This window comes from Bradyrhizobium betae (genome assembly GCF_008932115.1).
Lineage (GTDB): Bacteria > Pseudomonadota > Alphaproteobacteria > Rhizobiales > Xanthobacteraceae > Bradyrhizobium > Bradyrhizobium betae.
On sequence record NZ_CP044543.1, the window covers coordinates 282627 to 392111 of the forward strand.

The following is a 109485-nucleotide window of genomic DNA, read 5'->3' on the forward strand; positions in this document are numbered from 1 at the left end:
ACGTGATGAGGTTCTTGATGTCGCCGCGATCGAACGGGGTGATGAAGGTGCGGCGCACCGCCGTCAGCACTTCACGGGTGATGTTGTCGGCGTCGTTCTCGAACTGGTTGACGCGCTGACAGTAGACCGGCGTCTCCTCACCCCCGTTGAGCATGCCCTGAAGCGCGATCGAACCCTGGATCACGGTCTTGGCGTGGCGGTCGAACAGGTCGAAGAACCGTTCTTCCTTGGGCAGGAAAGCGCGAAACCATCGCATCATGGAATAGTCTACCGGTTGGAAATGGCCCGGCCCGAATAGGCCGCCACAAAACTGTCATAGGCCATTTTCATTCCGCGCGCGTGCCACCTCACGCCCGCGGAGCCGGATCATCCACCGCTTTCACGCACCAATTAAATTGGTGCGATATCAAAGATTTAGAGCGAGCGCCGGAAGTAATGCGCGATTTCACCGATGACGCCACGGCGGAAGGTGAGCACGCAGACCACGAAGATCGAGCCCTGGATCACCGTCACCCACTGGCCGAACCCCGCCAGATATTGCTGCATGGCGATGATCGCGAAGGCGCCGACCACGGGACCGAAGATGGTGCCGAGACCGCCGACCAGCGTCATCAGCACGACCTCGCCCGACATCGACCAGTGCACGTCGGTGAGCGAGGCGTTCTGCGCCACGAACACTTTCAGCGAACCGGCAAAGCCGGCGAGCGTGCCCGACAGGACGAACGCCAGGAACTTGTACTGGTCGGTCCGGTAGCCGAGCGAGATCGCGCGCGGCTCGTTCTCGCGGATCGCCTTCAGCACCTCGCCGAACGGCGAGTTGATGATGCGGTAGATCAGAAGGAAGCCGGCGAGGAAGCCGACCAGTACGACGTAGTACAGGGTCGTCGGCTTGGAGAGATCGAACACGCCGAACATGTGCCCTTGCGGGATGCCCTGGATGCCGTCTTCACCATGGGTGAACGGTGCCTGGAGATAGATAAAGTAAAGGAGTTGCGACAGCGCCAGCGTGATCATCGAGAAGTAGATGCCCTGGCGGCGGATCGAGATGTAGCCGGTGATGAGCGAGAGCACGAAGGCACCAGCGACGCCGACGAGGATGCCGAGCTCCGGCGGCAGCGCCCACACTTTCAGCGCATGCGCGCTGCAATAGCCGGCCGTGCCCAAGAACATCGCATGCCCAAACGACAGCAGGCCGCCATAGCCGATCAGAAGATTGAACGCGCAGGCGAGCAGCGCGAAGCACAGCGCCTGCATCACGAAGAACGGGTAGATGCCGCTAAATGGCACCGCGGCCAGCAACAGGGCCATCAGCACGAACGCGATCATCTCATCGCGAATGGCGCGCGGGGGCACCGGCAGCGTGTCGTCCGTCAAGGCTGTCATATCAGGCCGCCCTTCCCGTCAATCCCGTTGGCTTCACCAAGAGCACCAGCACCATCAGCACGAACACGACGGTGTTGGAGGCCTCGGGGTAGAAATACTTGGTCAGGCCCTCGATCACACCGAGCGCGAAGCCGGTGATGATGGAGCCCATGATCGATCCCATGCCGCCGATCACGACCACCGCGAACACCACGATGATGAGGTCTGCGCCCATCAGGGGCCGCACCTGGTTGATCGGCGCCGAGAGCACGCCGGCGAGCGCGGCAAGGCCGACGCCCAGACCGTAGGTCAGCGTGATCATGCGCGGCACGTTGACGCCGAAGGCCCGCACCAGCGTCGGATTTTCAGTGGCGGCGCGCAGGTATGCGCCGAGCCGCGTCTTCTCGATCAGGAACCAGGTGGCGATACACACCACCAGCGAGAATATGACGACCCAGCCGCGATAGACGGGCAGGAACATGAAGCCGAGATTCATGCCGCCCTTGAGCTGGTCCGGAATGGCGTAAGGCAGGCCGGAGGAGCCGAAGTAGTTCTGGAACACGCCCTGCACGATCAAGGCGATGCCGAAGGTCAGCAGCAGGCCGTAGAGATGATCGAGCCCGGTCAGCCATTGCAGCATGGTCCGTTCCAGGATCATGCCGAAGATACCGACGATGATCGGCGCGATCAGCAGCGCCCACCAGTAATTGATGCCGCCGAGGTTCAACAGAAAATAGGCGACGAAGGCGCCCATCATGTAGACCGCGCCATGGGCGAAATTGATGATGTTGAGCATGCCGAAGATCACGGCGAGCCCGAGACTGAGCAGCGCGTAAAACGAGCCGTTGATCAGTCCCACCAGTAGCTGAGCGTAAAGAGCCTGCATCGATCCCGCACCCGGTCCCTTCGGCGTTCCCTAGAACGCCCGCCGGCTCCGAGCCGGCGGGCTGTTGGTCTTACTTCTTAAGCAGCGCGCACTTGCTCTCGGAGAGCGGCGTGAAGGCCTGGTCGCCCGACACCGTGCCAACCAGCTTGTAGAAGTCCCACGGTCCCTTGGACTCGGAGGGCTTCTTCACCTCGAACAGATAGGCGCTGTGGATGGTGCGGCCGTTCGGCTGGATCTCGCCCTTGCCGAACAAATCGTCTTCGGTCGGCATCGACTTCATCTTCTCGACCACCTTGACGCCGTCATGAGGATTGCCGCCGAGCGCCTCCAGCGCCTTGAGATAGTGGCGCACGCCGGCATAGACGCCCGCCTGCACCATGGTCGGCATCGCGCCGTTCTTCATCTTCTCCGAGAATTTCTTGGAGAAGGCGCGGGTCTGGTCGTTCATGTCCCAGTAGAACGTCTCGGTGAAGTTGAGGCCCTGCGCGGTCTCAAGGCCGATCGCCTTGACGTCGGTGAGGAACAGCAGCAGCGCCGCCAGCTTCTGCCCGCCCTTGACGATGCCGAACTCGGCCGCCTGCTTGATCGAATTGGTGGTGTCGCCGCCCGCGTTGGCAAGGCCGATGATCTTGGCCTTGGACGCCTGCGCCTGGAGCAGGAACGAGGAGAAGTCCGGCGTATTGAGCGGATGCTTGACGCCGCCGATCACCTTGCCGCCATTGGCGGTGACCACGGCTGTGGTGTCGCGCTCGAGCGCCGCGCCGAAGGCGTAGTCCGCGGTCAGGAAGAACCAGGTGTCGCCGCCGGCCTTCACCAGTGCCTGGCCCGTGGTGTGGGCCAGCATGTAGGTATCGTAGGTCCAGTGCACGGTGTTGGGCGAGCACTGCGCGTTGGTGAGATCCGAGGTCGCCGCACCGGAATTGATGTAGACGCCGTTCTTTTCCTTGATGACGTTGTTGACGGCGAGCGCCACGCCCGAGTTCGGCACGTCGACGATGATATCGACCTTGTCGACGTCGAACCACTGCCGCGCGATCGCGGTGCCGATGTCGGGCTTGTTCTGGTGATCGCCCGAGATGATGTCGATCTTCCAGCCCTTCCCCACCAGGCCGGAATCTTCGACGGCCATCTGGGCGGCGAGCGTCGAGCCGGGACCGCCGAGGTCGGCATAGAGGCCGGACTGATCGGACAGCGCACCGATCTTGACGGTCTTGTCCTGCGCGAAGGCTACGCCGGCCGTGGTGACGGCCAACGCCGTGCCGAGCAGAAGCGACGCAATCGACTTTGTCATGCTACTTTCCTCTTAAACATTCTCGTGGTCGTTCAGCGCTTGGACGCCCTTAGACGCCGAGATAGGTGTGGAGCTTGTCCATGTTGGCGGCAAGCTCCGAATTGGAGAATCCGTCAATGATCTTGCCATGCTCGACCACGTAGTAGCGGTCGGCGACGGTCGATGCGAAGCGGAAGTTCTGCTCGACCAGGAGGATCGTAAAGCCCTCCTTCTTGAGCCGCGCAATCGTGTGGCCGATCTGCTGGATGATGACAGGCGCAAGACCTTCGGTCGGCTCGTCCAGCATCAGGAAGCTCGCGCCGGTGCGCAGGATGCGCGCGATCGCGAGCATCTGCTGCTCACCGCCGGACAGCTTCGTGCCCTGGCTGTTGAGACGTTCCTTCAGATTGGGAAACAGGTCGAAGATCTGCTCGAGCGGCAATCCGCCCGGGCGGACCACCGGCGGAAGCAACAAATTCTCCCGCACATCGAGACTGGAGAAAATCCCACGCTCTTCCGGGCAGAACGCGATGCCCATCCGCGCGATCTTGTCGGAAGTCGCGCGAATGATGTCCTGGTTGTTGAACTTCACCGAGCCGGTGCGCTTGCCGATGATGCCCATGATCGACTTCAGCGTGGTGGTCTTGCCGGCGCCGTTGCGCCCGAGCAGGGTGACGACCTCGCCGGCGTTCACGTCGAAATTGATCCCGTGCAGGATGTGGGACTCGCCGTACCAGGCTTCCAGGTTGCGCACCTGGAGGATGTTGCCTCCGGTCGAGGCCTTTGCCGGGGCGTCCGCAATCACAGTCTCAACCATGACCAGCTCCCAGATAGGCTTCCTTGACGCGCTCGTCCTTGGTGAGCTCGGCGTAATTGCCCTGCGCGAGCACCTGCCCGCGCGTCAGCACGGTGATGATGTCGGAGAGATTGGCGACGACGCTCAAATTATGCTCGACCATCAGGATTGTATATTTCGCCGAGATCCGCTTGATCAGCGCGGCGATCTTGTCGATGTCCTCGTGGCCCATGCCGGCCATCGGCTCGTCCAGCAGCATCATCTCAGGGTCGAGCGCCAGCGTGGTTGCGATCTCCAGTGCGCGTTTGCGCCCGTAGGGCATCTCGACGGCCGGCGTATTGGCAAATTCGCTGAGGCCGACGTCGTTCAACAGCTCCTGCGCGCGGTTGTTGAAACGGTTGAGCGAGGATTTGGAACGCCAGAAATCGAAGGAGCTGCCTTGCTGACGCTGAAGCGCGACACGAACGTTCTCCAGCGCGGTGAGATGCGGAAACACCGCGGAGATCTGGAATGAACGGACCAGCCCCATCCGGGCCACGTCTGCCGGCGCCATCGCGGTAATATCCTGTCCCTTGTACAGGATTTTTCCGGCAGACGGTTTGAGGAACTTGGTCAGAAGATTGAAGCACGTCGTCTTGCCGGCCCCGTTCGGGCCGATCAACGCGTGAATGCTCCCACGGCGAACCTTGAGCGCAACGTCGCGGACGGCGAAGAAGCCCGCGAACTCCTTGGTCAAGCCTTCCGTTTCGAGAATGAACTCATCGGCCAAACAGATTTCCCCCTGCTCGCGCTATACGCGTGGCTGTCCTTGGTTGCTTCGGCATTCCGGAGGCCCTGGAGCCCACCCGGAACCGCCGCCTCCGGGCGCGGAATATGCCGGAGGTGACGGGGGTTAGGCAAGGCGGAAAGCTGAGCAGATCAGGCCTCCGGCCGGGAGACGAATGCTCCCTTAGTCGGAGGTGTTTTGATGTCGCGCCTGCCCGGCCTCCCGGTTCGCAGGGCACCGGTCATCAAGCTGTCGTTAACGGTCTTTCGTCCCCCGCGCCAGCCTTCATCAAAAATTTTCCCGCAGCGAGGATGATGTGCGCGTTTTATCGCCGGGAATATTGTCTTGGATTTTGCAAGCGCCGCTCCATCCGTCGTCAAGTCGATCAGACAGCGTGATCTTCTGAACACATGGCTGCGACTTTTTGCGCGCGCGCAGACCGCGCCAGCGGTCTGGGAATATCAGCCCGCGCGACTCGAGGAAGAGCTGTCCGATCTCATCTATTATACTGTGGACATTTCGACACCGACGCCGCGCCTCACCATCCAGAGCGAAGGCACGCGCATCTCGCGCGCCTATGGACATACCGGCAAGGGCGTTCTGCTCGACGACTATATCGGGCCAAAGCTCGCGCCGTTCGTGATGCCGTTCTATTACGAATGCGTGGCGCGCGGGCTTCCGGTCTACAGCGTTGCCGACGTCGATGACGTCTACGGCCGCGTGGTTGCCTATGAACGGCTGCTGCTGCCGTTCCAGACCGACGGCAAGGTCTGTCACATCATCGCCTCGCTCAAGACGTTCTGCGAGGACGGCGGCTTCGAGATCAAGAATCTGATGCGCGGAAATGACGCGCTGCCTCGGCCGAAACTGCGCGCGGTGATCGATCACGACCTCTTCCATCGCGCGCCCGGCCGCATCGCGGCCGCGGACGTCGTCGAATTCTCCGATCAGTCCGGTCCGAGCGTCACCCCCGAGACCATCGAGCTGAACTAAACGTCAGCGCGTTCTGATGCCGACCTATCTGGTCCCGACATCCTTGGCATAGACGTCCGGCTTGAAGCCGACCAGGAGCTTGCCGCCGATTTCCAGCACCGGCCGCTTGATCATCGATGGTTGCGCTAGCATCAACGCCAGCGCCTTTTTCTCGGTAAGGCCCTCCTTGTCGGCGTCGGGCAGTTTCTTGAAGGTCGTTCCGGCGCGATTGAGCAGCGTCTCCCAGCCGACCTTGTCGCTCCACTGCTTGAGCTTGTCCTTCTCGATGCCCGCCGTCTTGTAGTCGTGGAATTGATACGCGACGCCGGCCGTGTCGAGCCAGGCGCGTGCCTTCTTCATGGTGTCGCAGTTCTTGATGCCGTAGATGATGTTGGGCAAGAGGTTCCTCGTGCATGCGTCGTATCGTGACCGCAGCGTTGTACGAAACTCCGGTTCGCGCGACAATATTGCGGACCAAGCCAGCTCTCCGAACGGACATTCCATGCACGTCACCCACGATCCCGCCGCGGCCGCGTCGCCGACCATCGACTTCAACACTTTCCTCGCGGTCGATATCCGCGTCGGCACCATCGTCGATGCGAAGCCGTTCCCGGAGGCACGCAAGCCGGCGTGGCGGCTGTGGATCGACTTCGGTCCCGCGATCGGGGTGCGCAAGAGCTCGGCGCAGATCACCGAGAATCATCCGCTGGAGACGCTGGTGGGACAACAGGTCGCGGCGGTCGTCAATTTCCCGCCGCGCCAGATCGGCCCTGTCGTCTCGGAGGTGCTGACGCTCGGCTTTCCCGATGCCGACGGAAAGGTGGTGCTGGTGCAGCCGAGCAAACCGGTGCCGAACGGCGGACGGCTGTTCTAGTTCACGGGCGCTTTGGAATGTTCAGCCCGCGCTGCACGGCCGGCCGCGCGAGGCCCCTCTCCAGCCAGGCGGCCACCGATTTGAACTGGCCGAATTCGACGAGATCCCCGGCACCATAGAAGCCGATGAGATTGCGCACCCAGCCGAGCATGGAAATGTCGGCGATGGTGTAGTCGTCATCCATGAACCATTGCCGGCCCGCAAGATGCGTCTCCATCACGCCGAGCAGGCGCCTGGACTCGCCCACGTAGCGTTCGAGCGGCCGCTTGTCCTCGAAATCCTTGCCGGCGAATTTGTGGAAGAAGCCGACCTGGCCGAACATCGGCCCGACGCCGCCCATCTGGAAATGCACCCACTGGATAGCCTGGTAGCGGCGCGCGGCATCTTCGGGCAGAAGCTTGCCGGTCTTCTCCGCGAGGTATTGCAGGATCGCGCCGGACTCGAACAACGGCAGCGGCCGGCCGCCGGGACCGTTGGGATCGAGGATCGCCGGGATCTTGCCGTTCGGATTGAGCGAGAGGAATTCCGGCGTCTTCTGGTCGTCCTTGCCGAAATCGACGAGATGGACTTCGTAAGGCAATCCGATCTCCTCCAGCATGATCGAAACCTTGACGCCGTTCGGTGTCGGCAGCGAATAGAGCTGAAGCAGCTCGGGATGCGCGGCCGGCCAGCGTCTGGTGATGGGAAACGCGGAGAGATCAGACATTGGCAACCCTCGATTTGCAGTTGAGGCGCATCTAATCTAGGCGAGGCGCGCCATGACACAAGCTTCAGTAGTTGATTTCCATCCGCAGTCCGCGCGGATCGATCTCATCCCCACCAACACGTTGCGTGCTGTCGCGAGCCGCGACCGCACAGGCACAGGCATCGATGAGATCGTCGCGGCCGATGCCGGTGCCGTGACGCCTTGTCAGCCATTTCCGCACGCGGGTGAATTCGCGCTGCTCCAGCAGTGCGATGCGCTGCTCGCGACCGTGCGGCGATGTCTTCGGCGCGAGCCGGATCTGACCGGCGAGATTCCAGAAAATCAATTCCGGATGCGCTTCGCCGACAATCGCTTGTCGCGCCGGCGTCATGATCGCGTCGACGTCTCTGATCTTCTCCCTGATGTTCCAGAGCTGCGCGGACACGCCCATGCCCTTGCCTTCATGCTCCCAGTAGTGGCGATTGGCTGCCGCCATGTCCGAGAACTTCCAGAGGTCGCGCCTCGCGCCGAGGAACACGGCAGGACCGACCAATTTCCGGGCCTCCTTGTCGCAGCAACGATAGCCGCTCGGCTTCAACCCGATCGGCATGTCGATCATCGCGCGCGCATGCGGCAACGCGAGCAAGCGCGTCAGGCCAGGCGAATAGTCGAAGCCGTGATCGCCGCGATCATCGATCCACGCGGCGACCCAGCCGAAGCGAAATCCATCAAGGCCGAGATAATTGGGCACGCGTTCGATCCTGACGTGCCCGCTTCGCGGATCAGGCGCCGACCGCCTGGTAGGCGAGGCGCTTGAACTCGAAGAAGAACGGATTCCAGAAGCCCATATGGCGCTGGGCCATCAGCACGCCGGCCGTGTTGGCCTGCGGGCAGATCCACCAATGGGTGCCGGCAAGGCCGCCCCACTGGAACTCGCCGGTCGAATTCGGCGGATCGAACGGCGTCGGGGCGAAGGTGACGGCGCCGCCGAGACCAAAGCCCTTGCCGGGGATCGGCCCGAGATTGGCAAAACGGATGGTCTGCCCGGCGGCCAGCTGGTTCGTCATCATCTGCCGCAGCGTCTCGGGCTTGAGCAGGGCATCCGAGCCGGGCAGCAGCGCACGCACCAGTGCGAGCATGTCAGGCAAGGTCGAGACGAGACCACCGCCGCCCGACAACCGCGGGAATGGACGGCGATAGGCTTGCGGATAAGGCAGATTGTCGGCCCGCGTCAGGCCGGGCTTCATCGGATCGAGCACTTCGGCGCCGGTGTAGAGCGCGACCAGCCTGCCCTGCTCTGCCTCAGGCACGTGGAAGCCGGTGTCGCTCATCCCGAGCCGATCGAAAATGCGCTCCTTGAAAAAGGCGTCGAGCGACTTGCCGGAGACGATTTCGACGATACGACCGAGCACATCGGTCGCCACCGAATATTCCCAGCCTGTGCCGGGTTGATAGGACAGCGGCAGGTCGGCGAGCTGGTCGATCATGTCGGTCAGCGGCGTCAGCGGATTGAGCACGCGCGCTTCGTTGTAACCCTTGAACAGCACCGAGCCGGGGTCGAAGATGCCGTAGCTGAGACCCGACGTGTGGGTCAGGAGCTGGCGGATCGTGATCGGGCCCTTCGCCGGCTCGACGTCGGCAAGGCTCGCAGCGCCCGGCTTGAGCACCTTGCGATTGCCGAGCTGCGGCAGGACTTTTTCGACCGGGTCATCGAGCCCGATGCGCCCCTCCTCGACCAGCAGCATGATCGAGCAGGTGACGAAGATCTTGGTGTTGGAATAGGCGCGGAAAATGTGGTCGGGCCGGAGCGCGCTCTTCGCCTCGCGATCGGCGAAACCGACGCATTGCTGATCGACGACATCGCGGCCCTTCAGCACGGCCCAGGACGCGCCCGGAATGATCTCCTGGTCGACATAGCGCTGCATCGCCGTCCGTGCGGCGGAAAAATCCGGTGTTCTGGCGTCCATGTGTTTCCCCCAAATTATGGTTGGGCTCGATATAGCGTGAATTCGCCGGATATGAAGCCCGGCGGGCCGCACTCATCCCTCTTTCATCAGGGCGGTGACGTGCAGGCGGCGGCGAATTGTCATCCCCTGCCGCTGATACAGCGCGATCGACGAGGCATTGCTCGAGAACACGTGCAGGAACGGAATTTCACTGCGCGCCTCGATCTGGCGCGCGATCGCCGCAAGCAGCGCCTGCGCATAGCCGCGGCCGCGGTGATCGGGATGGACACAGACCGCCGTGATCTCCACGAACTTTCCCGGCTTCATCCGTTCGCCGGCCATCGCGACAAGCTCATTGCCTGCGCGAATGCCGAGGAACGTGCCGAGCTCGTATGTCCGCGCGGCAAACGGGCCGGGCTTGGTCAGCGCGGTCAGCGCCATCATGGCGGGAACGTCGGCTGCGCCCAGTGTGACGATCTCGGCATCGCGAAGCGGGCTGTCGGCCGGCGAGCCGATCATCTGCTCGCCGGTCTCCGAGAGCACGACCTTGAAGCCGGCGGGAACATCCACGGGGTCCAGCGTGAACAGCGCGGCAACTTGCGAAGCCGGCAGGAGATCACCCAACGCGGCAAAGCTTGCCGCCGACATGTCCGCCATGTCGGCAAACGGCGTCATGTCCACGGGATAACGCAGCGCCCGCGGGCCGCCTTCCGCCAGATACTTTTGGCTGGTCGTCAGCGCGCTCCAGATCGGCCGATCCAGCAGCGCCAAATCGCTGTCGGACACCGGCCTAGTCCTTCTCGAAGCTGACAATGACGGCGGCATTGGCGATGAGGATGGGGTCGTTGGCCACTTCCGTGGCCGAGGGAATCTCGAGCCCGCCCTTGACCGCAGTCACGGTCACCGTGCCGTAAGGCAGCTCCTTGGCAACGGCGTCCTTGTCCACCGCCTCGGGGTTGGGCACGGCGATCGTGACATCCACGAACATGTCGTTGGCGGTCTTGTCGATCATCCGGAAGAAGCCGAGGCTCGAATGCCTGATGGCGTCCGACACCGCGCGCTTCGCCGCCTTGGTGGCGTCCCGGCCGTGAACGTCGACGCCCATGCCCATCTCGGTGATACAGCGAACGCGGGTCATGTCTTATTCCTGTGGTTGGTTGGGTGATGGGGAGTGTGGGTGATTGGAGAGAGCAGCACAAGGAGGGTTGGTCCTCTCGTGTCCCGGACGCGCTGCAACGCCCATAGCGCGCTGAAGACGCGCGTAAACGCGCTGACGGCGTTGCTGCGCAGAGCCGGGACCCAGCAGCCACGGCAATCGCTGATGCATGGGCCCCGGCTCTGCAGCGCACCGCTCCGGACGATGCTTCGCATCGCCGGGGGCGCTGCGCTGCGTCCGGGGCACGAGATCGCAGTTCTCACGCCTTCGCCTTCTCGTGGGCCCGCAGCTCGTCGACCAGCACGCGCACATTCTCCGAATAGTCGATCGGGATCACGACCAGATGCACGCCGCCCTCCCTGAACGCCGTATCGAGCGTCGGAGCAAAGCTGTCGATGCTCTCGATGCGATGCCCCTTCGCGCCATAGGCCTTCGCGTACAGCACAAAGTCCGGATTGCCGAACGTCATGCCGAAATCGGCGAAATGATCGACGGCCTGCTTCCAGCGGATCATGCCGTAGGCGTGGTCCTCCAGCACCAGCACGACGAGATTGAGCTTGAGCCGGACAGCCGTTTCCATTTCCTGGCTGTTCATCATGAAGCCGCCGTCGCCGGCGACCGCGAGCACGCGTCGCTCGGGATAGAGCATCGCGGCCATCATCGCCGACGGCAGGCCGGCGCCCATGGTCGCCAGCGCATTGTCGAGCAGCAGCGTGTTGGCGACGCGGGTGCGGTAGTTGCGCGCGAACCAGATCTTGTACATGCCGTTATCGAGCGCGACGATGCCGTTCTCCGGGATCACCTGCCTGATGTCGTGCACGATCCGCTGCGGCGTCGGCGGCCAGCGCGCCTCGGTGGCGCGGTCGGCGATATGCCCGAGGATAGCCTCACGCAGCGGCAACAACGCCGCCGCCTGCGGCAACTTGCCTTCGAGGCGATCGGCCAGAAGCTCCAGGCTCGGGCCGACGTCGCCGACGACCTCCGCGTCGGGAAAATAGACCAGCTCGACGCTCGCCGGCGTGTAGCTGACGTGGATGACCTTCGGCCCCGACGGCCCCATGATGAAGGGCGGCTTCTCGATGGGATCGTGACCGATCGCGACGATCAGATCGGCGGCTTCGATGGCGTCGTGAACGTAGTCGCGTTCGGACAGCGCCGCGGTGCCCATATAGAGGTTGGTGCCACCGGGCACGGTGCCCTTGCCCATCTGCGTGGTGAAGAACGGAATGCCGGTCCGGCGCACGAAGCTTGCGATGCCGTGGGTCGAACGCGGCCGGCTGGTCGCGGCGCCCATCATCACCAGCGGACGTTTTGCGGCCAGAATCATTCCGGCGGCGCGGTCGAGCGCGGCGCGGTGGGCGACGGGAATTTCGATGGGATGGACCGGGATCATTGGAACGGCCGGCACTTCATCGCCGGCGATATCCTCGGGCAGTTCGAGATGGACCGGCCCCGGCCGCTCCTCCATCGCCACGCGGAAGGCGTCGCGCACCACGGTCGGAATGCTGGAGGCGCTGATGATCTGCCGCGACAATTTCGTCAGCGGCTTCATGCTCGCAACCACGTCCACGATCTGGAAGCGCGCCTGCCGGCTGCTCATGATCGGCTTCTGGCCGGTGATCAGGATCATCGGCATCGCGCCGAGATGCGCATAGGCCGCACCGGTGGACAGGTTGAGCGCGCCGGGGCCGAGCGTCGACAGACACACACCCGGCTTGCCGGTGAGCCGGCCATGGGTGGCGGCCATGAAGGCGGCGGCCTGCTCGTGGCGGGTCAGGATCAGCTGGATCTTGGAAGTGCGCAGCGATTCGACGAGATCGAGGTTCTCCTCGCCGGGAACACCGAAGATGCGATCGACGCCTTCGTTCTCCAGCGCGGCGACAAACAGGTCCGATCCCTTGACTTTGTGGTGCTGCCCGCTCATGTCGCCTCCGCGCGTTGTGCTCCCACAAACTGGGAGCAATCACATGGTAGCCGCCCGCAGCGACAGCACAACTCACAATGCGGCGCGCAACTGCTTCAACACCGTTATCGCGCGCAGCGAAGCGATCCGGAATCTTTCAGCGGACGCATGTCTGGATTGCGCTGGCTCTCACGGCTTGGCTTCGGCGAAAATGCCGGCGATCCAATCCAGGAACACACGGAGGCGCAACGCGAGCTGGCGGTTCTGCGGATAAAGCGCGCAGAGTGGCGTCGGCGACGGCGGATGGTCCGCCAGCACCTCGACCAGCGTGCCGCTGGCGAGATCGTCCGTAAAGCGATAGCGGGGCGCCTGCGCAAGGCCAAAGCCGAGCCGCGCGAGGTTGGCCATCGTGTCGGAATTGTTGACGCGAACCCGGCTCGGCAGCAAGACATGGCGAAGCGTGCCAGCGCCGGAAAATTCCAGCGGCAGCACATCGCCGGTGCGCGAGGAGAGGAAGGCCACCATCTGATGGCCGTCGAGGGCGTCCGGCGTCGCCGGCGTGCCGCGCCTCGCCAGATAGGCGGGGCTTGCCACCGTGACCTCGGCGATGGTGCCGAGGCGACGCTGGATCATGCCGCTGTCCTCGGGCTCGCCGGAGCGGATCACACAGTCGATGCCTTCGCGCACGAGATCGACGAGGCGGTCGCCCTGCCCGATCTGCAAGTCGAGCTGCGGATAGCGCGTCAGGAACGCGGGCAGATGCGGCAGGATGAAGGTGCGCGTCAGCAAGGGATGCGCGTCGATCCGCAGCAGACCGCGCGGCTGTGCATCGCGCATCGCAGCTTCGGCTTCCTCGACCTCCGCCAGGATAGCGACGCAGCGGCGATAATAGTCCTCGCCGTCGAGCGTCGGCGTGACATGCCGCGTCGTCCGTTCGAGCAGACGCGCTCCCAGACGTGCTTCGAGGCCGCGCAGCACCTCGCTCGCCGTCGAGCGGGGAATGCCAAGATCGGCGGCTGCGGCCGTAAAGCTCTGCCGCTCGACCAAGCGGACGAACAGGCGCATGGCATCGAAACGGTCCATGGGGTGATTGTTCACCACAGCCGACAAGTGATGGCAAGTCTTGGGCGATTATCCGGCCATGGCGATCGCGTATCTCCCGGTCAGACCTGTCGAGGAGACCCACCATGACCACCCCATCCCAGCGCGCCGCCATCGTCACCGGCGGCTCCCGCGGCATCGGCGCGGCGATCGCCCGCCGGCTGGCGCGGGACGGAATTGCAGTTGCCATCAACTATGCCAGTGGCCGCGACGCCGCCGACGCTCTCGTTGCCGAGATCGAAGCCGCGGGCGGACACGCCATCGCCGTACAGGCCGATCTTGCCGATCCGGCGACCCCGTCGCTGCTGTTCGATGCGGCCGAGCGCGCTTTCGGCAGCGTCGACATCCTCGTCAACAATGCCGGGGTCATGGGGCTCGGGCCGCTCGCCGAGATGACGGACGCCGCGTTCGCGCGGCAGGTGTCGATCAACTTCGAAAGCGTGTTCCGGTCCTTGCGCGAAGCGGCGCGGCGGCTCCGCGACGGCGGCCGCATCGTCAACTTCTCGTCCAGCGTCGTCGGTCTCTATCAGCCCGGCTACGGCGTCTACGCCGCGACCAAGGCAGCGGTCGAAGCCATGACGCATATCCTCGCCAAGGAGCTCGGCGGCCGGCGCGTCACGGTCAACGCCGTGGCGCCCGGTCCAGTCGAGACCCGGCTGTTCATGGACGGCAAGAGCGAGCAGCAGGTGCGCGCCATCGCCGCCATGAACCCGTTCGGCCGCCTTGGCCAGCCCGACGACATCGCCGGGGTCGTCGCCTTTCTCGCGGGCCCCGACAGCGGCTGGATCAACGGCCAGATCATCCGCGCCAACGGCGGCGTGATCTGACACGCAGCACGACACCTGACACGGAGACGACAATCATGCCTTTCGCCAACATCAAGATCCCGCAGGCCGCGCTGTCGCGCGCCCAGAAGGCGGAGATCGTGCATCGCCTCACCGCGCAGTTCGTCGACTATTTCGGTGAAGCGGCGCGGCCGCACACGATGATCCTGATCGAGGAAGTCCCCGACGGTGGCTATGGCCGCGCCGACGAGATATTCATCGTTCCCGACGCTTATCGCACCCGCGATTCCGTCACGGAAGCTTCAGGATGAGCGCGCGGGCGACCTCCGCCTACTCGGCGGCCTCGCTGTGGGGAACGCCCTGCTCGACCTCGAGCTGAAGGATGTCGTTGAAGCGGTTGAAGGCACCGCACAGCGCGATGCGCCAGGTTAGCTCGACGATCTGGGCTTCCGAGAAATGCGCGCGAAGGCGAGCAAAGATCTCGTCGCGGGTCGTGCTCCAGTTGTTTGTGACGGCGATGGAATATTCGACGACGAGCTTGTCGAGCTGATCGAGCTCGGGATGATCCTTGAAGTCGAGGAGGCGCGCGGCGCCCTGCTCCGAAACGCCTTGCACCGCCAATTTTGGCGCGTGATGGGAGACGCAATAGTCGCACTTGTTGAGCAGCGAGACCGTGACCAGCGCAAGCTCGAGATGGCGCTTCGACACCTGGCCTTCGCTGGCGAGATCGACCAGCAGCGACCACATATGCTTGAAGATTGGCAGCCGATGCGCCATGACACCGGCCTGGTTCTCGAACGCGCCGTAAGTCGCCATCTTGTCCCACAGCGGCCTCAGCGCCTCCGGCAAATCGTCCCTGGTCTTGATCGAAACTCGCGACATGGCCATTCATCCCTGGTTGGAGGATCATGTTGCCATAACGGCAACCCCTCCGCCTCGATTGCGATCGCATGACACCCAAGACATTTGAAACACGCTGCCTGCGCCTGCCTGGCGTCACCAGGGTGGTGCATTGGGAAGGCACCTCCGTGTTCAAGGTCGGCGGCAAGATGTTCGCGCTCTGCGGTGGCTTTGCCTCGGGTTCCGGCGGCTACATGTTCAAGGTCTCGGACATGGCCTACGCGATCCTGATCGAACATGGCATGGCACGGCCAGCGCCGTATCTCGCGCGCGCCAAATGGGTGCAACTCGCCGGCAACAACGCGCTGCCGGATGCCGAGCTCACGGCCTATCTAGCGCAGGCTCATGCCCTGATCGTCGCAAAGCTCACCCGCAAATCGCGCAAGTCCCTCGGGCTGGACTGACCGCTCCCCAGAACGTGATGGGATGATCACCGTCCTCCCATTGGACTTTTGCTGCACTGCACCTAACTGAGCCGCAGAGCCCATTCGAGATGGAGTGTTCCATGAGCAATCCCAACACCACCGTATCCTCCAAAGCTCATCGCTATGAATTCGTGCACGGCGACGACGCCGACTTCGTCGCCTACCAGCGCCGCCGCGAGGACGGACTTTGGCAGACCTTTGCGACCTGGATGATTCCGCGCGCGATCTGCACCTAGACGGGCCGCAACCGCGCCCGCCGTTGACCAAGGCATGATATCTGACTAAAGTCAGATATCATGCTCGAACCCGTTTCCCGCGTCCGCCGCTTCAACCGCGCCGTCACCTCCGCCGTCGGCGCGCTCGATACTTCGTTCCTCGGACGCGGCCGGCCGCTTGGGGCGGCGCGCGTGCTCAACGCGATCGGCCATGGCCGCTCGGATGTGGCGGAAATCCGCGACTATCTCGGCCTCGATTCCGGGTTGATGAGCCGGCTGTTGCGCGGCCTCGAGGACGAAGGGATGGTCGAGACCACTCCACACGACGGCGACGCCCGCCGCCGCGTGGCGAAGCTGACGCGCACGGGCCGTCGCGAATTCGCGGCGTATGAGGCGCTGTCGAACACACAGGCCGAGAGCTTCCTTGCGCAGCATCCGCAGCGCGAGGCGCTGCTGGCAGCGATGGACTTGATCGCCTCGGCGCTGACGCGCGAGCGTGTCGCGCTCGCCGAGATGGACCCGCAGAGCGATGAAGCCCGCTATTGCCTCGGCGAGTACTATGCCGAGCTCGGCCGCCGCTTCAAGCAGGGCTTCGACGTCTCGCTGTCGCGCGACCCTGACGCCATGGACACGCGCCGGCCGCGCGGCACGTTCATCGTGGCGATGTCGGACACGCTGCCGATCGGCTGTGTCGGGCTGAAGGGTACGGATCACGGCTACGCCGAGATCAAGCGCCTGTGGGTCGCGCCCGCCGCACGCGGATTGCGGCTCGGCCGGCGCCTGATGGACGCGACCGAGGATGCCGCGCGCGAGCTCGGCATCGAGCTGCTGCGGCTCGACACCAATAGCGCGCTGGCGGAAGCCGGCCAGCTCTACCGCAGCACGGGCTGGCGCGAGATTCCGCGCTTCAACGACGATCCGTATCCGGATCTGTTCTTCGAGAAGCGCATCGCGTCATAGGCCTCGTCACGCCACGGCCGGCGCCGACTCCGCCTGCAGCTTCGGGAAAGGGCGGAAATTCATCGCCATCAGGAAGGCGCAGAGGCCCATTGCCCAGGAGGCGACGTAGAGCCAGGCGTAGCTGGCGAACGCGTCGTAGATCAGGCCGCCGGCGAGCGGGCCGGTCGCCATGCCGAGGCTGCCGGCCATCGCCGTGCCGCCGATCACCGTGCCCATCATGCGCAGCGGGAAATTTTCGCGGATCAGCACGGCATAGAGCGGCATGGTGCCCGCATAGATGAAGCCGAAGACGGCGCCGACCACGTAGAAGGTCGCGAGCTGATGCGCGACCACATAGGCCAGCGCACCGAACGCCTGCAGCAGCAGGCCCGAGACCAGCACGCGCTTGGCGCCAAAGCGATCGCCCATCAGGCCGAAGGCGATGCGCCCGCCGAGGCCGGCAAAGCCCTCGATGCTGTAGATCGTCACCGCCGCGACCAGCGGAATGCCGCAACTAACGGCATAGCTGACGGTGTGGATGATCGGACCGGAATGGGTGGCGCAGCAGAAGAAATTGGTCGCGAGCAGGACCAGGAATTGCGGCGAGCGCAGCGCCTCGCCCATCGACATCTCGGCCTGCGCGGCGCCATCGCCCGCCGGCGCAGCCACGGCGTGGGCGAGCGCGGGCGGACGGCGCACCAGCAGCGCCACCGGGATCATGATGGCGCCGACCACCAGCGCCACGATCTGCATCGCGGTGCGCCAGTCGTGATTGGACACGAGCCATGCTGCGAGCGGCGCCATCGTCATCGGCGCCACGCCCATGCCGGCCGACACCAGCGACACCGCGAGGCTGCGATGGGTGTCGAACCAGCCGGTGACGGTCGCCATCATCGGCGCGAAGATCGCCGCGCAGGAGGCGCCGGTCAGGAGGCCGAAAACGATCTGGAACGCCAGCAGCGAGGTCGCATGGCTCGCGGCGAACAGGCTCAGCGACAGCACGATCGATCCCGTCAGCACCACCGGCAGCGGGCCGAACCTGTCGCTCAGCGTGCCCCATAGCATGCTGGTGAAGGCCATCGCCAGAAAGCCGATCGTCATCGCGCTGGAAATACCGGTGACCGACCAGCCCGTGTCCTTTGCGATCGGCTGCAGGAATACCGGCAGCGAAAACATGCCGCCGATGGCGACGCAGCCAAGCAAGCCGCCGGCGGCGACGATCACCCAGCGATAGGAGGAAGCGTTCATGTTGGTCTCCCGTCAGGTCTGTCTGGGTGGAAGACGAATGGGAACCGCGCGGGCCGACATCGTCGCCGCGGATTTTTGCACGCCTTGACCTTCGCTGCCAAATTCCGGATGTGGAGCCCGATCAGTTCTCCTGCAACGCCGATGGTCATGACATTGACGACATCCTCCAAACAGACGACCGGTCACGTCTTCATCGCCGCCAGCGTCGATGGCTACATTGCCCGGCCCGATGGCGACATCGACTGGCTGGGCAAATATGCGGCGTCCGGCGAGAACACCGGCTACGACGCGTTCATGGACACGATCGACGGGCTGGTGATGGGCCGCGTCACCTTCGAGAAGGTGCTGTCGTTCGACAGCTGGCCTTTCAAGAAGCTCGTCGTCGTCCTGAGCCAAACCCTGTTGCAAGCCGACCTGCGCGCCGACCTCGACGGCAAGGTCCGGATCTCGTCGCTGGCGCCCCAGCCTCTTATGCAGGCACTGGCGAGCGCGGGATGGCGACGCGCTTATGTCGATGGCGGGCGGGTGATCCAGTCGTTCCTGCGCGAGAATCTGATCAGCGACATCGTGCTGACGCGCATTCCCGTGCTGCTCGGCGACGGCATTCCGCTGTTCGGGCGTCTTGCAGCCGATCTGCCGCTCCGGCATGTGGAAACGACGACGTTCGCGTCCGGGATGGTGCAGAGCCGATACGAGATCGACTGACGCCCCAAGACAAAACGCGCGAAAACAACCCCATGCACAGTAGCCGGCGCTTGCAGGATCAATGACTTAGGATGTCGGTCCTGCAAGGCCCGGATTTCGGACGCGGTGGCCTCAGATCGCGGCGCGACGGCGCCAGTCGCCGACGGTGAGCCATAGTGCCGAGACCAGGAAGTAGAGCGCGCCGACCGCGGCATAGCCTGTGACGGTCGCGATCGACGGCACCGTGGGCGTGGAGGCCTGGAAGATGAAGAAGCCGCCGGCCAGCGCCGACTGGGCGCCGCTCAGCACCATGGCCCATTGCGCGCCAAAACTCCTCCAGCGCCGGATCGCCGTCCCCAGTTGGAGCAGACCAGCCAGGATCGCCCAGACCCCGAACACCGCGAGCACAAGGTTCATGCTCATCGGCAAGGCAATGAGGACCGCGACGGTGGTCGCCAGGCTGACCAGAACGTTGAGCAGCTGCGTGCGGTTTTGACCGAACCCGCCGCTGCGCAACGCGTCGACAAAATTGGCCGCGGCGTCCCATACCGGATAGAGCACGAGCAAGGCGCCCGCGATCAGCACCGACGACGATCCTGCGGCAAACGCGGCCCCGACCCAGGCGATGGAGAACGCCGCGCGCATGAAATAGTATTGTTTCAGCCACCGCTCACGATCAGCACGAACGAGATCCAGTTGATGATGCATCATTTCAGCCTCTCCTTTACCTACTAGTTGGTAGCCATTGCGCGCAGCGAGATCCCTTCACCCCAAGTGCTCGCGGGGTGTCGTTGTCGTCTCGCCGATGTCTCTCAGTGCTTGCCGGACAGCCGCTCCAGCAGCGGGGCGGTGATCACCCCGAACATCCTGGGATCGCCATAGGCGCGCGCCGACAGCATCGCGCCGTGGATGGTCGCCATGAATCCTTCGGCCTCGACCCGGGCCGTGCCGGAGATTTTCAATCGGCCCTTCCGCTTGCCGCGCTCCATCACCGAGGTCAGCCACGACGCGAGGAAGCGGAAATGCGCGCGGACTTCGAGCGCCACCTCCTCCGGCAGGATCGGAAGCTCACTGGCCAGCAGAGCGCAGACGCAGAAGGGAGCCGTCGCATCGGTGATGCACGCCTCCCAATACGCCACATAGTTTTCGAGCTGCTCGCGCGTGTCAGGAATGTTGCGCTCGAGCGCCGCGAGCCCGGCCTGGGCCTCCTCGCGATAGCGCGACACCAGGGTGCGGACCAGATCGACCTTGCTGGCGAAATGATGGTGGATGCTCGGCTTGCGGATGCCGACCACCTCGGCGACATCAGCGTAGCTGAAGCCGTTGTAGCCGCCCGCGATGATCAGCGAGCGGGCGCAGGCCAGAATGTCGTCGGCGGTGGAGGATACGTTGGTCATGGAGCCTAGCTATCTTCCAGTTGGTAGGCCGTCAAGAATGGGATGCTTCAACCATCCGTGAGTGGTAGGAGCCTCGAATGACCATTCGCCCCCTCGTTCGCTACCCCGACCGCCGCCTCGCGATGCCGGCCCGTCCCGTCACCGCGTTCGACGAGGCCCTGCACGAGCTGGCAGCCGATTTGCTGGAGACCATGCGCGCCGCGCCCGGCATCGGCATCACCGCGCCGCATATCGGCTTGCCCCTCCGCGTCGTCGTGCTCGAACTCGACGCCAGGGAAGGTCCGCGAACCTATGTCAATCCGGAAATCACATGGGCTTCACCCGAGCTGATCATGCACCGCGAGGGCAGCGTCTCGATGCCCGGGGTCAACGACGAGGTGCAGCGTCATGCGCGCGTTCGGATCAGCTATTGGGATCTCGACGGCACCATGCACAGCGAGGAGTCCGATGGCTTGCGCGCCGTCTGCCACCAGCACGAGATCGACCAGCTCGACGGCATGTTCTGGATCCAGCGGCTGTCGCGGCTGAAGCGGGAGCGACTGGTGAAGAAGTTCGAGAAGATGGCGCGGGGCTTGTAGGGGGCGAGCCGAAGGCGACGCCCACCACTGTCTCTTTCCGTGGAAGCTCAAGAGGTGGATTACGCCTTCGGCCAATCCATCCTCCTTGCTTCTGCGTTCGGGCAGCAGCGCTATTTCAACGGCAGAAAAACATCCGCGACCGTCTCTTGCTCCGGCACCTCCGGGAAGAAGCTCAGCCGCTGGCAATAGATCGGGAAGTCGCGGACTTCCTCGCCGCTGGCCGGAAGCCAGTCGCGATAGAGATACAGCGCGGCGGGCTCCAGATTGTCGGTGTAGCCGACGACGCGCAGCACGGCGCAGCGTCCGCCGGGGATCTCGCCGGCCTTGATCGCCTCGCCATTCGTCGCGATCGGCTGGTCGGTCCCGACACAGAGGTCCACGCTGTAGTCGGCCGGTGAGGCAGGACGCCGCTCGGACCGCCAGACATTGAAGGTCGGACTTGTGCTGGGGTGCAGGTTCGATGCCCTGCGCCAGGCGATGAAGCGCTGGATGGTGGCACGAAGCGTTGCCGGATCGCCGCGATGCTCCATGATCGCGACTTTCGTGGTGGGCACATCGCGGATCGTCACGTCGTTATTGGTAAAAGTTCTCTGCATCAGCTTGCTCCTCGCATTGTCGAGAGGCCCGAAGGCCGCAAGCCACGGCTCCCAATCGGGAGATTTCCGGAACGACGACGGCGATTGCCCGAACCGTTGCCGAAAGGCGCGGGCGAAGGCATCGGGCGCGTCGTAACCGGCATCCATCGCGATGTTGGTGACATCGAGGGCGTCGCTGTAGGCCAGCTGATGCGACGCGCGCTTCAGACGGGCGAGCTGGACATAGCGATGCACCGATAGCCCGAAGGTCGCCGTGAACTGCCGGTGGAAATGGAATTTCGAGAAGGCGGCGACGGCGCTCAACGTGTCGAGGTCCAGATCGGCGTCGAGATGACGGTCGATATGGGCCAGCACCCGCCGCATCCGGTCGTGATAGTTTTGCAGCGCCGCCTTCATCGTCCCTGCTCCGTGGCTGATACAGTTAGACGCGGATGGCCATGATGCGCTCGACCGATCTTGCGGTTTGTCAGCGTGTTCCCCGTGGCATCCGTTGACCTCCGCTGTCGTCGCCCGGCTCGACCGGGCGACCCAGTACGCCGCGGCCTCCCGGCTCATTCACGATCGTCTCTGAATACCGGATCGCCCGATCAAGTCGGGCGATGACACCGAGTATGTTGCACCAAGAGACGATTCAGCAGTCGCCCCTACCCGCCCGCCATCAATTGCTTCGCCAGCGCCATGTAGGCCGGCAGCGTCACGGGATCGTTCGCCGCGTTCCCCGCCACCGGATGCGAGGCGTAGCGCGCGATCACCATCTCGGCCTTGGGATCGATGTAGAGGCCCTGGCCGTAGACGCCGCGCGCCATGTAGGCGCCGTGAGCGTTGTGCGTGACCCACCATTGATTGCGGTAGGAGGCGCCGGGCAACGTGGTGTAGCCGGCCGGCTTGAATTTTTCGGGATCGCCGCCGCGCGCGATGTCCTCGACCACCTGTGACGGCACGATCTGGCGGCCGTTGAAGCGGCCATGGTTGCGCATGGTCTCGCCGAAACGGGCGAGATCGCGCAACGTGGTGGAGAGGCCGCCACCACCACTTTCGGTGCCGATGCGGTCGACGTGATAATGCGCGTCCTCCTCGGCGCCCATCGGCTGCCATATCCGCTCGGAGAGACAATCGGACAGCGTCATGCCGCTGGCGCGCCTGATGATCCAGGCGAGCACGTCGGTGTTGACGGTCTTGTAGGCAAAGGCCTTGCCGTGCTCGCCCTGTTTCGTCTGCGCGACGAGGAAATCGAAGATATTGGTGGGGCCGTCATAGTCGGGCGGGATCGGCGCCATGCCGTTGGCGCGCCGCAGGCCCCAGACGTGCGAATTCTTGTCGGTGTAGACCTCGGTGTATGCGAGCCCTGTGGTCATATCCATGACCTCGTGCACGCGCGCATCGCCGAACGCGCTGGCCTTCAGTTCCGGCACATAATCCGTGACGGGTGCCTGCGGATCGATCCTGCCCTCGGTGACCAGAATTCCCGCGAGCACGCCGGTGAACGACTTCGTCACCGACATCCCGATATGCGGCTTGTGCGGCTTCAGCGCACCAGAGTAGCGCTCATAGATCAGCCTGCCCCGATGCAGCACCGCGATGCCGTCGGTGTAGGTTTCCTCCAGCATGTTTGCGAAGGTCATGGGCCGGCCGTCCATCGTGGTCGCGGCGACCGCGCCGATGTCGTGGTCCTCACGTGGCAGCACCGACGCAGGCCCTGCCCCGCGCCAGACGTTCACCGTCGGCACCAGCTGGCGGATGTTGCTCCAGGCCCAGCGCAGTTCGGGGAAGTTGCGGAACGAGCCGTCCTGGAAGGTGATGAGGCGATCCGGCGCCGGCGGGAAGCCGCGCATCCAGCCGAGGGTTTCGGGGTCGGTTTCGGTGGCGGGCGAAGTGGGGGCGGCAGACATGAACGCTGGCTCCGGAAGTGCGATGCCGTGTCGTAGCATGGGAGCGTATGGTGGTGATCCCGCGTTTATGCCGGGGCGCTACGCGGCGATGCCTATCCCGCGCCGACTTCGGCAAACCCGCGCATGAGGTTCGGTGTCGACCAGGTCGCTACGCCGGTCCCCGCAAAGTCGCGGTCCGTCGTCCAGACGTCGGCTTCGACACTCCAGGCCAGCGCCAGCACGTGGGCATCGCGCACCGAACCGTTGCGGCTGAGCACGGCGTCGCGAAGCACCTGCTCGCATCGGACAAACATCGGCTCCAGTGCGGCGCCGGGCACGATCGTGAGGACCGCCGCGAGATCGTCGAGAACGCCGAGCAGCTCGGGGCGCTTCAATCCGAGCTCGATACGCCGACGCGCCTCCTCGACGACACGATCGGTCGTGACCAGGATCGCATGCGCGGCGGCCACCAGGACCGCGCCGGAGCTTCGACCGCGAACCGCGGCAATCAGGATGGCCGCGTCGACGACGATCGTCGTCGACGGCGGTCTCACCGCTTCGCTTTACGAGATTTGGCGGGCTTGCCCGTCAGGGCGTTCACAGCCGCGGCCGACCAATCGACCGGATCGACATCGCCGAATGAAGCCAGCGCCGCGTCCTCCGCCCGCACATCGCGGCCCTTGGACAGCGCTTCAGCTCGCCGCAAGACGGCGGCAAGACGAGCCGGATCAGCCGCCTTGAGAGGAATGAGCAGGCCCACCGTCCGCTCGCCCGATTTCACAGGCGTCGGCCCCGGCAGCGCACCGATCGCCTCGCCGGAAATCTTCTGGAGATCGCGGATGCTGATGTGGGTCATCAAGATTACATACGCCTATATGTAATTGATTGCAAGTTCGCTTCACTTCGAACGCGCCCCCGTGCCCTCAGATGGCAGCGCTACCGACCCGCCGATTTTTGTCGAGACCACGTAGACATCGACGCCGCTCATCGAGCATTCCTCGCTCGACGCCCGGCTGTTCGTGATGACCTCGATCGTCTTGCCATCCCTGGTGTGAAAAATGATGTCGTAAACCTGCTGGTGGAGGTCTTTGCCGATCTTTTCGGACGCGAGACGAATGGCCTTGGTCTGCGCGTCGATCACGGATGGGATATCGATCAGGCCGGCGTTCTTGAGGTGCACGAGGGCCATGTTGGTGGGCCAACTCGCGCAGTCCGGAGACTTCGCCAGAGCCGCCGCAGCCGGCATCGCCAATATTGCGGCTATCACCACTTTCAACGCAGCGCGCATCAATGCACCACCTTGATGGTGGGATCGCCACTTTCCCGGGACTGCTGGCGCCTCTTGATGCGCAGGACGGCAACGTCCATGCCGTCGCGACCGCCGCGCCTGTCGAGCGTCTCGCCAGGCTTGAGCTTTTGAAGTCCCGTATCGGTCAACAAGGCAGTCTCCGTGCGGTTCGCCGCCAGATACCATCATTGTGAGAATGTCAAAGGCCGCCCCATCAACTCCGCTCATCAAGGATTCAAACCATGGTTACTTAAGCGGCCGTTTCTTGGCGGCCACCTGAACTCTCTTTGCCCGACCGTATAATGACTCCTTGTAATTGTTGGTTGCCGCCAACTGCGCTGCATCTGCGGCCAAATCTTTCATCACGAGGAGTGCGCGCTCAAGATAATGTTTATCGATTTTGACTTTTTGGCCAAGCTGCAGCGGGCTCGAAGGGACCTCTAAGAGGTATTTGCGATCGACGCGCGCCTCATTGTGTATGATGATATTTCGTCTTGCCGTCATCTCTTGGAGTGCCTCTAGTAGCGGCACTTTGTTATTCTTGAAATGCTGCCCAAACCCAAGTGCCGCCTTATCCTTCGCGAATAAATCTATTGGATTGCCATAGAAAATCCCGCGTACTTTTTCTTCAATCAGCTTATGGAGTATCTCATAGCGGTCTTTGCTTTCCAGAATCACTTCGATTAGCTTCTGCTGGCGGCCGCTTGTCTCTACCTCGCTGTGTTGCGAAAGCCCTTTGAGCTTTCTAGGGAAGTCTAGATAGACCTTAAAAACCAAGGTCGACATAAACTGCTCGAATGAACTTATTGCATCGATGAACGCGTGCCGCCCGGATGTGTGCTCCCTAATTCGGCTGAGGACACCGTAGACGTCGCTAGCACTTATCGCCTGCTTCCTCGGCTTACTCACAAGGCGAGGAACAACGAGACAATCTAGGGTCTTAGCTTTCACCTGCCGATGCACCTCCAGCAGGTAAAAATCTATGGCGATAAAGTCTTCCCAAATTTCGTTCAGCTCGGTGTTTAAGCTTGAGAACAGCACGCCGATGTTGCGCGCACCGAGCTTCTGTCTTTCGGCGTCCGTTAGTTCACTTTGAAGCTTTCCCGACGTAGCGCTTTTTGTTTTTCTGGCAGGTGCATTCGAGTCGGCAGACATCACATTTTCCTTCAAATGCCTTTTTCAATGCCCCTACTCCCACTCAATCGTCCCAGGCGGCTTGCTGGTCACGTCGTACGCCACCCGGTTCACGCCCTTCACCTCGTTGATGATGCGCGTGGCGGTCTCGCCGAGAAACTTCATGTCGAACTGGCAGAAGTCCGCAGTCTCACCGCCGGTGGATGCGACGGCGCGCAGGCCCACCACGAAGTCATAGGTGCGGCCGTCGCCCATGACGCCGACCGTCTTGACCGGGAGCAGGACGGCGAAGGCCTGCCAGATGTCGTCGTAGAGGCCGTGCTTCCTGATCTGGTCGTTGTAGAGGGCATCGGCGTCGCAGGATGCCGAGCTTGTCAGGCAGGCGCCTGGGCCTGGTTGAGGCTGGGTAGGGCATAGCAAGTTTTACGCACGGTCACCGTACGGCGTGCCTCACTTGAGGGGTGCAGTCCAAAACTGTCACCGTATTCCCTCGCTGGATTCAGAATCGGTTTCGGAGTGCCTTTTGCGTCACGTCGTCACTGCTTCTCTGAGCTTTGTTAAGGAGACGCTCGAATTCAAGCCGACTAGTATCGCGCTTAGGCGCGATTACAATGCGTCCCTTTTGAGCAGCTTCAATCTTCCGATTGGTAACACCACTCTTCTTCAAGAGATCGTCGTATTCTTTTCTATTGCTCTGGACCATTCGCAGTCTCCACGCTTCGCCGATGGTCGGCTTGCTGCCTCAAAAAGAACCGCGAATTCAATTTAGGATCGAAATAGAGCTTCCTCTTAGCCCAAACAAACCCTTCATGTTTGGTAATTATTGCTACATCTATTGGTCCGCCGACCGATTCGCTAGGACTGGTTACTTTTTCTTTCAATGATTCCAGCATCACGAGGGTTTCGGCCAGTTCAGCAAGTTCATCAGTGGGGAGCGATCCAATCACCCGACGCAATGGCCTGCCGTGCCTCTCGAAAACATCGGCGGTCCACTTATCGGCATGTGTACTCACAGCATCATCCACAAGATCAGCTAAGTTCTGCGGATTTGCACCCAACTTTCCTGCGAAGTCCCGCAAGACGTCCCGGAGATGCGAACGGACCAAGTTGAACACGTCAGGGCCAAATCCCATAGTGAACGTATCTGCCATGGCCGTCGTAGCGAAGGCTTTGAAGAAGCCGGAGTCTCGCTGAGTTATAGCGTGATCTCCTTTTTCCGCCGCACAAAGCCGCCCCCCAACGAAGCCCATGCAAGAGAATTCCACATAGGAAGGAAAGAAGTCGTGCGTGCCATAGCCAGCAATCACAATACCCGTCTGCGACAGAAATATTTCCGGTCTTCGGAAGAGGGCTTCAAGTCCAAGTTCGACAAGACTGATTTTATCTAGCGGAGCGCTGTTCGAAAATAGATTTAGGTTCGTCTCGGCTTCGACTTCCAATCGAGCAAGATGCTTTGCCTTAGCCGCATCGAAATCCTCCTGCGTTAGAGGCGGCACAAGCGGGAAAGTTCTGGTGATGACAAGGTAGTTTTCGAGAGCGACTCTCTTTGCTTCGATGACAGCGCCTTCGTCAGGTGCTGCAGACGTCACGGTATCATCTTCATTGATCATATTCAGGAAGCGAATCATAATCTGATCGACGTTTTCGATGAAAAGTTCATCGAGATACGCCGCAGGAAATAATCCGCGATGTTGTTCAATGAAGCTCAAGAACTGCAGCCCGTATTCTCGAACTGACTGAAAAGACTTAGACGCAAGCTCCGACCTGAACGTCTTGACAATGATCTCCCAGGGAATCCTCTGAAGATCAGCAGAGTCGTAGATCATAATCCCGACTGGTTCGGAATTAGACAGTTGGAAGATCTTGTTCGACCCCTTGAAGTATCGCTCTTCTTTCTTTCCATTCTCCCAGCGCGAAACTGTTGCCGCACTGTCAGCGGCCAAGACCAGCGAGTGCCGGTTCATCACACAAATTTCCGAGGTCAACTTCAGCCTCCGAGGACAGTCGGCAATCTAAGCTCATCAAATAAGAGCAGAGCCAACCTCTCTCGTCTAGGTTGAATAAACACATCGGTATTCGACGTTAGGAGAGTGGCTCCCTACTCCCACTCAATCGTCCCAGGCGGCTTGCTCGTCACGTCGTACACCACCCGGTTCACGCCCTTCACCTCGTTGATGATGCGCGTCGCGGTCTCGCCCAGGAACTTCATGTCGAACTGGTAGAAGTCCGCGGTCATGCCGTCGGTGGAGGTAACTGCACGGAGGCCCACGACGAAGTCGTAGGTGCGGCCGTCGCCCATGACGCCGACCGTCTTCACCGGGAGCAGCACGGCGAAGGCTTGCCAGATGTCGTCGTAGAGGCCGTGCTTGCGGATCTGGTCGATGTAGACGGCGTCGGCCTTGCGCAGGATGTCGAGCTTGTCGCGGGTGATGTCGCCGGGGCAGCGGATGGCGAGGCCGGGGCCCGGGAACGGGTGGCGGCCGACGAAGATTTCGGGGAGGCCCAGCTCGCGGCCGAGCTTGCGGACTTCGTCCTTGAACAGCTCGCGCAGGGGTTCGACTAGCTTCATGTTCATGCGCTCGGGCAGACCGCCGACATTGTGGTGCGACTTGATCGTCACCGAGGGGCCGCCGGTGAAGGAGACGCTCTCGATCACGTCGGGATAGAGCGTGCCTTGCGCGAGGAAGTCGGCGCCGCCGATCTTCTTGGCCTCGGCCTCGAACACCTCGATGAAGAGGCGGCCGATGGTCTTGCGCTTAACTTCCGGATCGGTGACGCCTTCGAGCTCGCCGAGGAACTGCTTGGAGGCATCCACGTGCACGAGCGGGATGTTGTAGTGGTGGCGGAACAGGTCCACCACCGTCTTGGCTTCATCAAGACGCAGCATGCCGTGATCGACGAACACGCAGGTGAGCTGGTCGCCGATGGCTTCGTGGATCAGCACGGCAGCGACCGCGGAATCGACGCCGCCGGAGAGGCCGCAGAGCACTTTGCCCTTGCCGACCTGGGCTCTAATTTTGGCGATCTCCTCCTCGCGGAAGGCGCGCATGGTCCAGTCGCCGGAGAGGCCGGCGATCTTGCGGACGAAATTGCGGATCAGCTTGGCGCCGTCGGGCGTGTGCACCACTTCGGGGTGGAACATCAGGCCGTAATACTTGCGCGCCTCGTCCTGGATGATCGCGAACGGCGCGTTCGGCGAGGTGCCGGCCACCGAGAAGCCCGGCGGCATCTTGGTGATGCGGTCGCCATGGCTCATCCAGACCTGGTTCTTGCCACCGGGCGACCAGACGTCCTCGAACAGCTTGCTCGGCGCCTTGACCTCGACATCGGCGCGGCCGAATTCGCGGTGATGGCCGCCCTCGACGGTGCCGCCGAGCTGCTCCGCCATGGTCATCTGGCCGTAGCAGATGCCGAGCACCGGCACGCCGGAGGCGAAGATCAGCTGCGGCGCGCGGGGGAGCCCGCCTCATGCACCGACTCCGGCCCGCCGGAGAGGATCACCGCTTTCGGCTTCATCTCCTTGAAGGCCTCTTCGGCCTTGTTGAACGGGACGATCTCGCAATAGACGCCGTCCTCGCGCACGCGACGCGCGATCAGCTGCGTCACCTGGCTGCCGAAGTCGACGATGAGAATCTTGTCATGCGCCGAGGCCACGGAGGGCGTCGACGCGGAGCGGTCGTGCTGTGCTGCTGTCATGGCAAGCAGATACGCGACGTGCGAGCGGCCCGCAACCGCGCGGACCGCGCGCCCACATTCTTCTTTGGGCATGGACAAATGAAAATAGGTCAGTATTATTGACCTAATATGCTCCGTATCACACAGGAGCCCAATCAGGGAGAACGTTCATGTCACAACACCATCAGCCATCAACGCTGGCCGCGCTCGGCCGGACCTGGGTCGAGGCCTGGAATGCGCGCGATCTCGAACGCGTGCTCACGCTCTATGACGAGGACGCCGTGATGACGTCCGACCGCATCCCGGTCATGGGTTTCGATCCGAGCGGCACCGTGCACGGCAAGGATGCCTTGCGGGCCTATTGGGGCAAGGCGCTCGGGCTGATCCCGAACCTGCATTTCACATTGATCGATCTGTTCGTCAGCCCGGACAGCGTGGTGGTGTTCTACGAGAACGAGCGCGGCAAGCGGATCTGCGAATATCTGCGGGTGAACGAGGCCGGGCTGATCGTGCAGGGCTCGGCGAACCATCTGCCGCATTGAACGGTGCAGCCTCGCCCACCACAGTCATTCCCCGCGAAAGCGGGGAATCCAGTACGCCGCAGCTTCTCGATCAATTGCGGACGCCTCGGAGTACTGGATCGCCCGATCAAGGTCGGGCGATGACACCGAGAGTGAGGCGCGCGTGTGCCTCCAACTCGCGCTTGCACAGCAACGCCGCAGACGGCGGCGACCGCATGCGCTAACACTCCGTTGCCGGCTCTGAGACAGGATCCTCCCCATGAAACTCCCCACCTCCCCCTTTACCGTCACCGACTGGAGCAAGGTTGCGCCGACCACGCATGCCGGCGAGAGCGGCCAGGCCTTGTGGCGCACGCTCGACATCGGCGATCTCCGGGTGCGGATGGTGGAGTATTCGCCGGGCTATCTCGCCGACCATTGGTGCGACCGCGGCCACGTGATCTTCGTCGTGAAGGGCGAGCTCGACAGCGAGCTGCGCGACGGGCGCAAGTTCAAGCTGACGGCGGGGATGAGCTACGAGGTCTCGGATTTCGGCGATGCCGCGCACCGGTCCTCGACGGCCACCGGTGCCACACTTTTCATCGTGGATTGAGATGCGCCGGACAGATTTCATTTGCACCGCAAAATAGCAAAGTTGCGCGACATGCCGGGACACGGGTGGTGCCTTGAAGTAGCCCAAAATCTCGCTATAATGTGATCATCGATACTTGGCCGAACGACTGGGCCGCTTCGCTTCGTTGCAGACGGGCGCGCACGCTTCAGATGACTTCTCCAAACATCGACTGAACAGGATCATGGGCGCAGTGACGCGTTCCGGTCCGCGTGCGTACCATCTCTAACAAAGGAAATTCCCATGGCTATGGGCACCGTGAAGTGGTTCAACACCCAAAAGGGTTATGGTTTCATCCAGCCGGACGACGGCCAGAAGGACGTGTTCGTCCACATCAGCGCTGTCGAGCGCGCCGGCCTCTCGACCCTCAACGAGGGCCAGAAGGTTTCGTTCGACATCGTCGCCGACCGCCGCAGCGGCAAGTCGTCGGCTGACAATCTCCGCGTCGGCTAACGCCCGCGCACCGTTCTGACCACGGACGTACCGGCAGAACGCAAGTGTTGGAAAGCCCCGTGACCGGGATCCGGTCCGCGGGGCTTTTGTTTTGGCCCTGTGATTCCGGGGCTCGCGAAGCGAGAGCCCGGAATCCATCAGGCCGCAGGGACTGCCGAGCGATGGATTCCGGGCTCGCCCTGCGGGCGCCCCGGAATGGCCAGAGCGCGAGATCAAACCGTCTTCTTCAGCACCGACACGAAAAACCCGTCCGTCCCGGTCCGCCGCGGCGTCATCAGCCAGCCTTCCGGCGACTGCAGCGCGGCGTCCGCGAATGCTTCCGCCTTGTCCCAGAGCACGCTCGCGGTCTGCTCGGGCGGGACCGCCGCAAAGCCAGGATGCCGCGCGACGAACGCCCTCACCTGCTCGCCGTTCTCCTCCGGCAGCACCGAACAGGTGATGTAGGCGATGCGGCCACCGGCCTTGACCAGCGGCACGGCGCGATCCAGCACCGCGGCCTGGTCGCGCAGGCGGATCTCCAGCGCGCCCGGCCGCATGCGCCATTTGGCGTCGGGGTTGCGGCGCCAGGTTCCGGTTCCCGTGCAGGGCGCGTCGATGACGACGAGGTCGGCGGTGCCACTGATGTCGGCCAGTGGATCGGCCTCGCCCTTGGGCGTGCGGATATCGGCGTTGTGGACACCGGCGCGCGACAGGCGCTCGTGGATCGGCGCAAGCTGGCGCTTGTCGCTGTCGGTCGCGATCAAGCGGCCCTTGCCCTGCATCATCGCGGCCAGCGCCAGCGTCTTGCCGCCGGCTCCCGCACACAGATCGATCACCTGCTCGCCGGGCTTGGCCGCGGTGAGCTGGGCCGCAAGCTGCGATCCTTCGTCCTGCACCTCAACGGCGCCCTTGATGAAATCCTCTTCCGACTGGATGCCGGGGTTGCGCGCATCGGCGGAAAGCTCGATACGCAGACCGTTTGCCGACCAGGGCGTCGGTTTCGCATGAAGATGAGCAAGCCCGCGCAGCACCTTGTCGCGATTGGACTTTAGCGTGTTGACGCGCAGGTCGAGCGGCGCCCGGCTCGCCATCGCGACGGCCTCGGCGACGCGGTCCTCGCCGAACGCTTTTGCCAGATGGGAATCGAGCCATTCGGGATAGTCGCCGGCGATCGCGGCCGGGGCATCCTTCAGGGACCGCGAGGCCAGTGCGGCCTGCTCGGCGTCGGTCAACGGCGCGGGCGCGAACCGGCTGCCGTCGAACAAGACGGCCATGGTGGCCGCATCCATGTTGCGCTCGAGACGGAGCATGCCGATCAGCCGGGCCCGCGCGGTCTCGGCATCCATCAGCCAGGCGCTCGAGGCATAGCGGCGCAGCACGTCCCAGACGAGGCCGGCGATCGCGGCGCGGTCGCCCGAGCCGGCGAAGCGGTGTGCGGTACCCCACTCCTTCAGCGCCTTGGCCGCGGGCACACGGTCTTTCTCGATGGTGTCGATCAGTTCGATGGCTGCGGACAGCCGGGCAGCGGGAGTCATTTGAATCTTTCAGATTGGATCCGGCGCCCAAGCGCCTAGACCAGCAACAGCATTTTCAGCGCGAAGTAGATCCACATCGCCAGCAGCACGAGCACGCTGGCGAGCCAGACCGTCGAACGCGGACCGGGCTTGTTCGAGGAGGCGAAGATGCCGGCATGGGCAAAGCGCGTCACCACGAACACCCAGGACATCAGCACGATGAAGAGATCGGCATGGCGAAGCGGCAGCGCCAGCGCGATCAGGGCGTAGAACAGCACCGGCAGCTCGAACTCGCCAAGCGCAATGTCGGGGCTCCTGGCATCGCCCGAGACCAATGCCTTGCGGCGCCCCAGCACCATGCCGATCAGCAGCGCGAAGGTGAGACCCACCTGCACGAACACAGGCAGCAGAACCATTTGAATGGACATCGGAACTTTCCCGTAAGGCGGCACGCCGCGGACCGTCATTAGCCGCGACTTCTGGCGCTGACAATCGGCGAGTTGAACCGGCGTTCCCGATCCCGCGACCAAATGGCGATAGTTAAAGCGATTTTGGCCCCATGAGGCCGCCGGGCGAGCCAGCGCCAAGAGACTGACATGAACACCCTCTCCAGCCTTTTGACCGAATCCGCCGACGGCCGGCTCGGCATCCTGATGTCGGCGCTGTCAGGCATCGCGGCAGCGCTTGCCGTGGCGCTGGCGATGACGGTGTATGTCCGCCTGAGCTACCGGACCTGGCGCGACGTCGTCAGGCCCGGCCTCGCCGTGCTCGCCGCGATGGTCCTGTTCGCCTTTGCCGCCTACGACATGCGCCATGCCGCGCTGGCCTATCTCGGCCTCAACCCGTCCAGGCCCGCCGTCGAGTTCGAAATCCGCATGCCCAGGGAGACGCTGACGGCGGTGTCCGATGCCCAGATCGAGCTGCACACCGACCGCAACCAGACACTGGCGCTGGTCGACGGCGTGCGCGAGCTCGGCGACGGCCGCGCGCTGCTGCGTGGCGCGGTGGCGCTCAACCATCGCACCGCGGACCGCGTGCTGGCCGTCAACCTGCCCGGCAAGGGCACTTTCGAATTCCGCCTCCGCCTGCCCGCCGAGCCGCACCGTTCGGAGGACTTCAGCCCGTGGCATCTCGCCGACCGCGTCGCCTCACCGGTGTCGGGCGCCGTTGCTCCGCAGGACGCCTACGCGATCCGCTACCGCGTGTTTTAAACTTTGTTCATTGCGCTGCATGCCCGCGCCGTCATCGTTTCGACGCGCGACGCCGGGTAAGCTGACCGCATGTCCGAATTTCGCCTGACGCAGATTTCCGACACGCATCTCGGTCGGCGCTTCCCCGGCCTGATCGCCAACTTCCACCGTGTCAGTGAGCACATCGATAGGGATCGGCCCGATCTCGTCGTCAACACCGGCGACGTTTCGTTCGACGGGCCGACCAGCCGCGACGACGTCGCATTCGCCAAGGGCCTGCACGACGCCCTCCCCGTCGCCTGCCGCTACATTCCCGGTAATCACGACATCGGCGACAATCCGACCGCGATCGGGCCGGCTCCCAAGCCGCCGGTTACCGAAGCGCACCGCCAGCAGTTTCGCGAGATCATCGGCGAAGACCATTGGTCGTTCGAGGCCGCGGGCTGGTGCTTCATCGGCCTCAACACGCTGGTGATGAATGCGGGGCTCGCGTTCGAGGCCGAGCAGTTCGACTGGCTGTCCCGGGAGATCGCGCGGACGAGCGGAAAGCCGGTCGCGCTGTTCCTGCACAAGCCGCTGTTCCTCAATTTTCCCGACGATCCTGAAGCACCGGAGACCTCGATCCGCTACGTTCCGCAGCCGGCACGCGCGCGGCTGGTCGAGATGTTCGCAGATGTCGATTTGCGCCTGATCGCCAGCGGCCACGTGCACCAGCGGCGCGACTTCACTTTCCGCCATACGCGCCACGTCTGGGCGCCGTCGGCCGGCTTCAGGATCAACGATGCGCGCCAGGACCGCATCGCGATCAAGGAAGTCGGCCTGGTCGAATACCGCTTCAAGCCTGACAGCTTCGAGGTCCGCCATGTCCGCGCCACCGGACAGGTCGATGTCGATATCGAGGAATTGTTCGCCCAGATGGGCGGGGAGCACTAACCGCGCTCGTCAGGCGACGCTCTTGAGATCCTGCTGGATCGCGGCAAGCAAAGATTGCAGCGCGTCGCTGCTCACCTCGGCCTTCACGGACTGACCCTGCGCTGGCACGGCGGCCTTGACCGTACGCTTCGGGAATGGCGGCGGAGGCACCGGCATCGCGGGCTGCGTGAGCGCGCTCTCGTCGTCGGCGTGCACGAACTTGCCATGAATGACGTCGTCACGACGGCCCATGACATACATCGCCGTCCAATAGCCGGCGGCCAGCAGAATGATGCAGAAAATACCGATCTCTAACATCGCAACACCTGAAATATGCGCGATGATTCAATGCCTTCGCTTCGAGGTCAATGAACGACCGGTCACACCTGCGGTTTTTGCGGGCAGGTGTGGCCGATCGGTGACTCTTTGTTAACCACCCCCGCCCGGGGAGTGGCCGATCTGCAACCAGGCCTTTTGACTAAGCCTTGTCCGGCCCGACCCGCACCAGCTGCTTGCCGAAATTCGCGCCCTTCAGGAGCCCGATGAAGGCGCCGGGCGCACTGTCCAGGCCCTCGGTAACGAACTCCTTGTACTTGACCTTGCCGTCGCGGACCCAGCCCGACATGTCGCGCAGGAAGTCGCCATGGCGCGAGGCGAAATCGGAGACGATGAAGCCGCGGAAGTTCAGCCGCTTGGTCAGGATCGTACGCATCATCGCGCCGGCCCATTTCGGCGGCTTGGACTCGGTGTCGTTGTAATGGGCGATCAGGCCGCAGACCGGAATGCGCGCAAACGGATTGAGCAGCGGGAACACCGCCTCGAACACGGCACCGCCGACATTCTCGAAATAGACGTCGATGCCTTTCGGGCAGGCGTCCTTCAGCTTCGCGGCGAGATCGGGATCGCGATGGTCGAGGCAAGCGTCGAAGCCGAGCTCCTTGACCACGTAGTCGCACTTGTCCTTGCCGCCGGCGATGCCGACCGCGCGTGCGCCCTTGATCTTCGCGATCTGGCCGACGGCCGAGCCGACCGCACCGGAGGCGCCGGCAACGACGACGGTCTCGCCTTCCTGCGGCTTGCCGATGTCGAGCAGGCCTGTGTACGCCGTCATGCCGGGCATGCCGAGCACGCCGATGGCGGTCGAGATCGGCGCGAGTTTCGGATCGACCTTGGCGAGCCCCTTGCCGTCCGAGATCGCATGGGTCTGCCAGCCCGCGCGCGAGAGCACGATGTCGCCCTTGGCGAAGTTCGGATTGTTGGACGCAGCGACTTCGCAGACCGTACCGGCTTCCATCACACCGCCGACCGGCACCGGCGTCGCGTAGGACGGACCGTCGCTCATGCGCCCGCGCATGTACGGATCCAGCGACAGCCAGATCGTGCGCAGCAGGACTTCGCCCTGCCCCGGCGTCGGAACAGCGAATTCCTCAGTGCGGAAATCGGACGGTTTTGGTTCGCCGACGGGACGCGCGGCGAGAACGATACGTTTTGCCTGGGACATGGGGGCTTCCTCCGGATTGCTTTCGCCGCGAACGGAAGCGGAGGGAGACAGCTGCGTCAATACAAAAGCGAGGAGCCACACACTCGCTGTCATCGCCCGACTTGATCGGGCGATCCAGTATTCCAGAGACAGCCGTGATTGAGCCGAGAAGCTGCAGCGTACTGGATGCCCCGGTCAAGACGGGGTACGACACCGTCGTTGAGGCAAGCGCATCGAAACCGATGTGCTCGCGCGCAGCTGAGAGCGGAGTAACTAACCCCCGCCCGGATAGTTCGGGCTCTCGCGCGTGATGGTCACGTCGTGGACGTGGCTTTCGCGCAGGCCGGCACCGGTGATGCGGACGAAGTTCGCTTTCTCGTGCAGCTCCTTCATGTCCTTTGCGCCGACATAGCCCATCGCGGCGCGCAGGCCGCCGGCGAGCTGGTGCATGACGTGACCGACCGCGCCCTTGTAGGGCACCTGGCCCTCGATGCCTTCAGGCACGAGCTTGAGCGTGTCCTTGATGTCCTGCTGGAAGTAGCGGTCGGCCGAGCCGCGCGCCATCGCGCCGACCGAGCCCATGCCGCGATACGCCTTGTAGGACCGGCCCTGCCACAGAAAGACCTCGCCGGGCGTCTCGTCGGTGCCCGCCAGCAGCGAGCCCACCATCGCGATGTCGGCGCCGGCGGCAAGCGCCTTGGCCAGGTCGCCCGAAAACTTGATGCCGCCGTCGGCGATGACGGGGATGTCGGCCTTCTTCGCGGCTTCCACCGCATCCATGATCGCGGTGAGCTGCGGCACGCCGACGCCGGCGACGATGCGCGTGGTGCAGATCGAGCCGGGGCCGATGCCGACCTTGATGCAGTCCGCGCCCGCATCGATCAGCGCCTGCGCGCCCTCGGTGGTGGCGACGTTGCCGGCCACGACCTGCACCGAGTTGGACAGACGCTTGATGCGGTTGACCGCATGCAGCACGTGGCGGGAATGGCCGTGCGCGGTGTCGACGACGATGAGGTCGACGCCGGCATCGATCAGCCGCTCGGTGCGCTCGAAGCCGGTGTCGCCGACGGTGGTGGCGGCGGCAACGCGCAGGCGGCCCTGCGCGTCCTTGCAGGCGAGCGGATGGGCGACCGCCTTCTCCATGTCCTTCACCGTGACGAGGCCGACGCAACGATACTGCTCGTCGACGACGAGCAGCTTCTCGATGCGATGCTGGTGCAGCATCCGCCGCGCCTCGTCCTGGCTGACATTCTCGCGCACCGTGACGAGGCCTTCATGCGTCATCAGCTCGGAGACTTTTTGCCGGCGGTCGGTGGCAAAGCGCACGTCGCGGTTGGTGAGGATGCCGACCAGCTTGCCGGGCGTATTCTTGCCGGCGCCGGTGACGACGGGAATGCCGGAGATGCCGTGGTCGCTCATCAGCTTGAGCGCGTCGTCGAGCGTCGCCTCGGGGCTGATGGTGAGCGGGTTCACCACCATGCCCGACTCGAAGCGCTTGACCTGCCGCACCTGGGCGGCCTGCCCTTCGGGATCGAAATTGCGGTGGATGACGCCGAGGCCGCCGGCCTGCGCCATGGCGATCGCCATGCGGGCTTCGGTGACCGTGTCCATGGCGGAGGCCATGATCGGAATGTTGAGCGGAATGACGCGGGTGACGCGGGAGCGGATGTCGACCTCGCCCGGCATGACGTCCGACAGGCCCGGCTTCAACAGCACGTCGTCGAACGTAAAGGCTTCGCGAATGCCTTGTTGCACCGTGGCCATCTGCCAACTCCTTCCGCGGCCCTGCCGCAAATAGCTATGGATGAGCGCCGCCCTCAGCGTGCCTTGCGGCATCGCCGGAGAATCGGAGCCCATCGGTGGGGTTGACGCGGGTCGATAGCACGGCCGGATGACGAATCAAAGCAAATCGGACCGCTGGCCAGCCATGCACAGGCTTTTTAAGTAAATTCAGCGTGGATAGCCCCATACCCCCGCCGTCATTCCGGGGCGCGCCACTTGGCGCGAGCCCGGAATCCATCTCACGGCGGTCCCTGCGGCCCGATGGATTTCGGGCTCGCGACTTCGTCGCGCCCCGGAATGACGAGAGTGGGTCACACCGTTGTTACGCGGGATTTAGGTGCTATGCATTGATCCGCAATGATCCGGGCCGACTCGTGGTGGTAAGCCGCAACTCCACCCCCCTCCTTCCGATTTTCATTACCAATCCGTCATGGTCGACAAGCAACGCGTCATTCCGCTGATCGTGGCCACTGCTCTCTTCATGGAGAACATGGATTCGACGGTGATCGCCACCTCGCTGCCGGCGATCGCCGCCGACATCGGCACCAGCCCGCTGACCCTGAAGCTCGCGATCACCTCCTACCTGCTGTCGCTGGCGGTGTTCATTCCGGCGAGCGGCTGGACCGCCGACCGGTTCGGCGCGCGGATGGTGTTCGCGATCGCGGTCGGCGTGTTCATGGTCGGCTCGGTCGGCTGTGCGCTCTCGACCTCGGTCACCGATTTCGTATTCGCGCGCATCCTGCAGGGCATGGGCGGGGCGATGATGACGCCGGTCGGACGCCTCGTGCTGCTGCGCTCGGTCGACAAGAGCGCGCTGGTCAATGCCATGGCCTGGGTGACGGTCCCCGCCCTGATCGGTCCGGTGATCGGCCCGCCGCTCGGCGGCTTCATCACCACCTACGCGTCGTGGCACTGGATCTTCCTGATCAACATCCCGATCGGGCTGCTCGGCATCTTCATGGCGCTGAAGTTCATCGATCCGATCAAGAGCGAGGAACGCGAGCCGTTCGATCTCTACGGCATGGTGCTCGCCGGGCTCGGTCTTGCCGGCATCGCATTCGGCCTGTCGGTGGCCGGCCTCAACCTGCTCCCCTGGAGCACGGTCGCAGCGCTGGTCATCGGCGGCTCGATCTCGATGACGCTCTACGTCATTCATGCCCGGCGGACCGGATCGCCGGTGCTGGATTTTTCGCTGCTGAACCTGCCGACGCTGCGCGCGGCCGTGCTCGGAGGCTTCCTGTTCCGCCTCGGCATCGGCGCGCTGCCGTTCCTGCTGCCACTGCTGATGCAGATCGGCTTCGGGCTGTCGCCGTTCAAGTCGGGCCTCGTCACGTTTGGCTCCTCGCTCGGCGCCATGGGCATGAAGGCGCTGGCGGCACGCATCATCCGCACCTTCGGCTTCCGCAATCTGATGACGGTGAATGCGATCGTCAGCGCCGTCTTCCTCGGCGTCTGCGCACTGTTCACCGTGACGACGCCGCTGCTCATCATCATGGTGATCCTTGTGGTCGGCGGCTTCTTCCGCTCGCTGGAGTTCACCGCGATCAACACGGTGGCCTATGCCGAGGTCGAGACCGCGCAGATGAGCCGCGCCACCACGCTGGTCAGCGTCAACCAGCAACTCGCGGTTTCCGCCGGCGTCGCCGTCGGCGCGGCCTCGGTCGAGACGACGATGTGGCTCAGCCATGTCAGCGAGCTCAACGCCAATGTGTTCGCGCCCGCCTTCGTCGTGGTGGCGCTGACCTCGGCGGCATCGAGCTGGTTCTTCTGGCAGATGCCCGCGGACGCCGGCCACGAGATCTCCGGCCGCAAGGTGGGAGATATTTCCAGCCGCAAGGGCGCCGCCAAGAGCGCGGCGAATGCCGCCGTCAAGACCGCGACGGAGGACACCCAGGACGTGCGGGATCAGCGGTTGGGCTAGGGACCGACCGTCGGCGGCAACACGCGGTAGAGCGCAACGCCGAGCTTGAGGGTGTCAGGCAAGGTGAGCTTTCCGCCGGTCACCGCGCCTACCAAAGTCGTTCGCTGAAGATGCGGATCCGGACAGATCGCGCCGTTCAGGAAGCCGGCCAGATTGCTGGTCTGGTTGTCGATCAGATAGCGCTCGATCGTGACCGGGCCGTCCGCGAACGGCAGATTGTCGACCTCGAGCGAAAATCCTTGTCCCGAATCGGTCGAATTGTTCGTCCCGAAGACGCGCGACGGATCGTAATTGTGCACCATGATGTTGGCGATCGTCGCGGCCGGATCCCAGGTGGCGAATGCACCAAGGACAGAGGCGGCTCCGCCCGGAGATAGCGCGGCCAGCACACGCCTGCCCGACATCTTATTGTACATCATGAAGAGGTTGGCGACGGGCTTGGGATAGTAGATCGGGTCGTTGTTGCCGTTCATCTGCTTGTAGAGCAGGCTCGCCTGCGCTCGGTAGGATGGCACGCTTGTGTCGCCCTGGCCGTCGCTGATCAAGAGGTAGGATCCGAGCGAGACCTGCTGAGCGACCGCTTCCGGCAGGAAGGCCGCCGCCCAGGCCGCGCCCTTGTGAGAATAGTTGATGTCGATGGTCTCGTCCGCGGCCGCCGGGCCCCATTCAGACAGAAACAGCTTGACGTCGGGCATGTCGGCATTGTGCTGCTTCAGCCATGTCAGCTTGTTCCTGATCGTGGTCATCTGCTGTCTGAAGTTCGCAAAGCGCGTCGTGCCGTCGTCCGAGCCGTAGAAGTGGAACGAAAAGCGATAACGATCAAGTGCCGTGTAGTTTGCGTAGAATTTGCCGGCATAGGGACTGGCGAGCGGATTGAAGGTCTGATTGAGGAATTCTTCCTCCAGCGTCGGGTTCGGCGGAACGTCGAACGGATAGTATTTGGAGCTCAGTCCGGTGAAGGCCGGGCCGGCGATCTCTATGGTCTTGCCGTTGTAGGCGGCGTTGCCGGCGATTTCGGCCTTGATGGTCCCGACCGCATCGGAGAAGACCTTCTGGACCGGCAATAGCCCCCGGCTCAGACGGCGCGCATCGAGGTTGTAGGGATATGACAGCGACCGGTTCTCGGCATTGCTCAACGTGTGCGTCTGGAGTGGTGTCCATTGGTGCAGAACGTAATTCTGCGGATCCATCCACCACAACCAGCGGCCCCACGCCCCCAACGGCTTGAGCGTGTAGATGGAGGGATCGGTGTCGTTCCAGTGTTCCGGTGTTGAATCGGCGATGTCGAGTTCGTTGCCGATCTCGAATATGACCGATGGGACGCCGGCATCGAAGGATTTGGTCACGATGTAGCGCACCAGCGCTTCGGCGTATGCCTTGTACCGGTTTTGCTCGGCACGCCCCCAGCTCTCTCCGGCGATTCCCGTCGCGGCCAGGCTTGGCGGCATGAAGGACGCAACAGCGACGTGCGGCAACAGCCTGCGATCCAGCGCCCATTTCAGATGCCAGGCCAGCGGATAGCAATCGCCTGCGTGAAACACGCCGTCCTGCGTGTAGCCGAAGACGGTTCCGGTCGGATCGAGATCGCAATAGATGTCGCTCAGCAGCAGACGCGTCTGCTTTAGTCCGGTGTCGGCGATGATCTGGTCGAACTGGTTGTAGACCGGCTCGGACGGCATGTTCGCGGCCTGGTAGATCCGCTTGAGGTCGCCGAGGTCATCGTTACCGCTGATGCCGGTGTTGAAACGCGACTGCGTGTCGACCACGATCGAAGTATCCGCGCGCGACATCATCGACGAGCCGAGGCTCAGCAAGCCGGCCAGCAGCAGTGAGACCTGGAAACGCCGACGACCCGGAAAGCGCTGCATCTCGACTCCATCCGCTAAAATTGCAGATGCAGCAATTAACATCCCGAGGCATTAGCAATGTGAACGTTGTGTTATAGTGGCGTGAAGCGGATCGTGCCGGCGAAGCGGCGGAGGCGGATCATCGCCCGCGAAATCCCGTCGCGAGCACATAGCGCTCCGACGAATCCGCCCGGCTCGCGGCGGGCTTGACGTGGCGCACGACCGCGAAATCGCGCTTGAGCTGGGCGAGCAGCTCGGCATCGGCGCCGCTCTGGAACGCCTTGGCCAGGAACGTCCCGCCGGGCTTGAGCACGTCGCAGGCAAACGCCGCGGCGGTCTCGATCAGGCCGACGATGCGGAGCTGGTCGGTCTTGCGGTGGCCGGTGGTGTTGGCGGCCATGTCGGACATCACGATGTCGGCGCCGCCGTCGAGCATGGCCTTGAGCTTGTCCGGCGCGTCATTGTCCATGAAATCGAGCTGTGCGAACTCGACGCCGGCAATCTCGGGGATTTCCAACAGATCGATGGCGACGACCTTGCCCTTGCCGTCGACCGAGCCGACGCGCTTGGCCGCAATCTGGCTCCAGCCGCCTGGCGCCGCGCCGAGGTCGACCACCGCCATGCCGGGCTTGAGCAGGCGATATTTGTCGTCGATCTCGAGCAGCTTGAACGCCGCGCGCGAACGGTAACCCATCGCCTTCGCCTTGACGACATAGGGATCGTTGAGCTGCCGCTCCAGCCACAGCTTCGACGACAATTTGCGCTTGCCGCCGGTCTTGACCTGAACGTGCAAGCGGCCGGTGGTGTCCTTGGCCATCTCACCAGCTCCTGAGCGCGCCGTCCTCGCGCATCATCTCGACCAGCATGCCCTCGCGCAGGCCCCGGTCGGCGACGCGCAGGCGCGGCAGCGGGAAGGCGCGACGGATCGCGTCGAGGATGGCGCAGCCGGCGAGCACGAGATCGGCGCGCTCGACGCTGATGCAGCTGTTGCCGGCGCGCTCATCGTAGCTCATGCCGAGCAGCTTGCTGATGGTCGCCGTGATGTCGGTATCGCTCATCCACACGCTGTCGATGCGGCGGCGATCATAGCGCACGAGATTGAGATGGATGCCGGCGAGCGTCGTCACGGTGCCGGAGGTGCCGAGCAGGTGCATGTCGGCGAGATCGCCGCCGTGCTGTTCGGCAAACGGCGCGACGTGGCTCGCGACCTCCTGCTCCATCGCGGCATAGATCTCGGGTGTCACGTCGCGGCCGCCGAACTGCTCGGCGAGCGTGACCACGCCGAGCGGAATCGACATCCACGCCTTGATGCGCGGCTCCGGATTCTCCGGATCACGCTCGATCCGCACGAGCTCGGTCGAGCCGCCGCCGATGTCGAACAGGATCGCGCCTCTGCCCCTGGGATCGATCAGCGGCGAGCAACCGAGCACGGCGAGCGCCGCCTCGGTCTCGCGGTCGATCACCTCGAGCTCGATGCCGGTCTCGGCCGCGACGCGGCTGCGGAAACCTTCCGCGTTCGAGGCCGCGCGGCAGGCTTCGGTCGCGATCAGCCGCAGCCGCCGCGCTTTCCGTAGGTTGATCTTGTCGCGGCAGATGCTGAGCGCGGAAATGGCGCGCTCGATCGCGGCCTCGCTGATGCACCCGGTTGCCGAGACGCCCTCGCCGAGCCGGATGATGCGCGAGAAGGAATCGACCACGCGAAAGCCGTCGCTGGTCGGAGAGGCGATCAGGAGCCTGCAATTGTTGGTGCCGAGGTCCAGCGCCGCGTAGACGCCGGTTCCCGGCGCTTGCGCGGCGACAGCCGGTTCGGGGGCCAACGCCACCGCCGCCATCGACCCCTCGAGCTCACCGTGCGGCGCATGGCCGTCGCGGAGCCGCGTGTGGTCATTCATATAAACTGTCTTTCCGCGGCCGGTTCGGGCCGATCTGGAATTGCTTTTTCGCCTGAAACATTAGCAGCGCGTCAGTCCTGCGCAACAACGCATCACATGGGACCATGCCCATTCGTGCGTTGTCGTGAACGAGGTGGTGGGTTATTTGAAGGGACCCGGTCCCCCCAAGCGCCCACAAAACGCGCAATTGCCGGCTTTTCAGGTCATTTCCATGCAAGAACCTTCGGCGGCGCAGCACTGAGCCGCTGAAACCGTAGAAAATCCCTATGTTTCAAGCACCTTTGCTGGCAATTATTCGCGCATCTCGTGACGCGCCGACACGGAACGGGATAGCAACACGACGCGCCGAGACGGGGAAAAGCCGGGGAAATTGTTCTCCCTGCGTTCACATGTCATAACGCCAGCATGCCCGACGACCTCACCCTGCGCCGCACCGTCATCGGCGGCGAGACCGCCCCCGGCGACTATATCGTAATCTGGGATCGGCTTCCGATCGGCCGGATCTTCAAGTCCGTCGGCGTCGGCGGCAGCGACGCATGGTCGTGGAGCTGTGGCCTGCCGAACGTACCCCAGCGGAGTTCGCACCGCGGGCGAGGCGCAAGCCTCGATGCCGCCAAGGCGCAGTTCCGGATCGCATGGGCCGACCTGCAATCGCAGATCAGCTACGATCAGATCCGCGAAGCGCGCGCGATCGACGCCGATAGGTCCCGGCCGTGGCATAAGCGCGGATGACCTGGTCGCGCGGTTTCGACGAACCAATCGCCCTGACCGACGGCCGCGAGCTGGTGACCTTGCGCGACGCCGGCGACTATATCTCAGCCCTGCCGGCACCGACCCAGAAGCGCCCGGAATGGCAGGCGGCGACGGAGACCCTGCTGCTGGTCGCCGAGCACGGCGGCGATCCCATGCTGGCCCGGATAGGAATGATGCGGGCGCTCAATGCGGGGAAGCCGGCACCGGTCGTGGAGCGGACAAAGACGGCCCGGACATACCGGCTGATCCGCTGAGACGAAAAAGCCCGGCGTAAGGGGCACCCCGCACCGGGCCAGTCTTGGAGGTTCTCGCAAACCGTAAGCGAGAGGACGTCGAGGTCCCCTCACCCTTCTTTGCGGGCGCGCTAGAACGGGATGTCCGACAACGGCGAGAACGCCGGCTTGATGACCGGCCGGCAGATGTGACCAACCCGCTTCGCCATATTTTCCTTCGCAGTCAGCCAGGCGAGTTGAGCTCGACTGCGATCATTGATGCGCCGGTTGTCGAGACTATCGCCGTTGTCGTGATCGACGAAGTGCTTCAGGCTTGGCCGCTCCTCGCCCATCCGCTCCGTGATGATGACCCGATGCATCAGGATCGTGACGTTCTCATCCCCGCTCCGGATCGATCGGCGCGCGTAGACCAGGCCGCCGCCCTGGTGGCTGACGGCATAGGTCCACTTCCACTGCATCAGGAAGTCGTAATCCTCAGGTGAGACCTTGACGACATACTGCGTCCGGGCGCCGACCGTGATGGTGCGGTAAGGAGCAAAATGGCGCTGCCCCGACTTCAGGGCGCATAGGCGCAATAGAGGTCGAGGAAGGCCTTGCCTGCGACCACCAGGAACGAGATGCCAACGCCAAGGAATACGGCCAGCGCGATGATGCAAAGCGTTCTCACGTCATGCTCCCCGGCATGAAGCAGCGGATGCCTGGTCCCTGATATCCCCAGATCGGCCACACCATCGTCTTTCCCGCGCGGTTCGGCTCGGTGATCACGGCATCGTCGGGCACATCGACCCATGTCATGACAGCCTTGTCGGCCGGATCGTTGGAGACCGGGATCCTGACCCGGTAGTGTCCGCCGCTGGATTCCCAGTCGACGTCGCTGAGCGCATAGCCGTCGGCGTCGGAGCAGCACGGGCCCTTGCCGCTGCGCAAGCTGTCGAACCAGGGCTTGAGCGCGGAATTGGCGTAGCGGCCGTCGTCGCGGGCCTGCGACGGAAGCGGCCAAAGCAAGAGCGCAAGGACAATCACGACCGGCAACACCAGCCACGACCATGCGGCGACCGCGGTCGAGGGCCGCTCGTCCACGCAAGGCCAGTCGACCTTGCCGGCGCAGATATCGAGCCAGGCGGCGAGCGCCGTCACGACAGCAGGCAAAGCCACAATCGCGCCAAACAGTAAAGTCATGTCGATCTCCTTTAAATCCAGACGCTCGCGTCGGTGCCGGTAGGCGAGATCGCCTCAGCCGCCGCCCTTGATGGTCACGACGGTCTTGAAGCCGAGCCAGATCGCGCCGATCATCCCCGTGACGATGCATGTGACGATCGCCTTGAACGTGATCGTCTGCGCCTGATCGACGCTGAGGCGCCAGTTCCGCAGATGCTGGAGGTCCTTCTTGAACTCCTTGCGATCGTCCTCTTCGATGCCGAACGATGTCAGGATGGCCGAGACTGTCTTGAGCATCACGTCGTCGGCAGCCTCGTTGTGGATACGCCGCTCCTCCGCCAGCGTTTCGCGCACGATCGCCCGAATGTCGTCAGCATCCATCATCGTCCGCATCTTCCTCTTATTTTTTCTTGATGATTGCCGAGACGATGCCGCCGCCGATGGTCTGGACGGTCAGAACGCCAACGACGGTCGCAATGATCGAAAGCTCCTGCCCTTCGTAGACGCCAGGCGCGCGTGCCACGCCCCAGCTTCCAACGTCGTGCCACCAGAACGGACAGCTATCGAGATAGACCATGCCGGAATGAATCACGGGCGGCAGCGCGGCAGCCAGCATCAGCCAGCGCGTGCCCCACCATCCCCATCGCAAGGTCGCGAGCGCGGCCTGCTCATGCATGGTCGCAAGGTTGGCGTTAATCTGGGCAAGGTCGACGTCCCGGCCGGCGCCGACGTCGGCCTGATTGATCGCGACCGCGCTGTCGCTGCGCTTGTTGAGGACGGAGACGACGCCATTGGCGAGGCCGAGAAAGGCCTGCGACGAGAAGAAAGCGACCACCTTCGCGAAGAAGCCCATGAAGATGCCCATGGCGCTACTTCGTGATGTTGTTGGTGGCCTTCAGATTGAGCACGCGAAGCACGATCAGGATCAGGCCAATGACCTGGTTGATCACCTTCGTCGTCTCGGTCGGGATCAGCGCCGACATGTCGGCGCCCGAAAGCTGCTGCAGGATGTCCGGCAGTTGCGGCCAGATCATCAGGACGGCCGCCACGATGCCGTCCCACTGCACCCGCACCCAGACGAGCATGCGCTGCCACAGGCCGTCGGCCTGGTCGTACATCTCCCTGATGTGCGGCAGGTTGCGGATCTTCGGCCTGATCCAGACCGCATAGACCGCGATGGCCGCGCCGATCAGCGAGGCGTGCAGAGCGAATTTGAGCATGGAAGTCTCCGTTTGTTAAACGCGCCGATAAGTGCCGAACACGAAGTCCCAGACCGGAACTGTGATTCCGAAATTGCAGGTCTCGTCGTGGTGATGGGCGAGGTGCCAGACCGCGTAGGCGCGCACGAAGGCCGGCACCCTGTTGAGATCAACGTGGTGGAGCAGGTGGTGCCAGACCAGGAACCAGAGATAGCCGAGCGTGAAGCCGACAAAGACGGCATGCGGTAGCGCCAGATAGGCAGCCGCAAAGATCGCCGGGCTGTAATAGATCGGGAACACGACGTATTCCCGGGGATGGGTGTGATGGCGTTCGTGCCGGTCGTGATAGAGCCATGCGTGCAGCGGCAGGCGATGCACCCAGTATTCGGTGAAGGTGAACAGCACGAAGCCGAGCAGCGCGAGTGCAACCCATCCCGCATCGATCGCCGAGCCCCGCCAGTCGACGGCCGCAACCATCGCAGCCGCCAGCGGGTAGACCGTGAAGTCGAGCCAGAACAGCCAGTTCGACCGGGTGAACGCGCCGCCGTGAAGCGCAAGCGCGAGCGCGCTGCGAAGTGCAGGGATCATGATGTGATGCTTTCCCGAGGATGCGCCAATTGGCGCGGGCTACCAGATCGCTTCGACCGCTGCCTTGCGCCGCGCAACCGTGATAGTCGCAGCGATCATCACCGCGACCGCAACGCCGATCACGCTATAGGCCGCCAGGGACGGCAGCAGCGTCGCCGGGCTCGGCACAACCGTTCCCGTCGTCGTCTTGGCACCCTCATTGGCAGCGCCCGCGATGCCGCCCGCGCCCGCCGCCGTGCGCACGTTCCGTGCGGCTTTGGTGGCTTCATCGACGATGTCTTTTGGCGGAGCGGCGGACGGTCGCGCATCAACATTGTCGTTCGAGAACACGACCGATGCATCGAACTTTTGCATGCCGAGCAGCAGCGCGGCGATCCCGACCTGCGCAGAGACCGCTTGCGGATCGAACACGCTGTCGCGGACATATTTGCCGCTGCTGTAGGCTGTCGTTCCCGAGAACAGGTAGGGGTTGGGGACACCTTTGGTGAAGTAACCGAGGCCGTTGTACTTCATCGAGATCGTGAGCGCCCCGCCCATCGTCCAGTTCTTCCACAGCGCCATGTAGGGGGCGCACTTGATCAGCGCATCGTCGGCGGCCTCGTGCCAGTCATCGAACGGCCCCCTGCCCTTCGGCACGTTGACAGAGATGCGGTCCCAGCGGTCGCCCTGTGCGATCGAGCGCAGGAATTGCGGATCTGGTCCCGCTTCCATCTCCTTGGTGACCGCGATCATGAACCATGGCACATCATAGCCCTTGCGCTTGAGCCGCGCGGACTCCTCCGTGAACCATGCTTTCGTCTTGGGCTCGCACAGCCGCCGTGCGGCGACATCGATCCGGCCCTGCCATTCGGGACGGATTTGCGCCTTGGCAAACACGGCTTCGTTCGCCGCGATCATCGCGGCGTTGGTTGCTTTTGGCATGTTGTCTGACCCTAAGAGGTTGTCGTTAGGCGAGACTTTGGTCGAAGGGAGTTGCTTCAGTTTGCGGACATGACGACCCAGTTGGTGCCATCAGACTGAAGGACGGCCCATTTCCCTGCGGTGTTGGTCAGCAAGGCCGTGGCGGCGGCCCCGCCAGCCAATGGCACCACGTTTGACGACGCGCTGTTGACCGTCTGAGCCGCGATGTTCTTGACGTACAGGACGCGGCCGGGGTTTGCGCTCGCGGTGGGAAGCGTCGCCGTGAACGTTCCGCTCGCGTTGAAGATCACGGAGCCGTTCTGCCCGACCGAGCCTGACGTGCCGGTCAGCGTCGTTGGGGCCTTCCACGCGATATTGCCCCCAAGAACGCTCGAATTGTCTCCAGCCGAGTAGAACGCCCAGTTGGTTCCGGCCCTGCTGAGCTGGGCTACGTAGTAGCCGTATTGCGTCGTGACCGTGCCGGAGCCGCCCACCTCGAGAGTGGAGTGGTGATACAGATTGGTGACAGTGCTGCCGGTGTTGACGCTCGGCGTGGAGACCATGCTCCACACGTTGTCGATGGTCCCTGTGTTCGAAAACGTTTGCCGCGCCTGAAACCCGGCATAATGGTTGAAGTTGACGGCTCCGGTATAGGTCGGCGTCGCGTCAAAGCTGTTGTATCCGATCGGCCCACCGGTAGAGCGTGAGACAGTCGAAACGTCGGCGAAACCATGCCCGTTGCCGGAGCCGGTGTTATCGACGACGCGAGAGATCTCGATCGCGGGATCGCTGTCGGTTGCCGCAGGTGAACCGACAGTGATCGGGAACGCCGTGAACTTGTGAAGCCCGGTCCATGTCGGCGCGATCGCCTGCGAGAGCGCGGGCGCACCGTCAGAGCGAATGGCAGAACCCGCGGAACCGTTCACCGCAGTAAGACCGATCACCGCGGTAGGATTGCCCAGCGTTGCCGCCGCGGCCCATGTCATATCGCCACGCAAGAACGTCGACGATGACGCGCCGGTGCCGCTGTTGAGGTTATTGACTGATAGATTCCCGGTCACGCCGGTTGAGAGCGGCAAGCCCGTGGCATTCGTCAATGTGCCACTTGACGGCGTGCCAAGCGCACCGCCGTTGACGACGGGCGCTCCAGCGGAGCCTATATTGACGCCAAGCGCCGTTGCAATGCCCGTTCCGAGGCCGGTGATGTCGGACGCGATGCGAACGGTACAGGTGTTGCTCGCACAGTTGAACGTCTTGTTGGTCAGCGTGTCGGCCGTCGCCCTAGCCACCAGCGTGTCGGTTGCCGCCGGAAGCGTCAGGACACCGGAGGCGGCTGCACTTGCCTTGAGGGTCGTGGTGCCCGAGCTCGAGCCGGCCAGGAGCAGCGTCGCATCAGTGAACGTCTTGGCTGCCGTAAAGGTCTGGATGGCGTTGAGCAGGTCGACCGTGCCGGAGGCGTTCGGGAGCGTGAACGTCTTGAGCGAGGTCGCAGGCCCCGAGAACTGCATGAAGGCATTGTTGGTGCCGCCTTTGGCGCCGGTCAGCGGCGTGGTACCGGGGTTGACCTGCGCCAGCGCCGGGGATGTCGACCACGCGAGCGCGAGCGCGCCCGCAATCAGGCTGCGGAGCTTCATCGAAATATCTCTCTGATCTGGAAGGTTAGTACGCGCCGGTTCCGTCCGGCAGCGGCGTCAGCGTGATCGATCCGCCGGCGCCATCGATCGTGTAGACGTAGTTCACCGTCGCCATCTGCGTCTGGCCCGCGCCAGGCGTGATGGTGATGTTGTTGACGTTGGCATCGCCCTTGCCATCGACGATGGTGAGAGGCTTTGTCCGCACCGACCAGTCGACGGTGATGTTGAAGGGAGCACCTGCGAGCTGCTTGACGATCAGCACGTCGTCACCCGGTTGCGCGGCGTAAGGCCCGGCCGCCGCCAGCACCCTCACCACCTTGTTGCCGGCCACCTGCGCAAGTTGCACCAGATAGAATGCGTCCGCCACGGAATCCCACGCCAGCACGTAGGTCGTCGCCGGACTGGGCACGAACTGGACCGCCGGCAGCAGTGCGGCGAAATTCAGCGAGACGGTCCAGACCCCGTTTGCCTTCGCGATCGCGACGGCACCCCGTCCCTTGACCTGCGAGGGAAATGGAACGGATGTCGCAACGCGGATGTTGGCGGGCAACGTCATGGCAGACCGTAGGGGTTGGAGGGATTGGGGGTCTGCAAGGGCATCAGCCGCGTACCGCCGCCGAACACCGGAAGCTTTCCGATGAACAGCTGCCGGCTGTCGTAGCCGTCATAGGCCGCCATCGCGATGTCGTAGGTGCGATGGCGGAGCTTGGCCATGGTGGCCGCCGGAATCCGGATTTCGATCCGGCCAAGATCGATCAGGATCAGCCCGCTGCCGAGCTGCGCGGAGATCAGCGGCGCCTCGCACGCATCGGTCCCGATGCCGGAGGATGGCCCGTAGCCGCCGCCATAGCCTTCATGATGGTGCCGCCCCCTGATCTCGAATTCGAACGCGCTCCCGACCTGCGTCACCATGGCGCCGGTTGCGGGCGCGTAGGATGTGACGTACCCGGTCATGGTGTTCTTGCCGGTCGCAGCATCGGCGATCGTCACGGGCGCGCCAGCCGCGATGGCAAGGCCGATGCCGACCGTACAGGCGACCGCCTGCATCTCGGCCCCGATCGGATAATCCTTGATCGTGAGCTGCGTGGCGGAGGCCGTGACGATCGCCCCCGACGTCACCACCCAGGCCGCCGCCGTGAAATCGCCCGGCGCGGCCAGTACCCGCCCCGAGACGTCGATCGCCTCGCCCGTGTCGTCATCGAACAGGCAGATCGTGCGCAGCAGATCCTCGCGGTTGGTCTGCTGAGGCAATAGGACGGGATTGAGATACATCGCCCGCGCCTTCAGAGCTTCATGTAGATGGTTGTCAGCATCGTGGGCTGAACGACAGAAAATGGCGCGCTGGCGCCACCTTGTGGCGCGAACGTGTAGGCGATCGAGTTTGATACGATCCAGGCGCTGCCCGCGCCGACTGACGTGCCGGCCGTGTTGCCAATAGCGAGGAAATTGCCCTGATCGGTACCGGCCGAGTTTTGTGTCTTCAGATTTGCAGTTAACGTCAGAACAGGCGGCGAACTGAAGGACGGCGTGTACGGCGGCAGGTTCGTCGTCGCCAACGTATTGCGTGCGGCACCAAGCACGCTGCCGAGCGTCGTCGAATTACCAGACGTAAACGTGACGCCGGAGAAGAGCGCGCGATCACTATTGCCCATGTCGCCAAGGCCGGCGATGAGCGTATTGCGTCCATCAGGCAGTGTCAGCGTCTTGCTGGCATTGTAGTCGTTGAGGCAATTGCCGCTCCGCCCGCCCGAGATCGGAAGATTGAGATCGGCGCCGCAGAGATAAACGAACAGCGCCTGTGTGTCGGAATTGGCGCGCTCGGTCGCGCCGCTCGACACATTCCCGATCGAAAGCCCGTTGAGGCGCACAAAGCCGGAGAGCGGCCCGGTGCCCCAGCGCATCTTCATGTCGCCGGTCGCATAAAGCGCGGTCGGGTCGACCGTGCCCCCGCCCCCGCCCCCGCCCGAGGACGGCCCGAGCACCTGCATGGTGGTGTCCACGATCGGATTGCCTGCGGCGTTCGTCAGGCGGACGTGGATCAAACCATCGGCGATCCAGAACAGCGGCAGCCGGCCGGACTGATCGCAGGACAGCGGGTTGGACATCGCCTGCGTCAGCGAGAAATCCGAATAGACGTTCTGCTTGGTCGCGACCGTGCCGGCCCGGTAGAACGTCGCCTGGCAGTTCGATGCCACGCTGCCGTCGGTATCGAGCTGGATTGCGAGCGCCAGCGGAATCGTGCCGGCGGCATGGGCGGACGGCACTGATAGGGTGATTCCCAGAAGTGCCAAAATCGATATATTCTTGAGGTATTTCAAAAACATGGGTTGATGCTCTCCACACGTGCGGTTGCCGGATTGCGGCGACGCAGATAGGTTTTGGCCATGACACAATTCCGAAAGCAGCTTGAGATCGAGGCGGCATGGGACGTTCGGGTCGCCGCGATCGGCCTTGTCGTGTTCTTCACCTGCATGGCCTTGCTGCCGAAGAGCTGGTTCTGGTTCTACTTCGTGCCGCTCGCCGCGCTCTGGTTTCGCTACCTGTGGGTCCGCAACAGACGCGATGAAGCGCTACTCGCCGCCGACGCGGTCAGCGACCCCGGGCTCGGCACCCCGCGCTGCTATCGCAGCGATCTTGGCATCTGCATTACGGATGGACGCGAGCATATTCTTGTTGCCCGCAATCAGCCTGATGCCCTTCTGAAGCTTGGTGACGTCGGAGGACGCAAGAAGCTTGGCAACCTCCTTGGCGACACGCTCGTCGATCACCCGATGCCCCCGCGCCGCGCCGTAGACAAGCGCCGCCTTTAGCATCGCCTGAGGATCTCCCTCGTAGCTCTGATATCCGCCGACGCCGCCAGCGAGGCCGAGCTCGACCAGTTGGCGCGCTGTGGTCGAATTGCCCTGAATCGCAGGGCGCGCCAGATCCATGATGCCTTCCACACGAAGCCGCGCCTCGACCTCCTTAGCGCGCTGCGGGCCGAGCGCAACATACATCTCTTCGCGCGCGGCACCCGAGTTCATGATCTTGTTGAGCACTGTGCGGCGATCGCCGGTCTTCTCGATGGTCTGCACGAGGCGCGAGACGTAGCCGTCCTGAAACAGTTGGCGCTCATCGGCCGACATTTTCGCAAGCGCCTTTCGTGCTTCCGGCAGGCCGAAGCGATCGCTGGCGCCGACGAAGTTCTGCCCAGCCTCGATGGCGTCGCCGGCGCCGAAGAATTTTGCAGCTCCCGCGCGCGCCGTGGCGTAGCTCGGCACCACGTCGTCGAGATGCTCTCGCAGGATCCTCGCCCAGTCGCGCGCTTCGGGCGTACCCGTTTTGTCGAGGTTCCGCTTGACGATGTCCCAGAACTGGAGGTTCGGCTCTATTTTCGAGCCGTCCGGATTGGCCTTGAGCTTGAGCCGTCCGGTCTCATCGAACTGGAACGGGTTCTTTGGCGGCGTGAAGCCGAGCTTGGCCGCATCGTTCTTCGCCGACACCATCGCCTTGCGGATCGCATCCTGCACCACGGGCGCCTGGCTGACCTGCTCCAGCGTCTCGGTAAAGCGCATGTTCGCGCCTTCCGAATAGGCCTTGGCGTAGTTCGGCCGATTGACGGTGCGCGCGATCTTGTCGAGTGCATCCTGCTGCGCATCCGCATTTGGAAAATGGAACGTGTTGCGCAGCCAGTCCGCGAGCCGCGGCGATTGCGTCTCAAAGCGATCGTCGATCGTGCGATTGAGCGTCGCACGCGCCTCAGGCGAGGTGTTGGCCGCGCTACGCGCCAATGCTCGCGTCGTCTCTCCGCCCGCGTCGATCAAGGCCGCCGGCTGGCCGGACGCAGAGGCGTCCGTCATCTCTTGAAGCGTCAGGCCGCGGTCCTGATTGCGAATGTCGCGGTCGATCGCGGTTGCAACGCGGCGCTCGGCTTCTTCGCCGGGTTTCGTAAAGCCGCGCACCAAATTGCGCACGGGCTCCACGACCTTGGCGTTGACGACGCGGCCGACACCAGGCGCGAGGCCTCCGATCGCGCCGCCGATCCCACCCGCCGTCAACGGGTTCTCGTCGCGCACGGCCGCATCGGCGCCGCTGACCACGGCATTGCTGGCCGCACCCCGCGCCATCAGCTGCGGCATCGTCCGCCCGGTCAGTCCCAACAGCCGTGCGCCCGTTGCGGTCCCCGCCGCAACGCCCGTTGCGGCAACACCCCCTGCAATTTCCGCAGCGGTATCCGCAACCGGATGCTCCTGCGCAAAGCCCTTGTCCTTGCCCTCCTGGATATCGAGCGCATGCTGATAGCGATCACCGAAACTCTTTTCCGGCAGCTTCTCGAAGCTGTCCGGGAGCAGCGGATCGACCACGGGCGCAAGCGCCGCGTTGGTTGCGGCGTTGAGCTTGTTGAGCGCGCCGCCGACGATCGGAATGCCGCGCGCTGCCGCGCGCGTCAGACCCTCAACCATGCCGGGCGCGGGTTTGCTCGTCTCCATATGCGCCTTCAGCGCCTCGGTCGCATCCGCCATGCTGCCGGCCTGCACCTTGAACTTGCGCCCGTCCTGCTCAATCTGGAAGGTCGGCATGCCCTACTCCGTAATTTCCTGAATCCGGGCCTTCTTGCCGTTCGGCGCCGTGACGACGGTCCAGCCGTCCTTGCTGACCGTTGGTGCTGGCTTCTCGCCTTCCGCCCCACCCCCGCCCAGGGCCTTGAGCGTCCCGGGCAGCAGCATGGAGCCGAAGTTCTTCAGGCCCGTCGAAGTCTCATACTGCTTCTGCAAGCCGTGCAGCTGGCCCAGCGCGAGCTTCTTGTACTTCTCGACGAGCTCGGCAAGCTGCGCCGGGCTGGAGGCACGGTCGAGGTCCTTCTTGACCTCCTCGCGATCTGCGAGCGCGCCGGCCGAGCCGACCACGGCTTTCACGATTTCGTCGCCGACCAGCGCCTTGACGCCGTCGAAATTGGTCGGCGCCGTGCTGCCCGTGTTCGCAGCCCAATTCTGCTTGAAGCGGTTGAGCATGCGGTTGTCGCCGTTCTTCAGCGCAGCCGCAGCGTCGGTCAGCGTATCGAGATGGTCGACCAGCACGTTGAAGGAGCGAATGGTGTTGCCCTGCGGACCCGAGGTGAAGCGCTGGATGGCGACCTGCTGGGCCTTGAACTGCTGCCACTTCTGCGGCAGCGATCCCATATCGATCCCGCGCTGATTGGCGATCTCGGCTGCATGGTTTTGAATGGCGCTCATGGTGGCCGCACCTTGGACACCACGGCCCATGTTCGGCGGCAACTGCCCCGATTCAAGATAGCGCTCCGCCGCCGCGTTGATCGCGTCTGGAGACAGCGTCGGTTGGTTGCCTTGATAAATCGGCTGCGCGGTACGCGGATCAAGCAACGTCTCTCCGGGCCGCATGGGGACCGGCTGAATCGATTTCTCAATCCGGCTCGCCCAATCACTGAGGGCCTCAGCATCCGCCTTTGCGCCCGGGCCAGGCTGACGCGAAACCCGCGCGGCCTCCTGCTTCAGCGCCAGGATGGCCGCCTGCGGATCCGTAAAGCCCTTGGGCAACGGCACTTGCGGCACGATCGGCTGGCCTTGCGGCTGGGGCGGAGCTTGCGGCATAGGCTGCGCGACGGGCCCCTGCGGCTGCGCGGTCACGGGTGCAGCCGGTTGCGCGGAGGGTGCGCCATTTGGCGCACCCTGCGGCTTCTGCTGCGGCGCCGGCTGTGCCGCAGGCGTGCCGGCATTGGCCGACGGCGGCAGCGCACCGAATGCGCCGGCAACACGCTGGGACGGCGTTGCATCTGCGTCCTGCCCTGCCTCAGCCAGCGACGGTCGCGACAGAGGCGCCGCCGAAGCGGCGCCGCCCCCGGTCGGCGCGATGTTGTTGCGCTTTAGGTACGCTGCGAGCCTGTCCCTGACCTGCGCCGCCTGCCCAGGCGTCAACGCGCCGTTAGCGTCTGCGCCAACGGAGCTTGCGATATTACCTGCAACGACGCCGATCTTTGGATTGCCATCACCGAGCGCATCGGTCACCTGCGAAATGACCGAGCCTGCGGCATCGCCACCCCTTGCGCTAGGTGCGGCAACAGATGCTTGCGAGGACACGGCAGGAGCCTGCTGCGGGCCGCCCGTCAGCATTGGCGACTGAGGCGCGTTCATCGCCTGCTTTTGAAGCACCTGAGGCTGCAACTGCGTCATGCCGTCAAGCACGCCGAACCGGGCAAAGAGCGCCTGCGCCTTTACGGGATCATAGTTGCCCTTGGAATCCAGAGCGCCACCCGACTGGAATGCTTCCGCGAGTTGCTGCTGCCGCTGACCAGCTGCAATCCGCTGCTGGTTGAGCTGCAACTGCTGATCATTCGTGTCCCGCTTCTGGCGATTGAACTGACCCTCATAGTAGGCGTTCGGCAGGCCCGCCACCTGCGCGAAGATGTCCGGCGTCGGCGCGCCGTAATCGCGCGTGCTCGGAACGGCGACGGTCTGTTCGAACATTGCCATGGATCAGGCCGCCTCGAGGAAGCGCGCGAGCGAAGCTGCACGCTCGGTCGCCTTGTCGTAGCGCACGGCCTTGAAGCCTCCGATGTCGATCACGGCATCCGGATTCACCTTCTCGACCTCCTGTGCCATGACGCCGATGCGCGGCACCGGATCGCCCTTGTAGTTGTAGCGGTAGACGTTGGTGCCGTCGTAGAGCTCGCCGACCGGCTCGATGAACTCCTTCAGGCGCTCGTCCGAGAAGATCGACAGAGCGGCCGTACCAAGGCCCGACAGCGCGTTCCACTGGTTCTGGTTGGCCTGGTTCTGCGCCAGCGTCGCATTGGCGTTGGCATTGCCGATGCCGGTCGCGGCCGTGTAGTCGAGATTGGCGAGCGAGTTGTACTGGCTCGCGGTCGCGTTGCCCAAACCAGTGTTGACGCCCGCGATGCCGGTAGCGGCCGAGTTCGATGCACCAAGGAACGGCTGAAGGTTGTTGACGGCGTTCTGATAGGTCGTGCTCGCCAAACCCTGATTGTAGTTGGAGAGGTCGATCAGCTGCTTGCCGGAGGCCAGCGTGCCGTTGGCTGCTGCCGCAGCATTGATCGAATTGTTGCCCTGCTGGAGCTGGAACTGGTAGCCGGGCGTCGCCTCGAGCGACTTCATCGCCGCATCGTTGCCCTGCTGGCCGTTGATGCCGAGCAGGTTCTTCAACTGGTCGACGCCCGCGCCCGCGGTTGAATAGTTGGTCAGATACGGCTGCAGCGCCTTGGTGTAATTCGTGTTGAGCGCCGAGATGCCCTGATTGATGTCGCCGGTCGCAGCGGTCTTGCCGGCATTGATGCCGCCGATCTGCTGGTTGGCCGCGTCTTCCGCGACGTTGTTCGTAAAGATATCGAAGATGGACATCAGACGACCCTCACCTGAATCAGGGATCCATTGCGGTAGAGATTTCCAACAGGAACGCCGGCAGCGGCGGCAGCAGCATCGTTTGCCGCATTGACGAGATTGCTCGGCGCGTTGCCTGCCACCATCAGCGTCACCAGGCGATCGAGCAGCACCAGATAATCCCGGAATAGTGCGGTCGGCCGTCCGTCCTTGTCGGCAATCGGAAAGCCCGGATCGAACCTCTTGTCCTTGGCGGGCAGCGTCATGGCCCGACCACCTGCGGATTGTCGCTCATGATGCCGCCCTTCAGACCGCGGTACACGGGATCAGTGATATCGAGCCGCCAGCGCACGCCATGCGGCCCCGCAAAGCCGCGGTTCTTGACACTGGCGCGCGCAAGCTCGCCGCGGGCCTGCGGCGCAAGCGACCGCAGCGATGGATTGTCGAAAGAAATTCCGCCGTCCTTGGAGCACGAAATGGCGCATTGCGGATCGATCGCCTCAGGCGGCGACGAGATGTCGGTTGCCGTGCCGCCGGAGACATAGGCGTTCTGGAACAGCACGTCAGTCAGCTCGATGTGGTTGGCATCAACCACCAAAATCGGGTGCGGCCCATTGGCTTCCGTCGTACCCGTCACGCCCGCGACGTTGACCTGATCGCCGGTATCGGCCTTCGAGGTCTGATCGACAGTCAGCCGCACCACGCCGCCCGCTCCTGACGCGGCTCCGAGCACGGTCATCACGTAGTTTCCGACCTCCTGGCCGACACCCGTCACGAAGTCGAAGTCGGCGCGTGCGATGCGCGTTGCGTTCGGAAACTCCCGCACCGGGCCTGATTCAATGCGGAACAGGAACGGATCGCCATTCTCGGTATAGCTGTCATTGTCGGGGTAGAGAAGATTGCCCGACTGCACGTCGCCGACGATCCATTTGCTGAAGGCTGGATGGCCGGCAACCATGCGCGAGCGGCCATAGACCCCGCCGTTGAGAGACCATCGCTCATGCCAGCGCTTGGTGGACAGGTTGAGTTCCCAGGTCCAGTCGGGCGACGAAATGCGCCAGAACTTCTTGCCGCCCGCAATCGTGCACCCGGCCTCGAGGATCTGCCCGGCGCGTACCGCTCTTTCGATCAGCCGATTGAGATCAGGCGGAGAGACGTCGTTGGGCGCGAGCGAGCCCGGCGACATCCATTGCACATGATAGTCCTGGCTGACCCACAGAAGCTCGGCAAAACCGACTTCGAAGCCGGCGATGGCGGACGGCTGCACAAGTCCGACATCGACGATGGTCAACCTTCCGTAGGGGAACGCGGGCGCGGCAATGGCCTGATCCTGCCAAGCCTCAAACGAGCCCGTGGTGAACAGCAGCAGCATGTTGGAAAACGGAATGCCGCGCAGAAGCTGCACGTCCGCCCGGCCCTGGACCGTGATGAAGGTCAGAGCATTCTGCGTCAGCGCATTGAGCGCGGAGGCAAAACACCGGCTATCGCCGATCGTGAAGAAGAAATAGCCGTCCTGGAAGCAAACCGAATTTGGCTGCGGCAAGCTGCCTGCGCCATTGTAGGACGTCGGCGCGCCGCCGGTCGAAAGCTTGTAGGCGCCGTTGTCGATGTCGACGGCGACGACGTCGGGATTGGCCGCAAGATTGCGCGCGATCGAGACTTGCTGGGAGCCCGGAAATGCACCGAGCACGTTGACGACACCCGCAGCATCGACCGTCGCCGCAGTATCCTTGAACACCTCGTAAGACAGGTTCTTGACCAGCAGCCCGCCCCGGTAGCCCGCCTGCGCCGTGATCGCGTGCTGCGACAGCCCGGGGCAGCCGCGCCAGATCTGCATCGACGGGCCGGTCGGACGCTGCGGCTCGCCCAAGGGCTCTGCGTAGCAATTGACGAGCCGGCCCGAACTTTCCTGCGGATTGAGGCCCGGGAAGCTCGATAGCGGGAACGGGATTTGAGCAGGCTTATTCGGCATCAGAAGGTCTGCATCCGATAGATTTCGTAGGTCGGCTTGCCGCGCGTGATGATCTTGAGCGACTTGGCGGCTGCCCCTCCACCGATCTCAGTCTGCGGCGGGCCGCCAAGACCCCTGTTGACAAGATCGACCAGATCCTGCCCGGAGACGCCAAGGTCCGAGCCGCACTCGCCGGCGAAGATGTCGACGAGGTCGGAGAACCAGCCGGCCGGGATGTTGTCGCGATCCCCGACATAGACGATCTCGAGCCCCGCAAGCTTGCGGAAGATCGAATCCAGATTGTCGTTCACGAGCGCGTAGTCTTCAGGATCAACGGCTTGGCCGACGGCCAGCACGTTGGTCCTCTTGAGGACCGCGAGCACGAGCTCGCTGGACGATCGATATGGAGAGGTCGCGGCCATCGCTTACCAGGGCAGCTGGTTGTAGCCGTGATTGACCCACACGGCCGCGATCTGTGCTTCGGCCAAGTCGCAGGCCTTGGCGAGCTCGTGCAGACGAGGATCGAACAGCTCGCCGATCTGCGCGAAGTCGTCCGGGCCGACGTCGCACTTGGCCTGAAGCTCGCGGTCGCGCGCAAAGCGGCCAATCAGATCCTCCGGCGTCTCGAAGGTCTCTTCCTTGAGCCAGTTCACGAAGTAGGCGCGGTAGCCCTTGGCGTCCTTGGGCATCTTGTCGCGCGAGGCGCGGGTTGCCTTGGCGCCCTCGCCGACGACGAAATGCGGATTGTTGCGCGCGCTCTCGATCAGTTGCGCGTTGAGCTTCTCGGAGCTTGTGCCGTCTGGATCGCCCTTGATCTCCTTGGCCACGTTCGCCTGGAACGTATGACCGCACCATTTCACGTGCGACGGGTCATGCTGACCGGGGACATAGGTGATAATTTCCGCAAGCTTTGCCATTTAGGACTCCTCGAAGGAAGCAGCGCGGCGCCCGGCTCATCCGGGCGCCGCCAGCCGGTTACATGTCGTTGTTCGCGACGAACGCGATCACGATGACGATCTGCCCCGTGGTCGCGGCCGTGCCGGTTTGCGCATATTTGACGAAGAGCGGGATCGGGCTGGCGACGTTCGTCACGGCCATACCGAGGCCCGCGGCCGAGGTCAGGTGAAGCACCCCGGTTGCGAGCGGATTGCCGCTGATGCCGGAGGCCACGATCTCGTTCGCGCTGGCCTTGGTGGTGCCGACCGTGACGACGTTGGTGGTTGCCGCGTTGAATGCGGTCGTCACATAAGCGTCGATCGCGTAGATGTAGGCGCCCGCCGGCAATGCGCCGAACTGCTGGCCGGCGCTGATGCCCTGGTCGTTGAAGTTGACCGTGATGCGGTAGTAGCTCATCTGCTGGTCGGGCGTCTGCCGGGCCGGGAAGTTGCGGGTCTGATCGACCTGAAGCGCAGCTACTGGACTGATCGTGACGGCGGCAACACCAAGAGCTGCGATCGCCGCGATGGCAGCGACCCGGGACAGAAAGGCGAGCGCGCGAAGCTTCGCCAGGATGGTCTGGTACATGGTTGGCCTCCTTCGGCCGATGATGTGAGGTTGATCGAGGTCGAAACGGCGCGGGCGTAGCCGCGCCGTTTCTTTCATTCAGCCGAAGGTCTAGTTGTCGCCGACCGCGGCAAGGAAGGCGGTATAGACACCCCACTCCTTGAAGTTGCCCGCCGCATTGAGCTTGGCGATCTTGCCGACGCCGTAGGCCATCTTGATGCCCGCGCCGCGGAGGAACTGATAGTCGTCCTCCTTAAGGAAGGTCGGCGTCGGCATCTTGCCCCAGCACCAGGCCATCGCACCCTGCCCGCACAGGAACGCCGGCGCGATCTGAATGCCGCCGGAACCTGCCGTCGCGTAGAAGACCGGCAGGCGCAGCGACAGCTCCGGGATCTCGCGGATGATGACGCCGTTGTAGAGCAGGTCACCATCGACGAAGATCGGGTTCTTCAAATAGCCCTGGTTCTCGCGCGCGCGCGAGTTCTGGTTGGCACCCTTGATGTCGGCGTCGTTCTGGGCATCGCGGAACTGCTCCTGTCCGACGAACAGCACGAACCACTCCGTCCCGTTTTCCTTCAGTTTGAAGGGACGGATGCGCGGATTGGCCTTTTTCGCCGACCGCTTCATGCGGTTGACGAGCGCGCCCGACACAATCATCGCGCCGGTCACGTTCGCCATCGAGGCGGCGAAGTTGCCGGCAACGAGATTGGCCGTGTTGCCGTTGCCGACCAGGATGCGGTCGGCATTGTCCGTGATCCAGGTGTTGCGCTGGGCCGCGGTTGCAGCATCGAACAGGATGCCATTGACGCGCTGGCCGTTCGCAGAGCCGAGGCCCGCGGGCGGGTTCTGCGACGGCAGCGCGTAGAAGCCATCGACGATCTCGTCGCGCTGCTTCTCCTGACCCCAATCAGTCAGCGCCGGCTTGATCTCGGCGTAGAGGTCGATCGAGGACTTCTGCTCTTCGGCGTTGGTGATCGTGACCGCGTGCCGCGACCAGTCGATCCACATGCGGGTGCCCTGGTTGTCCAGACCCTCTTCGTTGCCGCGCAGTGCGCCCGAGCCGACGCCAGCGCCATTGAGGCGGGCGCGGAGCGGGATGTTGATTTGCTCGCCGCCGTTCTTGCCGCCCTTGTCCAGGTCCGTGATGACGCGAATGATCGCGTTCATCGACGGTCCCATATAGGGCGAGAACAGGTTCTCGCGAACATATTCCCGGTAGATTTCCTTTCGGAAGTAGATGAGCTTGTTGTTTGCAGCAGTGGTCGTAAGCGCCATGGCGCGATGTCCTTTTGCAAGGCCCGCGCGCTGGTCTCGTTTGTTTGCAAACCGGCCTTACTGCGCATCGCCAGTTAAGCGAGGCGCGCAGGCATCGTCATTTTGGAAAGAACGCTCTCAGCGCCAGGCAGCGTCAGCGACCGACTGATCCGAATTGTCATTGACGACGTGATCGCCGCGTTCGACTCCAAGATTGGAGCCGCCGGCGCGTGCCAACGATTGCGGCAGTCGGGTGGTGGTACGCGCGGGGCCATTCTCTCCGGCCGCAGCTTCGCCACGCAGATCGGCGATCAACTGCTTCCGGAACTCAGGGTCTTTCAGGAGGGCTTGCCGGGTATCCTCGCGGATCCGGGCCTCGGCTGCATCGGGATCCTCCCCGAAGCGCGCGAGCGCCTGACTCCGCTTGTGCCATCGCACCAATTCCTCGCCCGGATTGGCCGAGTTATAAATGCGTTGCACGGTTGCCCGGTCGTCGGGGTTTTGCGGATTGAGGCCGTTGATGGCCTCAAACGCCTTGCCGAACGTGTCCTTGTGCGTGGCATGGGCGAGCGCGAAGCTCGTCTCGACGGCGTTCTTGCGAACGTCCTGCCGGACAGGCGCGACCGCTTGCTGCACGGCACCAAGGATGTGCTCGACGAACCCCTTGGGGTTTTCGAAGATGTCGGGGACTTCGGGCTCAGCCTTCGGCTCTTCCTTCACGGCTTGCGGCGACTGCCGCTGACCGTTGAGAATGCTCGTCAGCTGCTGGAGCTGAGCTTCGAGCGCGGCGATCTTCGGGTTGTCACCCGTTGTGCCTGCAAGCTTGGCTTCGAGCTCGGTTACACGAGCCTCTGCCAGCCGTCGCTTCTCAGCCTCCTCGCGGAGCTTACCCGAAGGCACACGGCCCGCCGGCGGCTCCTGCTCGCGCTGTTGCTGTGCGGTCTTGCCGTCACCGGCAGTCTCCGTTCCAGCCTCATCGCCCTCTTCCCCGTCCTCGCCCTCTTCGGCTTCCTCGGTCTCTTCGGAGTCGCCGTCTTCCTGCTCCTCGGAGCTGGCGTCGCCATCTTCGACTTCGTGCTGGCCTTCGAGGCCTTGGCCCATGCTTTCCAGCGCACGGCCCCCGGTCTCGTCGAGCGCGGACGTCTCTTCGTTACCCCACGCTTCTCCTGCGATCTCTTTCTCCGTTTCCATGATCGCATCGGAGATGGCGTCGACTTCCCTTAACTGACCCATTTGAATGGCTACCTTTTCACTTGCCAGCGTCTGGTGCTGGACGGACCGCAGCGCCGTTCGCGAGCGTGGCGGGAATTGCCCACCTCGCCCGGCACGCCGGCACTGATGAATTGCGTTGCGCCGCTATGGAGGACGCCTGCCGCAGGGTTTGAAGATCGGCACTCTGGAAGCCGCACGCCGTCTGGTGGCGCTGACCGAAAGTCTGTTGTTGCCTTACGTGGCCTTGTCGGCCGGCGCGGCTTTGGCGACCTCGGCGGCCTGAGCCGCGAGCGAGGACGCCTGGTTCTTGTTCATCTCGATCGCCTTCTGCAGGCTGTCGATCAGGGCGAGCGCCGCATGCGGCGAACAGCGCAGATGCGAAACGCAGACGGCCTCGCGCGCGATCGTGCCGTCCGCCTTCGGAACGATGGTGGCCGCGGTCAGCTCGACCTCGATGCCAAGACCGACGATGCCGTAGAGCGGCGCGTTGTCGAAATAGACGAAGGGTGCGGCGGAGGCGTTCTTCAGCAGCGGTGGGGCGGAGGTGACGGGCTTGCCTTTGATGGACATGATCGCTGGTCTCCCTAGCCGGCTTTCAGAAGCCAAGCGGGTGCATTGTCGTTGGATGCCGGATCGAGATCGCGCATGAGCAGCCAGCCGGAGAACGTTCCTGTGGCCGGGTTGTAGTTGAACACCCGGTTCATGAAAGCGCGGCTCACCGTGATGGTGCAGCTGCCTGCCGCCGTGAAATTCGCCAGCACGCGCATCGTGACCGCAGTTTTGCTCGTCGAGGCCGCCAATGGCTTGGTGGGATAGCCCTTCAGATCGAACGTGTAGGCCGTCGTTGGGCCGTTGTTTGTGCCACCTCCCGTGGCGGCCGCGGCGCCATAGAGCATCAGGGAATCCCGCGTGCCCGCATCGGTCTGCATCGCCAAGTCGCCATAGACTGAGCAGTTGCTTGAGCCGTTCGCCACCGACACCTTGGCGCCGCCCTGCCAGAAATAGCTCAAATCCCAGTTCTGCGCGCTCGGTGCGGTGCTCTGGATCCGCCACGTGTCCGCACCGGTCGTGGTGATGGCGAACGTGATGTCGTTGCCGCAATTGCCAGCCGAGTTACACCATGTCGAAGCAGCATTGGTGATGGTAACGCTGACGCCTGCCGTGCCGCAGACCTGCGTCCAGGTCGAGGGCACCGTACCGCTCGAAAGTGTGCAGGTGGTATTGGTGCCGCCGCTCGTGGCCGTGAAAAGCGGGTTCGTGATGTAGGAATATTCGTTCGTCGGATAGAGGCTGTTGATCGCGGCCAGCTCGAAATCAACCGGAGCGAAGAAGTTCTGGAACGCGCTATTGAAGCGCGCGGCCGCAAGCGAGGCGCCGAAATTGTTGAAGTGCGTGACGTTGTCGAGCAGCACGTTGTCGACGAACGAGACCGCCGTGGCTGAGCCAGCAGCCTTCCACAGCGACGGGTTTGCCGACCAGAGGAACACGCGACCAGGATAGGCGGCGGCGATCGCGCGTTGGTACGAGATCAGTTCATATAGTGCGCTCAGCGGGCTATAGGTCGTCGTCATCGACTCCGCGGAAACAACGGCGTTCGAGGTGATCGAATAGGTGCCGACACCGCCCACCGCTCCCGTCAGCTGCGCCACGATCTGGGTGCTGGAAGTCACGCCCGCGCCGACCAGTATCTGGCGCGGCCGAATCGTTCCGCTCACTACCGAGTTGACCGTCAGCACGTTGCCGGTTGTCTGCCCATTGAAGGATGCAATCGTGGCGCCGGTATTGTTGATGAGCGTATTGCCCGGCTCCTCGGTGAGGATGACGTTTTTACCGGCCGCAAGAAACGCATTGATCGCAGTTTGAAGATTGCCCGCAGCGACCGAGGCGACGTTGGATTGATCGACCACCACCCCGTTGGCATTGGTGAACGGGAAAGCGCCTCCGCTTGGAGAGATGGTGCAACTCCCGCCGGCGGCATTGAGATCGTTGACGGCGGGATAGCCGATGATCACCCACTGGTTCTTGCTGGCGACGATCTGTGCGATGTTGGAAGGCTGCAAATACTGATCGGTACGACACCCCGACAGCGCCGCCATGACGCCGACCTGGTAGCGATTGGAGGCAAGAGCGCTCGCCTGAGCAAACCAGTTGACGCCGCTCGTCCCACAATAGCTGGCAGCCTCGCTGTTGCACGTGCCACTGGCCCAGATGTCCGCCATCCGACTGTCGCCGATGACGTCCATCGTGATCGCCGACTGTCCGGTCCAGACTGGCGGATTCTGGATGCCATCGGCCTGCGCACAACAGAGGCCGAGCAGCAGTGCAAGGAAGACGAGGAACTGTCGCTTCATCACAGGCGGCTCCCGCTACTGGACCGCGACGTAAAGACTGTCGCCGCTGGACGCGCACGTCCCGACGATCGGCCCGCCGTCCGTGTAGGGATAGTATCGAGTGTAGGAACCGCCCGGCGCCAGTAGCAGCGAGGCCTTCGCCGCGGTCATAGTCTGCTTGCTTCCGGACGTCGTGACGCTGGTCGAGGTCGTGTTTCCGGCCACGACCGAACCATCGACATTCACCCAGCAATTGTCCGACACATTGTTGTTTTGGATCGTGAGCGCACGCCGCGAATTGTCGGCGGCCTGGATGGTCTGATACGTGTTCCCGGTCGTGATTGACACGGACCAGTTGGCCGATGGAATCGCGCCTTGCGCGAGGACCGCGCCGGCATTCACAAGCAGCGCAACCGCAACTGCCATCATCCTCAGCAATGCCAGCATCGAATTCTCCACTTTGATCATCAGCGCATGCCTGCGCCAATTGGCGCAGGCTGCCGGGGTGGCGGTTGCATGCCGGCCTGCCCCTGCTGCGGCGAAAGGAACGGCGCCATCACCTCGTGCGCTTTGAACAGCGAATCCCGCACGAACTCCGCGGCATCGAGATCGGAGGCGCGCGCGAGATGTCCGGCGCGCGCGGCCTCCGTCGTGACGGCCGCCTTCTTCTGCTCGGCAGACGCAAGCGACAATTGCGCGCCGGCCAATGCCTTCTGCGTGTCTGCCGCCTGTTTGGCGTTCTTGCCGGCGGCATGCTCCAGCTCGAGCTTGGTCTTGGCTTGCTGAATCTGCAGCTGCTCCGGCTTCGGCTTCATCATCTCCGCGACGCGGTCCTTTTCGTCGCGCGGAATAGCCGGATCGAGCTCGATCAGGACCTGCGGCGGGATGGTGCCTGGCGGGTACTTGGAGAGCTTGTCCGCAAGCTCCTGCATGGCGGAGATCACGTCCGGTCCTTCATCAAGCACGATGTTAACGTCAAGCGCGCCCACCGCATTGACGATGACAGGCCGGCCCCATTGGTCCAGATCGACGCCGTTGAGCTGGATGAACTCGGCCAGCTTCTGGTTATTGTTGACGCGGATCCAGCGCTCCGCCTTCCAGTGTCGCTGCGCCGCGTTCCAGATCTTGCGGTAGAGGTTGAGCTTCCACATCCGATGGCCGAGCACGAACGGACCAAGTTCGGCCATGCCGGGCTGGCGCAGCAGCTCGATCGCCTTGCCCGAGAGACTGTTGAGGCCCGCGCCGCTTGCGGCTGCAAGGTTGGCATTGGCAAAACCATCCAGCTCGTCCTTGGCGTCCTGCGTGAACGAGGTGAAGGTCGCGACCTCAGGCGTGGTGTCGTCGACCTTGAGGTCGAACCCCTTGTTTTTCTCGACCACACCGTCATGACGGGCAACCTCGCGGCGCGTGATCTCGACGTCATCGACCGCGCCCTTGTCCATCACGACACGGCGCGAATTGGCCAGCGCCATCGTCTTGGACTTGCCCTGGTTAAGCGCATCCTGCGGCCCCTTGAAGGTGCGCACGAACGAGTAGCGATCGCCGTCCTGGTCGATGAACGGGCCCCACATCTCGAAAGACGAGGTCGAGTTGCCACGCTCGTCGAAGAACGGCGAGATGCCCTGGTCGAGCAGGACGTTCGCGACATAGAACGCCCAGCACCACTTGCCCTTGTGCTTGTACCAATGCTCGACCATGCGCACGCGGCGGGTCGACGTGATCAGCCACTTGATCTCGCGATCGGGGTTGGTGGTGAGGTCGCTGTCGCCCTGGAAGAGGCCCTGAAGCAGCTCTTCCTTGTCCGGGAACATCTCGACCGCGGCCTCGACGTCCATCCATTTGGCGACGCCCTCGTAGCGGACATCCTTGAAGTCGACCCGGTAGGACCTGGCATCGTAGAAATACTCGTCGCCGATAACCCATTCGATTCCGATGTCGGGATCGCCCTTGTCGCCCTTCTGAAGCACCAGCTGCACACCGCCGATGCCGTCGATGCCGGTCTGTAGCAGCGACCAGTAGTTAAGCGAGTTCTTGAACTGGTTGGCATCCAGCACGTAGCGCACCGACTGCGTCGCGACCGCCGCGCCCACCTCGCTCTTGGGGTCGCGCCCCTCGGCCTTCGGATCGCCGCGCATACGCTCGACCAGGCCGACGATGCCGTTGATCTTGCGCCCGACCCGATTCCAGATCTGTACCGGCTGATGACGGGCCTTGAGCACGCGCAACTGTTCAGCCGTGAGCTGGGCGCCGTGATAGTAGCGCCGTGAGTCCTTGGCTTCCTCGACCTCCTCGACCTTGGAATCCATGTAGTCGAGAAACTGCCGGCGCAGCTCGCCGACGGAGAGGAACTGATCCGGGTTGAACGCGGCGCCGCCGGCGGCTTCATGCCGTGAAAAATCGTCCGACGTCTCCGGCTCCGGCTGCTGCACGAGCGGCGCCAGCCGTGCCGCATCGGCGCGGTCCATCTCGTCCAGAGGCGAGTACTCGACGACGGGCATCGGCTACTTGGTCGCGATGCCGCGCGAGGTCTGGGATGCGCCCGTATCGCCTTCCTTGCCGGACGCGATCGGCTTTTCCTTCTTCAGCTTGGCCAGCTGCTTGTCGGAGATGTGGCCGGAGCGGGCGAGGCGTTCCGCCTTGCGCGAGACTTCGGCCATCTTGGCGGATTCCGCCGCCGCTTCCTTGCGCACCATGGCCATGAGCTTCTTGTCCCCCTGGATTTCTTCGGCCCGCATCAAGGTCCGCATAGCTTCGCGGACTTCCCATTCGTCGTACTTGCGCGAGGCCTCCGCTGTTGCGGGCCCGGGCACTGCCTTCAACGCAGACTTCGCCATGAGATACTCTCCTGTCGGCCGTTCTGGCGTTGCGTCGCGAGCATTCGCGCGGCTGTTTTCGGTTGGCATCCGTCGCCCATCAGACTGATGACGCGGGAGAATCCGTATTCGTTGATGAGGTCACGCCAGGCGCGATCGAGCCCGTCGATCTTCATCATCATGCCAAGGCGATCGTACTGCTCTGGATTGTCATCATCGAGGTCAACGTCCGGCTCTTCCGGAATGTCCTGCCAGCGCGGCCGATCGTCACGCGCGAACCGATCGCGGCGACGGCGCGTTGAAGACCTCGCGAGCACGCCTCACCCCTTCGCCATCATCTTGTCGAGCTGCTTGTCCGAGATCGCGCCCCTGGCGTAGAGCGCCTCGGCCTGGCGCTGCTGCTTCGACTTCGGCTTGTCCTTGCCGAGCACGTGCTCGAGCTGCTCGCGCGCCACGTCGAGCGCGTCGATGGGCTTGTCGAGCAGATGCCCCTCGACCTGCTCGGCGACCGCCTTGCAGTTGGCGATCGCTTCATCGGGCGTATCGCCGAATGCGACCACGGCGCCGATCTCGGCGCATCCCGTCCACTGCGGGATGACGTAATACTCGCCCTCGATGCGGCAGAAATTTCGCAGCTTGACGAACTCGCGGACCTTGTCCGGGATCGTCACGTGCATCCAGTTCTGATCGGCCCATTCGGAGATGAGCAGGACCTCGGCGCCCCACCTCGCCTTGAAGTCCGGCTCGATGACGATGCCTTCGGCGGCGAACCAGATCACCTCGGCGAGGTTGCTCATCAGGACCTGATAGAGCTCGTTGGGAGGCGAGCCTGCCCGGCAGCAGGGATCGATCAGATAGGCCTTGCCGTCCTTGGTGCAGCGAACCTCGGTCGAGAGGAAGCCGCGATAGCCGTAACGCTTGAGCGCGGGCGCGAGCTTCTCGTTGACGGAGCGCACCTGTTCGGGCAGCTCGGCCCAGCGCACCGTCTTCATCAGGTACGCTTCGTCCTTGACCTCGACGCCGGTCATCGCGCTCTTGGCGAACTTGCCGTCCACGCAGATGCCGTCATAGCCGGTCTCGACCGCATCATTGATGCCGGCCTCGACCGTGAACTCCATGACCTTGGTGTAAGCCCCGAGCTTGTGCTCCAGCTCGTTGAGCCGCACCTCGACCTTGGCGTAGTCCTTGGCGCCAAAGGTCTCCATATCGCCGCGCGTGCCCGAGATCTTCACCCACTGATCGTCATGGGCTTTGAGATGCTTGCGCAGGGCATCGAGGCCCTTGATCACCTTGTAGGGCCCGATGTCGATGCCGAGCTTCCTGCTCTTCTCCTTCGAGGCCGGCCGGTCGATCTCCAGCTCAGCGCCGCCGCGGCAGCCGAACACGCGCTTGCCTTGCGCGGCGAGCCATTTCTGCATGCCGGCCTCATAGACATCGGGGAAGATCCAGATGTCGACCTCGTCGAAGCAATCGAACGGGTTCTCGACCCGCTCGACCCCGGGCAGGCCTTCCCCGATCAGAAGCGCATTGGACTTCGGCATGCCGCTCGTCCAGGGCACGTAATACAGCACGCGGCCGAACGACTTGGCAAGCGTGACCGCAAGCTCGGTGAAAACGCCGTTGTCGTAGATCAGCGCCGTCTTGCTCTTGAGGTTCACGCCTGCCTCACTTCAACCGCAGTTGATGGAAGAACGCGCCGTCTTCCGCCGCCGACGGCTTGAGGCCGAAGCTCTCCGCAGAATCGAACACGACGCCTATTGCAAATTCCCGGCAGGAGCAGACGAACAGGTAGGCGCCGTCGTGGTCCGACCATGTATCGACGACCAGGAAGGATTCCGTGATCGGCAACATCAAGGTTTGCCCGATCCCACCCTTGCCTTCGAGCGGATAGGTCCAGACCGCGGGCTCGCCGACCGGGTACATGCCGATCGCATCGCACACCGCGACCAGGAATTCCTTCCACTGCTTTTCGGTCAGCTGGCCGTGGAGAACCAGGCCGAACGAGCGCATCCGTGCCCCCAGCGCCTCCACCATCAGACGCTGTCCAGATGGCGCTTGGCGGCCTTTTCGGAGATCAGCCCGCGATTGATCGCGCCCTTGGCGGCCTTGCGGGTGACCGCCTTGCTCTTTCGGCTGTGCGCGGGCTTGCCCTGGTAGGCGATCGCCTTGTTGGCGGGGGCGGCGGTCGTCTCAGCCATCCAATTCGTCTCCGTCAGGCTCTTCGCTGTAGTCGCGCCACGCATCCGGATCATCCGGCTCGACCTCGGCAGCATCGAGGTCGTCGTCATCGTCCGGGTCGATCACTCCCCGGAGACGCCCAGCAGGGCCTTCAGCTCGCGCAGCTGCTCATTGGAGACCGGCGCATTGTGCTTCATCGAGTGCTCGAGGCTCGAAACCAGCTCGCGCGCCCGCTCCGACAGCGAGGTCCCAGGCACATTCGGATCGCCGGGCTCTTGCCCCATCTGGGCACCGGACACGCTGGCGGCGATACCTTCGCCCTGCTCTTGGTCGGTCATGCTCGTTCTCCCTCACAGTGTTGCAGTGTCTTCCGAGTAGCGCTCGTCGCGGTTCTCGCTGTAGGCATCGCGTGCTTCCTTGGCGGCGGGCGTCAGCGACTTGACCCAAGGGCGCGAGGTCGAGGCGTACCGGCCATCGTCGGCAGCGTGATCCTCGCCCGTGGTATCGAGATCCTCAGGCCGCGCCTGATCGTGCTGCAGCACGGGGACCGTGCGGATGAAATCCGTACACGTCGCGAACACGTACATCATCGGCCGGCCCGTCGACCAATCGACCGAACCGTCCTCGCTGCGCTTGGCCGTACCGATCAGGCGCGCGCGGAACAGATCCCAGCCCGACATCGGGCCGCCGCGATCCCGGCTCTCCGAGCGAGACACGCGCGTGTTGTCGGCTTCGCGGAACGGGACCAGCTTCTCCTTGATCAGGACCTGGTTGATGCGCTCTGCGATCGACGGGCCGCCATCTTCCTTGAAGGTCGAAGGATCGAGCACGCCGTAGGAGAGTTTCGGATCGTCCTTTTCGAGCCGGGCGATGCGAGCGCCGACCTGTTCGGCCGTCAGCTTGCCGCCTTTTGCACCATAGTCCTCGCGGTAGCGGATGATGGCGCCGCGAGGCAGCAGCGTTGACCGGTATTGCGAGCCGTCATAAGCGTCAGGCTTTAAGCCGTCGAGCCCGCGGGCTTCGCGCCCGCCTATCCTGTGGTCGTCGCCGACGACAGCCCACCAGCCGATGCTGAACGGGCTGTAAGAGCCCCAGTCACCAGAGCGAAACCGCAGCCAATGCCGCGGAAGAGTGAACGGCGCGAGAACATGCTGCGGATTGCTCCACTCGTCGAAGAAGGCGCCTTCCACCACATCCCAGTCGCCATCGCGCATCGCCTTGACGAGCGAGGCCGAACCGAGGCCGTAAAGCTTGGCCTCGTAGTCCGGGTCATCCTTCATCATCGAAGGATTGTCTTCGAGCCGCGCCGGGATGAACTGGCGCAGCATGCCGCCTTCAGCCTTCGGCATCCGGCGGACGGCGAGCGGCATCGTGCCGGTGATGAAGGTGGTCTTGACCCACAGATGCCCGGTATTGCCGGGGTTGGAGCCGCACAGGATCCGCGGAAACTTGCCGACATACTCCGGCGGAAGCGTGATGCCGACCATGCGCACGCGCCCCCGCAGGAAGCGGTACATGAATTCGGAGAAGTGCGTCAGCTCATCGATCAGTAGGACGTGGATTTCCGCGCCCTGGTACTTGTAGACGTCGCTCTCGGCCTTGCAGTGGCAGAGATAGATGCGGCTGCCGTTCCAGAAGCGGACTTCATCGCCGATGATGCGGCACCAGCCACCCAACACCAGCGGCGCCAGCATCGCGCGGAAGCCCTTGGGGCCTTCCAGATGGTTCTTGTAGAGATCCTCGCGGACGCGGCGGAACAGATAGACCTGAAGGCCCGCGATCGAGCAGCACCACACGATCGCGGCGACCCGCATCAGATGAGACTTGCCCGGACCGGCCGCGCCGCCGAACAGAACCTCCGTCGCCTCGGTTAGGAACGCGACCCACTGCTTGGGCCAGAGGTGAACGCGGAGCGCGTCGGGCCGCTCGTCATGCACAGAGGTACCGCAGGAGTACGCTCGATTGCCGATACGCCTCGATCGCCTGCTCAGTGAGCGACGTACTGTTCTGCTTGGTGAAATCAAACCACATCGCGTCCCACTGCTCTTTCGTGGGGTTGCGATGCGCGATCAGCTCGCCAGCCTCATTGCGGTAGCAGATGATGCTCATGCACCCGGATTTCCCGTCATGATGATCGTCGGCCCGGCGACGCTGACTGCCGCGCCCGCCAGCGGCACGCCGTCCTTGCCGGTCGCCTCGACCTTGTCGCGCCAGACGCCGGCAAGCTTCGCCTTGGTCTGGATGCACTGATTGGCCGCGCTCGGCTCTTTCAGCTTCATGGCCAGATCGCGTGCCTCTTCCGCCTCGACCAGCAGCGAGGCAACCGACGTCGAGGCCAGCATCGCGCCCTGGTACTGGATGCCGGCGACGCGCTCGCGGATCACCTTGCGCTGGCAGAACTTTCGCGCGTTCGCGCGGAACGACGAGGCGCCGGTATCTAAACCGCCAAGCGAGGCCGCCTCCTCCTGCAGGCTCGCCGTCATCGGCAGGCCGCGCTTGGCGCGCTCCTCAGGTGTCAGCGCAAAGCCCGCAGCCAAATGCTGCGCGGCGCGCTCTTCCTGGGGGTTACGCAAGGCCACGGAGTGCATCGATCTGATTCCACCTGAGTCCGTCCTGACTCATTCCCGCCGCAAAGAGAAAAAGCCGCCCGCGACAGGGGCGAACCTTTCGCGAGCGGCTAAGTCTAGGGAGGAAACGCCCAAGGAGGGCAGCGGCAACGATCCGCGCTACCGCACAACCTATGTCTAAAAACAAAAACGCCGCCCGTGTTTCATGCACGGACGGCGTTCGCCGGGTCTTCCCACTTCCCACAGAGGAGGAGGTTTTGGCCTCCTATAAACGACAAAGCCCCGCACGATGGCGGGGCTTTGTTTTATCGCAGGCTCCGCACAACGCGTGACTTGCGCGTGACGTTGCCGTGATTTGTGCGTGACGCTCTACTTCAGGCTTTCGAGGGAGGAGAGCGGAGCCTTTGCCAGCGTCACCCTTCCGAATATTTCAATAGCTATGGTCGCGCACATTGATTCGTCAAGTTCCTCAAGCTTCCCGTCCCTGAGTTGCTGCTGCAGTTTGTGTGGCAGCTGCTCGATGACAGCTGTGAACCCACGGAGCGGCCCGAAGTCTTGAATTCGAACGTGATCTCCAACAGCAAAGAGATCGGCTAGCGCCGTCGATCCGGGGATCATGCCGGTATCGCTGTCTTCAAAACTTTTGAGGTGGTTGACATAGACGTCGTCGACGATGACCGGCCGGTCTCCAGCGCAGTGCAGACCGTACACACCCGCAAAGCTAAACAACTGATGGCAGCGCTCATCGGTGAGATCGAATTGGATGTAGGGATAACCCGGAAAGACCGGGATGATGTGTGGTCGACTGACGGCAGCACCCGCCTTGCGCTGCGACGGCGTCATCTGACGCAGCGGCACGCGCTTCAGGATCATGGTCTTAGGGTAATAGACCTCGTAGCCGAACGGCTTGAGGAACTCGGCGATCTTCACCTCCGCGCCGCTCTTGACCTGCAACAGATACCAACCCTTCCCGTCGCGCTTACCGATGCGCGGGCCGCGCGGCCACGGACATGCCGCACCCTCGATGCCGGTCGTGCCATCCGCGTTCTGGAACCCCATCTTGTTCACTGCCAACATCCTGCCCTCACCTTGGTCGTTCACGATTTGAAGTCCTGGTAGTCTTGGTCGCTCATCAGTTGGTCTGGCGGCGATGCCGTCGAAAGCGAACCGTCCTTGCGCGGCGGCCACAGCCACGGCGCACTCGATCCTTCCTGCAAGCGAGGATGGTTGGCCGTGACGTGCTCCGAGACGAAACTTTCCCAAGCCGCTGCCTGCTGCCGGCCCAGTGTGACCCACTGATCGCGCGGCGGGATCGGCGCTCCGGGCGCGCCGGCAAGAGCCAGAAGCCGCGGCGTGATGGGCCGGTAGTAGTACAGCACCCCGCCCCGCAGCATGGTGAGGCGCGCATGATCGCGCACGCCAGCAATCTCATGGGCAGTCAAGACCGCGCGAGCCTCAGCGCTGTCGCGCGCATAGCCGGACGATGACGCCTTTGGTTGTTCCTCCAGCAAGGTCCACCGCTTCTGCTCCAGATAGGTGAAGCCTGCCGGCGGAAACTTGCGCCCGAGCTTCTTGCGATGCTCCAGAAACGGAGTGATCCCGGCAAGTGCGGCCTCGCCTTCGCCGGCGTCCATCGCAAACCAGGCACGATCGACGCGGGTCTGATCGTCATCGGCATTGGTCGGCCATCGTCGCTTGAACTCGGCCAGATTGAGGGCGTGCTTCTCACGCGTGCGCTCGCGCTCTCTCTCAAGTTTTTGGGTAGATTCCGTCCTTGGTAAATCATTGGTTTGTATATCTTTATAGGCCACCTGCGGGTCAGCCGGAGGTGGGTCAGCCAGCGACGGGTAACCCGTAGGTGGATGTTGGGGCGGAAGCTGCCCTTCCGGAGCGCCCTCGGACCGCAAAACATCCTCCGATGCATCGGGCGCGGCTTCGCTGGACACCAGCGACAAAGCCCGCCTGACCTCTTCGTCAGACAGTTCCGGTCCGGGCTGATCCCGGATTTCATAAATGAAAAAGTAGGTGCCGTTGGGTAGGCGCGTCTTCTCCGGGCGGCACCACCCGAAGCGCACGAGATTTGTGATGACGCGCTTGATCGCATCGCGCCCCATGCTCCAACGGCGCATCAGCGCGGGCCGGCGCACCTCCCAGTCGTGCGGGCGCGACAGCAGGTAGGCAAGAATGCCAACTTCATCGGCGGCGAGCCGTTCGTCTTCGAACAGCACATTACCGATCGTCGTGTAGTTGGCCGTGTGACGGCGCCGGATGATCAAGAAATCTGCTCCTGTGGAAAAGTCGAACAGCGGGCATGCCCGGGAATAACCCGGGCATAAGCGCGCGACGCCATCGGCCGCGCGTGAGACGATGCGATGGTGGAAGGACTGACGCTCACGGCTTGACCCCGATCTGAGGGACGCACGCGAGGTCATCGCACGCGATCTGTGCGCTCGATGCCGACCGCCGCCACTCGCGCCAGGCGCGGCCGTCGGGCGCGTGCACGGTCACCTTGACGGTGCCGCAGACCGAACAGGTGCGCTCGGTCTGCTGGTGTCGTTCCAGCTCGAGCGAGGGCGGTACGCTGACCGGCGCGCCGAAGACGTGGTGCGGGCCCGGCTGGGGCGAGGCACCCGCAAAGTGCCCATCGACCACTTCGCTCATGGCCGCACTCCCGCGCGGCGCTTGTCGAGCGCGGAGTAGCCCGGCGGAGGATCGCCGAACACGCGTGCAGTCAGGTCCTGCCGGTCACGGGCGGCGCTGCGCCGTTCGAAATCGGCTTGGGCCTGCTCGGTTGGCCCGCCGCCACGCGGGCCCGCGGAAAACGATGCGCCGAACCGCAGAAAGCGCGCGGCGACGCCGTCAACGGTTTTACCGATCGCATGCGCGATCGTGGCGAATACCTCGCCCTGCGCACCCCAGGGCCCGTCGCTCTCGCCATGATGATCGGCGAAGTCGCGCTGCCAGATCATGGCGGCGCGGCGGATGTCGATCGGCGTCCAGGGATGAAATCTCGATTGTTCCGTCATTTCCCCTTCTCCAGGTACATTTTGGCGAGCGCCTTGATGCGGGATTCATCGGTGTGAACCTGCTCAAGGCCTGCCGCCTTCGGATCGATGATGCCGCGCGCTTGGCTCGCCTTCAGGCCCTGCACAGAGGCGATGACAGGGTCGGACCCGCCGTCGGCGACGATGAAGATTTCCGTGATCGGGTCGGTCCGCGCGTGCGGGCGCAGGCGGCCGGCGAGTTGCTTGTGGACCTCGCGCGACCAGTCGAGCTCGCCATGCACCACGGTCGCGCAGCGATGCTGCAGCCCGTCGAGGCCGGCGCCCGATCGCAACGACATGATGATGCAGTCGGTCTCGCCTTGCATGAAGGCGCGCTTGGCGGCCGACTTCTGAAGCGCTGTCTCCGAGCCCGTGTAGAGCATCGGGTTGTAGTCCGCGAGTTCCTTCAGCCAGATGTCGTAGACGTCGCGGTGCCAGCCGCCCAGGATGATCGGCGTCTTGGCATCGAGCAGGATCTTGACATAGGCCGCGACGTGGCGGGCCTTGGCAACGCCGGTCGTATGGCGCGCCATCATGTCGAGCTCGCGTGCCGCCTGTCCGCGCTCGGTGAAGCTGCCCGACATCACCTTCAACGCCAGCGTGCGGGCGAGTTGCTCGTCGGCCGCCGCGGCCTCGTCGTCATAGGGCACGTCGACCACGATGCGGTTGGGCGGCGGACCGCCTCCGACCTCGCGGACCATGATGTTGAGGTCGCGAAGATGCGCGCCCAGGGCTTGCGGATTTTCGATGATCAGCTTCTTGTCGTCGGCATATTTGCACCATTCGCGGATAAACTCGTCGCGGGCGCCCAAAATGCCGGGATCGATGATGTCGAGGATGTTGAAGATCTCGCCGCCATAGCCATAGACCGGCGTCGCCGACAGGCCGATGCGCATGGCCGCATGATTGGCGAAGACGGAGGCGGCTTCGCCCTTCTGGGTGCCGCGGCCGTGACGCAAATTCTGCACCTCGTCGAAAATCGCAGTCTTGAACATGCCGGTTGCGGCGATGTCGACCCAGCCCCACTGATTGGAGTAGCGGAAGACGTAACAGTCGACGCTCGGCAGCGGATACGGCTTGGTCGACTGGATCACGTGGCTCGATAGCGTCGTGAATTCGCCGATGAATTCCTTCTGCCACTGCTCGGCCACGTGCGCCTCGCAGCAGATCGCCATCGGCAGGAAGCGCTCGTCCATCGCAGCGGCAATTGCGGCGAGCGTCTTGCCCATGCCGACGTCGTCAGCGATCAGCAGCCGTCCCGTGCGGCGGGCGACCTCGACGGCGCGCGCCTGGTTCGGCCGCAGGGCCTTGTTAGGCCGCAGCATCGCCGGCCGGCCAGAGGGCTGCCAGCCGGTCGTCAGCACGCGGTCGATCTCGGACCTGATCTGCTCGAAGCGGATGCGCCCTTCGGCGAGCAGGGCGCGATCGGCGGGCGTCACGACCAGCGGATAGCGCTCGATGAACCATTCGAGCTCGGAGCGCGTTTCGTCGCCGTCGACGAAGGTGTAGGAGCCGACCTGCGTTGCCGAAATGCGCGGGAAGATGCGCTTGGCCCGGATCGCGACCTGCGGCTCCAGATCCGTGATCACCCAGCGGCAAGCCTCCGCCACGTGCGCAAGCTTGCCGTAGGTGCGCAGGCCTGCGGCCTCATCGCGCCAGGCGAGCGCTGCGGCAGCTGCCAGAAGATCATCGGCGGCGTGGTGCATGGTCACAGCCAGCTCCGGCCCAGATGCGCGATTGCCGTCGGCGTGCCCTTGACTTCGAAGGGCAGGTTCATCGGCACGTTGGTGGCGAGCACGATCTCGGCCACCTGCGGATGTTCGCAGTAGCGCTCGATCTGGCGGAAAATCGCCCGGCGCGAGCCGCCGATCTTGACCTCGATGGCGCATGCGGCCTCTAGCGGCTGCAGCAGCGCACCTTCCCCGACCATGAAGTCGACGATGTCCTTTCCCTCCCCGTCGAGGCGGACCTCGCGAACGAACGGGACCTTCTCCAGCGCCAGCATTTCGGCGATCTTGGCTTGCAGGTCTTTTTCGTCCGACAGCGGCAGGCGGTAGCGGCCGAAGATATCGACGATCATTCCGCGGACGGAGGTCATGCGGCGTGCGCCTCCACGGGCTCGCACGCGGGCGTCGCCTCGCCCTCGATCCGATCGAAACCGCCGGCGGCGTAGAACTCCGTCCAGTAGCGATCGTGCCCGCCCTCATGCTCGGACCGCGACACCTTGACGATGCCGCAGCGCTCGCACTGGCGCTCGGTCTTGTGCTCGAAGACGGTCTTGGGACTCCAACGATGCCTTGGCATCACAGCATCCCCAGCGACTGCATATAGGTCTCCAGGATCGTCTCGACCTCGTCGTTGGCGGCCTTCTGCGAGGCATCCATCCGCCGCAGCCGAACCACGCGGCGCAGCGCCTTGACCTCGTAGCCGTTGCCCTTCGCCTCCGCGTAGACGTCGCGGATGTCGTCGGAGGTCGCCTTCTTCTCCCCCTCCAGCCGCTCGATCCGCTCGACGATCGCCTTCAGCTGTTCCTTGGCATTGTGGCCGGGTGAGTCCGACCGTTGCGCGTCCATGGCGCTTCTCCGGTTGTTACAATGTGAGGGGACGCAAACGACGCTACGAAACGAAACTTACTCGGCAGGCACGATGCGGTAACCCGCCTCCTTCAGCGCGATCAGCACGGCGCGGACCGGCAAGGATTCCTCGCTCAGGAGCCTGCCCGACCAGCGATAGGGCACGGTCGACAGCGCAACCGCGATCACGAACTCTGGATCGAGGCGGCGGCCCTGGTCGGGCGCGGGCCGTTCCTGCGGCATCAGGTCGATGATGGTGGGGAGCGGGGTCACGCTTCAGATCACCTTCGGATAGCCGATCTCGCCGGACTTGCTATTGAAGACCTCGCGCATCGCTTCCTCCAGCGTGCATCCGCAACGTTGGAGCATCAGGTCGAGATAAACGCCGACGTCGCCGAGCTCTCGGCGCAGCTTCACGTGCAGCTCGTCATAGGTCTCCTTGTTGCCGACGACGCCATCGCGATAGCGGTTGAGCTTCTTGACGACATTGGCAGCCTCGCCCACCTCGCCGGCCAAGGCGGTCATCCAGTCCGAGTATGACCATCCATCGAGAGGGTGGTTGAAGCCTTGCGGATCTTCGCAGCGAGCTCGGTTCGCCTTGGCAAATTCATCGAACGTCAACGACATTATCAGCCTCCGTCACTTGCGCATCGCTGGGGGGGGGTTGGCAGCGTCAACCGCCGCCAGATCGAACAACGCCGGCACGGCCATCTTTTCTTCGGCCTGCCGCAGGTACTTGACGCCATCGGCGAAGTAGACCGTCGACAGCTCGGTCGCGGCGCCCTTGCGTCCCTTCAGCAGCGCCCGAAAAGGGACCGTCATCAATCCGCCGAAGGGATCGAACACCAGCTCGCCTTCGTTGGAGTAGCGTTCGATCAGGCGGTCGACGATGTCGAATTGCAGCGGGCACAGGTGCATCTCCGCGCCCTTCCTCTGCTGCATCATGTTGAGCGTGCGCATCCGGTTGATGTCACTCCAGACCTCTGGATCGTGCGAGCCGGGCGCGATCGCCATGAACGTCGCCGGCAGCGCGCCTTGGGCCTCAAGCCGCTCCCCGATGGCGACATGCGCCTCATAGTCGTAGATCCGTTCCGCGCTCAGCTTCGAGAAGTGCTTAGCGTGATCGGCGGCATCCATCGCGGCAAATTCATCGGCCGTCAGCAGCCGGTCGCCGGAGGAGCGCCAGAAGCCGTGCGCGTCGATCTGCCAGCGCGCGCGGGTGTAGTCGTCCTTGCTCTTTTCGACCGGCACGTCGGCATAGGAGCGCGTGCGATCGGTCTGGGGTTTGCGGAACAGAAGCACGTATTCCGGCGAGCCGACGCCCATTTTGCTGGAGTCCTTGGCGTTTTCGCTCCAGCCCAGCCGATAGGTCTGATTGTTCTCCCGCACCACGTCGGTCACGACCGTGATCATGCCCAGGTACTGGAATTTGTGGCCGCGATAGTGCGAGATCGCCTCGGCATGAAACGGAGAGATCGTGGGTACACCCTCGCCCGTGACGCTGCCGAACAGCACCCGGTCCTTGACGTGGATGCAGGCAAGGCGCCCGGGCTGCAGCATCCGCATCAGCTCGCAGCTGAGAAAATCCATCTGCGCCCAGAAATGCCCATTGTCGTCGGTATGGCCGAAGTCGCGGTAGGAGGCCGAATATTCATAGTGGTTGGAGAACGGGATCGAGGTCACGATCAGATCGACGGAGGCCTCCGGCCAGGCGCGGCACTCAAGCACAGCGTCATTGTTGATCGCCGTGAAGTTCTCGCCCTTCTCCTCGATGCGCTTGATCGTCATGGTGCGCAGCAGCTTGTCCCGCAGAGGCAGGGTGTTGAGGCCGTGAGCGGCGATGATCTCGCTCATGCGGGCGCGCATCGCGGTATCGAGCGCCCACTTCTCCTCCAGCGCGGCCCGGCCGGCGCGCATGTCTTCGGAGTAGATAATATCGATCTCGACGGGGTGTTTCTGGCCGAAGCGCTGCAGCCGGTAGACCGACTGAATCCAGTCGTTGAACTTGTAGCCGTCGCCGGGCAAGCCGACATAGATCGCCTTGTGGCAGTGATACTGGAAGTTCGAGCCTGAGCCGGAGAGGATGGGCTTGGTCGCAAAGTATTTGGTCCGACCCTCCTCGAAGTCGTGCAGGTGCTTTTCCCGCTCGTCGATGTCCATCCCGCTGCCGGTGATCGCGACCACACCAGGAACGGCCGCCTCGATCGCCTCGCGCTCCGCCTCGAGGTCATGCCAGAGGATGCGATGGCTGTCCGGATCCTGCGCAAGCAGATCCTGCATCTTGGCGATGCGCGAGGGCAGACTATCGCGGCGCGCACGCGCGGCATCCTGCAGCGAGGACGCGCCCTTGCGAAACAACACGGACTGCCCGTCGCGCTCAGGCTCGGCCTTGCTGTGATCGGCCGGGACCTCGTGCCAGCGCAGCGTGAGCGGCGGCAGCTCGTAGCCTTCGTCGCTGTAGCCGAGCTCGGACGGCTTTTGCAGAAAGGCCGCCCAGGAGTGCACCCACATCCAGAATTCTTCTTCCTTGTGCGGGTAGAGCGTGAGATCGCCGGCCTTTTCCGAGTTGCGCTGGAAGAAGCGCGTCAGCGCCAGGCCGGTATCCATGACGCCGAGGAAGCCGGAATAATGGATCAGCTCCTTGTAGCGGTTCGGCGACGGCGTTGCGGTCGCGACCAGCTTGAAGGCGACCTTGCCGAACAGCGGCAGGAACTCCTGGAAGGTCTTGCTGCCGTAGCTGCGCAGCACGCTGGCTTCATCGAGCGAGCAGGCCGTGAACAGGTTCGGGTCGAGCTTGCCGTCGCGGATACTCTCGTAATTGGTGAGGAAGTGCACCACGCCCTCAGCGCGGCCGAGGTGGTATTCCTCATTGGTGCGGATGAAGCGCACGGCCATGTCGAGGCTCACGGCTTCCTTGACGAAGCCGTGGCGCACGCCGAGCGGCAGCACGCTCAGCGTGGCCCCGCCGTTGCGGCGCTGCAGCTGCCGGCACCATTCCAGTTGCATCGCCGTCTTGTGCAGGCCGAAGGATGCGAAGATCGCAGCGCAGCCGAGCCGCAAGGCCCAGACCACGAGGTCCTTGCAATGCGGCCGGAGATAATCGTGCAAGGCCTCGAGAGGGACCTCGATGCCGCGCATCGGGGCCGTCACTACCTTGTCGTGGAGAAACTGATCATAGGAATGCAGCACGGGCAGCGCCGCCTCGTCATCCCACGCGAGCCCGGCCGCCGCGGTCAGCAGATCGGACCATCCATCGGCGATTACGTCGTTGCGCCGCGCGATGACGTTTCCGCCTGCGCCAATTGGCGCAGCCTCGGCAAGGGTCGAGCCCGCGTCCTGACTTGGGGGCAGGGACGCGGGCTCTGATCGCAAGACCGGAGTTGGAATGGGGGCGCGGTCTGCGATGTTCACATTGGCTTCTGACGGGCTGGGCCGCTCGCTTCCCATCCCGGCTTGGTCGGCCCCGCCGTGGTTCGAATGCAACCGCGCATCAAGCGTGGCCGCTCCCACAACAGGGTCAGCCTCACGGGCCATAGCCTCGTCCGCCCGCCCGTCAGAACTCTTTTTGCGCCTCTTCGGCTTACTGCCCGCGATCCGCGAGGCATCGCCAGGCACGATCGGATCGCCGCGGCCGTCGACCGTCGGCCCTTCCGGAAAGCGCCGCCAGTGAGCCTCGGTCGCCGCGTTCATGCGGACATAGTCGTTCGATCCGAACTTGATGACGTGGCCGCATTTGCAGGTGGCGACCGAGACGACACGTCCGTCGGCAACCTCCGTCGTCATCGAGAATGTGTGGTGCGCCGGGAACTGTTTGCGCTTCTCGAAGGCCTCGATGAGGTCGCGCACGATCGGATCGGAGATCGTCTCGCCGGCGTCGATCGCGGCATAGGTTTGCTGGTCGAGATTCTGGACCATTTCGACGGGCGCCACAGGTGAGGACGCCGCCGATGGGATGTCGCCACTCCCATCCAACCCGGCGCTGCCGGGAAGCTCGTCTGCAGCGAGCTCGCCTGTGGCGCTATTGATTTGCTGATCAAGATTAGCCGATACATCGCGAGTTTCAGGCACTTGCACAGGCTTTAGCGACAGCGCCCATTCGATCACGCGGGCCGCGAAGCCTTCCGTCCAGTGGGTGCCCTCGCCGTCCTTGGCGCGCATGTATTTCCGCGCGCGGCGGATCATGGCGGCGATTGCAGCCCGCAGCGCTGCCTCGCGAGAGGCATACTGCCGGCCGTCGACACGGAAGCCCGGCGGATGGGCAAGCCACCCCCCGCCTTGCAGCGCGAGCGCGCCGATCCTGGTCGACGGCGAGCGATATCGCGGATTGTCGTGTTCCAGCCATTCGCCCTGGTCGTCGCGGAACGCCAGCCCGCCGATGCCGAGCGGCGGCTCACCTTCGAGGGTGCGCAGAACGCGCGTGGGTTTGATCAGCGGCGTGTTCATCGTCCCTCCGGAAATTCGTACCGGTCGCAGACTTGGACTTCCTGCGGGATGAACGCGAGCGCGCGGAGCGCAGGTTCGGGGCTGCCGGCGAAGGCGAGGTATGGATATTGCGTCTCGTGATGAGACGCGAGACATGATCGTCGGCGCGCCATAGTCGCAGGCGCGAAGCTCGCGCCATTCGACGACATAGCCGAGGCGCTCCAGCTCGGCGACCCAGCGCTTGAAGGTGACGCCTTTCTGCAGCGGACACGGACGGCCGTCGGTACCGAGCGGACCCCATGTCGCAAACTCCTCGACGTTCTCCAGAATGATGACGCGCGGGGCGACCGTATTGGCCCAGTGCACCACGATCCAGGCGAGCGACCTGATGCTCTTTTCCACGGGCTTGCCGCCCTTGGCCTTGGAGAAGTGCTTGCAGTCGGGCGAGGCCCACAACAGTCCTACGGGCCGGCCGGCGCACGCCGCGCGCGGATCGACCGACCAGATGTCCTCGGTCAGATGCACGGTCGAGGGATGATTGACCTCGTGCATGGCAAGCGCGATCGCGTCGTGATTGATCGCGATGTCGGGCGAGCGGCCCAAGGCCATCTCGATCCCGGTCGAGGCCCCGCCGCCACCCGCAAAGCTGTCGACGATGATTTCCATCACTGTTGCGGCTTGCGCAGGTTGACGCCTACCGTCTTGAGAACCTCGCTGACCGCCTCCATAAATGCACTTGCTGCGATGTCCGGGGAGAAGCTAGGATCGCGGATCACGGAACCGTCGGCGCGCCACTCAAAGAGGGCGCTACCGTTGCGCTCGATCTTCAGGATGGAGTCCCAGGTCGCCCGCTCGAAGCAATCCTGCTGCTTGGATATCGAGCAATCCTCGGATGTCCCGTTGAGGATGTTCACGGTCACCTCTTCGGCGCGCTTTCCATCAGCGCATTCGCCCTTGGACGCAAGCTGTCCGTTCACGCACATCAGGATGGTTGCCGAAATCGCAATCATGTTGCTCATTACCTATGCCGCCTCTGTGCTGACTGGATCGATCTTGACTTCCGCCACATGCCATTCGACCGGATAGGCGCAGCTCGGCATCGCTTCCGGACGCTCGCACCTCGCATAGACATGCAACTCGCCGCCTCCGATCGTGACGTAGAACGACCCGCGATCGAGGCCTGCCTTCCACAGCTCGGCACACAGCAGCATCGAGGCGGCTTCCAGCCGCTCCCGCGCGCTTCTCGCATCGCGCTGGTGCTTGGCCTGTCCGTTCGTCGCCTGGAGCGCGCCGAAGAAGGTCAGCCAGTAGAATCCGTCATCGCAGGGCCCGACGATGCCCGATCCGTCGATCGAGGGGTCGCAGACGATGTCGCCGTTGCACCCAACTACCACATGGGCGCAGCTGTTTCGGCTCGTGCCGGTCAGCAGGAAGGCCGGCATCTGGCGCAGGTTCGTACCCGCGATTGAATCCAGTACGGCTTGAAGAGGCCGCGCGCCGTCGACGACGATATTGATCGCGGTCATGCCGTGCGCGTTGAGGAAGGCTTCGGCTGCAGCCGCGCCGTCATCGCCGCTCACGCCGCCGTCCATGAAATGCGGCACGTCGGCTGCATCCATGTCCAGCACGATCGCGATCGCCGTGCGGAAGCAGTCGCCGTAGGAGGCGGGCGGGTTGTGGCGCAGCAGTTGCTTTTGCGGCTTCATGCGTTCCCGCTCCGCTTGGTCTCACGTCGTGAGTTGCGAGCGCGGTCGAATTTCTCGCCTTCCGCGACGATCAGAGCCGCGGCTCGCACCTGGTTGCGCCGAAACTCCTTGGGCTTCCACCAGTCGACAGCCCAAGGCCAGATCATCTGACCATTGATGCGAACGCAGTTGCCCCGGATGTCGTCGCCGTTGTCGCAAAATACGGTCTCATTCCCGAGCGCGTAAGCCGCGCCGGCTTGAGCCATCTCGCCTTGCCGGTGAGCGTCGTCGTGAGTTGCGTCCCAGCCCTCCTGCTCGATCTGGCGGAAGCGCTCGGCAATTACAGCTTGCATGAATGGCGACAATGGCCGGCGGATATGCAGCCGCTCGAACAGGCGACGCATCACGAATTGGCGAACGATCGAGACAACCGTGAAGATCGCCGTGATCATCAGGTTCTCGTGCAGCGCGGGACGAAAGCCGAACAGCGGGAAGACGAAGATCTGCGCCAGTAGAGCGACGGCAAAGCCGATCGCGGTCGACATGATCGTCTCCAAAAGAGACATCAGCTTGGATTGCTTCATCGCACCATCTCGCCTTCGAGAATCGGACAGACGCTGCCGCCAGCTCCGTATGAATTGCAGGTCTTCACCCCGACGAGCTTGACGCACTTGCCGTCGACGCCAGGCAAGGCCTGCTGCAGCGCTACACATTGATCCTTTGTCAGGGGACCAAGGCGCGAGGCCTCAAACGGCATCGCTTGAAGGCTGAGGATGAAGAACCATAGGGCGGCACCGTTCATCGCACAGGCCTTTCCGGCACAGGTGAGATCTCGCGCGCGTAGCCATAGGACTGCGCACGGGTCCAGTTCGGCGAGCGGTTGAGCTCGACAGCGGGAGACCATCCCTCCTTGACGTCCTCGCCGATGCGATACATCGCCTTCTTCTTGGCTTTGGCCTCGTTGCGACGCTGGGCCCGATAGGTGACGGCAGGCCGCGCGGCTTTGGGCTTTTGCTCGCCGCGCTTGGAGAGCGTCCTCTTCATCGTCGACTTGATGGCCTCATAGCGGGCTGCATCATCCGACACGACGAAGCCGGGAGCTTGATCCTGTTCGTTCACTCGCCCCTCCCCTTGTTGAGCATGGCCGCAAGATCGAACGTCTCCACGGCGATGGAGCCGTCGTCGCTGCGCTGGAACGGAATGTTGAAATCGAGGAGGCCATGCTCCATGTGCACCAGCTGCTGGAAGAACAGCTGCGCCACCTTCTTGATGAAGGCCTGCCCGGAGACGGTCGGGCTTACCGGGCGCCCCCCCGTGGTCGGGCGCGCCGTCGCGGCCATGTGCGCGCCGACCTGGGCGAGTGCAACCGCGTAGATGTCGACGATGGGATCGTCGATCACAAAGCCGGACGTGAAGCTTTTATAGCGCTCCGCGCAGTGGGCAACGCACAAGGCCTGCATGTGCGTGCCGAGCTTGTGCCCCTCCAGGATGGCTGGACTGACCGGCACGCCGTCAGCCTTCGTGTCGGCCTCGAAGCAGCGCATGATCTCGGCGAGAGCCGCATCACGGACGGGCTTTGCGATATCGTAGAGATCGCGCGTCATGCCATCTGTTCCTCGTCCTCGATGCCGAGCGATTGCTGCGGCGGCACGTTTGCCTCATTGCCCCAGCCGAACCACCCGTTTGGAAGCGATCCGTTGACCCGAGGGAACAGTTCGACTTTCGGCCAGTCCTTCCATTCGGGGACGCCGTCGATCATCGAACGGAAATATTCGGGCTTCGCAGAGTGACGGCCGCGTTTCTCGCGATACAGCGAGGGGCCCAGGATCGAGCCGTTTTCGGGGGTCACAGGATCGCCGCGCGACGCCGAGATCAGGATCTCATGCTGGTTCTGCCACCAATAGCCGAGCCCGATGTCGACCTTGTCCCAGACCGCGCAAGACTTGTATTCGAAGCCCCACCCCTTGATGAGCCGCAGCGTCTTTTCCAGCCAGGGAACGGTAGTCCAGATTAGCATCACGCATTTGTCGAGCGCGAGATCGGCGATCGGCAAGGCCGAGATCTCCTCCTCCGTCATCGTCGGATAGTGGTTCTCAGTCGAACGATCGGAATCGCCAGCCGCAAATTTCGTCGGCGGGTCGAGATAGATTAGCGGAAATTTTCGGCCCGTCGGCAGCGAGGTTGAGGCCTCCGCCTTCTTGCGGATGTCATCGGCCCGATCGGCGCGCCGCTTGTCGTTCTGCTCTTTCCGGATGATCTTGGCTCGATCGAGGATTTCCTTTTCAGACAGCTCGGCGACCGCCTTCTGCTGTTCCGGCGGCAGCGCTTCCGCGATCTCGGCTGCAGTCGAGATCGAAACCTTGCCCTGCTCATAGGCGGCCTTGAGTTCGTCCGAGGCTTTTTCCTCGAATACGACCGCGCGCTGCACGCTGCGACGCCCGACGTTCATGATCTCTGCGGCCTCTGACTGCGAGATCATCGGAAGCGAAGTTGCGGCAGGCTTGCCTGCGGCTTCTTCGACGAGATCGAGAAGGGGTGCGCCAATTGGCGCAGCCTGGGTGTGCTGGTTGGACCCAAGCTTCAGTGTGGTGATGCGTGCCGCGATGCGCGCGCGGTCACCTTCTTTCAGATGACGTCGCCACAGGTTCTTGGATGCCACGAAGCGAAGAGCCTGATGATCGTCGCCTTCGAAAATCCCGCAACGAACGGGCAGCCCCCTCCGCGTTGCCGCCGTGTAGCGGTTACGGCCGTCCAGGATCATGTCCCGATGCAGGATTACATCCTCGAGCTGACCGTTGAGGCGGATATCCTCGCCGAGGTCCTCCAGCTCCTGGTCCGACAGCATCGGAAACAGGTTGGCCAGAGGGTGGAATTTGATCGGGTCGTGGCCGGGCTCGAGGATCACGACCGGGCCCTCCCGCGCGCGCCGTTGATGTATCCCGCCACGAAGACCAGGACGATAACGGGCCAGCCGGCGATCGCTCCAATGGAGACGATCGCCCGGCTGCTACGGGAGGCTTTGCCAAGAGCCTCTTCGATAAGGCCGCCCGCATACATCAGCGCCCACATCACGGCGCCAATCAGAACGTAGGCAAAGCCCCAGTTGACGAGATCGGCTGCGCTCATGCGGCTTGCCTTTCCTGATCGCGTCGCTCGCCGCCGGCATAGATCGACCGGATCAGCGCCCAGCCCATGTCGGTCGGCTTGAAGAAAGGCCCGCGAGAGCGTTCGCCCGGCATCTGCCGGGTCCAGATCTCGATCAGGTTGCGGCGCCAAAGCGGCACCATGGCCTCACGCTGCTTGCGCGTGAGGGTGGACATGCCGCCATTGGCGCAGGTGATCGCGAGCTGCTTGAGCGTTACGATCTGGATCTCGGTCAACCGTGGATTGGCCATGGTCGCCTAGCTCCGAACCGCTTCGCGGTAGTGCTTGGGCGCGATGCCGTAGCTGGCGGCGATCACATCGGCGGGCGTATCGCCGGCCATGGCGCCCAGGTGGAATTTGCGGCGCGTGCCGTCAGGCTCGAGCGAGCCGTTGATCACCTCAACGACACGGATCCTCTCGCCCCTCACATTCACCTCGAGGAGCCTGCGCGGGAAACCGTGGCTGATGTCTTCGCTGATGACTTTCGCAGCGCGTTGTTCGGCGTAGAGCTCAAAGCCGCTCCGGCCGCCATATTCACGCTCCAGCAGGACGCGGCGAAACTCGGCGTTGGCTTCACCCTCGACGGCGTCGGCCGAGAACTCGGCCGCTTCGATCAGACGTGCCGGAACCCGGAGGCCATGCCAGGCGTGAAGGCCCCAGCCGTCGCGAAAGCGGACCGCCATTCCGTTTGCCGAGTGCAGGCGCTGCTGCGCATCAAAGTGAATCTCCGCCGGCCGATCGCTGACGAACGCGATCGATTTGTACGGGTAGAGCCAACCCGCCGAGAGCGCGTAAGCGCGGTAGGCGTCAAAAAGGAGTTTGGTGCGCGCTTCGTAGCGCGCGCCAATCCGTTCTCCGTATTCATAGAAGGCCAGCCAATAGGCATCGAGGCCGCCGATGAAGTACGAAGATTGGTAGAGCTGGTCCCTGAGCTGGTCCCAGAGCTGGTCCCTGAGCTGGTCCCTGAGCTGGTCCCAGAGCTGGTCCCTGAGCTGGCCCCAGAGCTGGTCCCTGAGCTGGCCCCTGAGCTGGCCCCCGAGCTGGTCCCTGAGCTGGCCCCAGAGCTGGTCCCTGAGCTGGCCCCAGAGCTGGTCCCAGAGCTGGCCCCCGAGCTGGCCCCCGAGCTGGCCCCCGAGCTGGTCCCTGAGCTGGCCCCCGAGCTGGCCCCCGAGCTGGCCCCTGAGCTGGCCCCCGAGCTGGTCCCTGAGCTGGCCCCAGAGCTGGTCCCAGAGCTGGTCCCTGAGCTTTCTCTCCAACACCAGCCGCTGATTGTCGCTGAGATTTTCCTTCAGCAATTTTTCGCAAATGGCGCGTGCGATCAGGCACGCCATCGGCGAGGCGAGTGTGATGACCGCAAGCGGCTCGGCCTGGTCGCCCGCTTTGTAAAGAGCGCGGACTGCGCTTCGCGCAGCCTCTTCGTGGATTGGTGCGGTCGACAAGCCGACCGCACGCCACTGCTCGCGGAATGCAGGCAACGCGGCTTGCTGCTCATCCGTCATCTTCTGGATCTTCGCCATGGCCCTTGTCTCCTCCGATTGCTGTGGGACGATGGTGCGCGAGGCTAGTCGCGCACCACGCGCTCTTCGGCGCCTGCGCTCTCGACCTGACGGCCGATCAGGTAGCGGCCGGCCGGAAGGCGGATGCCGTCGTGCTCTTCGTGGGTGACCGACATCGGTGCGCCTTCGATCACCAGGCACGCAATGGCAAGGTCAGTTCGCGTCAGCAGGCCGCGGCGGAGCATCTCGGCTGCAACGCCGGCATCGCGGTACATCCGTGCCGCGCCGACGGCTTGCTTGGCCATGCCGCCGAGCGCCTTTTTCAGCTTCGGATCGCGTGTCGCCATCAGCGGATCACCAACCTCGCGCGGCTGCGCCTGGAAGCTCCGCTGGCGCAGATCGACGGCATGGTGATGACCAGAGACCTCGCCCTCCTGGAGGATCAGGCGGCCTTCGACTGGCGCGATCTCCTCGATCGTTGCGATCGGGATATCGGCCGGGATCGGAATGATCGCGACGTCACCCTGAAAGGCCTGCCCCATCGCGGGGTCGTAATCTCGGATGTTCATTTCCTTCCTCCTGCCGCTGAGGATCGCCGCGGCGCGCGAGCTAAGGTCGTTTCGAGACAGCCGCTATCACTCGCCGCAAAGACTGCGGACGACTGCAGCGACTCAAACTGTGGGGATACGCAACTACAGACGCGGGAACGCGGATGACGAGGCGGCCTTGCGCCTCGCGAAGTTCACTCGATGATCTCGGCGTAGACGGCGAGCGCCGCGCGGGCGTTCGGCTTGCGCTTGCCGTCGATGAGGTATTGCGCACCTCGCTCCGTGAGGCCCGCACGCTGCGCCAGGTTGAGCGCCGGCTTGGTCGGCCATAGCGCCCGAACAACTGTTCCAAACTTGCACGTTTGTTCTTCGGAAGCGCTTGCGCGCGCCTCTGATCGCCGGCTTGATTCGCCCATGACGCAGACACTCCACGCAACGCAACACGAACTGGAAACTGGACATGACGGACGCCGAAATCGAGGCTCAGGCGATCTACACGGACGGCGCCATCGACGAGGTCTACACGATGGCGGATCGCGCCATGACGACGGGCCGCATCGCACTCGGACTTGCGTTCGCGGCCATGGTGCTGGCCGTTACCGCAATCGCGCTGGCGCTGCACTGATGCCGGCGTCATGCGAACACCCTGCGGCGTTCCTGGTCGGCGCGATGATTGGCAAGATGACGCGCATCCGACGTGTGGAGCACGACCTGCGTCCGGGTCCAGCCGAGCAGCTCGAGGTCGTCCTGGTTCACCGAGCCGGCGGAGGCCGCGAACATCAGGAAGTCGTTGGCCATCTGCTCGATCGCCTCCTTGCCGCGCAGCTTGGCGCGGTCGAGATAGGGCGAATAGGTCATCTTCAGCGCGTAGCGCTTCTGCGGGGCAACAACGGAACGGAAACTCATGATATATCAGGCCCTGACTGGAAATTGAGGAAGGTGCACGCCCGATGAGCCAGGATGACGATCGTCACTTTTACGTTGAGACGGCGCACGCCGATCAGCGAAGGACGCCGCAAGGTCGTCCATTCGTCGTCCTTCAGCTTCGGTGTGCGCCCGCCGGACCGGATAGTCTCCGAACCGCCCAGAACATGATCCATGTCTCCATGGATCCGGCGGTGGCGGAACAACTACTGGCTCAACTGACAGATGCCCTGAAACCTCCGCCCGCGCCTTCGCGTGGGCTGAACTAGCATGGGCGAGCGCTTCATGAAGTTCACGCTCACGGCGGGCGCGGTCCATCGCGCAGTAAATACGAATGACGAATTCTTCGTGCGGGTCGCGGAATCCCGTCGGACCCTCGTGCTCGATCAGCTTCTTCTCGACCAGGCCGGCATTGATCATGGCCCGATCGATGTCGAACCAGAAAAAGTCCCGTACGAGATCGCTTGCTCGATCGCTCATGACTGCACCTGTTCGGGCTGCTGCGGCTCGGCTGCCTCCGGCACAGTCGACGGCGCCTGCATAAAATCGTCCGCCGTTAGCGTGATGCTGTTTTCGCGCGCGTAATCGAGGAGCTTGATGGCGTCGTCATGAGGCACAACGCCACCAGTGCCGCCGCGCGACGCAGGGTAAGTCCAGCGGTAGACGCGGGAGATATGCTTGCCCGTGACCCGGGAAGCCGTCTCTGCGCCCCCAATCTTCTCGATAACGCTCTTGGCGGGGTTCAAGCTCATGGATCGCAATTTGCGATCATCGCAAATTGTAGTCAAACGAATTTTGCGATTGTCGCGATAGACTATTTTGCGAATACCGCAAATGATTGCGATATGAACAGCTTAGGTGACAAACAACGGCGTTGGCTCAGTGAACAACTTGAGCGGATGGGCCGGGGCGCGCGTATCGGACTGGCGAATCACCTCAACATTCGCCCCGACGCCGTCACGCGAATGACCAACATCAGCAACTCCAAAGAGACCCGCGATATATCGCTTGAAGAACTCGTTGGAATGGCTGAGTTTTTCAAGGAGGAGCCGCCTGGTCTTCGCGAGGCGAAGGAACGCGCGTCTCAGGCGGCGCAAACTGTGGTCAAGGTCGTCGGCCGGATCGGCGCGGGCCAGGAGATACTGCCCGAACTCGAGCAGCTGCCGCCCGAGGGCCTGTTCCAGATCGAAGTCCCCTTCCCCGTCCCCGACAACACGCTGGCTTTCGAGGTCGAGGGCGAGAGCATGTGGCCGCGGTACGATCCCGGCGACGTCGTCCTGTGCTGGAAAGAGGGCACCAACGCCAACGAGGTCATCGGCTGGGAAGCGGCTGTCATGACCGACCAGGGCCAGCGCTACCTCAAGCGGATCCTGCATGGCAGCAAGGCCAAGCTTTTCAACCTGGAGAGCTTCAACGCCCCCGTGATCCGGGACGTCAAGCTGACGTGGATTTCCAAGGTGCAACTGGTCGTCCGGGCGGGAGAATGGCGGCAGATCGGGCGGGCAGCGCAGAGCCGCATTTCCAAGAAACTCGCGGGACAACGATGATGTGGCGCGTGACCGGCTTTTCCGTGTGCTTGGCAATCGCTCTAGCCGGCTGCAACACGACGCAAGAGACCTTCACCGGCCCATCCGGCGCGACTGCAAACTCGACCAAATGCAGCCAGTCCCCCAACGGCTGCTTCAAGACCGCATCCGCGACGTGTCGAGGTCCTTACCAAGTCCTCGATAGCGAAAGCCACGCAGGCGGCTTGGTTGCCGATGCCTTGCCCGGGCCGGTGACATGGTACGCGATGACCTATCAGTGCGGCCCTTCGGACGGCAAAATCCCAAGCTTTCCGCTTAAAGGTGATCCTCCGCGTATGCCTCCAGCAACGGCCGTAACCATTCCCCCTATGGTCGCCCCTGGACCGCCGCCCGTTAGGCAGACTCAGTGCCAAACTTTCGGAACCACGACGAATTGCACGACGTACTAAGTAGTCCATCTGCTTGATAGACCCTGATTTTGCGATTACCGCAAATTTTCTATTGACTGTAATTTGCGATTATCGCAATATCCGCTCCGTTGAAACCCAACGGAGCCCCACATGTCCGCCGCCGCAGACACCACCTCCAGCAAGCCCGCCCCTTCCCAAAACCCCTTCAAGGCCGCCAGCGCCGCGCTGATTGCGCGGCTGCTCGCGCTGCCCGTTCCCGAAGCGATTGGCGAAGTCTCCGATCACCTGCGCGATGCCGCCAACATCTTCGACCAGTGGCTTTATGCCGTCGGCTCCGGCGTTGCCGATCGCGTCGCTACCGACGTCGACATGCGGCCATTTCAGGGCGCCTTCCTCGGCGCCGTCGATGGCAACGCCACCTACGAGGCCGAGTGCGCGGTCGAGACCGCGAGCCGCCGCCGCAGCTTTGCGCGGAGGGCGTGATGGAAGACCGCACCAACCACAACCGCTTCGCCGCCCAGCTCGCCGAGCGCATGCGCAACGAGACGGCGGTCATCGTGCTGCCCGCGGCACCCAGGATCGATACCGCCTACGTCGCCGCAGGCGAAGCCAGGATCGTCGACTTCGAGCAGCACGCCAGCGGCGACAAGCCGGCGCGCAAACCAAGGAAGGCGCGCGTTACGCCCACCGCCGCACCTACCCCCGTTTCCACGGCCGCGCGCGCCGCGACGGTCGCACCCACCCAACCCACCACGGAGCCCGCCGCCATGTCCAACGTCTACAACATCTTCGCACCTGCCGCGTCCACGACCGCGCATCTCAAAGCCGGATTCATGGGCAAGCAGGGTGCCGGCAAGTCAGTGACCGGAAGCCTGTTCGCCATCGCCCTCGTCCGCCACCTCAAGGCCTGCGGCGTGACCTATGCGAGCAAGCCGGTCGCCTTCTTCGATACCGAGACGGGCTCTGACTGGATGATCCCGCTGTTCGAGGAGGTCGGTATCCCGCTGGTCGTCGCCAAGAAGCGGACCTTCTCGGACCTGATCGCGGCGATGAAATGGGCGGAGGAGAACGCCTCCGTGCTGATCATCGACAGCATCACCCATCCGTGGCGCGAGCTCCAGGAGAGCTACCTCAAGAAGAAGCAGCGCAGTTTTCTTCAGATCGACGACTGGTCGTTCCTCAAGGGGCCGCACGGCTGGCAGCAGTTCACCGACCTCTACATCAACTCCAAGCTCCACATCATCATGTGCGGGCGCGCCGGCGACGACACCGAGCAATATACCGACGAGAACGGCAAGCGCCAGTTCGAGAAGGTCGGCGTCAAGATGAAGACCGAGACTGAGACCGGCTTCGAACCCTCGCTGCTGGTGCTGATGGAGCGCGACATGAACCTGCGCACCAACAAGGTCGCCCACGTCGCCTCCGTCGTGAAGGACCGCTCGATGCTGCTCGACGGCAAGGACTTCAAGTTCGAAGGCTATTACGAGAACGGCGAACGCCTTCCGACCGAAACCCTGGTCAAGCAGGTCTGGACCGCGTTTGCGCCCCACATCCTGCGTCTCAACATCGGCGGCCAGCATGTCGGCGTGCAGGCGATGGGGGACTCGACCCACATGATCAAGACCGAGCGTCGCGACTGGCAGCCCGTGCAGCGCAAGATCGTGCTCGACGAGATCAAGGATCTGCTGACGATGCACGTCCCCGGCCAGACCGTGGCCGACAAGCAGCGCCGCGTCGTCCTGATGAAGGATCATTTCTCCGCCGGGTGGGTCGAGATCGAGGAGACCTTCGACCTGCTCACGCTGCGCGCCGGCTATGACAGCCTGCACCAGGCGCTGGAGGGCAAGCCGTCGCGCTACGCAGCCGCGATGGAAGCCGAGCACGTGCCGCCGCTCGCCGATGACATCCCGCATTCCAGGATCAAGGCGGACGCGGCACCCGCCGACCTGAACGACTCCCTGCCCGAGTTCGCGGCGGCGGCCGGGTAGCGGGGTCTGGCGCGGCGCCGATAGCAAGGCGCGGCGCTGCACATGCAGGCGGCGGGGATGGCCAGCCCCGGACCCGCCGCCTGCAACTCTTCGAGGTCCCTCATTTCAACTCGGAAAAATCAACATGGGTTTCCATCGCACCCGCCAGCCACAGCCGGTTCACCGCGTGCCCGCCTCCGTCGCCGTATCACGCTTCATCTGCGAGCAGGAGATCGGCGACGTCCTGGCCGGGCAGGATCCGTTCGGTCTCGACAACGACTGCCTCAACCCCGCCGGTCATGACGCGATCGCCTCCTGCGGCGCCGTCGTCTGCCCGCATTGCGCAAAGGTGTTCTGGCGATGACCACGATCCCCGCAAGATGCTTCCTGATCGACGGCCCGCTGATGGGCGTCGAGGAACGCCGCGCAGCGATGACGCTGCAGATGGCCGCGGCGCTGTTGGCCGACGACGCCGCCATCGATCCGGCCGATGCACACCGCTGCCTGCACGCGCGCGGCTACAATGCGATCGACGTCATGATGCTGGTGGAGCCCGCCCGCTACGAGGCGCATCAACAGCTGATCGCGAGGGTGATCAGCGATGAGTAGCATCACCCGCCCCCAGCGCATTACCCCGCCCGCGGCGCCAGGATCGCTCTTGAAGCCGGTTTGCGAGATTGCGCAAACGCGCAACTTCAAGGCCGGGCCAGCCGACGATCCTGCCTACCTCCAAGCCGTGCGCGACTGTCCATGCCTCTATTGCGGCGTCGACCCCTGCGGCGAGGCTGCGCATGTGCGCCTCGCATCGGCCGCCTTCGGCAAGTCGAGCGGCATGGGCAAGAAGCCGGAAGACTGCTGGGCGCTGCCGCTCTGCCGCGACGACCACCTCAATGCCCGCCACGCCCAGCACAAGGGCTCGGAGGATGCGTTCTGGCAGGCACTCGGCATCAATCCGCTGCTGGTGGCCCAGCGGCTCTACGCCCAGCGCGGCGATCTTCTCGCGATGCGGGCGGTTGTTTTTGTCGCCATCTTGGAACGGGGAAAATCATGAGCCAGGTCAGACTTGACGCTTTGGAGCGCGTCGATTTCGACAAATATTTGACGCTGTCCGAGAAGGCGCAGCGCGATGCGGCAATTGCATCGAACGACGCCTTCATCGCCGCGATGACCAAAGCCTCTGCGAAGGGGCGTGAGCGCGTGAGACCCGGAACCTACGTGGACACCACCCCTCCGCTCGGAGCGCACTTCATCCGCGCCATCGCGCCTCATTCGGCCTGCGGCTCGCCGGCAGCCATGTGCATCGAACGCGGCAATCCGGATGGCGGGGCACCCCTGGTGCTGAAGTCCTAGACCAGGGTGCGCCAATTGGCGCAGGCAGGAGAGAGCAAAACATGACCGCGACCTCTGATCTCCGCACAATCACCCATGCACTGCGGCACCTCTGCCTGTCTCGCTGGACCGAAGAAAACATCACCGATCACGTGGCGGTCAAGCTGCCGGCACCGATCTTCGATCGGTTGTCGACCGAGCTCCAGCAAGAAATGCCGGCGTTGGAATTACAGGCGGGTGGGATCGAACTTCGCGCCCTCGGTCACCTCACCTTCGGCGGGATCAAATTCGAGAGGGTTGACGGCGCGTATTGGTCGGTTTCTCGACACGAACCGGCGCCGGACGCATCAGGATCCTACGCGGGGACCGGGTCGGCGTTCTGGAACAAGGACCATGAAGGCCGATGATCCAGCGCTTCACCCTGGCCGAAGTCGCCGCCGAATTGAAGGCACCATCGACCCGCTGGCTGGCGGAATGGCTCCGTGCGCACCCCCGGGATAAGTCCGGCCAGCCCTATTACACCCCGATGGGGCGGGGTAAGGTCTTCAGGTCCGAGGACATCGCCCGCATCGAGTGTGCGTTACGGGAGGGGTTGAAGTGCCGCTCAAGCTCAGGCCGCCGCGGAAAGGCAAAACGCCCAACTTCGAGGTCCGTGGAACCTACCTTGGCGTCTACGTGGAATGCAGTAGCGGATCTCCTCGGCGAGCCCTCGCTGAGAAAAAGCTCAGAGAGATCGAGCGGTGCATCGAAGACCACGGACAGTGGCCAGCCCCCGAGGCTGCGCCTGGTCCGCGAGAGCCAACCTTCGTAAGCGCCGTCGAATCCTATCTCCGGTCCGGCGGCGCCGGCCGGCATCTCTTCCCGCTGGTCAAGCACTTCGGGGACACCCTGCTCAGGGACATCGACCAGCAGGCGATCGACGGGGCATCCGGCGCGCTCTATCCCCACATCACGAACGGCGGCACTCTCAACGCCTACGTTCATACGCCGATGTCGGCGGTCATGCATCATGTCCTGGGCGACAGCTGCCCGACCATCCGACGACCCAAAGGCGCCGGCGGACGCCCCCGCAACGTCTTCATGTGGCCGGAGGACGCCTTCCTGATCATCGGCGAGGCCGACAAGATCGAGGAGGAGTTCGGTCTCTATCTGCGCATGCTGATCTTCACCGGCATCCGCAAGAGCGAGGGGCAGCATCTGCTCGCCGCCGACGTCCGGCCGGAGGAGCGTGCCGCATGGCTTCGGACCTCGAAGAACGAGGATCCGCGGATGCTGCACCTCAAGGCCGAGCTGGTCGGCCCCTTGTTTGCACACCTTGCAAAGAACCCTGACCGCAAGTTCCTGTTTCGCTGGCGGGGCGGCAGCCAGATCGACTGGCTGCTGAGGCGGGCCAAGATGGCCGCTTGCGGGCTGGAATGTCCGAAATACTGGATCAAGGGCTGGAAGGCGCCCGCCTACCGGCTCGACTTCGTGACCTGCCATGTATTCCGCCACAGCTGGGCGACATGGCTGCGCCGGTATGCCGGGGCTGACGTGCAGGGGCTAGCTGCGACCGGCAACTGGCGTAATGTGCGCAGCGCCGAACGCTACTCGCACGTGGTCGCCAGCGAAGAGTGGAACCGGGTTGATGATCTCCCTTCCATGGAAACGCAGTCGGGGAATGGCCGGGGAAAAGCCATCGGCGAGTGAAATTTTACAATAAAATCAAGGCCGAGTTTACTCCATGCAAGAACACACCAAATCGTCCACGCTCGAAAACGCTATTGCACTGCAAAAATACGGCGTCGGGCAGCCGGTCCGCCGCAAGGAAGACGACACGCTGGTGCGCGGCAAGGGCCGCTATACCGACGATTTCAACCTGCCCGGCCAGGCCCATGCCGTGGTGGTCCGCTCGACCCATGCCCATGGCGTGATCCGCGGCATCGGCCTTGATGCCGCCAGGGCGATGCCGGGCGTGCTGGGGGTGTGGACCGGCAAGGACCTCGATGCCGCCGGCTACGGCCCCTTCACCTGCGGCCTGCCGCTGAAGAACCGCGACGGCTCCCCCCTGCTCCAGACCAACCGCCAGCCGCTGGCGACCGACAAAGTCCGCTTCGTCGGCGACCCCGTCGCCTTCGTGGTGGCGGAGACGCTGGCGCAGGCGCGCGATGCCGCCGAGGCGGTGGAGCTCGATATCGAGCCGCTGCCCGCCGTGACCGATCCCGAGGAAGCCGCCAAACCGGGCGCGCCGCAGCTTTACGACCACATCCCGAACAACGTTGCGCTCGACTACCACTACGGCGACATGGACAAGGTCAACGCGGCGTTCGCCGGCGCGGCCCACGTCACCAGGATCGACATCGAGAACACCCGCGTCGCCGTGGTCTCGATGGAACCGCGCGTTGGCCTGGCCTCCTACGACAAGACCACCGAGCGCTACACCATCCAGATGCCGACGCAGGGCGTCGCGGGCAACCGCGCCAACCTCGCCAAGAACCTGAAGGTGCCGAACGAGAAGGTCCGCATCCTCACCGCCAATGTCGGCGGCTCCTTCGGCATGAAGAACGTCAACTACCCCGAATACATGTGCATCCTGTATGCGGCCAAGGCGCTGGGACGCCCGGTGAAGTGGCTCGACGAGCGCTCGACCGCCTTCCTCTCCGACAGCCATGGCCGCGCGCAAAAGATCCACGCCGAACTGGCGCTCGACGCCGAGGGGCACTTCCTCGCGGCCAAGCTGTCCGGCTACGGCAATCTCGGTGCCTACATCACCGGCGTCGCGCCCGGCCCGCTCTCGCTCAACACCGGCAAGAACTTCTCCAGCGTCTACCGGACGCCGCTGATGGGCGTCGACATCAAGACCGTGCTGACCAACACCACGCTGATGGGCGCCTATCGCGGCGCCGGCCGGCCCGAGGCGAACTACTACATGGAGCGGCTGATCGACCGCGCCGCCGACGAGATGGGCATCAACCGGCTGACGATACGCAAGCGCAACTTCATCAAGCCGAACCAGATGCCGTTCCCGGCCTCCTCCGGCGTCACCTATGACAGCGGCGACTTCCAGGCCGTCTTCAACAAGGCGCTGGAGATCTCCGACCACGAGAATTTCGCCAAGCGCAAGAAGGAGAGCAAGAAGGCCGGCAAGCTGCGCGGCATCGCCGTCGGCTCCTATCTCGAGGTCACCGCGCCGCCGAGCCCAGAGCTCGGCAAGATCGTGTTCGATCCCGATGGCAGCGTGCAGCTGATCACCGGCACGCTCGACTACGGCCAGGGCCATGCCACACCATTCGCGCAGGTGCTGTGCGCGCAGCTGGGGGTTCCCTTCGAGAGCGTGAAGCTGGTGCAGGGCGACAGCGACATCGTCCACACCGGCAACGGCACCGGCGGATCGCGCTCGATCACCGCGACCGGGCAGGCCATCGTCGAGGCCTCGAAGCTCGTCATCGAAAAGGGCAAGCGCGCCGCAGCCCACATGCTCGAAGCGTCCGAGGCCGACATCGAGTTCGCCGACGGCAGCTTCACGATCGCCGGCACCGACCGCAGCATCGACATCATGGAGCTGGCCAAAAAGCTGCATGACGGCAAGACGCCGGACGGTGTGCCTGACAGCCTCGACGTCGACCACACCAGCGAGCCGGTACCGTCGGCGTTCCCGAACGGCTGCCACGTCGCCGAGGTCGAGATCGACCCTGACACCGGCGTGGTGCAGATCGTCCGCTACAGCGCGGTGAACGATTTCGGCACGGTGATCAACCCGATGCTGGTCGCGGGACAGCTCCATGGCGGTGTGGTCCAGGGCATCGGCCAGGCGCTGATGGAGCACGTCCGCTACGACGAGAGCGGGCAGCCGATCACGGGCTCGCTGATGGACTACGCCCTGCCCCGGGCCGAGGACGTGCCGTTCATGGAGGTCGGCGATCACCCGGTGCCCGCCACGACCAATCCGCTCGGCAGCAAGGGCTGCGGCGAAGCCGGCTGCGCCGGCAGCCTGTCGACCGTCGTGAACGCAGTGGTCGACGCGCTCTCCGATTACGGCATCAAGCACATCGACATGCCGCTGACCCCGGAGCGGGTGTGGCGCGCGATCCAGGACGCGAAGGGCAAGGCGGCGTAGGGCTGCGTTTCTTCCTCCGCACGCACACTGTCATCGTCCGGCTTGACCGGGCGATCCAGTAGTCCGAGGCAGTCGTGATTCACGGAGAAGTCACGGCGTACTGGATTCCCCGCCTTCGCGGGGAATGACATCGTCTTTGAGGTGACAGGCTCGCCCCCTTCCCTACGCCACCGCCTGCTCGCGCGGCTGGGTGATCGCGGTGTGCTGGCAGTGTGCAATCGGCGTCGTGCCGTTGGCGACCACCAGCGCGTCGAACTCGACGAAGCGGTGGCCTTTCTTCTCGTAGTTCGCGGTGACTTTGGCGCGCGCGGTGATTTCGTCGCCGGCGCGTGCGGCCGACAGCAGCTGCATGCGGCTGCCGACGTGGATCCACGGGCCCAGAATGGTGTTGTCGACCAGCACGCGGTTCATCACGCGCTGGATCAGGCCGGGATGGCCAAATCCCTCGCGCGCGAAAATCGGATCGGTCTCCCTGATATCGGCGAGATAATCGGTCGCGTCCTGCCCGATCCATCGGCGCGGCGTCGTGCCCAGCCATTTGCCGGTCTCGAAGGTCGCGGGACCGACCGGCTTGCGCTCGGCCACCGCGGGCACCTCGACATAGTCGCTCAACGAAACCACGGGCGCGGCTGCCGGCAGCGACGCCGTCCCGGTGGCGCAGAGCTCGGTGCGGCTGAACACCTCGATCGTGAGCAGGCCGTTGTGCTCCGTCGCATCGACGTCGGCGGTTTCGCCATCATAGACCGGCTTGATGAAGCGAGCCTCGATCAGCCCGCGGCTGAGGAAATCGCGGCCCCAGCGCGCGACGGGCACGTGCATCATGTAGGCGAAGACGTCGACGCCGGGGACCAGCCCGCCGGAAAAGCCGAAACGGCGCGCCACATTGTCGTCGTGCATCTTGTTTTCGGATTGCTTGGCGGTGTTGTAGGCCTCGACGCGCCAGGTTTCGAGCCGGTTCGGCATGGGGTCGTCATCCCTATATTCTTGTTGTTTCCGGGCCGATCGTAGGCCCCGGGGAACACCGGTCAATCCCCTCGCCTTTAGGGCCCGAATGGGGTACCACGCCGCGAATGACTGATACCCCCACCCGCATCTATGTCGACGCCGACGCCTGCCCGGTCAAGGACGAGATCTACCGCGTCGCGCTCCGGCATGGCGTGCCCGTGAGCGTGGTCGCCGGCAACTTCATCCGTGTGCCGCAGGATCCGCTGATCGAGCGCATCGCGGCGGGCGCCGGCATGGACGCCGCCGACGACTGGATCGTGGAGCGGGTCAAACCCGGCGACGTCGTCGTGACCTCGGATATTCCGCTGGCCAGCCGCTGCGTGAAGGCGGGCGCCGACGTGATCGCGCCGAACGGCAAGCCGTTCACAGAGGAATCGATCGGCATGACGCTGGCGGTGCGCAATCTGATGACCGATCTGCGTTCTGCCGGTGAAGTCACGGGCGGCCCGCGCTCGTTCGCGCCGCGCGACCGCTCGGCCTTCCTCTCCGCGCTCGACCAGACGCTGCGCCGGATCCAACGCCGCCGCACGGATGCGACCGCAACGAGCCAGAATTTGAGTCAGGGCTGACCATGGCGCCCCCACTGATCCAGTTGAAGGACATCAGGCTGACCTTTGGCGGCACGCCGCTGCTGTCGGGCGTCGAGCTCAATGTCGCGGCCGGCGAGCGCGTCTGCCTGATCGGCCGCAACGGCTCCGGCAAATCGACGCTGCTGAAGATCGCGGCGGGCCTGGTCGAGCCCGACGGCGGCACGCGCTTCGTGCAGCCCGGCGCCACCGTTCGCTATCTGCCGCAGGAGCCGGATTTCGGCGAGCACAAGACCACGCTCGGCTATGTCGAATCCGGGCTCGCGCCCGGCGACGATTCCTATCAGGCGCGCTATCTCCTGGAGCAGCTCGGCCTCAGCGGCGACGAGGACCCGCACAACCTCTCGGGCGGCGAAGCGCGCCGCGCCGCGCTGGCGTTTGTGCTGGCGCCCTCGCCCGACATATTGCTGCTCGACGAGCCGACCAACCATCTCGATCTCGCCACCATCGAGTGGCTGGAAAAGGAGCTCGACGGCCGCCGCAGCGCGCTGGTGATCATCAGCCATGACCGCCGCTTCCTCACCAATCTCTCGCGCTCCACGGCCTGGCTCGATCGCGGCAAGATCAAGCAGATCGACCGCGGCTTTGCCTCGTTCGAGAGCTGGCGCGACGAGGTGCTGGCGGAAGAAGAACGCGACCAGCACAAGCTCGACCGCAAGATCGTCGACGAGGAGCACTGGCTGCGCCACGGCGTCTCCGGCCGCCGCAAGCGCAACGTCAAGCGGCTCGGCAATCTGCATGCGCTACGCGACCAGCGCCGCAACTATCGCGGCACCGCCGGCACCGCCAGTCTCGCCGCGGCCGAGGCGGACCAGTCCGGCAAACTGGTGATCGAAGCCAAGGGCATCACCAAGGCCTATGGCGGGCGCATCATCGTCGACAATTTCTCCACCCGCATCCAGCGCGGCGACCGGATCGGCATCATCGGGCCGAACGGCGCCGGCAAGACCACGCTGGTCAACCTCCTCACCGGCGGCGCACAGCCGGACTCCGGCACGGTACGTCTCGGCGCCAATCTGGAGACGGCCACTCTCGACCAGCACCGCGAAAGCCTCGATCCCAAATCGACGCTGGCGGAAGCGCTGACCGGCGGCCGCGGCGACCAGATCATGGTCGGCGGCAAGCCGAAGCATGTGGTCGGCTACATGAAGGACTTTCTGTTCGCACAGGAGCAGCGCGGCACGCCTGTGGAGGTGCTCTCCGGCGGCGAGCGCGGCCGGCTGATGCTGGCGCGCGCGCTGGCCAAACCGTCCAACCTGCTGGTGCTGGACGAGCCGACCAACGACCTCGATCTCGAAACCCTCGACGTGCTCGAAGACATGCTCGGCGACTACGAGGGCACCGTGATCCTGATCAGCCACGACCGCGACTTCCTCGACCGCGTCGTCACCTCGGTGATCGCGCCGGAGGGCAACGGAAAATGGACGGAATATGCCGGCGGCTACAGCGACATGCTGATCCAGCGCGGCGCCGACCTGAAGCGCGAGGTCGCGAAAGCGCAAGCCTCCGCGGAGACCAAGGGGGAACGGCCTGCGGCCACCGCATCCGCATCCAAGCGCAAGCTTAGCTTCAACGAGAAGCACGCGCTGGAAACGCTGCCGAAGACGATGGAAAAATTGCAGGCCGACATCGCCAGGCTGCAACGCGTGCTCGACGATCCCAAACTTTACGTCAAGGATCGCAGGAAATTCGACGATACCTCTGCCGCCATCGCCAAGGCGCATAGTGAATTGTCCGCCGCCGAAGAGCGCTGGCTCGAACTGGAAATGCTCCGCGAAGAAATCGAACAGGCTTAACTCATGACCACTCCCCTCGCCGCCAAGATCGCCCGCGAATACGGCACGCCCTGCGCCGTCATCGACATGGACAAGGTCGAGCGCAACATCGCACGCATCCAGAAGGCCTGCGACGATGCCGGCATCGCCAACCGGCCGCACATCAAGACGCACAAGAATCCGACCATCGCGAAGATGCAGATCGCGGCCGGCGCCAAGGGCATCACCTGCCAGAAGCTCGGCGAGGCCGAGATCATGGCCAATGCCGGCATCGACGACATTCTGATCAGCTACAATCTGCTCGGCGAAGAAAAGATGGCGCGGCTCGGCGCGCTGCAAGCCAAGGCAAACATGACGGTGGCCGCCGACAATGCGACCGTCGTCGCGGGCCTGCCGAAGGCCGCCGCCGCATCAGGCCGACCGCTCTCGGTCGTGGTCGAATGCGACACCGGGCGCAAGCGCACCGGCGTCGAGACACCGGCGGAAGCGATTGCGCTGGCGCGCGAGATCGCCGCGTCCAAGGGCCTGCACTTCGCCGGCTTCATGCTGTATCCGACCGAGACCGGCTGGGCCGACGCGCAGGAGTTCTACGACGAGGCGCTGGCCGGCGTGCGCGCGCACGGGCTGGAGGCGACGATCGTCTCGACCGGCGGCACGCCGAACCTGAAGAACATCGGCAAGCTCAAGGGCGGCACCGAACATCGCTTCGGCACCTATATCTACAACGACCGCATGCAGGTCGCGGCCGGCTCCGCGACCTGGGATGACTGCGCGTTGCACATCTATTCGACGGTGGTGAGCCGCGCCGCGCCCGAGCGCGGCATTCTCGACGCCGGCTCCAAGACGCTGACCACGGACACCGGCGGGCTCGAGGGCCACGGCCTGATCCTGGAACACCCCGAAGCCAGGATCGCACGCTTCGCCGAAGAGCACGGCTTCCTCGATCTCTCCCGCAGCAACACGCGTCCGAACGTCGGCGACGTCGTGCGCGTCGTGCCGAACCATGTCTGCGTCGTCGTCAACATGATGGACGAGGTGGTGATGGTGCGCGGCGAGGAGATCATCGGCACGCTGCCGGTGTCGGCCCGGGGCAAGCTGAGGTAGACGCAGGAGTGCCCGCGCATCCTTCGAGGCTCGGCTTCCGGCGCTTTCGCACCGGAAACCTCGCACCTCAGGATGACGCTCTCGTTAGTCTGTCGTTGCTATGACGCTCTCTCGTAGCCGTCACCCTGAGGTGCCGGAGCGAAGCGGAGGCCTCGAAGGGCGGCGGCGTTCTATGAACGCTTCAGCCACTCCAGCACGCCCCTGCCCCCGGCAGCTCCCGTCGCAAACGAGGCCTGCAGCAGGTAACCTCCCGTCGGCGCCTCCCAGTCCAGCATCTCGCCGGCGGCGAACACGCCGGGCAGCTTGCGTAGCATGAAGTGCTCGTCGAGTTCGTCGAAGGTGATCCCTCCCGCGGTCGAGATGGCGCGGTCAATCGGGGCTATCCCGGTGAGCTGAACCGGGATGGCGTTGATCAGGTGCGCCAGATCTGCCGGCGCGAGCGAGGCCAGCGGCCGGCCGGATGCGATGGCGGCCTCCTGCATCAGGCCGATGCCGACCGGCGACAGCTGCGCCGCCTTGCGCAGGAAGTTGGCGAGCGATTGCTTGCCGCGCGTGCCTGATAGCCGCGTGGTCAGCGCGGCAGTGTCGAGATCGGGCCGCAAGGCGATCAGAAGCCGCGCCTGCCCGAGACCCAGCACCGCCTCGCGCAGTTCCGCCGACAGCGCATAGATCGCGCCGCCCTCGATGCCGCTGCGCGTGATCATCGCCTCACCGCGCACCGTGTGCGCTCCGATCGTCAGCGCCACGCCTTTGAGCGGTTGGCCTTCGAAGCGATCACGGAACACATCGGACCATGCGACCCTGAAGCCGGAATTGGCCGGCCGCAACTTCGAGATGGCAATGCCTTTCTCCGCGAGGAGTTCGACCCAGCCTCCGTCCGAACCCAACCGCGGCCAGCTTGCACCGCCGAGCGCGAGCACCGTGGCTTTGGCGTCGATCGCAAACGTGCCATCGGCTGTTTGAAATTTGAGCCGCCCCTGCGCGTCCCATCCGGTCCAGCGATGCCGAAACGCGAATTGCACGCCTGCCGCATCGAGGCGCCGCAGCCAGGCGCGCAGCAATGGCGAGGACTTGAACGTTTTGGGAAACACGCGCCCACTGCTGCCGACGAAGGTCACCTGCCCAAGTGCGGCGCTCCAGTCGCGCAGCGCATCGGGCGGAAACGCCTCGACCGCGGCGCGCAGATGCGGCATCGCCTCCCGGTAGCGGACAAGGAAATCCGCGAGCGGCTCGCTGTGGGTGAGATTGAGCCCACCCCGGCCGGCCATCAGGAATTTGCGGCCCGCGGACGGCATCGCGTCGTAGACTGTGACATGCGCGCCGCCGTGGGCCAGGACCTCAGCCGCCATCAGCCCGGCGGGGCCGGCGCCGATGATGGTGACATGGGTGTCCGGTGGGGTCATGGCGGGAGTTTAGGCCAGGCTGCACGCGAAAGAACAGGTCGTCATGCCCGGGACAAGCCCGGCCATGACGAAGAGTATATTCCCTGGTCAGCCCTGCGCAGCGCCCCGGAACGACAGTGGAGCTACAGCTTGATGCCCGCCCGTGCCGCCGCCTGGGCGACGTATTTCTGCGTCTGCTCGAACGCGCCCGTGAGCGCCCTCGCCTTGGACATGTCGCTGATCTCGGCGAAATGCGCGGCGACCGCGTCCGGCGTCCACTCGGACTCCGGCAGGTTGATGCCTTCGCTCTCCAGGATCTTGATGACCGCAAAGGAGCCGGCGCCGGCGCCCATGATGGTGCGGGTCGGCGCATCCTCGCTCAGCATGTACTCGACGGCGGGCGTGATCGCGTTCGGCTTCATCAATTGCAGCGCCTGCGGCGGTAGCAGCTCTTCGGTCATGCGGGTGGCCGCGGTCGGCGAGATGATGTTGACGCGGATGTCGGTCTTGCGTCCCTCCTCGGCCAGCACGTTCATCAGGCCGACCATTCCTGATTTCGCCGCGCCGTAATTGGCCTGGCCGAAATTGCCGTAGAGGCCGGAGGACGAGGTCGTCAGCACGATGCGGCCGTAGTTGCGCTCGCGCATGCCGGCCCAGACCGCCTTGCAGCAGTAGAAGGTGCCGACCAGGTGCACGTCGAGCACCTTCTGGAAATCGGCGGCTTCCATCTTGCCGAACGACTTGTCGCGCAGGATGCCGGCATTGGCGCACATCAGATCGACGCTGCCCCACTCCTTGGTGGCGCGCGCCACCATCTCCGTGACCTGCTCGAAATTCGAGACGTCGGCGCCGTCGGCCATCGCGGTGCCGCCCGCCTTGCGGATCTCCTCGACCACGGTTTCCGCCGGCGACAGCGAGCCGCCGCTGCCGTCGCGTGCGCCACCGAAATCGTTGACCACGACCTTTGCGCCGCGACTCGCCAATCCCAGCGCGTGCGCGCGTCCCAGACCATTGCCCGCGCCGGTGACGATGGCGACGCGTCCGTCGAACCTGATTGCCATTGTGCAGTTCCTGCTTCTTCTTCCTTCTCCCCTTGTGGGAGAAGGTGGCGCGAAGCGCCGGATGAGGGGTCTCTCGCAACAGATGCGCTCGCGGAGAGAGACCCCTCACCCGGCTTCGCGTTCCGCGAAGCCACCCTCTCCCACAAGGGGAGAGGGTAAGAGCGCTCCGCACGAGATTTGGACAGCTTTTGAGCAGCGATGGAGGGCTTGGTCAAGCCCACCCAGACTCACGCAAAATAGATCAGCCCGAGCCAGTCGGCGACCAGCGCCGGCTTGTCCTCGCCTTCGATCTCCACGGTGACGTTGGTGCGGGACTGCAATTCGTTGGGCTTGCGCAGCTTCGCCTCGGCCAGCACGAAGCGGCCGCGGATGCGCTTGCCCGAGCGTACCGGCGAGATGAAGCGCAGCTTGTCGAAGCCGTAATTGACGCCCATCGTCGTGCCCGCGATCGCTGGCATCACTTCGTAGGACATCACCGACATCATCGACATCGTCAGGAAGCCGTGCGCAATGGTGGTGCCGAACGCGCTTTCCTTCGCCCTTTGGGGATCGACGTGGATGAACTGGTGATCCTCGGTCACGTCGGCATAGGTGTCGATGCGGGGCTGGTCGATCAGGTACCAAGACGAGACGCCGATCTCCTTGCCGACCAGAGCCTGATAGGCCTCCAGCGTGATCGGCGGCTTCTTCCAGATTTCGTTCATGTCGCTTCAGGTCTCACTTCTTGTTTCGACAGTTCCGGAAAATCCTCTTCGCGGAATTCCCGGCCGCGGAGGGGATCGTTGCGGTCGTCGTCGCGCTCCAGCCGTCGTAGCTGGACGCGGCGGATTTTGCCAGAGATCGTCTTCGGCAGCTCGGTGACGATTTCGAGACGGCGGATACGCTTGAACGGCGCAAGACGGCTGTGCAGGTGCTGGAAGATGGAGAGCGCGGTCTCGGCCGTCCGCTCGGCGTCTGCCGTAAGCAACACGAACGCCTTGGGGATCGCGAGCCGGATCGGATCGGGGCTCGGCACCACGGCCGCTTCCGCCACCAGCTCGTGCTCCAGCAGCACGCTTTCCAGCTCGAACGGGCTGATGCGGTAGTCCGAGGATTTGAACACGTCGTCGGAACGGCCAACGAAAGTGAGATAGCCGTCCTCGTCCTCGAACACGACGTCGCCGCTGCGATAGAGCGCGCCTTCGGCACCCGAGAGCTTGCCCTCGTCGCCCTGATAACCCTGCATCAGGCCGGCGGGACGGTTCGCGCCCAGCACCAGTGTCACCTCGCCTTCCTTCGCGGGGTGACCGTCGGCGTCGCTGACCTGCACGCGATAGCCCGGCAGCGGCCGGCCCATCGAGCCGACCTTGATTGTCTGCCCCGGCGAGTTGCCCGCGAGCGCAGTCGTCTCGGTCTGGCCGTAGCCGTCGCGGATGGTGAGCCCCCAGGCGGCCTTCACTTGGTCGATCACTTCGGGATTGAGCGGCTCGCCGGCGCCGCAGACCTCGCGAAGTGCGACCTTGAACGATGCGAGGTTCTCCTGGATGAACAGGCGCCACACCGTCGGCGGCGCGCACAGCGTGGTGACGCCGCAGCGGCCGATGGTGGCGAGCAGCGCCTTGGCGTCGAAGCGCGGCTGGTTGACCACGAACACGGTGGCGCCCGCGTTCCACGGCGCGAAGAAGCAGCTCCAGGCATGCTTGGCCCAGCCGGGCGAGGAGATGTTGAGATGGACGTCGCCGGGTTTCAGCCCGATCCAGTACATGGTGGAGAGATGGCCGACGGGATAGCTGCGCTGGCTGTGCAGCACCAGTTTTGGTTTTGCCGTGGTGCCCGAGGTGAAATAGAGCAGCATCGGGTCGTCGGCGTGGGTTGGGCCGTCGGGCGTGAAGCTTTCCGGCGCCGACGCGGCCTCGTCATAGCCAAGCCAGCCATCGGAGCCGGCACCGACCACGATGCGGACGACATTCTCGGCACCAAGGCTCGCGAACTTGGCGACCTGGTCTTGCGCAGCAACCACCGCTTTCGCCTTGCCGCGATCGAGCCGGTCGCGCAGCTCGTCGGCGGTGAGCAACGTGGTGGCCGGAATGACGACGACGCCGAGCTTGATCGCAGCCAGCATGGTCTCCCACAGCGGAACCACATTGCCGAGCAGCAGCAGGAGATGATCGCCGCGCTTCAGGCCTTGCGCATGGAGGAAGTTGGCAACCTGGTTCGAGCGCTTCGAGAGCGCAGCGAAAGACAGCTTCGTCTGTTTGTCCTGCGCGGCATCGA

At 63.9% G+C, this 109485-nt stretch carries 130 protein-coding genes and 2 pseudogenes (2 of these 132 running past the window's edge); 32 read left to right on the top strand and 100 right to left on the bottom strand.

Annotated elements, in window-relative coordinates:
- The 6 genes from F8237_RS01415 to F8237_RS01440 all read right to left on the bottom strand — a co-directional run.
- Nucleotides 1–259: the start of a DUF47 domain-containing protein gene (locus F8237_RS01415; RefSeq protein WP_015686695.1), read on the bottom strand. The gene continues 386 nt to the left of window position 1, outside the view; 259 of the gene's 645 nt are visible here — the first part of the coding sequence; the start codon lies at nucleotides 257–259; the stop codon falls past the left edge of the window.
- A 155-nt stretch (nucleotides 260–414) separates the two neighbouring features.
- Nucleotides 415–1383, bottom strand: coding sequence for a branched-chain amino acid ABC transporter permease (locus F8237_RS01420; RefSeq protein ID WP_151642058.1), 969 nt, complete (start codon nucleotides 1381–1383; stop codon nucleotides 415–417).
- A gap of 1 nt (nucleotide 1384) precedes the next feature.
- Nucleotides 1385–2248, bottom strand: a complete 864-nt coding sequence (locus F8237_RS01425) for a branched-chain amino acid ABC transporter permease (protein WP_015686697.1) — start codon at nucleotides 2246–2248, stop codon at nucleotides 1385–1387.
- A gap of 70 nt (nucleotides 2249–2318) precedes the next feature.
- Nucleotides 2319–3539, bottom strand: coding sequence for an ABC transporter substrate-binding protein (locus tag F8237_RS01430; protein WP_151642059.1), 1221 nt, complete (start codon nucleotides 3537–3539; stop codon nucleotides 2319–2321).
- Between the two features lie 49 nt (nucleotides 3540–3588).
- Nucleotides 3589–4335, bottom strand: a complete 747-nt coding sequence (locus F8237_RS01435) for an ABC transporter ATP-binding protein (protein ID WP_151642060.1) — start codon at nucleotides 4333–4335, stop codon at nucleotides 3589–3591.
- Complete coding sequence (locus F8237_RS01440) at nucleotides 4328–5083, bottom strand: ABC transporter ATP-binding protein (protein WP_151642061.1); 756 nt, start codon at nucleotides 5081–5083, stop codon at nucleotides 4328–4330. The genes F8237_RS01435 and F8237_RS01440 overlap by 8 nt, the downstream gene beginning before the upstream one ends.
- Nucleotides 5084–5425: 342 nt before the next feature.
- Here F8237_RS01440 and F8237_RS01445 point away from each other — a divergent pair, with 342 nt between their 5' ends.
- The gene (locus F8237_RS01445) at nucleotides 5426–6073 is read left to right on the top strand and encodes a hypothetical protein (protein WP_167527457.1); all 648 of its coding nucleotides are present in this window, start codon (nucleotides 5426–5428) and stop codon (nucleotides 6071–6073) included.
- Between the two features lie 24 nt (nucleotides 6074–6097).
- Here the strand turns inward: F8237_RS01445 and F8237_RS01450 are convergent, their stop codons facing one another.
- The gene (locus F8237_RS01450; RefSeq protein ID WP_151642063.1) at nucleotides 6098–6451 is read right to left on the bottom strand and encodes an ArsC family reductase; all 354 of its coding nucleotides are present in this window, start codon (nucleotides 6449–6451) and stop codon (nucleotides 6098–6100) included.
- Between the two features lie 103 nt (nucleotides 6452–6554).
- On the opposite strand from F8237_RS01450, the gene F8237_RS01455 reads away from it, so the two are divergent.
- Nucleotides 6555–6926, top strand: coding sequence for a tRNA-binding protein (locus tag F8237_RS01455; protein ID WP_151642064.1), 372 nt, complete (start codon nucleotides 6555–6557; stop codon nucleotides 6924–6926).
- Between the two features lies 1 nt (nucleotide 6927).
- On the opposite strand, the gene F8237_RS01460 is transcribed toward F8237_RS01455, so the two are convergent.
- From F8237_RS01460 to F8237_RS01490, 7 genes are all read right to left on the bottom strand, one after another.
- Nucleotides 6928–7632: a glutathione S-transferase family protein gene (locus tag F8237_RS01460; protein ID WP_151642065.1), complete on the bottom strand. Its 705-nt coding sequence runs from the start codon at nucleotides 7630–7632 to the stop codon at nucleotides 6928–6930.
- 64 nt (nucleotides 7633–7696) lie between these two features.
- Entirely contained in the window at nucleotides 7697–8362 is a 666-nt protein-coding gene (locus F8237_RS01465) for a DUF429 domain-containing protein (RefSeq protein ID WP_151642066.1), read from the bottom strand.
- Between the two features lie 31 nt (nucleotides 8363–8393).
- On the bottom strand, nucleotides 8394–9578 hold the full coding sequence (locus tag F8237_RS01470; RefSeq protein ID WP_151642067.1) for a serine hydrolase domain-containing protein: 1185 nt from the start codon (nucleotides 9576–9578) through the stop codon (nucleotides 8394–8396).
- A gap of 72 nt (nucleotides 9579–9650) precedes the next feature.
- Nucleotides 9651–10343 carry a GNAT family N-acetyltransferase gene (locus F8237_RS01475; protein WP_162005833.1) on the bottom strand — a complete coding sequence of 231 codons (693 nt, stop codon included), beginning with the start codon at nucleotides 10341–10343 and terminating at the stop codon, nucleotides 9651–9653.
- 4 nt (nucleotides 10344–10347) lie between these two features.
- Entirely contained in the window at nucleotides 10348–10695 is a 348-nt protein-coding gene (locus tag F8237_RS01480) for a Lin0512 family protein (protein ID WP_151642069.1), read from the bottom strand.
- Nucleotides 10696–10972: 277 nt separating this feature from the next.
- Entirely contained in the window at nucleotides 10973–12637 is a 1665-nt protein-coding gene (locus F8237_RS01485) for an acetolactate synthase large subunit (RefSeq protein ID WP_151642070.1), read from the bottom strand.
- Nucleotides 12638–12805: 168 nt separating this feature from the next.
- Nucleotides 12806–13699 (bottom strand): LysR family transcriptional regulator, encoded by an 894-nt coding sequence (locus tag F8237_RS01490; protein WP_151642071.1) that lies wholly within the window; start codon nucleotides 13697–13699, stop codon nucleotides 12806–12808.
- A gap of 104 nt (nucleotides 13700–13803) precedes the next feature.
- Here F8237_RS01490 and F8237_RS01495 point away from each other — a divergent pair, with 104 nt between their 5' ends.
- Both F8237_RS01495 and F8237_RS01500 read left to right on the top strand, forming a co-directional pair.
- A complete protein-coding gene (locus F8237_RS01495; RefSeq protein ID WP_151642072.1) occupies nucleotides 13804–14544 on the top strand; it encodes an SDR family oxidoreductase in 741 nt (246 codons plus the stop codon).
- 35 nt (nucleotides 14545–14579) lie between these two features.
- A complete protein-coding gene (locus F8237_RS01500; RefSeq protein ID WP_151642073.1) occupies nucleotides 14580–14813 on the top strand; it encodes a tautomerase family protein in 234 nt (77 codons plus the stop codon).
- A gap of 19 nt (nucleotides 14814–14832) precedes the next feature.
- Here the strand turns inward: F8237_RS01500 and F8237_RS01505 are convergent, their stop codons facing one another.
- A complete protein-coding gene (locus tag F8237_RS01505) occupies nucleotides 14833–15384 on the bottom strand; it encodes a carboxymuconolactone decarboxylase family protein (RefSeq protein ID WP_151642074.1) in 552 nt (183 codons plus the stop codon).
- 68 nt (nucleotides 15385–15452) lie between these two features.
- Here F8237_RS01505 and F8237_RS01510 point away from each other — a divergent pair, with 68 nt between their 5' ends.
- From F8237_RS01510 to F8237_RS01520, 3 genes are all read left to right on the top strand, one after another.
- Entirely contained in the window at nucleotides 15453–15806 is a 354-nt protein-coding gene (locus tag F8237_RS01510; protein WP_151642075.1) for an MmcQ/YjbR family DNA-binding protein, read from the top strand.
- Between the two features lie 101 nt (nucleotides 15807–15907).
- Entirely contained in the window at nucleotides 15908–16063 is a 156-nt protein-coding gene (locus F8237_RS36210) for a hypothetical protein (protein WP_151642076.1), read from the top strand.
- 60 nt (nucleotides 16064–16123) lie between these two features.
- Nucleotides 16124–17002, top strand: coding sequence for a bifunctional helix-turn-helix transcriptional regulator/GNAT family N-acetyltransferase (locus tag F8237_RS01520; protein ID WP_151642077.1), 879 nt, complete (start codon nucleotides 16124–16126; stop codon nucleotides 17000–17002).
- Between the two features lie 6 nt (nucleotides 17003–17008).
- On the opposite strand, the gene F8237_RS01525 is transcribed toward F8237_RS01520, so the two are convergent.
- Nucleotides 17009–18229: an MFS transporter gene (locus tag F8237_RS01525; RefSeq protein WP_151642078.1), complete on the bottom strand. Its 1221-nt coding sequence runs from the start codon at nucleotides 18227–18229 to the stop codon at nucleotides 17009–17011.
- Nucleotides 18230–18376: 147 nt separating this feature from the next.
- Here F8237_RS01525 and F8237_RS01530 point away from each other — a divergent pair, with 147 nt between their 5' ends.
- Nucleotides 18377–18934 (top strand): dihydrofolate reductase family protein, encoded by a 558-nt coding sequence (locus F8237_RS01530; protein ID WP_310472524.1) that lies wholly within the window; start codon nucleotides 18377–18379, stop codon nucleotides 18932–18934.
- 111 nt (nucleotides 18935–19045) lie between these two features.
- On the opposite strand, the gene F8237_RS01535 is transcribed toward F8237_RS01530, so the two are convergent.
- The gene (locus tag F8237_RS01535; protein ID WP_151642080.1) at nucleotides 19046–19624 is read right to left on the bottom strand and encodes a DUF308 domain-containing protein; all 579 of its coding nucleotides are present in this window, start codon (nucleotides 19622–19624) and stop codon (nucleotides 19046–19048) included.
- A gap of 101 nt (nucleotides 19625–19725) precedes the next feature.
- Nucleotides 19726–20310 (bottom strand): TetR/AcrR family transcriptional regulator, encoded by a 585-nt coding sequence (locus F8237_RS01540; RefSeq protein WP_151642081.1) that lies wholly within the window; start codon nucleotides 20308–20310, stop codon nucleotides 19726–19728.
- 77 nt (nucleotides 20311–20387) lie between these two features.
- Between F8237_RS01540 and F8237_RS01545 the strand changes: the two genes are divergently transcribed.
- A complete protein-coding gene (locus tag F8237_RS01545) occupies nucleotides 20388–20888 on the top strand; it encodes a peptide deformylase (RefSeq protein ID WP_151642082.1) in 501 nt (166 codons plus the stop codon).
- 110 nt (nucleotides 20889–20998) lie between these two features.
- Here F8237_RS01545 and F8237_RS01550 read toward each other — a convergent pair whose 3' ends face one another.
- The 10 genes and pseudogenes from F8237_RS01550 to guaA all read right to left on the bottom strand — a co-directional run bounded on the left by F8237_RS01550 (nucleotide 20999) and on the right by guaA (nucleotide 29470).
- Entirely contained in the window at nucleotides 20999–21880 is an 882-nt protein-coding gene (locus F8237_RS01550) for an AraC family transcriptional regulator (protein WP_151642083.1), read from the bottom strand.
- 248 nt (nucleotides 21881–22128) lie between these two features.
- On the bottom strand, nucleotides 22129–23373 hold the full coding sequence (locus tag F8237_RS01555) for a serine hydrolase domain-containing protein (protein WP_151642084.1): 1245 nt from the start codon (nucleotides 23371–23373) through the stop codon (nucleotides 22129–22131).
- 92 nt (nucleotides 23374–23465) lie between these two features.
- On the bottom strand, nucleotides 23466–23906 hold the full coding sequence (locus F8237_RS01560; protein ID WP_151642085.1) for a PIN domain-containing protein: 441 nt from the start codon (nucleotides 23904–23906) through the stop codon (nucleotides 23466–23468).
- Nucleotides 23903–24211 (bottom strand): hypothetical protein, encoded by a 309-nt coding sequence (locus tag F8237_RS01565; protein ID WP_151642086.1) that lies wholly within the window; start codon nucleotides 24209–24211, stop codon nucleotides 23903–23905. The genes F8237_RS01560 and F8237_RS01565 overlap by 4 nt, the downstream gene beginning before the upstream one ends.
- Nucleotides 24212–24250: 39 nt before the next feature.
- Nucleotides 24251–24640 (bottom strand): hypothetical protein, encoded by a 390-nt coding sequence (locus F8237_RS01570; RefSeq protein ID WP_151650426.1) that lies wholly within the window; start codon nucleotides 24638–24640, stop codon nucleotides 24251–24253.
- On the bottom strand, nucleotides 24640–24792 hold the full coding sequence (locus F8237_RS01575) for an integrase (protein ID WP_244626055.1): 153 nt from the start codon (nucleotides 24790–24792) through the stop codon (nucleotides 24640–24642). The genes F8237_RS01570 and F8237_RS01575 overlap by 1 nt, the downstream gene beginning before the upstream one ends.
- A gap of 94 nt (nucleotides 24793–24886) precedes the next feature.
- Nucleotides 24887–25795, bottom strand: coding sequence for a hypothetical protein (locus F8237_RS01580; protein WP_151642087.1), 909 nt, complete (start codon nucleotides 25793–25795; stop codon nucleotides 24887–24889).
- A gap of 33 nt (nucleotides 25796–25828) precedes the next feature.
- A pseudogene (locus F8237_RS01585) lies at nucleotides 25829–26153 on the bottom strand (GMP synthase (glutamine-hydrolyzing)); the annotation flags it as partial.
- A gap of 307 nt (nucleotides 26154–26460) precedes the next feature.
- Nucleotides 26461–27759, bottom strand: coding sequence for a hypothetical protein (locus F8237_RS01590; protein ID WP_151642088.1), 1299 nt, complete (start codon nucleotides 27757–27759; stop codon nucleotides 26461–26463).
- 113 nt (nucleotides 27760–27872) lie between these two features.
- A pseudogene (gene guaA, locus F8237_RS01595) lies at nucleotides 27873–29470 on the bottom strand (glutamine-hydrolyzing GMP synthase).
- A 149-nt stretch (nucleotides 29471–29619) separates the two neighbouring features.
- On the opposite strand from guaA, the gene F8237_RS01600 reads away from it, so the two are divergent.
- The 3 genes from F8237_RS01600 (at nucleotide 29620) to F8237_RS01610 (ending at nucleotide 31033) form a co-directional block, all read left to right on the top strand.
- A complete protein-coding gene (locus F8237_RS01600; RefSeq protein ID WP_151642089.1) occupies nucleotides 29620–29991 on the top strand; it encodes a nuclear transport factor 2 family protein in 372 nt (123 codons plus the stop codon).
- Between the two features lie 238 nt (nucleotides 29992–30229).
- On the top strand, nucleotides 30230–30562 hold the full coding sequence (locus tag F8237_RS01605; RefSeq protein WP_151642090.1) for a DHCW motif cupin fold protein: 333 nt from the start codon (nucleotides 30230–30232) through the stop codon (nucleotides 30560–30562).
- 261 nt (nucleotides 30563–30823) lie between these two features.
- Nucleotides 30824–31033: a cold-shock protein gene (locus tag F8237_RS01610; RefSeq protein WP_015686739.1), complete on the top strand. Its 210-nt coding sequence runs from the start codon at nucleotides 30824–30826 to the stop codon at nucleotides 31031–31033.
- Between the two features lie 212 nt (nucleotides 31034–31245).
- On the opposite strand, the gene F8237_RS01615 is transcribed toward F8237_RS01610, so the two are convergent.
- Complete coding sequence (locus F8237_RS01615) at nucleotides 31246–32547, bottom strand: RsmB/NOP family class I SAM-dependent RNA methyltransferase (RefSeq protein ID WP_151642091.1); 1302 nt, start codon at nucleotides 32545–32547, stop codon at nucleotides 31246–31248.
- A gap of 35 nt (nucleotides 32548–32582) precedes the next feature.
- Nucleotides 32583–32954, bottom strand: coding sequence for an MAPEG family protein (locus F8237_RS01620; RefSeq protein WP_151642092.1), 372 nt, complete (start codon nucleotides 32952–32954; stop codon nucleotides 32583–32585).
- Between the two features lie 168 nt (nucleotides 32955–33122).
- Here F8237_RS01620 and F8237_RS01625 point away from each other — a divergent pair, with 168 nt between their 5' ends.
- Together F8237_RS01625 and F8237_RS01630 are read left to right on the top strand one after the other, a co-directional pair.
- Nucleotides 33123–33737 carry an acriflavin resistance protein gene (locus tag F8237_RS01625; RefSeq protein WP_151642093.1) on the top strand — a complete coding sequence of 205 codons (615 nt, stop codon included), beginning with the start codon at nucleotides 33123–33125 and terminating at the stop codon, nucleotides 33735–33737.
- A gap of 69 nt (nucleotides 33738–33806) precedes the next feature.
- Nucleotides 33807–34649: a metallophosphoesterase family protein gene (locus F8237_RS01630; protein ID WP_151642094.1), complete on the top strand. Its 843-nt coding sequence runs from the start codon at nucleotides 33807–33809 to the stop codon at nucleotides 34647–34649.
- A gap of 9 nt (nucleotides 34650–34658) precedes the next feature.
- On the opposite strand, the gene F8237_RS01635 is transcribed toward F8237_RS01630, so the two are convergent.
- The 3 genes from F8237_RS01635 to guaB form a co-directional block, all read right to left on the bottom strand.
- Entirely contained in the window at nucleotides 34659–34946 is a 288-nt protein-coding gene (locus tag F8237_RS01635; RefSeq protein WP_151642095.1) for a hypothetical protein, read from the bottom strand.
- Between the two features lie 160 nt (nucleotides 34947–35106).
- The gene (locus F8237_RS01640) at nucleotides 35107–36129 is read right to left on the bottom strand and encodes an NADP-dependent oxidoreductase (RefSeq protein ID WP_151642096.1); all 1023 of its coding nucleotides are present in this window, start codon (nucleotides 36127–36129) and stop codon (nucleotides 35107–35109) included.
- Between the two features lie 252 nt (nucleotides 36130–36381).
- Nucleotides 36382–37872, bottom strand: coding sequence for an IMP dehydrogenase (guaB, locus tag F8237_RS01645; protein WP_151642097.1), 1491 nt, complete (start codon nucleotides 37870–37872; stop codon nucleotides 36382–36384).
- 448 nt (nucleotides 37873–38320) lie between these two features.
- On the opposite strand from guaB, the gene F8237_RS01650 reads away from it, so the two are divergent.
- On the top strand, nucleotides 38321–39811 hold the full coding sequence (locus F8237_RS01650; RefSeq protein ID WP_151642098.1) for a DHA2 family efflux MFS transporter permease subunit: 1491 nt from the start codon (nucleotides 38321–38323) through the stop codon (nucleotides 39809–39811).
- Here F8237_RS01650 and F8237_RS01655 read toward each other — a convergent pair.
- From F8237_RS01655 to F8237_RS01665, 3 genes are all read right to left on the bottom strand, one after another.
- Entirely contained in the window at nucleotides 39808–41679 is a 1872-nt protein-coding gene (locus F8237_RS01655; RefSeq protein WP_151642099.1) for a hypothetical protein, read from the bottom strand. The two genes, F8237_RS01650 and F8237_RS01655, sit on opposite strands and share 4 nt — an antisense overlap.
- 118 nt (nucleotides 41680–41797) lie before the next feature.
- Nucleotides 41798–42475: an RlmE family RNA methyltransferase gene (locus F8237_RS01660; protein ID WP_151642100.1), complete on the bottom strand. Its 678-nt coding sequence runs from the start codon at nucleotides 42473–42475 to the stop codon at nucleotides 41798–41800.
- Nucleotide 42476: 1 nt separating this feature from the next.
- Nucleotides 42477–43550 (bottom strand): Ppx/GppA phosphatase family protein, encoded by a 1074-nt coding sequence (locus F8237_RS01665; protein WP_151642101.1) that lies wholly within the window; start codon nucleotides 43548–43550, stop codon nucleotides 42477–42479.
- A 405-nt stretch (nucleotides 43551–43955) separates the two neighbouring features.
- Between F8237_RS01665 and F8237_RS01670 the strand changes: the two genes are divergently transcribed.
- Nucleotides 43956–44282 carry a hypothetical protein gene (locus F8237_RS01670; protein ID WP_151642102.1) on the top strand — a complete coding sequence of 109 codons (327 nt, stop codon included), beginning with the start codon at nucleotides 43956–43958 and terminating at the stop codon, nucleotides 44280–44282.
- Nucleotides 44279–44557, top strand: a complete 279-nt coding sequence (locus tag F8237_RS01675; RefSeq protein ID WP_151642103.1) for a hypothetical protein — start codon at nucleotides 44279–44281, stop codon at nucleotides 44555–44557. Before F8237_RS01670 ends, F8237_RS01675 begins: the two co-directional genes overlap by 4 nt.
- 110 nt (nucleotides 44558–44667) lie before the next feature.
- Here the strand turns inward: F8237_RS01675 and F8237_RS01680 are convergent, their stop codons facing one another.
- The 57 genes from F8237_RS01680 to F8237_RS01960 form a co-directional block, all read right to left on the bottom strand.
- Complete coding sequence (locus F8237_RS01680) at nucleotides 44668–45111, bottom strand: HNH endonuclease (protein WP_151642104.1); 444 nt, start codon at nucleotides 45109–45111, stop codon at nucleotides 44668–44670.
- Between the two features lie 88 nt (nucleotides 45112–45199).
- Entirely contained in the window at nucleotides 45200–45715 is a 516-nt protein-coding gene (locus F8237_RS36770) for a hypothetical protein (protein WP_244626056.1), read from the bottom strand.
- 54 nt (nucleotides 45716–45769) lie between these two features.
- Entirely contained in the window at nucleotides 45770–46078 is a 309-nt protein-coding gene (locus F8237_RS01690) for a hypothetical protein (RefSeq protein ID WP_310472507.1), read from the bottom strand.
- A gap of 16 nt (nucleotides 46079–46094) precedes the next feature.
- On the bottom strand, nucleotides 46095–46559 hold the full coding sequence (locus F8237_RS01695) for a hypothetical protein (protein WP_151642105.1): 465 nt from the start codon (nucleotides 46557–46559) through the stop codon (nucleotides 46095–46097).
- Between the two features lie 4 nt (nucleotides 46560–46563).
- Nucleotides 46564–46914, bottom strand: coding sequence for a hypothetical protein (locus tag F8237_RS01700; protein ID WP_151642106.1), 351 nt, complete (start codon nucleotides 46912–46914; stop codon nucleotides 46564–46566).
- 15 nt (nucleotides 46915–46929) lie between these two features.
- Entirely contained in the window at nucleotides 46930–47481 is a 552-nt protein-coding gene (locus F8237_RS01705; protein WP_151642107.1) for a sterol desaturase family protein, read from the bottom strand.
- 39 nt (nucleotides 47482–47520) lie between these two features.
- The gene (locus F8237_RS01710) at nucleotides 47521–48402 is read right to left on the bottom strand and encodes a hypothetical protein (protein WP_151642108.1); all 882 of its coding nucleotides are present in this window, start codon (nucleotides 48400–48402) and stop codon (nucleotides 47521–47523) included.
- A 56-nt stretch (nucleotides 48403–48458) separates the two neighbouring features.
- Entirely contained in the window at nucleotides 48459–50015 is a 1557-nt protein-coding gene (locus F8237_RS01715; RefSeq protein WP_151642109.1) for a hypothetical protein, read from the bottom strand.
- A 25-nt stretch (nucleotides 50016–50040) separates the two neighbouring features.
- Nucleotides 50041–50571: a hypothetical protein gene (locus F8237_RS01720; protein ID WP_151642110.1), complete on the bottom strand. Its 531-nt coding sequence runs from the start codon at nucleotides 50569–50571 to the stop codon at nucleotides 50041–50043.
- Nucleotides 50568–51287, bottom strand: coding sequence for a hypothetical protein (locus F8237_RS01725; RefSeq protein WP_151642111.1), 720 nt, complete (start codon nucleotides 51285–51287; stop codon nucleotides 50568–50570). Before F8237_RS01725 ends, F8237_RS01720 begins: the two co-directional genes overlap by 4 nt.
- A gap of 11 nt (nucleotides 51288–51298) precedes the next feature.
- Entirely contained in the window at nucleotides 51299–52279 is a 981-nt protein-coding gene (locus F8237_RS01730) for a hypothetical protein (RefSeq protein WP_151642112.1), read from the bottom strand.
- 306 nt (nucleotides 52280–52585) lie between these two features.
- Nucleotides 52586–54574, bottom strand: coding sequence for a hypothetical protein (locus tag F8237_RS01735; protein ID WP_151642113.1), 1989 nt, complete (start codon nucleotides 54572–54574; stop codon nucleotides 52586–52588).
- Nucleotides 54575–54577: 3 nt separating this feature from the next.
- Nucleotides 54578–56482 carry a hypothetical protein gene (locus tag F8237_RS01740; protein WP_151642114.1) on the bottom strand — a complete coding sequence of 635 codons (1905 nt, stop codon included), beginning with the start codon at nucleotides 56480–56482 and terminating at the stop codon, nucleotides 54578–54580.
- 3 nt (nucleotides 56483–56485) lie between these two features.
- Nucleotides 56486–57367: a tail fiber domain-containing protein gene (locus F8237_RS01745; protein WP_151642115.1), complete on the bottom strand. Its 882-nt coding sequence runs from the start codon at nucleotides 57365–57367 to the stop codon at nucleotides 56486–56488.
- Entirely contained in the window at nucleotides 57367–57612 is a 246-nt protein-coding gene (locus tag F8237_RS01750; RefSeq protein ID WP_151642116.1) for a hypothetical protein, read from the bottom strand. Before F8237_RS01750 ends, F8237_RS01745 begins: the two co-directional genes overlap by 1 nt.
- Nucleotides 57609–59318: a hypothetical protein gene (locus F8237_RS01755; RefSeq protein ID WP_151642117.1), complete on the bottom strand. Its 1710-nt coding sequence runs from the start codon at nucleotides 59316–59318 to the stop codon at nucleotides 57609–57611. The genes F8237_RS01750 and F8237_RS01755 overlap by 4 nt, the downstream gene beginning before the upstream one ends.
- A complete protein-coding gene (locus F8237_RS01760) occupies nucleotides 59318–59719 on the bottom strand; it encodes a hypothetical protein (protein WP_151642118.1) in 402 nt (133 codons plus the stop codon). Before F8237_RS01760 ends, F8237_RS01755 begins: the two co-directional genes overlap by 1 nt.
- A gap of 3 nt (nucleotides 59720–59722) precedes the next feature.
- Entirely contained in the window at nucleotides 59723–60214 is a 492-nt protein-coding gene (locus F8237_RS01765; protein ID WP_151642119.1) for a hypothetical protein, read from the bottom strand.
- A 58-nt stretch (nucleotides 60215–60272) separates the two neighbouring features.
- Nucleotides 60273–60821, bottom strand: coding sequence for a hypothetical protein (locus F8237_RS01770; RefSeq protein ID WP_151642120.1), 549 nt, complete (start codon nucleotides 60819–60821; stop codon nucleotides 60273–60275).
- 90 nt (nucleotides 60822–60911) lie between these two features.
- Entirely contained in the window at nucleotides 60912–62075 is a 1164-nt protein-coding gene (locus F8237_RS01775; RefSeq protein WP_151642121.1) for a phage capsid family protein, read from the bottom strand.
- 117 nt (nucleotides 62076–62192) lie between these two features.
- A complete protein-coding gene (locus F8237_RS01780) occupies nucleotides 62193–63287 on the bottom strand; it encodes a hypothetical protein (protein ID WP_151642122.1) in 1095 nt (364 codons plus the stop codon).
- A 213-nt stretch (nucleotides 63288–63500) separates the two neighbouring features.
- Nucleotides 63501–63836 (bottom strand): hypothetical protein, encoded by a 336-nt coding sequence (locus F8237_RS01785; RefSeq protein WP_151642123.1) that lies wholly within the window; start codon nucleotides 63834–63836, stop codon nucleotides 63501–63503.
- A 14-nt stretch (nucleotides 63837–63850) separates the two neighbouring features.
- On the bottom strand, nucleotides 63851–65617 hold the full coding sequence (locus F8237_RS01790; protein WP_151642124.1) for a hypothetical protein: 1767 nt from the start codon (nucleotides 65615–65617) through the stop codon (nucleotides 63851–63853).
- 15 nt (nucleotides 65618–65632) lie between these two features.
- Complete coding sequence (locus tag F8237_RS01795) at nucleotides 65633–66043, bottom strand: hypothetical protein (protein WP_151642125.1); 411 nt, start codon at nucleotides 66041–66043, stop codon at nucleotides 65633–65635.
- Between the two features lie 20 nt (nucleotides 66044–66063).
- Nucleotides 66064–68094 carry a portal protein gene (locus F8237_RS01800; protein ID WP_151642126.1) on the bottom strand — a complete coding sequence of 677 codons (2031 nt, stop codon included), beginning with the start codon at nucleotides 68092–68094 and terminating at the stop codon, nucleotides 66064–66066.
- A gap of 3 nt (nucleotides 68095–68097) precedes the next feature.
- Nucleotides 68098–68430 (bottom strand): hypothetical protein, encoded by a 333-nt coding sequence (locus F8237_RS01805; protein ID WP_151642127.1) that lies wholly within the window; start codon nucleotides 68428–68430, stop codon nucleotides 68098–68100.
- Nucleotides 68412–68726, bottom strand: coding sequence for a hypothetical protein (locus F8237_RS36735; RefSeq protein ID WP_210250357.1), 315 nt, complete (start codon nucleotides 68724–68726; stop codon nucleotides 68412–68414). Before F8237_RS36735 ends, F8237_RS01805 begins: the two co-directional genes overlap by 19 nt.
- A 3-nt stretch (nucleotides 68727–68729) precedes the next feature.
- A complete protein-coding gene (locus F8237_RS01815) occupies nucleotides 68730–70067 on the bottom strand; it encodes a hypothetical protein (RefSeq protein ID WP_151642129.1) in 1338 nt (445 codons plus the stop codon).
- A 7-nt stretch (nucleotides 70068–70074) separates the two neighbouring features.
- Nucleotides 70075–70443, bottom strand: coding sequence for an S-adenosylmethionine decarboxylase (locus F8237_RS01820; protein WP_151642130.1), 369 nt, complete (start codon nucleotides 70441–70443; stop codon nucleotides 70075–70077).
- Entirely contained in the window at nucleotides 70443–70607 is a 165-nt protein-coding gene (locus tag F8237_RS35845; protein ID WP_154696345.1) for a hypothetical protein, read from the bottom strand. The genes F8237_RS01820 and F8237_RS35845 overlap by 1 nt, the downstream gene beginning before the upstream one ends.
- A gap of 102 nt (nucleotides 70608–70709) precedes the next feature.
- Nucleotides 70710–70925, bottom strand: coding sequence for a hypothetical protein (locus tag F8237_RS01825; protein WP_151642131.1), 216 nt, complete (start codon nucleotides 70923–70925; stop codon nucleotides 70710–70712).
- A 12-nt stretch (nucleotides 70926–70937) separates the two neighbouring features.
- Nucleotides 70938–72524, bottom strand: a complete 1587-nt coding sequence (locus F8237_RS01830; protein WP_151642132.1) for a terminase large subunit domain-containing protein — start codon at nucleotides 72522–72524, stop codon at nucleotides 70938–70940.
- Entirely contained in the window at nucleotides 72517–72696 is a 180-nt protein-coding gene (locus F8237_RS01835) for a hypothetical protein (protein WP_151642133.1), read from the bottom strand. Before F8237_RS01835 ends, F8237_RS01830 begins: the two co-directional genes overlap by 8 nt.
- Complete coding sequence (locus F8237_RS01840; RefSeq protein WP_151642134.1) at nucleotides 72693–73175, bottom strand: hypothetical protein; 483 nt, start codon at nucleotides 73173–73175, stop codon at nucleotides 72693–72695. The genes F8237_RS01835 and F8237_RS01840 overlap by 4 nt, the downstream gene beginning before the upstream one ends.
- A 348-nt stretch (nucleotides 73176–73523) precedes the next feature.
- Nucleotides 73524–74255, bottom strand: a complete 732-nt coding sequence (gene nusG / locus F8237_RS01845) for a transcription termination/antitermination protein NusG (protein WP_151642135.1) — start codon at nucleotides 74253–74255, stop codon at nucleotides 73524–73526.
- Nucleotides 74252–75430 (bottom strand): hypothetical protein, encoded by a 1179-nt coding sequence (locus F8237_RS01850; RefSeq protein ID WP_151642136.1) that lies wholly within the window; start codon nucleotides 75428–75430, stop codon nucleotides 74252–74254. The genes nusG and F8237_RS01850 overlap by 4 nt, the downstream gene beginning before the upstream one ends.
- Before the next feature lie 115 nt (nucleotides 75431–75545).
- Complete coding sequence (locus F8237_RS01855; protein WP_151642137.1) at nucleotides 75546–75815, bottom strand: hypothetical protein; 270 nt, start codon at nucleotides 75813–75815, stop codon at nucleotides 75546–75548.
- Nucleotides 75812–76180, bottom strand: coding sequence for a hypothetical protein (locus tag F8237_RS36215; protein WP_151642138.1), 369 nt, complete (start codon nucleotides 76178–76180; stop codon nucleotides 75812–75814). Before F8237_RS36215 ends, F8237_RS01855 begins: the two co-directional genes overlap by 4 nt.
- Complete coding sequence (locus tag F8237_RS01865; protein ID WP_244626169.1) at nucleotides 76177–77904, bottom strand: SNF2-related protein; 1728 nt, start codon at nucleotides 77902–77904, stop codon at nucleotides 76177–76179. Before F8237_RS01865 ends, F8237_RS36215 begins: the two co-directional genes overlap by 4 nt.
- 2 nt (nucleotides 77905–77906) lie before the next feature.
- Nucleotides 77907–78278, bottom strand: a complete 372-nt coding sequence (locus tag F8237_RS01870) for a hypothetical protein (RefSeq protein WP_151642140.1) — start codon at nucleotides 78276–78278, stop codon at nucleotides 77907–77909.
- Between the two features lie 14 nt (nucleotides 78279–78292).
- Entirely contained in the window at nucleotides 78293–78502 is a 210-nt protein-coding gene (locus F8237_RS01875) for a hypothetical protein (RefSeq protein ID WP_151642141.1), read from the bottom strand.
- On the bottom strand, nucleotides 78502–78771 hold the full coding sequence (locus tag F8237_RS01880; RefSeq protein ID WP_151642142.1) for a DUF2312 domain-containing protein: 270 nt from the start codon (nucleotides 78769–78771) through the stop codon (nucleotides 78502–78504). The genes F8237_RS01875 and F8237_RS01880 overlap by 1 nt, the downstream gene beginning before the upstream one ends.
- Nucleotides 78772–78828: 57 nt before the next feature.
- Entirely contained in the window at nucleotides 78829–79044 is a 216-nt protein-coding gene (locus F8237_RS01885) for a hypothetical protein (RefSeq protein ID WP_151642143.1), read from the bottom strand.
- Between the two features lie 3 nt (nucleotides 79045–79047).
- Complete coding sequence (locus F8237_RS01890) at nucleotides 79048–79296, bottom strand: MazG-like family protein (RefSeq protein ID WP_162005834.1); 249 nt, start codon at nucleotides 79294–79296, stop codon at nucleotides 79048–79050.
- Nucleotides 79297–79410: 114 nt separating this feature from the next.
- A complete protein-coding gene (locus F8237_RS36775) occupies nucleotides 79411–83859 on the bottom strand; it encodes a DNA cytosine methyltransferase (protein WP_244626057.1) in 4449 nt (1482 codons plus the stop codon).
- The gene (locus tag F8237_RS01905) at nucleotides 83859–84212 is read right to left on the bottom strand and encodes a hypothetical protein (RefSeq protein WP_151642145.1); all 354 of its coding nucleotides are present in this window, start codon (nucleotides 84210–84212) and stop codon (nucleotides 83859–83861) included. The genes F8237_RS36775 and F8237_RS01905 overlap by 1 nt, the downstream gene beginning before the upstream one ends.
- Nucleotides 84213–84215: 3 nt before the next feature.
- Nucleotides 84216–84899, bottom strand: coding sequence for a hypothetical protein (locus tag F8237_RS01910; RefSeq protein WP_151642146.1), 684 nt, complete (start codon nucleotides 84897–84899; stop codon nucleotides 84216–84218).
- Nucleotides 84896–85423 carry a DUF7220 family protein gene (locus tag F8237_RS01915; RefSeq protein ID WP_244626058.1) on the bottom strand — a complete coding sequence of 176 codons (528 nt, stop codon included), beginning with the start codon at nucleotides 85421–85423 and terminating at the stop codon, nucleotides 84896–84898. The genes F8237_RS01910 and F8237_RS01915 overlap by 4 nt, the downstream gene beginning before the upstream one ends.
- Nucleotides 85424–85458: 35 nt before the next feature.
- Complete coding sequence (locus tag F8237_RS01920) at nucleotides 85459–85680, bottom strand: hypothetical protein (RefSeq protein ID WP_151642148.1); 222 nt, start codon at nucleotides 85678–85680, stop codon at nucleotides 85459–85461.
- Nucleotides 85677–85997, bottom strand: coding sequence for a hypothetical protein (locus F8237_RS01925; protein ID WP_151642149.1), 321 nt, complete (start codon nucleotides 85995–85997; stop codon nucleotides 85677–85679). The genes F8237_RS01920 and F8237_RS01925 overlap by 4 nt, the downstream gene beginning before the upstream one ends.
- Nucleotides 85994–86482 (bottom strand): hypothetical protein, encoded by a 489-nt coding sequence (locus tag F8237_RS01930; RefSeq protein WP_151642150.1) that lies wholly within the window; start codon nucleotides 86480–86482, stop codon nucleotides 85994–85996. Before F8237_RS01930 ends, F8237_RS01925 begins: the two co-directional genes overlap by 4 nt.
- Nucleotides 86479–87783, bottom strand: coding sequence for a Spo0J and IME4 domain-containing protein (locus F8237_RS01935; RefSeq protein ID WP_151642151.1), 1305 nt, complete (start codon nucleotides 87781–87783; stop codon nucleotides 86479–86481). The genes F8237_RS01930 and F8237_RS01935 overlap by 4 nt, the downstream gene beginning before the upstream one ends.
- Nucleotides 87780–88004 (bottom strand): hypothetical protein, encoded by a 225-nt coding sequence (locus tag F8237_RS01940; RefSeq protein ID WP_151642152.1) that lies wholly within the window; start codon nucleotides 88002–88004, stop codon nucleotides 87780–87782. The genes F8237_RS01935 and F8237_RS01940 overlap by 4 nt, the downstream gene beginning before the upstream one ends.
- Nucleotides 88001–88273: a hypothetical protein gene (locus F8237_RS01945; protein WP_151642153.1), complete on the bottom strand. Its 273-nt coding sequence runs from the start codon at nucleotides 88271–88273 to the stop codon at nucleotides 88001–88003. The genes F8237_RS01940 and F8237_RS01945 overlap by 4 nt, the downstream gene beginning before the upstream one ends.
- A 6-nt stretch (nucleotides 88274–88279) precedes the next feature.
- The gene (locus F8237_RS35850; protein ID WP_154696346.1) at nucleotides 88280–89539 is read right to left on the bottom strand and encodes a DUF6745 domain-containing protein; all 1260 of its coding nucleotides are present in this window, start codon (nucleotides 89537–89539) and stop codon (nucleotides 88280–88282) included.
- A 44-nt stretch (nucleotides 89540–89583) separates the two neighbouring features.
- Entirely contained in the window at nucleotides 89584–90087 is a 504-nt protein-coding gene (locus tag F8237_RS01955) for a hypothetical protein (protein WP_151642154.1), read from the bottom strand.
- A 173-nt stretch (nucleotides 90088–90260) separates the two neighbouring features.
- Entirely contained in the window at nucleotides 90261–90482 is a 222-nt protein-coding gene (locus tag F8237_RS01960) for a hypothetical protein (protein WP_151642155.1), read from the bottom strand.
- Between the two features lie 44 nt (nucleotides 90483–90526).
- Between F8237_RS01960 and F8237_RS35855 the strand changes: the two genes are divergently transcribed.
- Nucleotides 90527–90691: a hypothetical protein gene (locus F8237_RS35855; protein WP_154696347.1), complete on the top strand. Its 165-nt coding sequence runs from the start codon at nucleotides 90527–90529 to the stop codon at nucleotides 90689–90691.
- Nucleotides 90692–90699: 8 nt separating this feature from the next.
- Here the strand turns inward: F8237_RS35855 and F8237_RS01965 are convergent, their stop codons facing one another.
- Nucleotides 90700–90972, bottom strand: a complete 273-nt coding sequence (locus F8237_RS01965; RefSeq protein ID WP_151642156.1) for a hypothetical protein — start codon at nucleotides 90970–90972, stop codon at nucleotides 90700–90702.
- Nucleotides 90969–91166: a hypothetical protein gene (locus F8237_RS35860; protein WP_154696348.1), complete on the bottom strand. Its 198-nt coding sequence runs from the start codon at nucleotides 91164–91166 to the stop codon at nucleotides 90969–90971. The genes F8237_RS01965 and F8237_RS35860 overlap by 4 nt, the downstream gene beginning before the upstream one ends.
- 109 nt (nucleotides 91167–91275) lie before the next feature.
- Between F8237_RS35860 and F8237_RS35865 the strand changes: the two genes are divergently transcribed.
- The 11 genes from F8237_RS35865 to F8237_RS02025 all read left to right on the top strand — a co-directional run bounded on the left by F8237_RS35865 (nucleotide 91276) and on the right by F8237_RS02025 (nucleotide 100318).
- Nucleotides 91276–91575 carry a hypothetical protein gene (locus tag F8237_RS35865; RefSeq protein WP_154696349.1) on the top strand — a complete coding sequence of 100 codons (300 nt, stop codon included), beginning with the start codon at nucleotides 91276–91278 and terminating at the stop codon, nucleotides 91573–91575.
- Between the two features lie 89 nt (nucleotides 91576–91664).
- Nucleotides 91665–92537, top strand: coding sequence for a S24 family peptidase (locus F8237_RS01980; RefSeq protein ID WP_244626059.1), 873 nt, complete (start codon nucleotides 91665–91667; stop codon nucleotides 92535–92537).
- 539 nt (nucleotides 92538–93076) lie between these two features.
- Nucleotides 93077–93409 (top strand): hypothetical protein, encoded by a 333-nt coding sequence (locus tag F8237_RS01985; RefSeq protein WP_151642159.1) that lies wholly within the window; start codon nucleotides 93077–93079, stop codon nucleotides 93407–93409.
- Complete coding sequence (locus F8237_RS01990; RefSeq protein ID WP_151642160.1) at nucleotides 93409–94914, top strand: AAA family ATPase; 1506 nt, start codon at nucleotides 93409–93411, stop codon at nucleotides 94912–94914. Before F8237_RS01985 ends, F8237_RS01990 begins: the two co-directional genes overlap by 1 nt.
- Before the next feature lie 124 nt (nucleotides 94915–95038).
- Nucleotides 95039–95257 (top strand): hypothetical protein, encoded by a 219-nt coding sequence (locus tag F8237_RS01995; RefSeq protein ID WP_151642161.1) that lies wholly within the window; start codon nucleotides 95039–95041, stop codon nucleotides 95255–95257.
- Nucleotides 95254–95502 (top strand): hypothetical protein, encoded by a 249-nt coding sequence (locus tag F8237_RS02000; RefSeq protein WP_151642162.1) that lies wholly within the window; start codon nucleotides 95254–95256, stop codon nucleotides 95500–95502. The genes F8237_RS01995 and F8237_RS02000 overlap by 4 nt, the downstream gene beginning before the upstream one ends.
- The gene (locus tag F8237_RS02005) at nucleotides 95495–95944 is read left to right on the top strand and encodes a hypothetical protein (RefSeq protein WP_151642163.1); all 450 of its coding nucleotides are present in this window, start codon (nucleotides 95495–95497) and stop codon (nucleotides 95942–95944) included. Before F8237_RS02000 ends, F8237_RS02005 begins: the two co-directional genes overlap by 8 nt.
- On the top strand, nucleotides 95941–96243 hold the full coding sequence (locus F8237_RS02010) for a hypothetical protein (protein ID WP_151642164.1): 303 nt from the start codon (nucleotides 95941–95943) through the stop codon (nucleotides 96241–96243). The genes F8237_RS02005 and F8237_RS02010 overlap by 4 nt, the downstream gene beginning before the upstream one ends.
- A 41-nt stretch (nucleotides 96244–96284) precedes the next feature.
- Entirely contained in the window at nucleotides 96285–96629 is a 345-nt protein-coding gene (locus F8237_RS02015) for a hypothetical protein (protein WP_151642165.1), read from the top strand.
- 190 nt (nucleotides 96630–96819) lie between these two features.
- Nucleotides 96820–97911, top strand: a complete 1092-nt coding sequence (locus F8237_RS02020) for a tyrosine-type recombinase/integrase (RefSeq protein ID WP_151642166.1) — start codon at nucleotides 96820–96822, stop codon at nucleotides 97909–97911.
- 34 nt (nucleotides 97912–97945) lie between these two features.
- Entirely contained in the window at nucleotides 97946–100318 is a 2373-nt protein-coding gene (locus tag F8237_RS02025; RefSeq protein WP_151642167.1) for a xanthine dehydrogenase family protein molybdopterin-binding subunit, read from the top strand.
- 162 nt (nucleotides 100319–100480) lie between these two features.
- Here the strand turns inward: F8237_RS02025 and F8237_RS02030 are convergent, their stop codons facing one another.
- A complete protein-coding gene (locus F8237_RS02030; protein WP_151642168.1) occupies nucleotides 100481–101281 on the bottom strand; it encodes a hotdog family protein in 801 nt (266 codons plus the stop codon).
- Nucleotides 101282–101388: 107 nt separating this feature from the next.
- Between F8237_RS02030 and F8237_RS02035 the strand changes: the two genes are divergently transcribed.
- From F8237_RS02035 to F8237_RS02045, 3 genes are read left to right on the top strand one after another with little or no spacing between them, the layout of a single operon-like run.
- A complete protein-coding gene (locus tag F8237_RS02035) occupies nucleotides 101389–101892 on the top strand; it encodes a YaiI/YqxD family protein (protein WP_151642169.1) in 504 nt (167 codons plus the stop codon).
- 2 nt (nucleotides 101893–101894) lie between these two features.
- Complete coding sequence (locus tag F8237_RS02040; protein ID WP_151642170.1) at nucleotides 101895–103706, top strand: ABC-F family ATP-binding cassette domain-containing protein; 1812 nt, start codon at nucleotides 101895–101897, stop codon at nucleotides 103704–103706.
- A 3-nt stretch (nucleotides 103707–103709) separates the two neighbouring features.
- The gene (locus F8237_RS02045) at nucleotides 103710–104789 is read left to right on the top strand and encodes an alanine racemase (protein WP_151642171.1); all 1080 of its coding nucleotides are present in this window, start codon (nucleotides 103710–103712) and stop codon (nucleotides 104787–104789) included.
- 170 nt (nucleotides 104790–104959) lie between these two features.
- Here the strand turns inward: F8237_RS02045 and F8237_RS02050 are convergent, their stop codons facing one another.
- The 4 genes from F8237_RS02050 to F8237_RS02065 form a co-directional block, all read right to left on the bottom strand.
- Complete coding sequence (locus tag F8237_RS02050) at nucleotides 104960–106192, bottom strand: BaiN/RdsA family NAD(P)/FAD-dependent oxidoreductase (protein ID WP_151642172.1); 1233 nt, start codon at nucleotides 106190–106192, stop codon at nucleotides 104960–104962.
- 122 nt (nucleotides 106193–106314) lie between these two features.
- Nucleotides 106315–107232 carry an SDR family NAD(P)-dependent oxidoreductase gene (locus F8237_RS02055; protein WP_151642173.1) on the bottom strand — a complete coding sequence of 306 codons (918 nt, stop codon included), beginning with the start codon at nucleotides 107230–107232 and terminating at the stop codon, nucleotides 106315–106317.
- Between the two features lie 227 nt (nucleotides 107233–107459).
- Nucleotides 107460–107936 carry a MaoC family dehydratase gene (locus tag F8237_RS02060; RefSeq protein ID WP_151642174.1) on the bottom strand — a complete coding sequence of 159 codons (477 nt, stop codon included), beginning with the start codon at nucleotides 107934–107936 and terminating at the stop codon, nucleotides 107460–107462.
- Nucleotides 107933–109485, bottom strand: partial view of an AMP-binding protein gene (locus F8237_RS02065; protein ID WP_151642175.1) — the 3' portion only. It continues 175 nt past the right edge of the window; the window shows 1553 of its 1728 coding nt (coding positions 176–1728); its start codon lies off the right edge, out of view — the gene reads right to left on this strand; it ends in the stop codon at nucleotides 107933–107935. Before F8237_RS02065 ends, F8237_RS02060 begins: the two co-directional genes overlap by 4 nt.

Bases quoted from the DNA above. Each gene is read 5' to 3' on its own strand.
- F8237_RS01420 (WP_151642058.1), bottom strand. From the start codon at position 1,383: ATGACAGCCTTGACGGACGACACGCTGCCGGTGCCCCCGCGCGCCATT.
- F8237_RS01425 (WP_015686697.1), bottom strand. From the start codon at position 2,248: ATGCAGGCTCTTTACGCTCAGCTACTGGTGGGACTGATCAACGGCTCG.
- F8237_RS01430 (WP_151642059.1), bottom strand. From the start codon at position 3,539: ATGACAAAGTCGATTGCGTCGCTTCTGCTCGGCACGGCGTTGGCCGTC.
- F8237_RS01435 (WP_151642060.1), bottom strand. From the start codon at position 4,335: ATGGTTGAGACTGTGATTGCGGACGCCCCGGCAAAGGCCTCGACCGGA.
- F8237_RS01455 (WP_151642064.1), top strand. From the start codon at position 6,555: ATGCACGTCACCCACGATCCCGCCGCGGCCGCGTCGCCGACCATCGAC.
- F8237_RS01460 (WP_151642065.1), bottom strand. From the start codon at position 7,632: ATGTCTGATCTCTCCGCGTTTCCCATCACCAGACGCTGGCCGGCCGCG.
- F8237_RS01470 (WP_151642067.1), bottom strand. From the start codon at position 9,578: ATGGACGCCAGAACACCGGATTTTTCCGCCGCACGGACGGCGATGCAG.
- F8237_RS01480 (WP_151642069.1), bottom strand. From the start codon at position 10,695: ATGACCCGCGTTCGCTGTATCACCGAGATGGGCATGGGCGTCGACGTT.
- F8237_RS01485 (WP_151642070.1), bottom strand. From the start codon at position 12,637: ATGAGCGGGCAGCACCACAAAGTCAAGGGATCGGACCTGTTTGTCGCC.
- F8237_RS01490 (WP_151642071.1), bottom strand. From the start codon at position 13,699: ATGGACCGTTTCGATGCCATGCGCCTGTTCGTCCGCTTGGTCGAGCGG.
- F8237_RS01495 (WP_151642072.1), top strand. From the start codon at position 13,804: ATGACCACCCCATCCCAGCGCGCCGCCATCGTCACCGGCGGCTCCCGC.
- F8237_RS01500 (WP_151642073.1), top strand. From the start codon at position 14,580: ATGCCTTTCGCCAACATCAAGATCCCGCAGGCCGCGCTGTCGCGCGCC.
- F8237_RS01505 (WP_151642074.1), bottom strand. From the start codon at position 15,384: ATGTCGCGAGTTTCGATCAAGACCAGGGACGATTTGCCGGAGGCGCTG.
- F8237_RS01510 (WP_151642075.1), top strand. From the start codon at position 15,453: ATGACACCCAAGACATTTGAAACACGCTGCCTGCGCCTGCCTGGCGTC.
- F8237_RS36210 (WP_151642076.1), top strand. From the start codon at position 15,908: ATGAGCAATCCCAACACCACCGTATCCTCCAAAGCTCATCGCTATGAA.
- F8237_RS01520 (WP_151642077.1), top strand. From the start codon at position 16,124: ATGCTCGAACCCGTTTCCCGCGTCCGCCGCTTCAACCGCGCCGTCACC.
- F8237_RS01525 (WP_151642078.1), bottom strand. From the start codon at position 18,229: ATGAACGCTTCCTCCTATCGCTGGGTGATCGTCGCCGCCGGCGGCTTG.
- F8237_RS01530 (WP_310472524.1), top strand. From the start codon at position 18,377: ATGACATTGACGACATCCTCCAAACAGACGACCGGTCACGTCTTCATC.
- F8237_RS01535 (WP_151642080.1), bottom strand. From the start codon at position 19,624: ATGATGCATCATCAACTGGATCTCGTTCGTGCTGATCGTGAGCGGTGG.
- F8237_RS01540 (WP_151642081.1), bottom strand. From the start codon at position 20,310: ATGACCAACGTATCCTCCACCGCCGACGACATTCTGGCCTGCGCCCGC.
- F8237_RS01545 (WP_151642082.1), top strand. From the start codon at position 20,388: ATGACCATTCGCCCCCTCGTTCGCTACCCCGACCGCCGCCTCGCGATG.
- F8237_RS01550 (WP_151642083.1), bottom strand. From the start codon at position 21,880: ATGAAGGCGGCGCTGCAAAACTATCACGACCGGATGCGGCGGGTGCTG.
- F8237_RS01555 (WP_151642084.1), bottom strand. From the start codon at position 23,373: ATGTCTGCCGCCCCCACTTCGCCCGCCACCGAAACCGACCCCGAAACC.
- F8237_RS01570 (WP_151650426.1), bottom strand. From the start codon at position 24,640: ATGCGCGCTGCGTTGAAAGTGGTGATAGCCGCAATATTGGCGATGCCG.
- F8237_RS01580 (WP_151642087.1), bottom strand. From the start codon at position 25,795: ATGTCTGCCGACTCGAATGCACCTGCCAGAAAAACAAAAAGCGCTACG.
- F8237_RS01600 (WP_151642089.1), top strand. From the start codon at position 29,620: ATGTCACAACACCATCAGCCATCAACGCTGGCCGCGCTCGGCCGGACC.
- F8237_RS01605 (WP_151642090.1), top strand. From the start codon at position 30,230: ATGAAACTCCCCACCTCCCCCTTTACCGTCACCGACTGGAGCAAGGTT.
- F8237_RS01610 (WP_015686739.1), top strand. From the start codon at position 30,824: ATGGCTATGGGCACCGTGAAGTGGTTCAACACCCAAAAGGGTTATGGT.
- F8237_RS01615 (WP_151642091.1), bottom strand. From the start codon at position 32,547: ATGACTCCCGCTGCCCGGCTGTCCGCAGCCATCGAACTGATCGACACC.
- F8237_RS01620 (WP_151642092.1), bottom strand. From the start codon at position 32,954: ATGTCCATTCAAATGGTTCTGCTGCCTGTGTTCGTGCAGGTGGGTCTC.
- F8237_RS01625 (WP_151642093.1), top strand. From the start codon at position 33,123: ATGAACACCCTCTCCAGCCTTTTGACCGAATCCGCCGACGGCCGGCTC.
- F8237_RS01630 (WP_151642094.1), top strand. From the start codon at position 33,807: ATGTCCGAATTTCGCCTGACGCAGATTTCCGACACGCATCTCGGTCGG.
- F8237_RS01635 (WP_151642095.1), bottom strand. From the start codon at position 34,946: ATGTTAGAGATCGGTATTTTCTGCATCATTCTGCTGGCCGCCGGCTAT.
- F8237_RS01640 (WP_151642096.1), bottom strand. From the start codon at position 36,129: ATGTCCCAGGCAAAACGTATCGTTCTCGCCGCGCGTCCCGTCGGCGAA.
- guaB (WP_151642097.1), bottom strand. From the start codon at position 37,872: ATGGCCACGGTGCAACAAGGCATTCGCGAAGCCTTTACGTTCGACGAC.
- F8237_RS01650 (WP_151642098.1), top strand. From the start codon at position 38,321: ATGGTCGACAAGCAACGCGTCATTCCGCTGATCGTGGCCACTGCTCTC.
- F8237_RS01655 (WP_151642099.1), bottom strand. From the start codon at position 41,679: ATGCAGCGCTTTCCGGGTCGTCGGCGTTTCCAGGTCTCACTGCTGCTG.
- F8237_RS01660 (WP_151642100.1), bottom strand. From the start codon at position 42,475: ATGGCCAAGGACACCACCGGCCGCTTGCACGTTCAGGTCAAGACCGGC.
- F8237_RS01665 (WP_151642101.1), bottom strand. From the start codon at position 43,550: ATGAATGACCACACGCGGCTCCGCGACGGCCATGCGCCGCACGGTGAG.
- F8237_RS01670 (WP_151642102.1), top strand. From the start codon at position 43,956: ATGCCCGACGACCTCACCCTGCGCCGCACCGTCATCGGCGGCGAGACC.
- F8237_RS01675 (WP_151642103.1), top strand. From the start codon at position 44,279: ATGACCTGGTCGCGCGGTTTCGACGAACCAATCGCCCTGACCGACGGC.
- F8237_RS36770 (WP_244626056.1), bottom strand. From the start codon at position 45,715: ATGACTTTACTGTTTGGCGCGATTGTGGCTTTGCCTGCTGTCGTGACG.
- F8237_RS01690 (WP_310472507.1), bottom strand. From the start codon at position 46,078: ATGATGGATGCTGACGACATTCGGGCGATCGTGCGCGAAACGCTGGCG.
- F8237_RS01695 (WP_151642105.1), bottom strand. From the start codon at position 46,559: ATGGGCATCTTCATGGGCTTCTTCGCGAAGGTGGTCGCTTTCTTCTCG.
- F8237_RS01700 (WP_151642106.1), bottom strand. From the start codon at position 46,914: ATGCTCAAATTCGCTCTGCACGCCTCGCTGATCGGCGCGGCCATCGCG.
- F8237_RS01705 (WP_151642107.1), bottom strand. From the start codon at position 47,481: ATGATCCCTGCACTTCGCAGCGCGCTCGCGCTTGCGCTTCACGGCGGC.
- F8237_RS01710 (WP_151642108.1), bottom strand. From the start codon at position 48,402: ATGCCAAAAGCAACCAACGCCGCGATGATCGCGGCGAACGAAGCCGTG.
- F8237_RS01715 (WP_151642109.1), bottom strand. From the start codon at position 50,015: ATGAAGCTCCGCAGCCTGATTGCGGGCGCGCTCGCGCTCGCGTGGTCG.
- F8237_RS01720 (WP_151642110.1), bottom strand. From the start codon at position 50,571: ATGACGTTGCCCGCCAACATCCGCGTTGCGACATCCGTTCCATTTCCC.
- F8237_RS01725 (WP_151642111.1), bottom strand. From the start codon at position 51,287: ATGTATCTCAATCCCGTCCTATTGCCTCAGCAGACCAACCGCGAGGAT.
- F8237_RS01735 (WP_151642113.1), bottom strand. From the start codon at position 54,574: ATGCCGACCTTCCAGATTGAGCAGGACGGGCGCAAGTTCAAGGTGCAG.
- F8237_RS01740 (WP_151642114.1), bottom strand. From the start codon at position 56,482: ATGGCAATGTTCGAACAGACCGTCGCCGTTCCGAGCACGCGCGATTAC.
- F8237_RS01745 (WP_151642115.1), bottom strand. From the start codon at position 57,367: ATGTCCATCTTCGATATCTTTACGAACAACGTCGCGGAAGACGCGGCC.
- F8237_RS01750 (WP_151642116.1), bottom strand. From the start codon at position 57,612: ATGACGCTGCCCGCCAAGGACAAGAGGTTCGATCCGGGCTTTCCGATT.
- F8237_RS01755 (WP_151642117.1), bottom strand. From the start codon at position 59,318: ATGCCGAATAAGCCTGCTCAAATCCCGTTCCCGCTATCGAGCTTCCCG.
- F8237_RS01760 (WP_151642118.1), bottom strand. From the start codon at position 59,719: ATGGCCGCGACCTCTCCATATCGATCGTCCAGCGAGCTCGTGCTCGCG.
- F8237_RS01765 (WP_151642119.1), bottom strand. From the start codon at position 60,214: ATGGCAAAGCTTGCGGAAATTATCACCTATGTCCCCGGTCAGCATGAC.
- F8237_RS01770 (WP_151642120.1), bottom strand. From the start codon at position 60,821: ATGTACCAGACCATCCTGGCGAAGCTTCGCGCGCTCGCCTTTCTGTCC.
- F8237_RS01775 (WP_151642121.1), bottom strand. From the start codon at position 62,075: ATGGCGCTTACGACCACTGCTGCAAACAACAAGCTCATCTACTTCCGA.
- F8237_RS01780 (WP_151642122.1), bottom strand. From the start codon at position 63,287: ATGGGTCAGTTAAGGGAAGTCGACGCCATCTCCGATGCGATCATGGAA.
- F8237_RS01785 (WP_151642123.1), bottom strand. From the start codon at position 63,836: ATGTCCATCAAAGGCAAGCCCGTCACCTCCGCCCCACCGCTGCTGAAG.
- F8237_RS01790 (WP_151642124.1), bottom strand. From the start codon at position 65,617: ATGAAGCGACAGTTCCTCGTCTTCCTTGCACTGCTGCTCGGCCTCTGT.
- F8237_RS01795 (WP_151642125.1), bottom strand. From the start codon at position 66,043: ATGCTGGCATTGCTGAGGATGATGGCAGTTGCGGTTGCGCTGCTTGTG.
- F8237_RS01800 (WP_151642126.1), bottom strand. From the start codon at position 68,094: ATGCCCGTCGTCGAGTACTCGCCTCTGGACGAGATGGACCGCGCCGAT.
- F8237_RS01805 (WP_151642127.1), bottom strand. From the start codon at position 68,430: ATGGCGAAGTCTGCGTTGAAGGCAGTGCCCGGGCCCGCAACAGCGGAG.
- F8237_RS01820 (WP_151642130.1), bottom strand. From the start codon at position 70,443: ATGGTGGAGGCGCTGGGGGCACGGATGCGCTCGTTCGGCCTGGTTCTC.
- F8237_RS35845 (WP_154696345.1), bottom strand. From the start codon at position 70,607: ATGGCTGAGACGACCGCCGCCCCCGCCAACAAGGCGATCGCCTACCAG.
- F8237_RS01825 (WP_151642131.1), bottom strand. From the start codon at position 70,925: ATGACCGACCAAGAGCAGGGCGAAGGTATCGCCGCCAGCGTGTCCGGT.
- F8237_RS01835 (WP_151642133.1), bottom strand. From the start codon at position 72,696: ATGAGCATCATCTGCTACCGCAATGAGGCTGGCGAGCTGATCGCGCAT.
- F8237_RS01840 (WP_151642134.1), bottom strand. From the start codon at position 73,175: ATGCACTCCGTGGCCTTGCGTAACCCCCAGGAAGAGCGCGCCGCGCAG.
- F8237_RS01855 (WP_151642137.1), bottom strand. From the start codon at position 75,815: ATGAGCGAAGTGGTCGATGGGCACTTTGCGGGTGCCTCGCCCCAGCCG.
- F8237_RS36215 (WP_151642138.1), bottom strand. From the start codon at position 76,180: ATGACGGAACAATCGAGATTTCATCCCTGGACGCCGATCGACATCCGC.
- F8237_RS01865 (WP_244626169.1), bottom strand. From the start codon at position 77,904: ATGCACCACGCCGCCGATGATCTTCTGGCAGCTGCCGCAGCGCTCGCC.
- F8237_RS01870 (WP_151642140.1), bottom strand. From the start codon at position 78,278: ATGATCGTCGATATCTTCGGCCGCTACCGCCTGCCGCTGTCGGACGAA.
- F8237_RS01875 (WP_151642141.1), bottom strand. From the start codon at position 78,502: ATGCCAAGGCATCGTTGGAGTCCCAAGACCGTCTTCGAGCACAAGACC.
- F8237_RS01880 (WP_151642142.1), bottom strand. From the start codon at position 78,771: ATGGACGCGCAACGGTCGGACTCACCCGGCCACAATGCCAAGGAACAG.
- F8237_RS01890 (WP_162005834.1), bottom strand. From the start codon at position 79,296: ATGACCGCCTTGGCCGGCGAGGTGGGCGAGGCTGCCAATGTCGTCAAG.
- F8237_RS36775 (WP_244626057.1), bottom strand. From the start codon at position 83,859: ATGGAAATCATCGTCGACAGCTTTGCGGGTGGCGGCGGGGCCTCGACC.
- F8237_RS01905 (WP_151642145.1), bottom strand. From the start codon at position 84,212: ATGAGCAACATGATTGCGATTTCGGCAACCATCCTGATGTGCGTGAAC.
- F8237_RS01910 (WP_151642146.1), bottom strand. From the start codon at position 84,899: ATGAAGCCGCAAAAGCAACTGCTGCGCCACAACCCGCCCGCCTCCTAC.
- F8237_RS01915 (WP_244626058.1), bottom strand. From the start codon at position 85,423: ATGTCGACCGCGATCGGCTTTGCCGTCGCTCTACTGGCGCAGATCTTC.
- F8237_RS01920 (WP_151642148.1), bottom strand. From the start codon at position 85,680: ATGAACGGTGCCGCCCTATGGTTCTTCATCCTCAGCCTTCAAGCGATG.
- F8237_RS01930 (WP_151642150.1), bottom strand. From the start codon at position 86,482: ATGACGCGCGATCTCTACGATATCGCAAAGCCCGTCCGTGATGCGGCT.
- F8237_RS01940 (WP_151642152.1), bottom strand. From the start codon at position 88,004: ATGAGCGCAGCCGATCTCGTCAACTGGGGCTTTGCCTACGTTCTGATT.
- F8237_RS01945 (WP_151642153.1), bottom strand. From the start codon at position 88,273: ATGGCCAATCCACGGTTGACCGAGATCCAGATCGTAACGCTCAAGCAG.
- F8237_RS35850 (WP_154696346.1), bottom strand. From the start codon at position 89,539: ATGGCGAAGATCCAGAAGATGACGGATGAGCAGCAAGCCGCGTTGCCT.
- F8237_RS01955 (WP_151642154.1), bottom strand. From the start codon at position 90,087: ATGAACATCCGAGATTACGACCCCGCGATGGGGCAGGCCTTTCAGGGT.
- F8237_RS01960 (WP_151642155.1), bottom strand. From the start codon at position 90,482: ATGGGCGAATCAAGCCGGCGATCAGAGGCGCGCGCAAGCGCTTCCGAA.
- F8237_RS35855 (WP_154696347.1), top strand. From the start codon at position 90,527: ATGACGGACGCCGAAATCGAGGCTCAGGCGATCTACACGGACGGCGCC.
- F8237_RS01965 (WP_151642156.1), bottom strand. From the start codon at position 90,972: ATGAGTTTCCGTTCCGTTGTTGCCCCGCAGAAGCGCTACGCGCTGAAG.
- F8237_RS35860 (WP_154696348.1), bottom strand. From the start codon at position 91,166: ATGGATCATGTTCTGGGCGGTTCGGAGACTATCCGGTCCGGCGGGCGC.
- F8237_RS35865 (WP_154696349.1), top strand. From the start codon at position 91,276: ATGAAGTTCACGCTCACGGCGGGCGCGGTCCATCGCGCAGTAAATACG.
- F8237_RS01980 (WP_244626059.1), top strand. From the start codon at position 91,665: ATGCTTGCCCGTGACCCGGGAAGCCGTCTCTGCGCCCCCAATCTTCTC.
- F8237_RS01985 (WP_151642159.1), top strand. From the start codon at position 93,077: ATGTCCGCCGCCGCAGACACCACCTCCAGCAAGCCCGCCCCTTCCCAA.
- F8237_RS01990 (WP_151642160.1), top strand. From the start codon at position 93,409: ATGGAAGACCGCACCAACCACAACCGCTTCGCCGCCCAGCTCGCCGAG.
- F8237_RS01995 (WP_151642161.1), top strand. From the start codon at position 95,039: ATGGGTTTCCATCGCACCCGCCAGCCACAGCCGGTTCACCGCGTGCCC.
- F8237_RS02000 (WP_151642162.1), top strand. From the start codon at position 95,254: ATGACCACGATCCCCGCAAGATGCTTCCTGATCGACGGCCCGCTGATG.
- F8237_RS02005 (WP_151642163.1), top strand. From the start codon at position 95,495: ATGAGTAGCATCACCCGCCCCCAGCGCATTACCCCGCCCGCGGCGCCA.
- F8237_RS02010 (WP_151642164.1), top strand. From the start codon at position 95,941: ATGAGCCAGGTCAGACTTGACGCTTTGGAGCGCGTCGATTTCGACAAA.
- F8237_RS02015 (WP_151642165.1), top strand. From the start codon at position 96,285: ATGACCGCGACCTCTGATCTCCGCACAATCACCCATGCACTGCGGCAC.
- F8237_RS02025 (WP_151642167.1), top strand. From the start codon at position 97,946: ATGCAAGAACACACCAAATCGTCCACGCTCGAAAACGCTATTGCACTG.
- F8237_RS02030 (WP_151642168.1), bottom strand. From the start codon at position 101,281: ATGCCGAACCGGCTCGAAACCTGGCGCGTCGAGGCCTACAACACCGCC.
- F8237_RS02035 (WP_151642169.1), top strand. From the start codon at position 101,389: ATGACTGATACCCCCACCCGCATCTATGTCGACGCCGACGCCTGCCCG.
- F8237_RS02040 (WP_151642170.1), top strand. From the start codon at position 101,895: ATGGCGCCCCCACTGATCCAGTTGAAGGACATCAGGCTGACCTTTGGC.
- F8237_RS02045 (WP_151642171.1), top strand. From the start codon at position 103,710: ATGACCACTCCCCTCGCCGCCAAGATCGCCCGCGAATACGGCACGCCC.
- F8237_RS02050 (WP_151642172.1), bottom strand. From the start codon at position 106,192: ATGACCCCACCGGACACCCATGTCACCATCATCGGCGCCGGCCCCGCC.
- F8237_RS02055 (WP_151642173.1), bottom strand. From the start codon at position 107,232: ATGGCAATCAGGTTCGACGGACGCGTCGCCATCGTCACCGGCGCGGGC.
- F8237_RS02060 (WP_151642174.1), bottom strand. From the start codon at position 107,936: ATGAACGAAATCTGGAAGAAGCCGCCGATCACGCTGGAGGCCTATCAG.